At 63.7% G+C, this 88,259-nt stretch carries 79 protein-coding genes, 1 tRNA gene, 1 rRNA gene and 1 pseudogene; 47 read left to right on the forward strand and 35 right to left on the reverse strand.

Annotated features, from left to right (window positions below; all coding sequences use genetic code 11):
- Together rrf and ACTOXK_RS07735 are read left to right on the forward strand one after the other, a co-directional pair.
- Positions 1 to 87 (forward strand): 5S ribosomal RNA (gene rrf / locus ACTOXK_RS07730); the annotation flags it as partial.
- Between the two features lie 369 nt (positions 88 to 456).
- Positions 457 to 990 (forward strand): phosphatase PAP2 family protein, encoded by a 534-nt coding sequence (locus ACTOXK_RS07735; protein WP_482277619.1) that lies wholly within the window; start codon positions 457 to 459, stop codon positions 988 to 990.
- Positions 991 to 1,012: 22 nt separating this feature from the next.
- Here the strand turns inward: ACTOXK_RS07735 and ACTOXK_RS07740 are convergent, their stop codons facing one another.
- Entirely contained in the window at positions 1,013 to 2,638 is a 1,626-nt protein-coding gene (locus tag ACTOXK_RS07740) for a helix-turn-helix transcriptional regulator (RefSeq protein WP_482277620.1), read from the reverse strand.
- Between the two features lie 191 nt (positions 2,639 to 2,829).
- Here ACTOXK_RS07740 and ACTOXK_RS07745 point away from each other — a divergent pair, with 191 nt between their 5' ends.
- Positions 2,830 to 4,341 (forward strand): flavocytochrome c, encoded by a 1,512-nt coding sequence (locus ACTOXK_RS07745; RefSeq protein WP_482277621.1) that lies wholly within the window; start codon positions 2,830 to 2,832, stop codon positions 4,339 to 4,341.
- Positions 4,342 to 4,480: 139 nt separating this feature from the next.
- Here ACTOXK_RS07745 and ACTOXK_RS07750 read toward each other — a convergent pair whose 3' ends face one another.
- Positions 4,481 to 4,780, reverse strand: a complete 300-nt coding sequence (locus tag ACTOXK_RS07750; protein ID WP_482277622.1) for a helix-turn-helix domain-containing protein — start codon at positions 4,778 to 4,780, stop codon at positions 4,481 to 4,483.
- 360 nt (positions 4,781 to 5,140) lie between these two features.
- Between ACTOXK_RS07750 and ACTOXK_RS07755 the strand changes: the two genes are divergently transcribed.
- The gene (locus ACTOXK_RS07755; protein ID WP_482277623.1) at positions 5,141 to 6,352 is read left to right on the forward strand and encodes an aminotransferase-like domain-containing protein; all 1,212 of its coding nucleotides are present in this window, start codon (positions 5,141 to 5,143) and stop codon (positions 6,350 to 6,352) included.
- A 197-nt stretch (positions 6,353 to 6,549) separates the two neighbouring features.
- Here ACTOXK_RS07755 and ACTOXK_RS07760 read toward each other — a convergent pair whose 3' ends face one another.
- From ACTOXK_RS07760 to ACTOXK_RS07775, 4 genes are all read right to left on the reverse strand, one after another.
- Positions 6,550 to 7,464 (reverse strand): nitroreductase family protein, encoded by a 915-nt coding sequence (locus ACTOXK_RS07760; RefSeq protein WP_482277624.1) that lies wholly within the window; start codon positions 7,462 to 7,464, stop codon positions 6,550 to 6,552.
- 326 nt (positions 7,465 to 7,790) lie between these two features.
- Positions 7,791 to 7,864, reverse strand: a tRNA-Gly gene (locus ACTOXK_RS07765).
- Between the two features lie 71 nt (positions 7,865 to 7,935).
- Positions 7,936 to 9,312, reverse strand: coding sequence for a tyrosine-type recombinase/integrase (locus tag ACTOXK_RS07770; protein WP_482277625.1), 1,377 nt, complete (start codon positions 9,310 to 9,312; stop codon positions 7,936 to 7,938).
- Positions 9,281 to 9,586 carry a helix-turn-helix domain-containing protein gene (locus ACTOXK_RS07775; RefSeq protein ID WP_482277626.1) on the reverse strand — a complete coding sequence of 102 codons (306 nt, stop codon included), beginning with the start codon at positions 9,584 to 9,586 and terminating at the stop codon, positions 9,281 to 9,283. The genes ACTOXK_RS07770 and ACTOXK_RS07775 overlap by 32 nt, the downstream gene beginning before the upstream one ends.
- A 430-nt stretch (positions 9,587 to 10,016) precedes the next feature.
- On the opposite strand from ACTOXK_RS07775, the gene ACTOXK_RS07780 reads away from it, so the two are divergent.
- From ACTOXK_RS07780 to ACTOXK_RS07830, 11 genes are all read left to right on the forward strand, one after another.
- Entirely contained in the window at positions 10,017 to 10,328 is a 312-nt protein-coding gene (locus ACTOXK_RS07780; RefSeq protein WP_482277627.1) for a helix-turn-helix domain-containing protein, read from the forward strand.
- Positions 10,329 to 10,507: 179 nt separating this feature from the next.
- Positions 10,508 to 11,089 (forward strand): hypothetical protein, encoded by a 582-nt coding sequence (locus tag ACTOXK_RS07785; protein WP_482277628.1) that lies wholly within the window; start codon positions 10,508 to 10,510, stop codon positions 11,087 to 11,089.
- Entirely contained in the window at positions 11,086 to 12,936 is a 1,851-nt protein-coding gene (locus tag ACTOXK_RS07790) for a VirD4-like conjugal transfer protein, CD1115 family (RefSeq protein ID WP_482277629.1), read from the forward strand. The genes ACTOXK_RS07785 and ACTOXK_RS07790 overlap by 4 nt, the downstream gene beginning before the upstream one ends.
- 191 nt (positions 12,937 to 13,127) lie before the next feature.
- On the forward strand, positions 13,128 to 13,343 hold the full coding sequence (locus ACTOXK_RS07795; RefSeq protein WP_016310179.1) for a hypothetical protein: 216 nt from the start codon (positions 13,128 to 13,130) through the stop codon (positions 13,341 to 13,343).
- Between the two features lie 11 nt (positions 13,344 to 13,354).
- On the forward strand, positions 13,355 to 13,762 hold the full coding sequence (locus ACTOXK_RS07800) for a PrgI family protein (protein WP_482277630.1): 408 nt from the start codon (positions 13,355 to 13,357) through the stop codon (positions 13,760 to 13,762).
- Positions 13,763 to 13,787: 25 nt separating this feature from the next.
- Positions 13,788 to 16,253, forward strand: a complete 2,466-nt coding sequence (locus ACTOXK_RS07805) for a VirB4-like conjugal transfer ATPase, CD1110 family (protein WP_482277695.1) — start codon at positions 13,788 to 13,790, stop codon at positions 16,251 to 16,253.
- 677 nt (positions 16,254 to 16,930) lie between these two features.
- Positions 16,931 to 17,908 (forward strand): NlpC/P60 family protein, encoded by a 978-nt coding sequence (locus ACTOXK_RS07810; RefSeq protein ID WP_482277631.1) that lies wholly within the window; start codon positions 16,931 to 16,933, stop codon positions 17,906 to 17,908.
- A 14-nt stretch (positions 17,909 to 17,922) separates the two neighbouring features.
- On the forward strand, positions 17,923 to 18,684 hold the full coding sequence (locus ACTOXK_RS07815; protein WP_482277632.1) for a hypothetical protein: 762 nt from the start codon (positions 17,923 to 17,925) through the stop codon (positions 18,682 to 18,684).
- A 9-nt stretch (positions 18,685 to 18,693) separates the two neighbouring features.
- The gene (locus tag ACTOXK_RS07820) at positions 18,694 to 19,695 is read left to right on the forward strand and encodes a VirB6/TrbL-like conjugal transfer protein, CD1112 family (protein WP_482277633.1); all 1,002 of its coding nucleotides are present in this window, start codon (positions 18,694 to 18,696) and stop codon (positions 19,693 to 19,695) included.
- Between the two features lie 136 nt (positions 19,696 to 19,831).
- Positions 19,832 to 20,338 carry a DNA gyrase gene (locus ACTOXK_RS07825; RefSeq protein ID WP_482277634.1) on the forward strand — a complete coding sequence of 169 codons (507 nt, stop codon included), beginning with the start codon at positions 19,832 to 19,834 and terminating at the stop codon, positions 20,336 to 20,338.
- Positions 20,335 to 24,204, forward strand: a complete 3,870-nt coding sequence (locus ACTOXK_RS07830) for a VaFE repeat-containing surface-anchored protein (RefSeq protein WP_482277635.1) — start codon at positions 20,335 to 20,337, stop codon at positions 24,202 to 24,204. The genes ACTOXK_RS07825 and ACTOXK_RS07830 overlap by 4 nt, the downstream gene beginning before the upstream one ends.
- A gap of 61 nt (positions 24,205 to 24,265) precedes the next feature.
- On the opposite strand, the gene ACTOXK_RS07835 is transcribed toward ACTOXK_RS07830, so the two are convergent.
- The 4 genes from ACTOXK_RS07835 to ACTOXK_RS07850 all read right to left on the reverse strand — a co-directional run bounded on the left by ACTOXK_RS07835 (position 24,266) and on the right by ACTOXK_RS07850 (position 28,031).
- Entirely contained in the window at positions 24,266 to 24,481 is a 216-nt protein-coding gene (locus ACTOXK_RS07835; protein ID WP_482277636.1) for a helix-turn-helix domain-containing protein, read from the reverse strand.
- Between the two features lie 220 nt (positions 24,482 to 24,701).
- Positions 24,702 to 25,340, reverse strand: coding sequence for an ATP-binding cassette domain-containing protein (locus ACTOXK_RS07840; protein WP_482277637.1), 639 nt, complete (start codon positions 25,338 to 25,340; stop codon positions 24,702 to 24,704).
- Positions 25,341 to 25,373: 33 nt separating this feature from the next.
- Positions 25,374 to 27,623, reverse strand: coding sequence for a hypothetical protein (locus ACTOXK_RS07845; protein WP_482277638.1), 2,250 nt, complete (start codon positions 27,621 to 27,623; stop codon positions 25,374 to 25,376).
- A gap of 45 nt (positions 27,624 to 27,668) precedes the next feature.
- On the reverse strand, positions 27,669 to 28,031 hold the full coding sequence (locus ACTOXK_RS07850) for a lactococcin 972 family bacteriocin (protein WP_482277639.1): 363 nt from the start codon (positions 28,029 to 28,031) through the stop codon (positions 27,669 to 27,671).
- A gap of 960 nt (positions 28,032 to 28,991) precedes the next feature.
- On the opposite strand from ACTOXK_RS07850, the gene ACTOXK_RS07855 reads away from it, so the two are divergent.
- Together ACTOXK_RS07855 and ACTOXK_RS07860 are read left to right on the forward strand one after the other, a co-directional pair.
- The gene (locus ACTOXK_RS07855; protein WP_482277641.1) at positions 28,992 to 29,258 is read left to right on the forward strand and encodes a helix-turn-helix domain-containing protein; all 267 of its coding nucleotides are present in this window, start codon (positions 28,992 to 28,994) and stop codon (positions 29,256 to 29,258) included.
- A 93-nt stretch (positions 29,259 to 29,351) separates the two neighbouring features.
- Positions 29,352 to 30,635, forward strand: a complete 1,284-nt coding sequence (locus tag ACTOXK_RS07860; RefSeq protein ID WP_482279275.1) for a radical SAM protein — start codon at positions 29,352 to 29,354, stop codon at positions 30,633 to 30,635.
- Here the strand turns inward: ACTOXK_RS07860 and ACTOXK_RS07865 are convergent.
- Positions 30,616 to 30,867, reverse strand: a complete 252-nt coding sequence (locus tag ACTOXK_RS07865) for a helix-turn-helix domain-containing protein (protein WP_482277642.1) — start codon at positions 30,865 to 30,867, stop codon at positions 30,616 to 30,618. The genes ACTOXK_RS07860 and ACTOXK_RS07865 overlap by 20 nt on opposite strands.
- Before the next feature lie 97 nt (positions 30,868 to 30,964).
- Here ACTOXK_RS07865 and ACTOXK_RS07870 point away from each other — a divergent pair, with 97 nt between their 5' ends.
- Positions 30,965 to 31,231 (forward strand): helix-turn-helix domain-containing protein, encoded by a 267-nt coding sequence (locus tag ACTOXK_RS07870; protein ID WP_482277643.1) that lies wholly within the window; start codon positions 30,965 to 30,967, stop codon positions 31,229 to 31,231.
- Between the two features lie 31 nt (positions 31,232 to 31,262).
- On the opposite strand, the gene ACTOXK_RS07875 is transcribed toward ACTOXK_RS07870, so the two are convergent.
- From ACTOXK_RS07875 to ACTOXK_RS07885, 3 genes are read right to left on the reverse strand one after another with little or no spacing between them, the layout of a single operon-like run.
- Positions 31,263 to 31,757, reverse strand: coding sequence for a hypothetical protein (locus ACTOXK_RS07875; RefSeq protein ID WP_482277644.1), 495 nt, complete (start codon positions 31,755 to 31,757; stop codon positions 31,263 to 31,265).
- The gene (locus tag ACTOXK_RS07880) at positions 31,754 to 32,974 is read right to left on the reverse strand and encodes a relaxase/mobilization nuclease domain-containing protein (RefSeq protein WP_482277645.1); all 1,221 of its coding nucleotides are present in this window, start codon (positions 32,972 to 32,974) and stop codon (positions 31,754 to 31,756) included. The genes ACTOXK_RS07875 and ACTOXK_RS07880 overlap by 4 nt, the downstream gene beginning before the upstream one ends.
- A gap of 12 nt (positions 32,975 to 32,986) precedes the next feature.
- Positions 32,987 to 33,397 carry a hypothetical protein gene (locus ACTOXK_RS07885; protein WP_482277646.1) on the reverse strand — a complete coding sequence of 137 codons (411 nt, stop codon included), beginning with the start codon at positions 33,395 to 33,397 and terminating at the stop codon, positions 32,987 to 32,989.
- Between the two features lie 310 nt (positions 33,398 to 33,707).
- On the opposite strand from ACTOXK_RS07885, the gene ACTOXK_RS07890 reads away from it, so the two are divergent.
- Positions 33,708 to 35,672, forward strand: coding sequence for a P-loop NTPase fold protein (locus tag ACTOXK_RS07890; protein WP_482277647.1), 1,965 nt, complete (start codon positions 33,708 to 33,710; stop codon positions 35,670 to 35,672).
- Here ACTOXK_RS07890 and ACTOXK_RS07895 read toward each other — a convergent pair.
- The 4 genes from ACTOXK_RS07895 to ACTOXK_RS07910 all read right to left on the reverse strand — a co-directional run bounded on the left by ACTOXK_RS07895 (position 35,669) and on the right by ACTOXK_RS07910 (position 39,345).
- Positions 35,669 to 36,085 (reverse strand): YraN family protein, encoded by a 417-nt coding sequence (locus ACTOXK_RS07895; protein ID WP_482277648.1) that lies wholly within the window; start codon positions 36,083 to 36,085, stop codon positions 35,669 to 35,671. The genes ACTOXK_RS07890 and ACTOXK_RS07895 overlap by 4 nt on opposite strands.
- A gap of 354 nt (positions 36,086 to 36,439) precedes the next feature.
- Positions 36,440 to 37,162 carry a hypothetical protein gene (locus ACTOXK_RS07900; RefSeq protein WP_482277649.1) on the reverse strand — a complete coding sequence of 241 codons (723 nt, stop codon included), beginning with the start codon at positions 37,160 to 37,162 and terminating at the stop codon, positions 36,440 to 36,442.
- Between the two features lie 267 nt (positions 37,163 to 37,429).
- The gene (locus ACTOXK_RS07905; RefSeq protein ID WP_482277650.1) at positions 37,430 to 37,906 is read right to left on the reverse strand and encodes a DUF3846 domain-containing protein; all 477 of its coding nucleotides are present in this window, start codon (positions 37,904 to 37,906) and stop codon (positions 37,430 to 37,432) included.
- Between the two features lie 80 nt (positions 37,907 to 37,986).
- A complete protein-coding gene (locus ACTOXK_RS07910) occupies positions 37,987 to 39,345 on the reverse strand; it encodes a ParB/RepB/Spo0J family partition protein (protein WP_482277651.1) in 1,359 nt (452 codons plus the stop codon).
- Between the two features lie 355 nt (positions 39,346 to 39,700).
- Between ACTOXK_RS07910 and ACTOXK_RS07915 the strand changes: the two genes are divergently transcribed.
- The gene (locus ACTOXK_RS07915) at positions 39,701 to 41,182 is read left to right on the forward strand and encodes a DUF8451 domain-containing protein (RefSeq protein WP_482277652.1); all 1,482 of its coding nucleotides are present in this window, start codon (positions 39,701 to 39,703) and stop codon (positions 41,180 to 41,182) included.
- Between the two features lie 9 nt (positions 41,183 to 41,191).
- Entirely contained in the window at positions 41,192 to 42,223 is a 1,032-nt protein-coding gene (locus ACTOXK_RS07920; RefSeq protein WP_482277653.1) for a DUF2971 domain-containing protein, read from the forward strand.
- Between the two features lie 9 nt (positions 42,224 to 42,232).
- On the opposite strand, the gene ACTOXK_RS07925 is transcribed toward ACTOXK_RS07920, so the two are convergent.
- From ACTOXK_RS07925 to ACTOXK_RS07945, 5 genes are all read right to left on the reverse strand, one after another.
- A complete protein-coding gene (locus tag ACTOXK_RS07925; RefSeq protein ID WP_482277654.1) occupies positions 42,233 to 42,442 on the reverse strand; it encodes a hypothetical protein in 210 nt (69 codons plus the stop codon).
- Between the two features lie 322 nt (positions 42,443 to 42,764).
- The gene (locus tag ACTOXK_RS07930) at positions 42,765 to 43,991 is read right to left on the reverse strand and encodes a hypothetical protein (protein WP_482277655.1); all 1,227 of its coding nucleotides are present in this window, start codon (positions 43,989 to 43,991) and stop codon (positions 42,765 to 42,767) included.
- On the reverse strand, positions 43,991 to 44,935 hold the full coding sequence (locus ACTOXK_RS07935; RefSeq protein WP_482277656.1) for a ParB/RepB/Spo0J family partition protein: 945 nt from the start codon (positions 44,933 to 44,935) through the stop codon (positions 43,991 to 43,993). The genes ACTOXK_RS07930 and ACTOXK_RS07935 overlap by 1 nt, the downstream gene beginning before the upstream one ends.
- Positions 44,928 to 45,713 (reverse strand): ParA family protein, encoded by a 786-nt coding sequence (locus ACTOXK_RS07940; RefSeq protein ID WP_482277657.1) that lies wholly within the window; start codon positions 45,711 to 45,713, stop codon positions 44,928 to 44,930. Before ACTOXK_RS07940 ends, ACTOXK_RS07935 begins: the two co-directional genes overlap by 8 nt.
- A gap of 628 nt (positions 45,714 to 46,341) precedes the next feature.
- The gene (locus ACTOXK_RS07945) at positions 46,342 to 46,842 is read right to left on the reverse strand and encodes a ParB/RepB/Spo0J family partition protein (RefSeq protein ID WP_482277658.1); all 501 of its coding nucleotides are present in this window, start codon (positions 46,840 to 46,842) and stop codon (positions 46,342 to 46,344) included.
- A 337-nt stretch (positions 46,843 to 47,179) separates the two neighbouring features.
- Here ACTOXK_RS07945 and ACTOXK_RS07950 point away from each other — a divergent pair, with 337 nt between their 5' ends.
- A complete protein-coding gene (locus ACTOXK_RS07950; RefSeq protein ID WP_482277659.1) occupies positions 47,180 to 48,187 on the forward strand; it encodes an Abi family protein in 1,008 nt (335 codons plus the stop codon).
- A gap of 79 nt (positions 48,188 to 48,266) precedes the next feature.
- Here the strand turns inward: ACTOXK_RS07950 and ACTOXK_RS07955 are convergent, their stop codons facing one another.
- Positions 48,267 to 48,476, reverse strand: a complete 210-nt coding sequence (locus tag ACTOXK_RS07955; protein ID WP_482277660.1) for a hypothetical protein — start codon at positions 48,474 to 48,476, stop codon at positions 48,267 to 48,269.
- 158 nt (positions 48,477 to 48,634) lie between these two features.
- On the opposite strand from ACTOXK_RS07955, the gene ACTOXK_RS07960 reads away from it, so the two are divergent.
- On the forward strand, positions 48,635 to 49,381 hold the full coding sequence (locus ACTOXK_RS07960) for a nitroreductase family protein (RefSeq protein ID WP_482277661.1): 747 nt from the start codon (positions 48,635 to 48,637) through the stop codon (positions 49,379 to 49,381).
- A gap of 117 nt (positions 49,382 to 49,498) precedes the next feature.
- On the opposite strand, the gene ACTOXK_RS07965 is transcribed toward ACTOXK_RS07960, so the two are convergent.
- Positions 49,499 to 50,320, reverse strand: a complete 822-nt coding sequence (locus ACTOXK_RS07965) for an SDR family NAD(P)-dependent oxidoreductase (protein ID WP_482279892.1) — start codon at positions 50,318 to 50,320, stop codon at positions 49,499 to 49,501.
- A 190-nt stretch (positions 50,321 to 50,510) separates the two neighbouring features.
- Here ACTOXK_RS07965 and ACTOXK_RS07970 point away from each other — a divergent pair, with 190 nt between their 5' ends.
- Together ACTOXK_RS07970 and ACTOXK_RS07975 are read left to right on the forward strand one after the other, a co-directional pair.
- Complete coding sequence (locus ACTOXK_RS07970; protein WP_482277663.1) at positions 50,511 to 51,215, forward strand: HAD family hydrolase; 705 nt, start codon at positions 50,511 to 50,513, stop codon at positions 51,213 to 51,215.
- A gap of 2 nt (positions 51,216 to 51,217) precedes the next feature.
- The gene (locus ACTOXK_RS07975) at positions 51,218 to 51,703 is read left to right on the forward strand and encodes a VanZ family protein (protein ID WP_482277664.1); all 486 of its coding nucleotides are present in this window, start codon (positions 51,218 to 51,220) and stop codon (positions 51,701 to 51,703) included.
- Positions 51,704 to 51,716: 13 nt separating this feature from the next.
- Here the strand turns inward: ACTOXK_RS07975 and galE are convergent, their stop codons facing one another.
- From galE to ACTOXK_RS07995, 4 genes are all read right to left on the reverse strand, one after another.
- Positions 51,717 to 52,889 (reverse strand): UDP-glucose 4-epimerase GalE, encoded by a 1,173-nt coding sequence (gene galE, locus ACTOXK_RS07980; protein ID WP_482277665.1) that lies wholly within the window; start codon positions 52,887 to 52,889, stop codon positions 51,717 to 51,719.
- 113 nt (positions 52,890 to 53,002) lie between these two features.
- Positions 53,003 to 53,722 (reverse strand): TorD/DmsD family molecular chaperone, encoded by a 720-nt coding sequence (locus ACTOXK_RS07985; RefSeq protein ID WP_482277666.1) that lies wholly within the window; start codon positions 53,720 to 53,722, stop codon positions 53,003 to 53,005.
- 68 nt (positions 53,723 to 53,790) lie between these two features.
- Positions 53,791 to 54,429 carry a 4Fe-4S dicluster domain-containing protein gene (locus ACTOXK_RS07990; protein WP_482277667.1) on the reverse strand — a complete coding sequence of 213 codons (639 nt, stop codon included), beginning with the start codon at positions 54,427 to 54,429 and terminating at the stop codon, positions 53,791 to 53,793.
- A gap of 10 nt (positions 54,430 to 54,439) precedes the next feature.
- Entirely contained in the window at positions 54,440 to 57,115 is a 2,676-nt protein-coding gene (locus ACTOXK_RS07995) for a molybdopterin-dependent oxidoreductase (RefSeq protein ID WP_482277668.1), read from the reverse strand.
- A gap of 283 nt (positions 57,116 to 57,398) precedes the next feature.
- Between ACTOXK_RS07995 and ACTOXK_RS08000 the strand changes: the two genes are divergently transcribed.
- From ACTOXK_RS08000 to ACTOXK_RS08010, 3 genes are all read left to right on the forward strand, one after another.
- Positions 57,399 to 58,868 (forward strand): helix-turn-helix transcriptional regulator, encoded by a 1,470-nt coding sequence (locus tag ACTOXK_RS08000; protein ID WP_482277669.1) that lies wholly within the window; start codon positions 57,399 to 57,401, stop codon positions 58,866 to 58,868.
- Between the two features lie 145 nt (positions 58,869 to 59,013).
- Positions 59,014 to 60,468: a CapA family protein gene (locus ACTOXK_RS08005; protein ID WP_482277670.1), complete on the forward strand. Its 1,455-nt coding sequence runs from the start codon at positions 59,014 to 59,016 to the stop codon at positions 60,466 to 60,468.
- 68 nt (positions 60,469 to 60,536) lie between these two features.
- Positions 60,537 to 61,949, forward strand: coding sequence for a phosphohexomutase domain-containing protein (locus ACTOXK_RS08010; RefSeq protein WP_482277671.1), 1,413 nt, complete (start codon positions 60,537 to 60,539; stop codon positions 61,947 to 61,949).
- A 64-nt stretch (positions 61,950 to 62,013) separates the two neighbouring features.
- Here ACTOXK_RS08010 and ACTOXK_RS08015 read toward each other — a convergent pair whose 3' ends face one another.
- On the reverse strand, positions 62,014 to 62,457 hold the full coding sequence (locus ACTOXK_RS08015; RefSeq protein WP_482277672.1) for a hypothetical protein: 444 nt from the start codon (positions 62,455 to 62,457) through the stop codon (positions 62,014 to 62,016).
- A 186-nt stretch (positions 62,458 to 62,643) separates the two neighbouring features.
- Between ACTOXK_RS08015 and ACTOXK_RS08020 the strand changes: the two genes are divergently transcribed.
- From ACTOXK_RS08020 to ACTOXK_RS08040, 5 genes are all read left to right on the forward strand, one after another.
- Positions 62,644 to 62,898, forward strand: coding sequence for a dynein gamma chain protein (locus tag ACTOXK_RS08020; protein WP_482277673.1), 255 nt, complete (start codon positions 62,644 to 62,646; stop codon positions 62,896 to 62,898).
- Between the two features lie 11 nt (positions 62,899 to 62,909).
- A complete protein-coding gene (gene nikR, locus ACTOXK_RS08025) occupies positions 62,910 to 63,332 on the forward strand; it encodes a nickel-responsive transcriptional regulator NikR (RefSeq protein WP_482277674.1) in 423 nt (140 codons plus the stop codon).
- A gap of 178 nt (positions 63,333 to 63,510) precedes the next feature.
- The gene (gene hypE / locus ACTOXK_RS08030) at positions 63,511 to 64,536 is read left to right on the forward strand and encodes a hydrogenase expression/formation protein HypE (RefSeq protein ID WP_482277675.1); all 1,026 of its coding nucleotides are present in this window, start codon (positions 63,511 to 63,513) and stop codon (positions 64,534 to 64,536) included.
- A 213-nt stretch (positions 64,537 to 64,749) separates the two neighbouring features.
- On the forward strand, positions 64,750 to 64,938 hold the full coding sequence (locus ACTOXK_RS08035) for a 4Fe-4S binding protein (RefSeq protein WP_016310220.1): 189 nt from the start codon (positions 64,750 to 64,752) through the stop codon (positions 64,936 to 64,938).
- A gap of 213 nt (positions 64,939 to 65,151) precedes the next feature.
- Positions 65,152 to 65,652, forward strand: a complete 501-nt coding sequence (locus ACTOXK_RS08040; RefSeq protein WP_482277676.1) for a hypothetical protein — start codon at positions 65,152 to 65,154, stop codon at positions 65,650 to 65,652.
- Between the two features lie 8 nt (positions 65,653 to 65,660).
- On the opposite strand, the gene ACTOXK_RS08045 is transcribed toward ACTOXK_RS08040, so the two are convergent.
- On the reverse strand, positions 65,661 to 67,097 hold the full coding sequence (locus ACTOXK_RS08045; protein ID WP_482277677.1) for an ATP-binding protein: 1,437 nt from the start codon (positions 67,095 to 67,097) through the stop codon (positions 65,661 to 65,663).
- Between the two features lie 384 nt (positions 67,098 to 67,481).
- Here ACTOXK_RS08045 and dnaK point away from each other — a divergent pair, with 384 nt between their 5' ends.
- The 7 genes and pseudogenes from dnaK to ACTOXK_RS08080 all read left to right on the forward strand — a co-directional run bounded on the left by dnaK (position 67,482) and on the right by ACTOXK_RS08080 (position 75,406).
- A complete protein-coding gene (gene dnaK, locus ACTOXK_RS08050; protein ID WP_482277678.1) occupies positions 67,482 to 69,386 on the forward strand; it encodes a molecular chaperone DnaK in 1,905 nt (634 codons plus the stop codon).
- Positions 69,387 to 69,391: 5 nt separating this feature from the next.
- Positions 69,392 to 70,075, forward strand: a complete 684-nt coding sequence (locus ACTOXK_RS08055) for a nucleotide exchange factor GrpE (RefSeq protein WP_482277679.1) — start codon at positions 69,392 to 69,394, stop codon at positions 70,073 to 70,075.
- Between the two features lie 69 nt (positions 70,076 to 70,144).
- Positions 70,145 to 71,107 carry a DnaJ C-terminal domain-containing protein gene (locus ACTOXK_RS08060; protein WP_482277680.1) on the forward strand — a complete coding sequence of 321 codons (963 nt, stop codon included), beginning with the start codon at positions 70,145 to 70,147 and terminating at the stop codon, positions 71,105 to 71,107.
- Complete coding sequence (locus ACTOXK_RS08065) at positions 71,098 to 71,472, forward strand: heat shock protein transcriptional repressor HspR (RefSeq protein WP_482277681.1); 375 nt, start codon at positions 71,098 to 71,100, stop codon at positions 71,470 to 71,472. The genes ACTOXK_RS08060 and ACTOXK_RS08065 overlap by 10 nt, the downstream gene beginning before the upstream one ends.
- Positions 71,473 to 71,687: 215 nt before the next feature.
- Positions 71,688 to 74,375, forward strand: a pseudogene (locus tag ACTOXK_RS08070) (ATP-dependent Clp protease ATP-binding subunit); the annotation flags it as partial.
- A 457-nt stretch (positions 74,376 to 74,832) separates the two neighbouring features.
- Positions 74,833 to 75,108 carry a type II toxin-antitoxin system Phd/YefM family antitoxin gene (locus tag ACTOXK_RS08075; RefSeq protein WP_482277683.1) on the forward strand — a complete coding sequence of 92 codons (276 nt, stop codon included), beginning with the start codon at positions 74,833 to 74,835 and terminating at the stop codon, positions 75,106 to 75,108.
- A complete protein-coding gene (locus ACTOXK_RS08080) occupies positions 75,083 to 75,406 on the forward strand; it encodes a type II toxin-antitoxin system RelE/ParE family toxin (protein ID WP_482277684.1) in 324 nt (107 codons plus the stop codon). The genes ACTOXK_RS08075 and ACTOXK_RS08080 overlap by 26 nt, the downstream gene beginning before the upstream one ends.
- Positions 75,407 to 75,494: 88 nt before the next feature.
- Here the strand turns inward: ACTOXK_RS08080 and ACTOXK_RS08085 are convergent, their stop codons facing one another.
- Together ACTOXK_RS08085 and ACTOXK_RS08090 are read right to left on the reverse strand one after the other, a co-directional pair.
- Positions 75,495 to 76,040, reverse strand: a complete 546-nt coding sequence (locus ACTOXK_RS08085) for a YbjQ family protein (RefSeq protein ID WP_482277685.1) — start codon at positions 76,038 to 76,040, stop codon at positions 75,495 to 75,497.
- Between the two features lie 103 nt (positions 76,041 to 76,143).
- On the reverse strand, positions 76,144 to 77,481 hold the full coding sequence (locus ACTOXK_RS08090) for a dicarboxylate/amino acid:cation symporter (RefSeq protein ID WP_482277686.1): 1,338 nt from the start codon (positions 77,479 to 77,481) through the stop codon (positions 76,144 to 76,146).
- Positions 77,482 to 77,758: 277 nt separating this feature from the next.
- Here ACTOXK_RS08090 and ACTOXK_RS08095 point away from each other — a divergent pair, with 277 nt between their 5' ends.
- The 7 genes from ACTOXK_RS08095 (at position 77,759) to ACTOXK_RS08125 (ending at position 87,284) form a co-directional block, all read left to right on the forward strand.
- On the forward strand, positions 77,759 to 79,168 hold the full coding sequence (locus ACTOXK_RS08095; protein ID WP_482277687.1) for a Sapep family Mn(2+)-dependent dipeptidase: 1,410 nt from the start codon (positions 77,759 to 77,761) through the stop codon (positions 79,166 to 79,168).
- A gap of 258 nt (positions 79,169 to 79,426) precedes the next feature.
- The gene (locus tag ACTOXK_RS08100) at positions 79,427 to 80,140 is read left to right on the forward strand and encodes a LytR/AlgR family response regulator transcription factor (protein ID WP_135970511.1); all 714 of its coding nucleotides are present in this window, start codon (positions 79,427 to 79,429) and stop codon (positions 80,138 to 80,140) included.
- 229 nt (positions 80,141 to 80,369) lie between these two features.
- Entirely contained in the window at positions 80,370 to 82,307 is a 1,938-nt protein-coding gene (locus ACTOXK_RS08105; RefSeq protein WP_482277688.1) for a glucose-6-phosphate isomerase, read from the forward strand.
- 401 nt (positions 82,308 to 82,708) lie between these two features.
- Positions 82,709 to 85,363: a carbamoyltransferase HypF gene (locus ACTOXK_RS08110; protein WP_482277689.1), complete on the forward strand. Its 2,655-nt coding sequence runs from the start codon at positions 82,709 to 82,711 to the stop codon at positions 85,361 to 85,363.
- 80 nt (positions 85,364 to 85,443) lie between these two features.
- Entirely contained in the window at positions 85,444 to 85,707 is a 264-nt protein-coding gene (locus ACTOXK_RS08115; RefSeq protein ID WP_482277690.1) for a HypC/HybG/HupF family hydrogenase formation chaperone, read from the forward strand.
- 110 nt (positions 85,708 to 85,817) lie between these two features.
- Complete coding sequence (gene hypD, locus ACTOXK_RS08120) at positions 85,818 to 86,909, forward strand: hydrogenase formation protein HypD (protein WP_482277691.1); 1,092 nt, start codon at positions 85,818 to 85,820, stop codon at positions 86,907 to 86,909.
- A gap of 78 nt (positions 86,910 to 86,987) precedes the next feature.
- Positions 86,988 to 87,284 (forward strand): GIY-YIG nuclease family protein, encoded by a 297-nt coding sequence (locus tag ACTOXK_RS08125; RefSeq protein WP_482277692.1) that lies wholly within the window; start codon positions 86,988 to 86,990, stop codon positions 87,282 to 87,284.
- A 105-nt stretch (positions 87,285 to 87,389) separates the two neighbouring features.
- On the opposite strand, the gene ACTOXK_RS08130 is transcribed toward ACTOXK_RS08125, so the two are convergent.
- Together ACTOXK_RS08130 and ACTOXK_RS08135 are read right to left on the reverse strand one after the other, a co-directional pair.
- Complete coding sequence (locus ACTOXK_RS08130) at positions 87,390 to 87,833, reverse strand: GatB/YqeY domain-containing protein (RefSeq protein WP_482277693.1); 444 nt, start codon at positions 87,831 to 87,833, stop codon at positions 87,390 to 87,392.
- A gap of 216 nt (positions 87,834 to 88,049) precedes the next feature.
- Positions 88,050 to 88,259 (reverse strand): hypothetical protein (locus tag ACTOXK_RS08135; RefSeq protein ID WP_482277694.1); only part of this gene is annotated, 210 nt, incomplete at its 5' end.

The following is an 88,259-nucleotide window of genomic DNA, read 5'->3' on the forward strand; positions in this document are numbered from 1 at the left end:
CGATCCCATTCCGAACTCGGCAGTTAAGCCCCACCTCGCCGAAAGTACTGCGGCGCCAGGCCGCGGGAGGACAGGTCGTTCCGCTCGCAGGGGGCGCTTTTCCCTTTGCCCGGGCGAGTCCCGGGCCCCGTCTCCGCCATCGCCGGCGCCCGGCGGGGTGCCCTTTTGTTTTCAGGGGAGGTTTGTCCCTGAGGGGCAATGCCTCTTTCTTTCCAGGTTGGCATCGGCGTTCCGACGGGCATCTGCAGGTGCTTCAGGCGAACCTGTTCTGCGAAATAATTTCCACTATAATGAACGACACCCATAGCGGTGTCTTTTTTTGTTTTGAGGGGCCGGTTCCTCGAGGGCCGTGCCGGCCGCGACCCCCGCTCCGTCGTCCCGGATTGCGGCCTTTGCGGGCAGTGGCGGGAGGTGCGGCGTCGTGGGGAGGACTTGTCGGAAGAAAGGCGTTTTCGAGTGGTAGGACAGAACGAGCAAGTTGCGGCCTATGGCGAGCGCTATGAGTGTCGCGCGATGGTTCTGCGGGAGCATCCTGGATGCCTGCGGGCCCTTGTGATTGCCAATCGACTGCTGACGCTGCTGTTCTATGGGGCCTATGGGGCTCTGCTGCTGGTGGCGGCCCTCCATGCTCCGCTGCGGCTGGTGCCGCTTGTGGGGATCCCGGCTGCAGCTTTCGGGCTCGTGAGCCTTTTCCGGCGCCGCTTCAATGCGCCTCGGCCTTATGAGTGCTGCGCATTCACGCCACTCATTCCCCGCGAGGGAGCGGGGCGGTCGTTTCCCTCGCGTCATGCCTTCTCGGCCTTCGCCATTGCGACGTGCTGGTTCGTTGCGAGCGTTCCCGTTGCCGTTGCTCTCATGGCTTGCGCGGGAGCTCTGGGGTGGTGCCGTGTGCTGGGGGGCGTGCACTTTCCCCGGGATATCGTGGCCGGGGCATTGGCTGGCATCCTCGCCGGGGCTGTGGCCTGCGCTGCGGCTTTGCTTGTAGCTTAGGGAGGACCTGTGCTGCTCCTGCTTATGGCTTAGGGACCGGACTGAAGGGTGCTCCGCGATGGCGGGTCGCTTCGACGAGGTCGATGACCTCCTGTTTCCCGTGGACGCCGAGTTTGGCATAGACATTGCGGATGTGCATCTTCACGGTGTTGCGCGAGAGGGTGAACCGCTCTTCCATAAAGGCGAGATCGCGCCCTTGGGCCAGCTGCACGAGCACCTCCTGTTCACGGCGCGTCAGACCCCACGTGCGGGCAAGCTCGGCGCAGGGATCTTCCCAAAAGTGCTGTGTGCTAGGGGCCTCCGCGGTAGCGTCTTCCACTGGGGCGGATGAGGAGTCGCTGCGGTCAATGTCGGTATGGATGGCGCTATCAGGGACGGCAGCCCCGGCTCCGACCGGGGCGGCGGCAGGCGTTTCCGGAATGCTGATCTCGACGGCGCTCTCGATGGCATCGGCCTGAGGGGTCGCGTGATCCTCCTCTTCGAGGGCTGCATCGCTTTTGGCGACGAAGAGCAGCATGAGCACGAAGAGGAAGACGATAACGAGCCCCGCTCCTTCCGTGGCCTGGGGAATGAAGGTGCTCGCCCAGACCGCTCCGACAGCCATGAGGGCTCCCAGACCGTGACCCGCAACGGCGAGAAGGCGGACGGCCGCCGCCGCTCGGAGGGGCCTCAGCTGCGAACGGACGACGACGGCGGAGATGATCCAGATGAGCATCTCGAAGAGTGCGGTGCCGATACCGACGAGCAGGGCGCTGCCGTCGAAGGGCAACAGGGCGAGAAGGGGCCCGAAGAGCAATCCTGCCGCCACGCAGATGGTCGCAATGCGAAAGCAGCCGTTGAGATTGAACGCGGGGGAGCGCCGCACGGCCAGGAGCACCCCGGTGAGAACTACCAGGGCAGCCAGGGTTCCCACGGAATTGCTCGGGGTTTCGCCGCTGCGCATGAAGCCCAGCATGAGGGAGGTTACGGCGATGCACAGTATGACGGAGGCGAGCTGGGGTCGCGAGAGGGGCACCGTCTCGCGGGTTTCATGATCGGCATCCGAGGCGGTGCGGGTGCTGTCGAGCAGGGCGAGGCTGACGCTTCCGGCTCCGATGAGGGCCGCGGCTCCGAGAGCCAGGAAGGCTACGGGGCTTGCGCCGACCGTCTCGCCGACCGATTTCGCCAGAGCTTCGAAAGCGAAGGCCCCGGCCATAGCCACGGCGGTGGTTCTCATAACGAGGAGATGGGGAAGGGCTGCGAATTCAAAGAGGAGAACGACGCTGAGAAGCGGCCCCACGCATTTCATGAGCAGGGCTCCTCCGATGGCCAGGGGGCTTCGCGGGTCGCCGATTGCGAGGATGAGGGCCGCGGCGCCGATAGCGAACAGAATGCCGCCCGCGATGACGAACTCCACAAGAAGCGTCTTCTTGCGACGATCGGCCCGGGGACCCGCAATGGGAAAGGAGCCGATGCGCCAGGCAAAGGCGAGGGCCAAGCCGTAGGTGATGAGGGAGAAGAAGCGGATGGAGAGGTAGCCGCCGGGCAGATTCGCCAGAGCCAGGGTGGCGTTGTCGCACGTCCACACGCCGGCGAACATGAGCGCGAGACCGCAGCCGGCGCCGAGGGCGCTTCGGCGCTCCTTCGATGACGTGGGTGACGGGTTCACGGGCTTCCTCCTCTCGGCTGGTTCCGATGCAGATACGGTGCCCCAGTATAGCCTATTCGGGAAAATACACCCATGGTGGGTGTGGCTCTCACCCGGCGTTTTTCCGATGATGCAGGGGCACTGCGGGAGGGCCCGGCTCAGGCTGGCGCCGGGCCCTTTCTCAATCCATTCTCATTTCGGAGGGAGCAAGTATGAACGGATTTATCAACGGTATCGCAAGCCCGTCGGGCATGGAGGCATCGCGGCTGCTGAGCCGCCGGGGCTTTGTCGCCGGGATGGGGGCCGCGGCGGCGCTGGTGACTCTCGGCGGTTTCGGCCTGACGGGCTGCGCGCCGTCGAAGACGGCCAGCGAGGGCTCGGCGGAGAGCGAGGACTACGACGCGGTGATCGTGGGCACGGGCGGCGCGGGCCTGTCGGCCGCCATTGCCGCCTACGACCGCGGCCTCACGAATATCGTGATTCTGGAGAAGATGGCCGTGAACGGCGGCAACACCAACTACTCCTCGAGCGGTATGAACGCCTCGGAGACGACGTTCCAGAAGGATCAGGGCATCGAGGACAGCAACGATGCCTTCGCCGCGGAGACGCTGGAGGGCGGCCATGACACCGGCGATCCCGAGCTGGTGCAGTTCATGTGCGACAACTCGGCCGGCGCCATCGACTGGCTGGACGGCCTCGGCATCAAGCTGGACAACATCACCATGACCGGCGGCATGTCCACGAAGCGCTGCCATCGCCCCACGGACGGCTCGGCCGTGGGCTTGACCCTGGTTCCCGGGCTCATGGCTGCCGTGGAGGAGCGCGGGATTCCGGTGAAGATGAGCTGCGAGGCCAAGGAGCTGCTGAAGGACGGCGACGCCGTGGTGGGCATTGCCGTGGACGATAAGGGCAAGGCGAAGAACCTCAATGCCCGCGCCGTTATTCTCGCGACGGGCGGTCTCGGCGCGAACCAGGATATGGTGACGAAGTATCGTCCCGATCTGGCGGGCTATGTGACCACCAACCAGCCGGGGGCCACGGGCGATGGCTACGTCATGGCAGAGGACGCCGGCGCCGAGCTTATTCAGATGGATCAGATTCAGATTCATCCCACTGTCGAGCAGGAGACGTCCACCCTGGTGGCCGAGGGCGTGCGCGGCGGCGGAGCCATTCTCGTGAACGCCGAGGGCAACCGCTTCTTCGACGAGATGTCCACGCGCGACAAGGTGTCGGCGGCTGAGCTGGAGCAGCCCGGCGGATTCGCCTGGTGCGTGTTCGACCAGCAGGTCTATGACGCCAACAAGGCCATCAGCAAGTACGACGATGCCGGCATTGTGCAGCAGGGCGCCAGTGTGGCAGAGCTTGCCAGCGCCATCGGTGTGGACGCCGCGGCCCTGGCCGACACCATCGCCGCCTACAACGCCATCACCACCGACGGCGCCGCCGACGAATTCGGGCGCACCGAGGGCTGCATCGCCTTCGTCGATGGCAATATGTACGCCATCAAGGTGGCGCCGGGCATTCACCACGCCATGGGCGGCATTCGCATCAACACGAAGAACGAGGCCCTCGATGCGAGCGGGAACCCGATTCCCGGGCTGTACGCGGCCGGCGAAGTGACCGGCGGCATTCACGGCAACAACCGTATCGGCGGCAATGCGGTGTGCGATATCGAGGTGTTCGGCAAGAACGTCGGCGAAGTGGTGGCCGAGGCCTTGGCGTAAGGTGGGCGATCCCGGCCCCGCCGTTGGTGGCCGGGATCGTGTGGACCCTCCCTGCGGCGCTATGCCCTCAGGCGCCGCTTGTTCCCTCATAGGCGAGCCCCGGCTCCTCCCCGCCGGGGCTCGCCCGTTGCTGGAGGGGCTAAGGACGCAGGGCGCCCCCGATGGGACCGGTCGCTCCTCCGCCGAATTCCTCGGCCACGCGTCGCCGCCGGCCGTTCAACTCGGCGGCCATGGCCTTGGTGAGGAAGCATTGGGGGCCGAGGTCCAGCACGAAGCATAGGCGCATGAACTCATCGGTGCGCATGGGGCGGTTCTTTCGCAGCACGTACCAGAGGCGCTTGCCGTCGATGTCGGTGCGGCGCCCCAACTCCGCGATGCTCATGCCGCGTTCCTGGCGGGCGAACTCGATTCTTTGGGTGATGAGGTCTGCATAATCCATGGGATTCCTTTCTCCTACCAGCCCTGCAAATATGCCGAAATCCCATTATGGTGCCAGACGCGCGATCTTCTCGGGCCTAGAAGCGCGTGGCCCAGACTGCATCAGGGGAAGGAGCTCGTCTGGGCCCTGCGGGGAAGGAGAGAGGGTCGTCTTGCCGGGCGGTTCTCGCCGCACGAGGCGCTCAGTCGCCCATGCGGTAGCCGAATCTCATCACGGTCTGGATGTAGGGGGGGGGTCGGCGGACCCCGCTGGGGGCGCGTATTCCCGCCTCACTTCGGCGCGTTGGCAAAAAACTGGGGGAAGCGCGGGGCGGTTCGTGGAACAATGGTGGGGAGAGTTCCCAGTGAGCGGAGGCAACCTATGACCACGACTGAAACTGCAACGGAGTTCGCCATCGACGAGCTGCTGTCCGACGGCATCACCAACACCCCGCCGTCGTTCGTGCGCGCCATTCTGAAGGCGGCGTCCGACCCGGCTATCACGTCCTTTGCGGGCGGTCTGCCCAACCCCATCTCCTTTCCCCAGGACAAGCTCATGGAATCGATGCAGCGCGTGGTGGCCGAGCGCGGGCCCGAGGCCTTCCAGTACTCGATGACCGCGGGCATTCCCGAGCTGAGGGAATGGATTGCCGAGCGCTACAACCATCGCTTCGGCACCGATTACACCGCCGACGACGTGATCGTGACCACCGGCTCGCAGCAGGTGCTCGACCTGCTGGGCAAGGTGCTGCTGGACAAGGGCGACGGCGTCATCGTGGAGAAGCCCACGTACCTGGCCGCCATTCAGGCCTTTGCCCTGCACCAGCCCGTATTCCGCGAGGTGGAGCTGACCGAGGAGGGGCTGAATGCCGACGAGCTGACGGCCGCCCTCGATGCCGGCGCGAAGATGATCTACCTCATTCCCAACTTCCAGAACCCTACGGGCCTGACCTATACGGCCGAGAACCGCGCGAAGGTGCGGGAGATTCTGGCCGATCGCAACATCGTGGTGGTGGAGGACGACCCCTACGGCGAGCTGCGCTTTGAGGGAGAATCGCTGCCCTACATCGGCGGCACGGCTCTGCCCCACGGTGTGGTCATGGGTTCGTTCTCGAAGACGGTGACGCCGGGCTTCCGCATGGGCTATCTGCTGACGAAGGACCACGAGCTGTTGCGCCGCCTGAACACGGCCAAGGAAGCTGCCGACCTGCACACCAACGTGTTCTCCCAGTTCGTGGTGCTGGACTACCTGCGCCATAACGATCTGGACGAGCACCTCGTGAAGATTCGCGACCTGTATCGCGACCAGGCCCAGGCCATGACCGACGCCATGGCCGAGTTCTTCCCGGCCGAGGTTGCGTTCACCAAGCCCCAGGGCGGTATGTTCCTGTGGGCGACGCTGCCTGAGGGCGTGAGCACCATGGATTTGTTCCCGAAGGCGCTGGAGCGCGGCGTGGCCTTCGTGCCCGGCGACCCGTTCTACGCCGAGCCCGGTGCCCGCTCTACCATGCGTCTGAACTTCACCAACGCCGATGCGGATACTATCCGCGACGGCATTCGGCGCCTGGCCGAGGTGATCGCCGAGGCGCTGTAGAGCGCTGGGCCCTTCTGGCCCGTCAACGAGGAGCAGCCCGCTCGCGCGCTTCGGCGCGGGGCGGGCTGCTTTGGTTTCGGGACGTTGGGGTGCGCTGCGGATGAGGGTGCCGGTAGCGGTGCGCCGGTGACTTGGGGTTGAGGGGAACCTGGCGAGGTGCGGCGGTGGCTTGGGCTGGGGCGCCGGGGCCCGGTGCCCTAGAAGCGGCCCTCGTGCACCTTGGCGCGCAGGTTCTCGTCGAGGGGTCGGACGGCGGCCGGCTCAGAAGGCATGCCGAGGGACAGGATGGCCTCGATCTGGTAGGGCTCGGGGATGCCCAGCAACTCCGCGACGAAGTCCTGGGTGGAACGGCCGTCGGCGGCCTGGCGCATGCGGCCCTGGATCCAGCAGCTGCCCACGCCCGAGGCCGCGGCCTCCAGGTGCATGTTGGCCATGACGATGGAGCAGTCCTCCACCCAGGTGTCGGCCAGGGTGGGATCGCCCAGCACCACGACGGCGGCCGCGGCCTCGGCGAGCATGGCGGCCCCGTGGTCGCGGCAGCGGGCCAGGGCGGTCAGGGTGTCGCGGTCGCTCACGACGACGAGTTCCCAAGGGCGCCGGCCCCGGCCCGAGGCCGAGCGCAGGCCGGCCTCGATGACACGATCGAGCAGCGGGGCGGGAATGGGCTCGCCGCTGTAGTGCCGCAGACTGCGGCGACGGCCCAGGGCGGCCAGCACGTCCACGCCGGCTTGCGGGGCGAATTCGGCCTTCTCGGGGAGGATTTCCAGCCAGCAGCCGTCGGGGTCTTCGATAAAGTAGAGGCCCATGGCGTCGTTGACGTGGCAGATGCAGCCCATCTGCTCGTGGAGGGCCCGGGCGGCTTGGAAGTCGGGCACGGTAAAGGCCAGGTGGGAGTCGCGGCCCCCGTTGTCGTAGGGTTCCGTGCGGCCGCGGTTCCAGGTCAGTTCCAGCTGGAAGCCGGAAGTATCGGTGCTGATGAACACGTTGGTCCAGGAGCCGTCGTCGGGCCCCATGCGGCGGATCTCGGTCATACCGAGGGCCTGCTCGTAGAAGGCGAGGGAAGCGTCGAGGTCGAGCACGTGGAGGCAGCGGTGAATGGCTGTGCTGTTCATGGGATTCCTTTCTGGGAGGAGGCGCGCGTGGTGCCAGCCGGCCCCGGAACGCAAAACGGCCCCGTCGGAGGACGGGGCCGGAGGGCTCACTGGAGCGGGCGACGGGACTCGAACCCGCGGATACAAGCTTGGGAAGCTCCTACGCTTCTTGGCTCGATATGCTCCTGAACTACCGTCTGACCTCGCTTCCGCGAATTAACTGCTTACGATTCTATCAAACGTACTGGACGAAATACTGGAAAAACGCGGAGGTTTTCAAAAGAACACCTCGCATCGTCCAGATGCACGAAAGCCGCCTGCGAAGGCGACTTTCGACTGAAGATCTATGGAGCGGGCGACGGGAATCGAACCCGCGTGGTCAGCTTGGGAAGCTGAAATTCTACCATTGAATCACGCCCGCATCGGTCATCCATTATACCGCTCCCTCCTCCTTTTCCTCGGTCATTTCAGGGAATCCTCACGAGTAGCGCCCTAAGCGGCCGCCCGGAGGAAGTTCATGTAGCGTTTTCCGATGCCTATGCCCGTGTTGGGTACGTAGGCGGCGTAGAGGTCGAGCGTGTAGGCCGAGCTCGCGTGCCCCATCAGCGCCGCCACGGTCTTGATGTTCTCGCCGTTGGCGAGGTTCAGCGTGGCGAAGGTATGCCTCAGCGCATAGGGACGCACCCCCTCGAAGCCCGCGTCCTCCGCGAACTTGAGCCAATCCCGGTACCAGGACTGGTAGGTTCGGGGAATCATCTCGGGGCCGCATACCAGCATGCTCATGGAGGGCCTGTATCCCAGCGCTCTCATCATCTCGGACTTGAGCTCGACCCACGCGCGCACGGTGTCTGCGGTGTAGTCGTCCACCGGAACCGACCGACGCCCCGCGTCCGACTTGGGGTAGTCCTTGATGGTCTTCCCGTCGCGGTCGAGCGCGCCCGTGATACTGATGACGGTCTCGTTGCCGTCGAAGATGATGTTTCCCGCGCGGATGGCGAGCATTTCCTCCGGTCGCATGCCGGTGTTCAAGAGGAGCAGGAGCGTGACCTTCAGGTAGCCCAAGAGCAGCTTCTCCACCTCTTGCAAGAACCTCGCGGCGTCGTCCGCCATCAAGGGGTCGATGAGGGGCTTGCTCTTCTTGAACACGCGCGTGAGGAACTTGGCCTTCGCGACGTTCTTCGGGATGTCCTCCTTCTCAAGGGCGTAGTTCATGACCTCGCGCAGGAACTTGAGCACCTTCGACTGCATGTCCGCGCCTGCCACCTTGATCGGCTTGAAGGGCTTGACCAGCGTTCCGTGCTTCTTGGCCCACCGCGCGGTTCTTCGGTTCTCCTCCCATGCGGCCTGGCGCTCAAGGGCCCATCTCTCGGAGAGTTCCGGCACCATCAGCAGGCAGGTCTCGACGTCTTCCGCAGTCACCTTGCAGACGGGTATCGCGCCTATCGCGGCGTCGATGTACCGCAGGTAGCGTCGCTCGTTCCTGATGGTGTCCTTGCCGACCGAGCCGTTGCTGCGGATCTCTATGTAGCGCTCGGCATAGCTCCCCAGCGGCGTCATGCAGCGCCCGGGCTCGCCCTTGCCTTCTCCCTGGCGCACCCACCCGCGCTCCTCCTGCTTGCGCTCAAGCTCGGCGTTCTTCTCGTCCTCGAATGCCTCTATCTGTGATTTGAGGTCGTCCTTTCTGTTGAGGGCGAACACGGTGCGCGTGAGCTTCTTCTTGTTCTCGAAATAGGTGCGGTACTCCTCTGGGATGCGGATGGTCAGCTCGTAGGCCGTGGTGCGCGAGTCCCTGCGCTTTCGGCGCGGGAGGCCCTTCTTCTTGCGGGCCTCGTCGATGTCATAGGGCTTGTCGCAGCGGAGCTTCTTCATGTGCGTCGCCTTCTTCCTGGCGGCGATCCTTGTAGAGGTAGTTGAGCAGCCCCAGCTTCGGGATGAACCAGCGGATGCCGATGCGGCATCCCTGCATGTCTCCGCGGCACAGGAGCTTGCGGATCTCCTGGCTCGTCGTGCCGGTGAAGGCCGCCACATGGTCGGGCGTCATCATGTAGGGGTAATCCTGCAGCATGAAGAGGTACAGCCCGTCCGGGTCGGCCGTGCGCAGCCTGGCCTCGTCTATCTCAAGTTCGCCTGTCTTCAATTCCATAGACCCTCCCTTCTCTTTTCTTCATGCAGCGAGGGAGCGCCGGGGCAATCATGCTCGCGCCGGCCTCGTGAGCCAACGATGCGAGCGTCCCGAACGCATGGTTGACGCCCTCGCTGCTGTGGTCGTTTAGATGTGAACGCATTCGACTGTCAAGGTGCGCACCGCGACCGCGGTCCCGTACGAGCATTTCGGATGTTTCGGGAGCACTCACGCCGTCAGCGGTTCCCACGCTAGTTTCGCCGGGAGCGAGAATCAACGAATGTCATCGCCGCTCGACCGGCGTTCCTAAAAACGGACAGTCTGTTCCGCTATTGATGCTGGCCCCTAGGCGCGAGCCGGAACCATCGGTAGGTTTGAACCCGTTATGTCAGAGAGCCCGGCGTCCGTGCGGCCGCCGGGCCTGATTAGAAAACAGCAGGCGATACGTCAGGTGGAACACTCGAAGCTGATAGCGGTGAGGATAGAGGAGGCGCGAAGCGAGCGCGGCATGAGCGTGGCCGAGCTCGGACGGCGCTCCATGATCGACCGCAAGAGGCTCTGGTACATCCTGGACGGGCAGAGGCAGATGCGGGCGGACGAGTTCGTGCGCGTGTGCGCAGTGCTGAACCTGGGCCTGCGCACATTCCTGACCCCTGCCATCGCCGACGAGATGAGGCGCAGCCGCCTCGGAGCGGGCACCCTCGCGGGACACACCCTTGCGGCCGCCTGCTCGACCCGGGAGGAAGACCCCTGCGCACGCTAGGCACATACACCGAAGCAACCTGCTGCGAGGCTGCGCCGCTCGGCGCGGCCTCGCTGTGCGTCGTGCCCGCAACCCCCTCCATCGTCCCATCGCCATCCCCATATCCAGCCAAGGAGAAGCACTTGATTCGGTAGGAGCGCGGGAAGAGACCTTCCCGCCCATGGGAAGGAACCTCGGCAATGGCGAGCGACTACGGCGACGAGGCCGGAGGCAAGATGATGGACGATTTCATGCGCTTCGGGGAGCGCATGGGAGAGCGGGCGATGTACGCCCGCGCGGTGCAGATGCGCCAGGCATTTGAGAGCGCGACGCGCGACGCTCGCGGGGTCGCGGGGGAGAATCCCGGCAAGGATGATCCCCCCGAGTGGGCCAAGCTCGACATGCAAGAGTTCCAGCGAATCGAGGACTATGACAGCATCAAGGGCGTCATCGAGGACAGGCTCGGAAGCCACGGCGTCTCGTCGGCGTGGTTCGCCGACCCCGAGACCGGCCGCGAGTACCTGCTCTTCCGCATCGCCGACGCCCAGGAGGTCTGGCAGTCCTTCGACGAATTGGCGCGGGAAACCGATGGCATCGCCGCCAAGGCCGCCGAGAGGATCAGGGAGCAGCGCGACAAGGCCCCCGGCCGGAATCGCGACGGGCGCACCCTCGACGAGCGCGCCGAGCAGGCGCGGGAGGCGGCGGCCGCGCTCGAAGCCGAGAGGCCCACCAGCAAGGCCCTGAACCGGGAGCCCCGCTTCCAGGAAACGCGGGCGAAGTGACGGCGGCGGGCGTCACCGGGGCCCTCGTCCTCTCGGTCATATCCTTCCTCGCTGCGAACACGTACACCGCCTGTCTGCTGTCGCTTCCCGGAAGCCCCCTGTCTAACCTAACCGCAGCGATAACCGAACTTCCCTCCTATCTCATAGGCTACGGCCCCCTCTCGCTCGAGGCTGCCGCGCTCGCGACGGGGCTCGTGGCCGCCTGCTCGGTCTGGTGCGCATGGGCATGGTCGCTCACCCACGGGCGCGCCCAGCGCCAGGGCGAGGAGCACGGGAGCGCCCGCTGGGGCACCGTGCGCGAGGGGCGCAGGTTCATGGACCTGGCCGACCCCGACCGGAACATCATCCTCACCGAGCGCTTCGGCATGGCCATGAGCCGCCCCGACCACGACCGCCGCTACGAGCGCAACCGCAACGTGCTCGTCGTGGGAGGCTCGGGCTCCGGCAAGACGCGCGGCTTCTTCGAGCCCAACGTCATGCAGATGTCGGCCAACTACCTCGTCACCGACCCCAAGGGCGAGTCGCTCCCGCGCCTCGGACACATGCTCGATGCCGCGGGCTACAAGGTGCTCTCCTTCAACACCGTGGACTTCAGCAAGTCCCTCCACTACAACCCGCTCGCGTACGTGCAGGACGAGGCGGACATCCTTGAGTTCGTCACGTGCCTCATCGACAACACCACGGGCGACAAGGAGCACGCGGGCGACCCCTTCTGGGAGAACGCCGAGAGGCTCCTCTATGTGGCGCTCATCGGCTACCTCGTCTACCACTGCCCGGAGGCCGACCGGTCTCTTTCGGGCCTTGTCACCCTGCTCTCGCTCGCCAAGGCCAAGGAGTCCGACGAGGACTACCGAAGCCCACTCGACCTGCTGTTCGAGGAGGCCGAGACGGGCATGCGCTACGTGAGGGCCGACGGCGCCGAGGACGAGCCGTTCGACCCCACGCGCCGCGTGTCGTACAGGCCGGGCGCGGGGGCGCACCGCTGGGTGCGCGTGGCCGAGCCGACGCCTGTGGACGCCGACTTCTGCCTGCTGCACTACAAGATGTTCAAGGACGCGGCGGGAAAGACCCTGAAGTCCATCCTCGTCTCCTGCAACACGCGCATGGAGCCCTTCGCCATCCCGCAGGTACGCGAGCTCGTGAGCTTCGACGAGATGGGGCTCGACCTGCTCGGCGACGCGGGGGAGCGCCGCGCCGTCTTCGCGGTCATGTCGGACACCTCGTCGCTCTACTCGTTCCTCTTCGCGATCATGATGTGGCAGACGATGAACATCCTCTGCAAGCGGGCCATCAAGCTCTACGAGGGTGCGCTTCCCACGCCGGTAGTCATGCTCATGGACGAGTTCGCCAACATAGGGCGGCTCCCCGACGTGGAGAAGATGGTGGCCGTGGTGCGCAGCCGCAACATCTCCATGGCCTTCGGGCTGCAATCGCTCTCCCAGCTGAAGAGCGCCTACAAGGACGATGCCGCGACCATCATCGACTGCTGCGACACGACGCTATTCCTCGGCGGCAAGTCCACCGACACCGTGAAGGAAATCGCGGAGTCCATCGGCAAGGAGACGGTCGCCACCATCACCTGGAACGAGAGCCGGGGGCAGTCCGCCTCGTCCACCCGCAACTGGAACACCATCGAGCGCGACCTCATGCAGCCGGCCGAGGTGGCGAAGCTGCCGAGGGATACGGCCATCGTGCTCATCGCGGGCGCCAACCCCCTGCGCGACAGGAAGTTCGACATCACCGCCCATCCGAGGTGGCAATCGGTCTACCCCGGCCATGACGGGGCCCTCTACGGGCACCCCTTCGACTTCGCCGACCACATGGAGAGGGGGCGTGAGAGGAAATGACGCGCGGCGGCCGCGCCCTAGATGGCGCCACCGCGCCGCGACCGGGCTTCCCAACCCGAAGCGGCAGGCCGCCGCGATGCAAAGGAGGCGGGGAGCCGCCCCGCCCCCGAACAGGATTCTACCCGACAGCGCGGCCAATCCCTAAGGCGCACGCCCGGCCGCGCGGCAAGATGCAAAGGAGACACGACCCAATGCTGGCAAACATCATCAACCTCGTCTCGGGATGCGTGACGTTCCTGGGCGGCTTCCTCGTCGTCTGGGGCGCGGTGTCGCTCGGCCTCGCCATCCGCGAGCAGCAGGGCGGCGCGCAAATCGCGAGCGCCATATCCACCATCGCGGGCGGCGGCATCATCATCGCGGCCGCCGTCTACTTCGGCATGCTCGACACGAGCTGGCTGCCGGCGTAAGGGAGGCGGCCATGTTAAGCGTATCAGTGCACAAGGACATCGGCGAGTACACCGAGAAGGTGGTGGGCAAGCTCTCCGCCCGCACGCTCGCCTGCACCGCGGGAGGGCTCTCCTCGGCCGTCGCCGTGGCCGCCCTCGGCAACCTCGCCCTGGGCGTTCCCGCAGACGCCATGACGCTTCCCGTCATGGCGGCCTCCATGCCCTTCTGGCTCCTCGGCTTCTGGCGGCCCAAAGGGCTTCCCGCCGAGAGGTTCCTCCCGCTCCTCGCCGATCACGTCCTCGGCGACGGCAAGCTCGCCTACGCCACGGGCTCGCGCCCGGACGCCCTCGCGGGCGGCGTCAGGTGCGGGAAGACGGACAGGCGCGCCCGCCGCGCGTCCAAGCGGAGGGGGGCGGAGCGCCGTGTCAAAGAGATCTAAGGAGCAGGTTGAGCAGAAGCCGCTCGTGAAGCCCTCGCGAAACCCGAAACTCGGCAAGTCGCTCGGTCGCCGCATGGCCGAGCAGGAGCGCCAGCTCACCGACCGCATGGCCGAGAAGAGGAAGGCCCGGCGGGCGGCGCGCGACGTGTACGCCGCCATCGGGTTCGACCTCATGTACGAGAACGGCATCGCGCAGGTGGAGGAAGGGCTTTTCAGCCAGACGCTCGCCTTCGACGACATCAGCTACCAGTCCGCCCGCGAGGAGAACCAGCAGGCCATCTTCAGCGGATGGTGCCAGCTGTTCGACTACTTCGGCGCGGAGAGCTGCGTACAGCTGTCCATCGTCAACCGCCCCATCCCGGCCGACCTCATCGGAAGGAAGCGCTTCTTCGCCGAGGACGACCCCGACACCGCGGCCTACGCCGCCGAGTACAACCGCATCCTCAACGAGAAGATGCGCGAGGGCGTGTCGAACCTCACGCGCGAGCGCTACCTCACGTTCTCCGTGGGGGCGGCCAGCATCGACGAGGCCGTGCCCAAGCTGGCCCGCATGAGGACCGACGCCGAGCAGACGCTCGCGAAGATGAGGAGCACGGCGCGGCCGCTCTCCGGCGAGGAGCGGCTGGACGCCATCCACGGCCTCCTGCGCCCCGGGAAACCCAACCTGTTCTCATGGGAGGCGGTGGGCGCTGCAAGCGGCCTCACCAGCAAGGACCTCATCTGCCCCGCCTCCCTCGACTTCAAGCCGGAGGGGTCGTGCGCGTGCTTCAGGACCGAGGGCACATGGGGGCAGGTGCTCTCCATGAACCGGTTCGGGAGCGAGCTCTCCGACCGGTGCCTCGCCGACATCATCGACCTCCCCATACCGCTTGCCGTGTCCATCCACGTGCAGGCCATGGACAAGTCCAAGGCCGTCGCCTTCGTGAAGAAGCGCATTGCCTGGATGGACAAGGAGATCATCGACGAGCAGATGAGCGCGGTGAAGAAGGGATACGACTTCCAGATACTGCCCTCGGAGCTCAAGTACTCCAAGGAGGAGGCCGAGGACCTTCTCGACCACCTGCAGAACAGGAACCAGCGCCTCTACGTCTACACCGGGCTCGTCTACACCTACGCGGGGACCCGCGCCGAGCTCGACGACCAGGTGACGCAGATCGTGTCCACCGCCCGGCGCAACTCCATCGAGGCCGACGCGCTCGACTACCGCCAGCGCGAGGGCCTGAACTCGGTGCTGCCGCTCGGGCACAACCACGTGGAGGTGTCCCGCATGATGACGACCGCCCAGGTCGCCATCCAGATGCCCTTCGCCACCCAGGAGCTCGCCCAGGCGGGCGGCGGCTACTACGGGCAGAACAAGCAGTCCTCCAACCTCGTGCTCTGCAACCGCAAGCGGCTGGCTTCCCCCATGGGCTTCGTCGCGGGCAAGCCCGGGTCCGGCAAGTCGTTCTCGGTCAAGCGAGAGATCGAGAACACGATCCTGGCCTACCCTGATGACGAGGTGATCATCCTCGACCCCGCGGGCGAGTACTCGCCGGTGGTCGTCGCCAACGGCGGCGAGTCCATCCGCTTCGCCCCCGACTCCGACACGCACCTGAACCCCTTCGACCTGGCGGACGTGGCGCACCAGTCGCCCTCGGCGCAGATGGCCTTCAAGATAGATGCCTTCCTGGCGCTGTCCTCCGCCACCATGGCGGAGGGAGCCGAGGGCCTTCCCGAGGCCGACAAGTCCATCATCAGCCGGTGCGTGGAGGCGGCGTACCGCGAGGCGACCGAGGACGAGCGCGACCCGCTCCTCGGCGACTTCCACCGCATCCTCAAAGGACAGCCCGAGCCCGAGGCCCGCGACATCGCGCTTCGCTACGAGCGCTACGTGGAAGGGGCGCTCTCGTTCTTCAACCATCCCTCCAACGTCGGCTTCGAGAGGCGCATCACCAACATCGACTTCAAGGACCTCTCTGAGAACATGCGCGCCTTCGGCATCATCGCGGTGCTCGAGTGCGTGCGCAACCGCATGTACTACAACTACGAGCGGGGCGTCACAACCTGGCTCTACATCGACGAGGTGCAGTCGCTCTTCGGTCACCCCGCCATCATCAGCTACTTCTCGAAGTACTGGGCGGAGGGGCGCAAGTTCAACCTCATCGCCACTGGCATCACCCAGAACAGCGTCTGCATGCTCGAACACGAGGAGGCGCGCAACATGGTTCTCAACTCCGACTTCGTGCTGCTGCACAAGCAGTCGCCGCTCGACCGCCGCGCCTGGGCGGAACTGCTCGACATGAGCGCCCAGGAGGCCGCCTACATCGACGAGTCGGTGCGGGCTGGCGAGGGGCTTCTCATCGCGGGAGGGGCGCGGGTGCCCCTGAAGGACGACTTCCCGAAGGGCAGGCTCTACGACCTGTTCAACACCAAGCCCGAGGAGGTCGCCGCCAAGAAGCGCGAGAGCGACTTCGCCAAGCGGGCGCAGCGCCGAAAGGACAGCTCGAAGTGACGGGCGTCGCCAAGGGATCGGGCATCGCGGCCGCTTCCGCAAACGCAGCGCTCACGGCCAAGGAAGGCGCCCCGGACGCTGCCGAGGTGGCGCGCGCCGGGCGAGCCGACGCAGCCTCCGAAGGTCTCGTGCGCAAAGCGTCGGGCAGGAAGGCCGAGGGGAGAAAGCCCCGATGCCCGAAAAGCCCGACGAGGCAGCGCCGAGACGGCGCGGAAGATGGGAAGAGCGCCTTGAAGGTCTCATCTACCGAAAGCGCGGGCGCGGCCCGCGAGGGGAAGGCGGCATGGCAGGCAAGGCGGCATATAGCTGCGCTCGCGGCGGACGCCGCAGCAGACGAGGCCGACGACTCCGACGAGCTTGAGGGCACGGGGAGCATCTGGCGAACGGCCCGCGCCGGCTCCAGGGCCCTTGGGCGCCGAGCGCACGCCGATGCCGCATCCGCGTCGAACGCTGCCGCGACCGGGAACGAAGCCGGAACCACAGCGGCAAAGCGAACTGGCTCCAAGGGCAAGGCGAGGGCGGTCGAGGCGAGGCGCGCCCAGTCGCGCCGGACGTGGCTGCGGGCAAGGGCGGCGAAGGCCCCCCAATCCGCGACCGCCGCCAAGGCTGCCGGGGAGGGGGCGAGGAAGGGCGCCGCGAAGGCGCTCGCCGGGGCGGCCGCATCCGCAGCAGCGCCCGTGGCGGGCGCGCTCTCGGGCGTGCTCTGCTTCGTGCTCGCCGTGCTCGTCGTCTCCCAGCTCGCGAGCGCCATCTTCGGGTTCTGGAAGAACGAGGCCGCAAAGGCATCCCTCGACGGCCTTCCGCCCTACATCACGATGGAGATGGTGGAATCCGCCCTCGAATGCCAAGAGAGGTACGGCCACCCCGCCGGGTGCACGATCGCCCAGATCATATGCGAGTCCGGCATGGGCGACCGCCTGTCGCTGCTCGCCGAGCGCGACAAGAACCTCTTCGGCATCAAGTGGGCATCGTCCTTCCTCGGCTGCCCCGAGGTGGCGGGCAAGAGCTCGTGGGCCACCAACGAGGAGTACGGGGGCCAGACGGTCGGCATCATGGCGGACTTCACCGTATTCAAGGGGCACCGCGAGTGCATCGAGTTCCGGAGCCGCGTGCTGCTCGCCAACCAGCGCTACGCGGGAAATGCGCTCATCCGCCAGGCCATCGCCGAGAAGGACTCCGACAAGATGGCAGAGGGCCTGAAGGACGCGGGATACGCCACGTCCTCCGACTACGTGGCCTCCCTCAAGTCCGCCATGGACGCCTGGGGCCTGCGCCGCTTCGACGGCATGAGCCTTGAGGACTTCCGCTCAGGCGCGGCGGACGGCAACGCCATCATCGCCGCTGCCGTGAGCCAGCTAGGCGTGCCCTATGTCTGGGGCGGCACCTCTCCCGGTGTTGGGCTCGACTGCTCGGGGCTCACCCAGTACTGCTACGCCCAGGCGGGAATCTCCATCCCCCGCAACTCCGAGGACCAGGCGGCTTCCGGCAGGCGCGTGCCGCTCTCGGAGGCAAGGCCGGGCGACATCCTCTGGCGGCCGGGCCACGTCGCCATCTACGTCGGCGGCGACGAGTACATCCACGAGCCCCATACGGGCGACGTCTGCAGGCGCGCGAGCGGCATCGCCTACTTCACGTGCGCCATCAGATACCGATAGGCAAGGAGAAAGACATGCAGAAGAAGAACAAGTTGATGCTGGCGGCGACCATCGGCATGGTGGCGATCGTCGTCGGCAGCACAGCCGTGCGCTGCTCGGTGGCCCACACGGTCGAGGAGGGGGCGGAGCCCACGGGCACCGCCGCTGCCGTCGAGAACGCGGTGCGGGCCCAAGAAGCGAGCCAGGCTGCGCAGGAAGCCCCCGAGGAGGACGCGGCGGCTGAGACCCTGGCGCTCCTGCGCTCTAGCGCCTGGCAGGCGGAAGGAGCGCCCGAGAGGACGCTGGCGTTTCGCGAGAACTCCTTCGTCGAGTCCGACGGCGCGTTCGTGCGCCTGACCGCCTTCGAGGTGAAGGACGCGGGCGAGACGGAGGGCCAGCGCTACCTCGACATCGACCTCATGCGAGAGGGCGACCCCTACCCGGCCCCGACCACGCTCATCGTCGACAAGCAGGACGGGGTTCTCTCGGTCGCCTGCGACGGCTTCGCGATCGAGAAGCGCTACGTCCAGGGCGCGCCTTCAAACGCCGAGGTGGCCGTGACGGGTCTCGCCGAGCCCTACACGGGCCTCATCGACGGGAAGGCCGGAGAGCTGGCATCGGCCATCGGGCAGTGGTGCAAGAGCCATGCGCCCACATCCACGTCTGCCTCCTTCGACGGCGAGGTGTACGTGGACGTGCGGGGCGGCCGCGTGAGCGCGACCTTCCACCTGGACGACGCGGTCTCCACCATCGTCACCGCCGTCTACGAGGGCGGCTCGTTCACTGTGGCAGGATAGGAGGCGCCCATGCCCTCACTCGCAAAAGAGGCGCTCTCGGCCCGCGCTTTCGCCCTCGCGTTCGGCGCGACGGCGCTCCTGTGCGCACTTGCCTTTGCCTGTCCCGACCTCGCGTTCGCGGACATTGCGGGCGACATCAACGCATGGCTCTGCGGCATCCTGCGGGACACCTGCAACTGGATATTCTCGAGCCAGGCCGACATGCTGAAATCCATAGGCGCGGGAGGGGTGCTCTCCTCCGACTTCGGGCAGATGCTCGGGAGCGCGGGCACCGTCACCATGTACGACCTCGTGCGGGGCGTCTGGGAGCACGCGATACTGCCCATCGGCTGCGGGATGCTCTCGTTCGTGTTCACCGTTCAGCTCATCAAGGTGTCGCAGAGGATGGACGGCAATGCCTCGATGCCCGGCGTGAAGGAAGTCGTCTTCATGCTGGTGTTCTTCGCGGTGTTCCTCTTCCTCATCCAGCACAGCTTCGAGCTGATGGCGGCCGTCTACGAGGTGGTGAAGCTCGCCATCGACCGGGTGGTCGCGCTCTTTGGGACGGGAATGCCCATGGACCTTGCCGCCGTGTCCATCACCACCACCGACGACGACGTGGCGGCGCTGATCGCGATGTTGGTCGTCGCCCTCGTGAGCTGGCTCGTGGTCATCGTCGCCTACGTGGTGGCGCTCGTCGTGAGCTGGGCACGCGCCATACAGATCTACATAATGGCCGCCTTCAGCCCCATCCCGCTCGCCCTCACCTCCATCGACGAGACGCGCCAGATGGGAGTCGGCTACCTCAAGAACTTCGTCGCGGTATGTCTGGCGGGCGTCATCATCCTGGTGCTGCTGGTGTCCTTCCCGATAGTGCTCGGAGGCCTCAACGCCGCGGGCGCGGGCGTGCCGGTGGTGGACTCCATCGTGGGCGGCCTCTCCTACGCCCTGCAGTACCTGGCGATGTGCGTGCTGCTCATCCTCTCGCTCGTGAAGAGCGGTTCCTGGGCGCGCGACATCATGGGCGGGTGACAGCCGTGGGCGCATCGGCGCGCGGGCCTTAAAGGCGACGCGCATGCAACCGAAGAGAACCCCAGGAAAGCAGGGCTCCGCCCTTTCCTCATCACGGCGGCGGGAGGCCCTGGACAAGATGCAAAGGAGACAAGCTATGGCAGAGGAAACCGCTGCCCCCAAGAAGAACGTCTACATCTCGCTGCACAAGTCGTTCGTCCACGAGGGCATCAAGTATACCGACAAGAAGACGGGGCAGGAGAAGACCTTCAACGTCGTGCGCCTGCCCGGCGACACCGTCATCGACGGCAAGGATGTGGGCGGCTGCGAGTTCAGCCCGCTGTACGTGAACCCCTCGAAGTTCCGGGGTGAGAACTGGCGAGACATCCCGCTTCTGGCCGACCGCGAGGTGCAGCTGCGCCGCGACGTGCGCGACATCGAGGGCAATCCCATCGTCGGCGAGGACGGCAAGCGCGAGAAGGAGGTCATCAAGGTCATGCCCGACCAGATCAAGACGGCGCTGTCCGAGGCGCGCAAGCGCTACGCGGAGGAGCACGCCAAGGACGAGCGCGGGCTGGCCGAGCGCGCCGACGCCGCCAAGGAGGCATCGGACTCGATGGAGAAGGACGGCGCGAGCCGCCCTTTGGATCGTGAGGGCCGATGAGGGCGGCCGAGGCGGCCGGCGGCGGACGGGCGATCCGCGTCCTGCTGGCCGCCGCCCTCGCCCTCGGGGCGCTGCTGCCCGCCCTCGCCCCGGCGCAGGCGCGGGCCGCGCAGGGCGTCGAGCTGACGGTGGGCTCCAAGATCGACTACGACTCGTACTGCACCACGTGGTTCGAGGCCGACGGCCAGCCGGCTTGGTGCGCGAACCCCTCCAAAGCTGCCCCCGATGCCGGCACCTACGACAAGCAGCCGCTCTCGACCCCCAGCGGCCGCGATGCCGAGATGGCGGCGGACATGTGGTTCGCCTACGGCTCGCCCGGGTTTGACAGGTCGCTGTGGCCCTCCAAATGGCAGGACGGGACAGCCATGACTCCCTCGCGTTACATGGCCCTCGCCCATATCCTCATGTCCGATACCTACGAGGGCGACGGAGACTACGCTCTGTTCGGGTGCTCGGAGGAGTTCCGCCGCTGGGCGCGCTGGAGCGTGATCGGGTTCGACGAGGAGGGGGGCTTGTCCAACGACGAAGCCACGGGTCGGCTGATTGCCGCGCGCAAGGGAGAAGTTCCCTCGACATTCGAACCCTTTCTTCTCTATACCGGCTCATCGACACAGGTCATCGCTTCGTTCACCTACCACACCATAGTGGCCGTGTCGAAGGCACCCTCTCAAACATGGGCGGAGTACGACCCCGACTACTCCCTCGCCGGAGCGGTATACGGGGTCTATGCCAGCCGCGCCGATGCCAAGGCGGATCGCAACCGGCTGACGACCATTACCACCGATGCGAGCGGCGCGGGCGAGTCGGGGAGCCTGGGCGCGACCCGCGACACGTTCTGGGCTAAGGAGGTCGAGCCCTCCCCCGGCTACGCCCTCGACCCGGACGTGCATGAGGTGAGCCCGGAAAACGGGTACGCCTTCAAGTCCCAAGAGCCCCCCATCACGGCGCGCCTCGTGTTGAAGAAGTTCGACGCCGAGACGTCGCGTCCCTTCCCGCAAGGTGACGGATCGCTGGACGGCGCGACTTATCAGGCGCGCTACGAGCGCGGCGGTGCTGTGGAGACGCAGATCGGCGAGACCTCCGGTACCACCATCGTGTTCGAGGGACTGCCTCTCGGCGAGGTCGAGGTGAGAGAGGTCGACTCCCCCGAGGGTTATCTGCTCGACCACCAGGCTCACCGCATCGAGATCTCGGCCGAAATGGCCCAGGGAGACGTGCCCGTCATTGAGGTGCAGCCGCAGGGCGTGTTCGGCGAGCAGGTGCAGCGAGGCGGCATCCTCATCGGCAAGGGCGACGTCGAGCGCTACGAACACGAGGACGGCGATTTCTGGAACTACGCTCAGGGCGACGCCACCTTCGAGGGGGCCGAGTTCACCGTTTACAACCGCTCCGCCAGCCCCATCTGGCACGATTCTAACGGAGACGGGCGCTTCCAGGCATCCGAGGAGTTCGCCCCCGGCGATGCCGTCATGATTATCGCGACCGAGTACAACAAATCGCTCGACGCCTGGACGGCCACGACCGGCGTCCGCGCCCTTCCCTTCGGCACCTACGAGATCGTGGAGACGAAAGCGCCCGTCGGCTACACCGGCGAGGGCATCGTGAGCCACGTGGTGGAGATCCGAGAGGACGGCCAGTTCGACCAGCTCGTGGAGGCCGACGGGATGCTGAACGAGGTGGTGCGCGGCGGCGTGCAGGTGCAGAAGGACGACCTTGAGCTCGGGGCGAGCGAGGCCCTGGGCGGGGCCGACCACTCCGCGCTAAGCGACGAGGGCTATCTCGGCGCCTCCCTTGAGGGTATCGAGTTCACGGTGATGAACGCTTCCGAGCACGGGGTCATGGTCGGGGATACCTACCGTCCCAAAGGCTCGGTCGTGGCCGTCGTCGAGACGGCCTGGAACCCCGAGAAGGAGGCCTACACAGCCCAGACCGCATCCGACGCGCTGCCCTACGGAACCTATACCATCGCCGAGACGGCCACCAACGACAGCTACCTGCTCACCGACGGCGCTCCCCGCACCTTCGAGGTGCGCGAGGATGGCAAGGTGGTCGCGGCCGACCGCGATGGTGCGGCCCTGCTCTGGCATGACCAGGTGGTGCGCCACGACATGCACCTGCAGAAGAAGGGCGCGATCCTGGGCGGCAAGCTCGCCCATGTCCCCTTCCTCATCACCAACGAGACCACCGGAGAGGCCCACGTGGCCGTGACCGACCGCAACGGGATGCTCTCAACCTCCTCGGACTGGCGCAGCCGCCAGGGCACGGTGAACGCAAACGACGTGCTGCTCAACGAGGACCACATCGACACGGCAGACGTGGATGAGGGCTCCGGCATCTGGTTCGGGCAGGGCGAGCACGGATCGGTGGCCGAACCCGATGACATGCTGGGCGCGCTTCCCTTCGGCGAGTACCACATCGAGGAGCTGCGCTGCGAGGCCAACGAGGGCTACGCACTCTGGTCGGACACCTTCAACGTGAGCCGCGACACCACGGCCACCGGCCTCGACATCGACCTGGGAACCGTGGACGACCAGCCCATTCCCAAGCTATCCACCGAGGCGACCGACAAGTCCGACGGCGACCACACGCTCGCGCCCGAAGGTAAGGTCACGGTCGTGGACGAGGTGGCCTACGCCAACCTCGTGCCCGGAAAGTCCTATAAGGTCAAGGGCATGCTCATGGACAAGGCGACGAGCCAGCCGTTGCTAGTGGACGGCAACGAGATCGCGTCCGAGAAGGACTTCTCGCCCATCGCGCCTTTCGGCACCGTCAAGGTCGAGTTTTCCTTCGACGCCTCTGCGCTTCAGGGCAAGGAGATCGTGGCCTTCGAGAGCCTTGAGCACGAGGGGCGCGAGATTGCGGCGCACGCGGACATCTACGACGAGGGCCAGACGGTGAAGGTCGAGCCCGCGGCCGAGATCGGCACGGTGGCCTCCGATGCGACGGACGGCGACCACGAGGCCTCGGCCGACGCCAGCGTGCGCATCGAGGACCAGGTGTTCTACTCGGGCCTTGTCCCGGGAGGCGCCTACGCCGTGAAGGGCATCCTCATGGACAAGGCATCGGGCGAGCCCCTGCTCGTGGGCGGCAGTCCCGTGGAGGCCTCGGCCGAGTTCTCGCCCGAGGCGGGAAGCGGCTTCACAACCGTTAGCTTCGAGTTCGACGGAACGGGCCTCGAAGGAACGGACATTGTGATCTTCGAGACGCTGTACCGCGACGGCGAGGCGGTGTACGAGCACGCAGAGCTCGACAACGCGAACCAGACAGTGCGCATGACCGGGCCCGTGCCCGAGATAGCCACGACCGCGACCGACGCCGACGACGGCGATCACGAGGCTACAGCGGACGACTCCGTGACCATCGTCGACGAGGTGCGCTACGAGAACCTGGAGCCCGGCCGCGAGTACGTGCTCACCGGCACGCTCATCGACAAGACGACCGCCAAGGCCGTGGAGACTAACGGTCTTCCGCTCACCTCCGTCGTGGCGTTCACGCCGGAAGAGCCGAACGGCTCGGTCAAGGTGGAGTTCTCCTTCGACGGAAGCCAGCTCGCCGGGCACCGCACGGTGGCCTTCGAGAGCCTGGCGCTCGAAGGCGAGGTCGTGGCGACCCATGAGGACATCGAGGACGAGGGGCAGAGCGTCGACCTTGTTGCGCCCCCTGCCCCGGGCACGCCCAAGGCCGTGCTCGCCCAGACGGGCGACACCAACAACGTCGTGCCGCTCATTTGCCTTGTAGTCACAGCGGCCCTCATCGCCGCTCTTACCGCCCTGCGCGAGCGCCGCGGCAAGCGCAAGGACTCCTCAGAAAGCGAAGAGACGGGAGAGGGGGATTCGGAAGAAGAGGAAAAGCCGCAGGAGGAATAGTCTGCACTGACGGAAATGGACAGGGAATCACAGAAGAGCGCCCCATAGGGCGCTCTTCACTTCATATGCCCTGGTCATCGCAGCGGCTGAGGCTGCGCCCTGTCGCCTCGGCCACTTCTTTGACCATTTTTCTGGTGACAAAGCTGCGTGGGTCAAGCTTCAAGGCGATACAGAGCTTCAGGAACTCATCAACGCGCATTTCTCGCTGACCGCCAAGAACGTACCAGAGCCTTTTGCGGTCTATCTCGCATCGACGAGCAAGTTCGGCCACGCTCATCCCCTGCCTGGTCCTTTCGAGATTAATTACTGCCGAAGGCCTCTCCGCCGTCCGGCCAAATAAATAGTTCGTCATAACGGATAATGCACGGGGGGTTGGGTGCCTGTCGGATTAAGCCGAATGGGATGACTAGCTTGGTGGCCAAACTTGCCCCATTGGAGCCAGCCACTTTCTGCAGAAGTGCATCCGGCCAATAGCCGATGGCGCATCTGTCGACTAGCTAAGAGATTAGTTCAATCACTCTTGTGGCGCGGTTAGCTACGACTGGATCGTGCGTAACAACCACGGCGGTCTTCCCTTCTGCAACGAGGTTTTCGATGTAATTCAAGATAATATCCCTGTTTGCTGCATCTAAAGAACCCGTGGGCTCGTCCGCTAAGATGAGATCGCTTGGGTGCATACGTATGCACCCAAGCGCCAATCGCTGCTGCTCTCCCCCGGAAAGACGAAACACTTTTTGCTTTAGGGTATGAGCGAGGCCCATGTCGTCCAAAATGGCCTCCCTCTGCTCTTGGCGCTTTTTTCGTGGTACATCCGAGTAACGCTGAGCTAATTTTAGATTTGCCTCCACCGTCTCAGTGTCTACAAGCGCGGGCTCTTGAAACATATAAGCAATTCTGGTGCGCAGCAGCTGTCTTGCTTTCGAAGAGTTGGGCTTTGGGGCGGTCTGTCCAAAAAGCTTCAATCCATTGTTGTCTGGACTATCGAGCAGTCCAATAATATTGAGCAGGGTGGACTTACCTGAACCACTTGGGCCAACAATGGCGACGAGTTCTTCTCGCCCTATGCTCATGCTTAGGTTGCTAAGAACAATACGGTCAGCATAGCTTTTGCAAAGCTTGTTAATTTCTACTATCATACGGGCATCTTTCCAACTCGCGGCCAGCTTATTTCAGTGATTCCCCTTCAAAACATCAATTGATCGCCGTCTGTCACTCAAGTAAAGCGCCATGAATGTGACGCATGTATCAATGATCAAGAGACAAGCAACTGCGTTGAAGAGATTCGTGGCGCCAATTTGCATGACGTCAGTCGGCCAACTCGTGGTCCATTGGAGTAGGCCCATTCCCGTGACTGTTGCAATCCATAGTGATCCCCAAACAATGATAGGTCTCGCCTCGCGAGAAAAGAATCCGTAACCAAAAACCTTTTTTACAGCAGCAAGGCGAAGGTTCATCTCGAATAAGAGCGTTGAGCACTGAACGCTAATGATAATGAAGGCGACCAAGACTAATGACATTTGTAGGATTAGGCCATTTCGAGCATCACGAAATCCTTGCAACGCCTCAAAGACTGCGCCCTCATGTGTGACTAGTTGTTTTAAATTATCATCTAGCCCATACTCTGAGAGAAGAGGGCGATACTCTTCGTAGGATCTTACAGGATCGCCTTCAGCGAGAGGAATCTTTAATGCGGACTCCATTCCTCCCGTTATAGCGTTCCATCGTTCCATGCCGCAGCTATTTGAAAGCGTGAGCACTTCAATGATCGGGTCGCTGATATTCCCGTCGTTCTCTTTACCAATCTCGGGATTAAAGCCGAATATCTGCTGATTATTTTTCACCCAGATTATTTCAATGGCTTGATCACTAGGCACCGATTCTACGGTTCGCCCGCACCACACGACGTCTTTGTCCCAAAGCGTCAATCCCTCTTCATCTGGATTGCGCATGAGGTCCCACTTTTCTCGAATGGATTGCTCCTCGGCGCGATAGGCTTCGGGAACCAAAAGAATCCAGTTTTGCTCAACTTCTTGAATGTTTACGATGTTCCCCTGGCAATCAACAATAGGGAATGCCTTGAGGTAATTTGGGTTTACTGTAATTGAACGGTACTCTTGGCTGCTATTCGCTAATGCGATTGGAAGGTACTGCGACGAATCAATATAGAGAGCCCCTTTTTTCGTCGCAGTCGGGTAGAAATCGAATACGATACTTGGAATAACCTTGGTTTCCAGCTCATTGCCATCATAGCCTAAGCTTAGTGGAGAAAAAATCCCGTACTGAGAGGCTTGAGACCAACTTTTGTATCGTGCAGCCTCTTCTTGGAGGGCTTCTTGCATGCCAAGAGTGGATGCACACATGCCAGCCAATGTTATACACAACACCGCTTTTGCTCCCAGACATACCATTGCAAGTTTCTTGGCGCTACTTCTTCCTTTTAGGGCAAGAGCGTTATTTCGAGGACGCACTATAAGCGCAATTACGCAAGACGATACGAGAATGATGCCAAAAGCGTATGCTAGATTGGCGCCAACTTGAACAATTAATCCGGCCGAGCTGCCCGGAATAAAAGCTACCAGTAGAGCATAAAGCACAAGCGAGATTCCGATTACCTTGAATAGGTATTTTCCGCATGCCTGGAACCAAGTCGAAACAATGCCATTTCCGTAAAGAGCTAGGATCGAAAAACGCTTTGCCTCGCTTAGCTGGTAGTAGCCGATAATGGCAACCACAATGAGCACAGATAAAAGTACAGCGAAGTTAGTGAGGCCCTCATCAACTTCTCCCGCATCATAACTCAAGTCCGTTGCTTCTTGATTAGTTGAGCTAAACGCCAGGGTTGCCGATATATCGGCTTGCTGCAAGTATTTATTTGCGAGCGAAACGAATTCTTCAGCCCTATTTTCTACTGGTGCTTCAACATAGTATATGCCGATTATCGGATACGAATCAAACGCCTTCTCTAAAGGAACAATGAGACACTGGTCGTTTGCCGCGATGTCGCTTATTGTGCCGCTGCTATGGTGCAACGGTTCGGCGTTGCTCGTTCCGAAAGACCAGTCGCTGCTTGTCAAGCTGACATTACGTGGATTCATTCCAACTATTGAGAATGATTCAAAAAAGCTCGTATTGTCTTGTGAGAAATATGCATAGTAGGAGGAAAAAGGCTGATCTGCCGGAGTCCATCCACTGACCTTGCGAAAAAGGTTAATTCCAGCTTCGTCGGCAGATCTTTTCAATGATTTCCAAAATAAAGAGGGGTCGACAGATTCTTCTGCATTACAGACGTGAACCGGCGTGTAGCCGCTCAAAGCATCATTGCGTTGAATGCGTTCGGCGAGGTCGGCGGTATTGACGGTATTCACTAGTACCAGTGCACCCACTAACACTAGCATGAAGGAAAGGACACGCCTAATCATAGGCGTGTCCTTTTGTCACCAGAGTGCATTTCCGTTCCGCTTCCACTACGACGTCGTGCACTTAAAGGCAAACAGAGTCGAAGGGCCAAAGGGGCCAGCCAGAGTGGCGTAGGACCAGCTGCCAGCATTTGCAGACGCCGTTTTTGCGGTCGTCGATTTGGAGCTGCTCACTGTTGAAGTGTGGCGCTTGGTTTTGTGATAGAAATTGGAATATGCATTGGCCGATGTTCCTTGGTTATGCCATGTGCCGCCCAAGATAGATACATTGTAAGTTCGATTGATCGGAACATTACCTTTGCTTGCGGTGTCCGCCAGAGCCGGTGATACCCCGACAGCGCAAGTAAGCATTAGCGAGGCCACGCAACACGCAGCGATCTTTTTGAATCTCTTCATGTCTCCTCCGTTCATCCAATAGGATTTGAGCTGATCAGCAAAATTACTATATAACAATTATCTTACAATCACAAGAACAAATTATTGTTTTTTGAAAATTTTTGACCCGCTTTTGAAACTAGAGTAGGGATGTATGCGCGACAAATAGCCATGTAAACGGTCATTTTTCTCCACAATGATCAATTCTCGACTGGACTCATCGGATTTATTACCTCGTATTTGCAAGGCCGAGTCAGTCTGGACAAAGGGCAAAGCGTGAATTATTATGAATTATCGTAGTGTAATAAGTCATAAGGAGTTGCGATGCTGTTCTTCTCGAATTTTGATTGCATGGCAGGCTGTATCTATGTTGGGCCTACAGGGTTTTGCATTAGCCATGGTGCCATCGCGGTCAGCGAAAACAAGCAGTAGACAAGCTGGGCTTTTGTGGATAACCAGCTATTGCGCATCCAGAGCGCAAAATCTCGCCTTGCCGTCACGTGCCGCAGATTGCGACTCCTTTTTCTTGTCGTGCTCGTAGTTTTTGCGATCACAATTGGGGCAATAGCGGCGTGGATCCTAGTTCCTCCTTTGGGTTTCGTCTCTTTCGGATCTGCGTCACTTCTAACTTTAGCTCCGTTTTTGCTTGGCAGCCTTGCGACGTGTTTCGTTCTTTTTCTTTTAGAGAGAGTTTGTTGGGAAATAGGCCGAGGAGAGTCGCCATTTAACACGCTGCGAGTGCATCAGATTCGACTGCTCGGAGTGTTGTTTCTGTTGATTGCTGTCGCCAATTTCCTCGTTGCACCGGGGTCACAAATTGGCGCGCAGGACGGAGCGGCTAAGATGGCATTCTACAGTGCCGCGCCCGAGGGCACTGCCGTAGACATAGATTTTGAAAGCATCCTCGTTGCTATAGTGTGCTTCGCGCTATCGTTGGTGTTCAAATATGGCTCTACGCTCGAACGAGAGACGGATGACTTGGTGTAGACTGGATATATGAAATATGCAATTCAACTTGGCAAGCTAATGAAAGAACGCGGAGTGCTAGGTATAGACCTGGTGGAGCTAACTGGTCATACCCCTGCAAATATATCGCGTTTACGAAAAGGAAAGATCAGATCCGTACGCTTCTCAACACTGTTTGCAATTTGCGACAAACTCAACTGCTCTCCGGGCGACATCCTCATTCGTATCACCGATGAGGAAGCAGAGCACCTTGAAAAAGGAGTGTATATTATAGACCTGGAGAATGCAGAAGAGTAGCGCATCTAGGGGAACGTGACATCCTCCGAATCACAAACCTGATTCAAATGCAAGCTATACATTTGAGAATTGTGTTACGCGCAAAAAGCGCGGTTGAGCAACATTTCCAGAAACACGGAGGTAATTGAAGTGGAGTTCAGTCCCTTAGTCACATTGTTTGAATATTCTGGCATACCCATGATCGCCAATTTGAGTAACGGATTCGTTGTCGGGCTGACTGCTCGTGGGGAAGAGCTATGTCACAGGCTATTGACGGAAGACATGTCTGCGCAGGAAGCCAAAGAAATAGATGCCCCTCTTATCGCATGTCTCGAACGAGCAGGCTATTTCGAGCCTATGCCTCGTGTAAATAACAGCTTGCAGTCCGCATATCTTCACGTGACCCAACACTGCAATCTTCGATGCGCCGGATGCTATTCCTTGAGTGACTCTCGTAACTCATCCCAGGATTCGTCTACGACACAGATGCTGGGGGCAATCGAGCAGTTAGCACAAGCCGGGGCACGTTCCCTGTTCTTTTCTGGAGGGGAGCCTTTTCTGCGCGCTGACCTGACAATTCTGGTGCGCCATGCGAAAAAGTGCGGCATCGAAAAAACTACCGTCATAACCAACGGCACCTGTCTCAACAAAAGAACCCTTGAAGAAATGAGTCCCTATGTGGATTCTATTGCAGTATCATTTGACGGATATAGCGAAACAACGCCATCCTACATTCGAGGAAAGCAACGCTTTAGCCTCCTCGTTCAAGCCGTTCGTAATATTCAGGAATTCGGCATACACGCTCACATTATTCCGACGATTCATCGTTTAAACGTGGGAGATTTGGATGAATATGCACAACTATCTCGATCTCTTGGCGTGACCATGAATTATAGCTTGCTGTCGTGTGAGCCTCGCAATGAGGATCCATTGGCCGACTTACTGCCCGACAGGGAAGCACTGACCCGATTGGCGAATTGTCTGTTAGATTTGGGAATGCCTTTAACAGATGCACGTGATTCGCTTGGCATCAACCTGTCTGCCCGAACAAGTTGCGGTGTTGGCTGCAAAGAGATAAGCGTTGACGCCGACGGCACCGTATATCCGTGCCACATGCTTCATCGGCCAGACTATGCAATGGGGAATATATTCGATGAGCCGCTAGAAAATATCTTGCAGGGAAATCTCGCACAGAGTTTTGCATCGCTAAATGTCGCACGTATAACTAAGTGCAACGAATGCGACTACCGCCTATTGTGTGGAGGGGGATGCAGAGCGCGCTCGGTATACGAAGGCGCAGGCATCGACGGGTGTGATCCATACTGTGACTTCAATTATCATTACTACGAGAAATTGGGGGCCTCACTGGCGAACCTCGCTAGCAATCATCCTCAATAAGCAGGTCGGAGAGGGAAATCTCAAGACCAGAGGCTATTTTAGCAAGTGTCATCACTCTGGGATTGCCGCGTCCGAGTTCTATATCATTTAGAACAGTGCGATCAACTCCGATCATTCCAGACAGCTTTCGAAGCGATAAACCCTGCGCTTCGCGGCATGCTCTAATTTTCGTGCCAACAAAGGTCTCGGGTCGTGATAAACAGCGACAGTATTTTCCCTGTGTTTCATACAAGTAGGCTATGCTATGATTATTCTCAACTGGCTGGATATATCCTGCCAGTTGAGATCTTTATTCTGAGAAAAGGACGCTATATGCACATGGGGAGAGTATGACCATTTCGGTTGAACTTAACGGCATTCTCCGTGATCGGGGACTAACTGCAAAAGAATTATCAGCTCGAATTGGGATAACCGAGGCCAATTTGAGCCGATTGCGAACCGGAAAGGCAAACGCAATACGCTTTCAACTGTTGGATGCTCTTTGTCGAGAAATTGATTGTCAGCCCGGAGATATATTGAAGTACTGTGAGCGGGAAGAACTCAGGACCCCTTTGCAGCGAGAAGGGCCATTCGAGGAAGAGAATTTGCCCGAATAGAACCGCAAAGGCGGCACAATCCGGGCAGACACTATTTTGGAATAAGATCGCACAACATCAATAAGACATCGCTGCTCAAACCAATAGGGTCGACTTCGCTCTCGTTACGCAGGACTCCCATGATGCTGCGATGTGCAGCAAGGGCCTTCGGGGCGTATTCTTCAATGATGTCCCAAGCCCAGTTGAGGGCTGCTGTATTTATTAGCTCGCCTGAAATCGCGATGAGAATGGTTTCCCCGTCTAGAGTAACGCGGCTAATGTTTTGCAGGTCTTCGGCATCGGCGAGGAGAAAGCTCCAGCCGTCGCGTCTGCGGGCGATAGGTAGGCCCGTCGGCTCCCTGTCGTTTTTGTAGGCAGCAGTAGCTTCATAGTAATAGGAGCGGAGCCACAGGCTATCTTCTTCTGCGTCCGCAAGATCGAGCGCGTAGTTCGTAAGTAGGTTTCCCGGCTGCGGCATACCGTCAGTCATGCGATCGGTGTCGAACACGTCTATGCGACCACCGGCATAGTAGGCTTTGATTATCATCTCTGTGTCCCTCCTCTTCGTTTTTCTTGGGTGTTTTGCCTCATGGGTTGAAGAGCGCTGGGCCGGGTTCGTCTTGCGGCGTCCTGAGCGCTTTTCACGGTAGACGGTGCTTTTGCAGCATGTTGAAGGGCAATTGCAGGACGCTCCTCGGGAAGCAGGGCTCTTTCCCTTATGTAGCGAGCAGCGTCGGCGTTATTCACGCTGGCCTCCTGCATAAGCGCGTCAAGGTCCCCCAGACATCGTACATGCGACGACTCGATTAAGGCCACTGCCGCCGACAGCCTTCCGAGCTCCCGCAGATCACCAACTGCAAGAGCGCGGCGGGCAATAGCTGCGATGGCGCGCTCCCCAGCGTCTTCCAGCCTACGCATCCCGCCCATGCGGAGAACGGGTTCAAGGCGCTCGCGACCGTAAGCGAGCCCCATGCGTTCGCCTGAGATCCGCCGCGAGGGATGTTCGGCGAGGGCGTATAGCCAGTCGCGTCTCTGTGCTTTGGGAGAGTTGTCGGACACGGTGACGCCCATGGCCGCAAGCACGTTCCTGAACTCGGTATCGCTCCTCGCCACGGTGCGGGCTATGCGCACTCGTGCGCGGATATCGGCCGTCCAGGAGTACTCTCCGCGCTCTGTGAGTTCTTTCTCGGCGCGGCGCACGTACTCGCTGCGATGGGTCTCGGGGCTCCTCTTGGAGTTACGTCTCGCCGCTCGCGCGGCCAATCCCTTGGGCTCGGGGGGTCTCAGAGCGGATAGTCCCTGCGTCTCTGCGATATCCTGCAGGGATATGGCTAGGGCCTTGGGGGCGGGATCCTGCAGGCGCCTTCCCGTCTCGATGTTGGTATTGTTCACGACCACGTGCGCGTGCGGGATGCCGCGCTCGTTGTCGTCATGGTAGACGATGGCGACCTCGTACTCGGAGAAGTGCTCGGCCGCCCAGGTCGTCGCAAGCTTTCGCAGGGCTTCAAGCCCTATCCCGTCCTTGGGGTCGGGAGACACGACGTAGTGCTTGTAGGTGCGCACGCGCTTGCCCCGCCAGGGGAGGTCGTTGCCGAAGGCGCAACGTGTGGAGTCCATGACGCGCGCCCAGTCGAAGGCCGCCTCCGGGTGCGCGGGGTCGGGGGCATCGATGTTGATGTAGTCGCTCGCGAGCGCACGATTCTTGCGCGTGAGGTAGCGGCAGATGCCGCGGGAGGAGGTGTGTCCGGCAATGGTCTTGAGCATCGGCACGACGAGTCACCGGCCGATTCCCGCGATGGCGCGCTGCGATATGGCCTCCGTCTCGCGGCGCAGCGCCTCGATGCCCAGCTGCATGGCGGCAAGCTTTTCCGACGCCCGGTCGAGCTCTTCCAGCACGTCCGCAGCGTCCATGTCGTTGGCGCGAAGATAGTAGGCGATGGCGTTCAGGGCATGCGCCGCCTGGTTGTAGTGATGCCCCCACCGCCGCATCTCGCGAGCGAGCTTCACGGCGGTCACTCGATCTACGACGACGAGGCGACCGCCTTCCGCGATGGAGGATGCGGGCAGCTGCAGGAGTATGCGGATGAGGTCGGAGAGCGTCATGCCGAGGCCTCGGGCAAGCGCCCTCGCGCGATTGATCTCGCCCTCGGACATGCGCACATGGATCTGCTTGGGATGTCGCTCCATCGCGTCGGCCGGGCCTCCCTCCGAGTTGGGTTTCCAGGGAGGCTCGGCCGACGCTTTCAGGGGCGCGGGGAATCCCCCGCAAAGAGCGTAGCCGAGCGCAGCGAGGCGGGCGATGCCGCCGTACCGTTTCGGGAAGGTTCGTCCCCATGGCGATGCTGCCCGGAACGTGAGCGAATCGTGCCTTCGGAAGGAGAGGGCGCGCAGCGGCCAAGAGCTATTCCGTGGACTGTGTACACGGAATAGGCCTCTTGCTTTGTTGCGAGATTAGAAAGATGATTTGGGAGACAGAATCCGGCACTAAGGAGCACAGTTGGAAGAAAAAGAGCTGACGCAGGCAATCAAGCGGTATCTTGGGGACGATAGCGACAACTACGCCATCATGGTCACCGGACCATGGGGGTGCGGTAAGACACACTATGTCGAAAACTGTCTAAGACGCGAAGTAGCATCCGACGGGTGGCATATCATTCGAGTTTCGATGTTCGGGATAACCTCCGAAGACATTTTCTATGATCGGCTCCTATCAGCCATCCTCTCCTCGAAAGAGTCCGATATCCGCAATAGCCTTGCCGATATCGGCAGCTTCTCGGGAAGGCTCGGGCGCTTTTTCCATCATAAGAAGAAGAGCCCTGAGAACCCTTCTCGCTTTAAGCAGATTAGCAAAAATGTGGGCATCTCAGCTCTGATGGGGCAGATGAAGAAAGCGGGAATTCAGATGAGCGTCGAGGCGAGGAGCCTCGTAGAGCTATTACTCGGTAAGGATAAGGTCATCGTTTTCGACGACTTGGAGCGATGCCTCTTGGATGAAACTCGACTCCTGGGATTGATGGATGCCATGATCGAATCCCAAGGGAGGAAAGTGATACTGCTTGCCAACGAGAAGGAGCTTCGGAGCAAACTCGCTGCGAGTGATGAGGATGGAGACGCAGGCAGAAAGTACCTCGCCGCCAAGGAAAAGCTGGTCTGGCACGTTTATCCATTCGGGCCCGACATGAAAGCATTGGCGCATGAGCTCTTTCGAAAACGCCTAGAGGACTTGCTGGGATGTGAAGAAGGCGAATGCTCCGACGCAATCAACAGGTGTCTGGCATCCCTATTTGGAACCGGCGAGAGCAATGTGCGGCTGCTGAAGCGGGCCATGTCCATATGCGATGTGCTGGAGAGCACTAGGTACTTTATGGGCTCCTGCGATGACCCGCGCCGCATAGCGACCCTGGAGAACGTCCTCGCATTGTCGGGCAAGGTCGTACGGGACACCATGCGCAGCGGGAGCGATGAGGCAGATCAAAACGATTCGCGCGGGCAGTCTTTCGTGGAGCATTTCATGGAGGCCTCCTCAAGTGAGGGGATGGCCGCACTCCCCTTTATCGAGAGATACCTGAAGCATGGCCAGGTTGCCGAGAGCGAAACCATAGCGGCAGAGCTCAGGGAGTTCCAGTTGGCCTATCATCCCGAAGGAGCTGCGGCCCAAAGGGCCGATGCCTCCATATCGAGATGGCAGCACCGCTCGTTCCAGAACTCCGACATCCCCGTTATTGTGGAAGACATAGCCTCTTCGATTATTCCCCCATCCGACGGCGGCCTCAGCTTTGACCGATACCGTGACGCCCTGGAAGTCCTTTATGGGATTCAGAAGTGCATCCCCGATCAGAACGTCAGAGTACAAGATGTCGTTTCCAATATGAAGCGAGCGATAGACGCCGAGCCCGAGGCCGCGCTAAGCTCTGTCGAGCACGGAATCATCTGCTGGCAGACGGGAGGCTTCCCGAAAAGCATGGAGAGGATCGGGGACATCGACGAGCTCCGGGAATACATCTGCCAGAAGTCCCTTTCTTCCAGTGTCGATGCGGCCCGTTCAATACTAGAAAAATCAGAAGGCTTGCGTCCGGGTGAGATCATCGCCATTATCAACGGAGAGCGGGGACTGACGAGAAGCGCGTATGTGCTGACGTCTTTGAGCCCGGAGCTCGCGGCGAGGAAACTTGCCGAATGCAGCAACGAGGGCGTCCATGAGGTGCATACGGCGATTCTGTCCTCAAAGACGGGGGCGATGCTGTATGCGGACGAAGGTGCGGCGGTGCGCGGATGGCTCCTTGCGTTCGCTGAGGCGATCGAGCCGTCCTCGGCAAGCGAGTTGGCGAACAGAGATGTCTTAGGGTGGATTAGGGGGAGCATCTGGAAAATGCTCGGCGTGCCAAGAGAGGATCAGCAAGAAGAGCCCTCCGGCCCGAAGGCCGGAGGGCTTGCCCCTCGCGATGGAGGCCTGGAGGTCTAGGCGGCCTCCGGGAGGGCATCGGGAATGGGTGCGGCGGTAGAGGCGGGATGCTCCAGAAGGGCCTCGCCCAGCGCATTGACGTGGTGGCGGATGAGCGCGCGGTCCTCGGCGAACGCGGTCAGGCAGATGTTGTCGAAGCGCACCGCCGTCGCCGGCAGGTCGTGGGCGGCCAGGTAGGCCAGGGCGACCATCTCGCGCCTCGCGCGCTCGCCCGCGCCGACGACCTCGAACGCGAAGCCCTTGTCGGCGCCGCTGCGCGCCTGCACGTCCGCGAACACGAGCGTCCCGTCGCCCTCGGCGATGACGTCGGCCGTGCCTGCCGGGCTCTTCCAGCCCTCCTCGATCACGGTGTACCCGCGGTTGCGCAGGAACTCCGCGGCCGCCTGCTTCGCCCTCTCGTCAAAGCTGCTCATGGTAGACCTCCTAAAGTCCCGGGCGGGCCCTTTTGTCCCGCCTCGTGGCCCGTTCGCCGCCGAGGTTCGCCCGGCCGTGCAAGGGAGGAAGCGAAACCCGAAAGGGCCTGAGTTTTCCGGAGGTCTTGGAAAAGGGGCGCTTCCTGCGGAAAAGTTTTCGCGGCCCTTGCGCGGGCGCGCGGTTCTCGGCGAGCCTGCGGGTTCAGAGGTGGGAGGGGCTGTCCGGATGCGGAGGTCGGTCATGCGAGATGAAGGGCAATGCGAGAGGGCGGCTTCTCGCAAGCCAGGGCGAGAGGGGCAAAGAGAAAGCCCGCCGACCGGATGGCCGACGGGCTTGGATAGAGTAACGGGCGCTTAGGCTGCGGCCTGCTCGCTTCGCGGGCGGATGCGGGCCATGTCGCCGTGGACGTAGTTGTTGCAGTTCCACGAGAAGTCGCCATCGTGGTCGTAGTGGGCGACGTAGGGCAGGTCGGGGTAGGTCACCTTCTTCCTGCCGCCTCCGGCATCGGCCTCCACCGCGATGCGGTTGCCGTTCGGCTGCCCGAAGCCGGCGACGGGATAGGCCTCCCACTTACCGCAAATGCTGTCGAACATCCACACCTCGTCGCCGACTCGCAGCTCGCGGGCGGGCACCTCCACCGAGTCCAGGAACTCGCCGAGGCGAAGCTCCTCGGGCATGGACGCGTCGAAGCTGCGGAGCATGTCGCCGAAGTCGTGCCAGTCCTCCTCCTCGGAGGGGCCGAAGGAGCGCATCCCGACGGGGTTCCATTCCGAGTCGTATTCGGTGCGCAGGTGGTCGGCGATGCGCCAGCCCTCGATGACGTAGATGCCGTTGTCGCCGGGGTCCATCTGCCGGTCGGTGGTGTACGCGCCGACGCCCAGGGACGTGGAGCCTCCGAAGAAGTTGCCCATCACCTGGCAGATGCGGGCGAAGCCGTACTCGTCCGAGCTCGGCGGCCTGTAGCCCTGCAGCTCGCAGTACTTGAGCAAGGGCTCGATGGTGTCGCGCCCGCCGTTCCAGTGCAGGTAGACGCCGACCTTGCGCTCCGGCGTGGTGATGACCGCTCGGTTTCCCATGATGACCTCCTGGTGCTCGCGGCACCCCTCCCTTCGGGGCGCCTCCTTGGGTCGGCGACCGCGCGGGAGGGCGCCCGGGCGCAAGGGGGCAAGCGAAAACCGCAGGCCTGAGCTTCCGGTCACGAACGTGGTCTTTCAGCGGAAGGTTTTTCGCGGCCCTTGCGGCCGGGCGCCGTCCCGCGCAGCCTGCGCCCAAGGTGGACGCCGCTCAGTGAGGGGCGAGTGCGGGAGGCGGCCTGGGAAGCGGCGGCGTCCTCTCGGGGCGCTTCATCGGCGGAACCTGCCCGCCAGGGCGAGGGACAGGAGCTCGCTCGCGCCCGAGTCGATGGACCCCGCGCCGCCGAAGCGCTCGCGTACGCGCTCGCACTCCTCGGGGGCGATGTCGCGGCTCTCTCCCGTCTCGGGGTCGAAGCCGCAGAACACCATGTCGCCGAACACGATGGCGTAGAGGTCCCCCTCGCGCACGGGCGTCGAGAAGTCGAGCTGGCTCAGGAACCCGGCCTCCTCCATGGCCTTCGTGGCGTAGACCGCCCGGTTGGCGTCGAGGAACGTCGCGCCGAGCGCCCCCTCCTCGTCGCAGTAGCCCGCGGGAGCGTCGTCGAAGAGCCAGGGAAGCGGCTCGATCGGGCCGCCCACGCAGCCCTGGAGCGCCTTGAGGAAGCTGCCGCTCTCGTCGGATTCGAGGGTCTTCAGCTCGGGCTCGCGCCCCACGGGCACGACCATCACGTCGAGCGTTCGTTTCATGTCGGTACCTCCTTGGAATCGGAAATGAGAAGAGAAGGGGCCGCCCGACCCGTCGGAAGGCCGGGCGGCTGAAGGGGGTGTCAGGCTGCCATCGCCATGGCGGGGCCGTCTTCCTCGTCCACGTCGAACGGGGGCTCGTCGGGGGATTGCCCGTCGACATCGAAGGGCGGCTCGTCGTCAGTGTCGTCCGCTTCGGTTTCGACATCGCCTTCGCCGAAGATTCCGTCCTCGTCCTCGGCCGCGAAGATCCCGTGGAGGTGGTCCATCAGGTCGCGCTCCTCCTCGGAGAGCTCATAGCCCGCGGGCATGAGCACGTCGTCGGCGAAGGAGATGAATCCGAGCAGGTCGTCAAGGTCGTAGGACCACGGCTCGTATCCGCACCTGAGGGTGCGCTCTGGGATGCCGGGGATGCAGGCGGGGATGGTGCGCATCAGGATGAACTGGTCGAGGGCCTTGCCGCGCGGCTCCTTGAAACCCTCCCAGGCGTCGCTCGGCTCGCACTCGTAGCGGGCCTCGAAGGCCTCGTAGGCCCACTGGCGCAGCTTCGACTGGCCCTTGCCGGGGAACTTCGGGAAGATCGACTTGGCGAACTCCGCGATGCGCCCGTCCATGGCGTCGAGCGTCGCCTTGCGCCCGAGGTAAGCCTCCGTCTCGGCGATCTCCTCGGGAGTGGGCTGGTGCTCGTGGGACGGGTCGTCGCAGTAGAACGTGACGTCGGCGCCCTCGCTCCAGGCCTTCGGCTTCACGACGGCCACGAGGCCCGGGTGGCCGCAGTCGCCGGCGCATCCGTGGCAGCCGTCGCCGAGGGCCTTCTGGTCAACCACCTTGACGCCGAGCGATTCCAGGCGCGCCGCCTCCTCCTCGGCCGCCGCGCGGGCGCGGGCCTTGCGGCAGACCTCCCGGCGGTCCCAGGAGCTCTTCTTGGAGAGCACGGCCACCACGTCGTCCTCGGTGAGCACGTCGTCGTAGTCGCCCATGAGCGCCACGGCCTCGAAGTCCAGGTTCACGGCGTCCACGGGCACGACCTTCGTGCCCCGCACGTAGGACTCGGCCTTGCCCTCGGGGATGTCGGCGCTCACCGCCGCGTCCGCGACCGGCACGCCCAGCGAGAGCATCGTCTGGATGCCGCGCCCGCGCTCCGCCTCGGTGAGCTCCTTGCGGTGGTTGTTCTCCGCGTTGAGGATCTGCGCGATGCGCGCGTCGTCCCAGCCGTCCATCACGTAGGCGTCGGCCTCGTCGAGCCCGAGCGATCTCATGGCGGCGGTGCGGCGGTGCCCCGCGACGAGCTGGTAGGTCTCGCCGTCGGCCACCACGATGAGCGGCGTGATCTGGCCGTTCACCTCGATGCTGCGGGCGAGCCCGGACACGTCGCCCAGCTCCTTGCGGTTCTGGTAGCTGCTCTCGACGCATTGGGAGAGCGGGATTCTTGTCGTTTCCATCTTCGACCTCCTTGTCGGTTCGGCCCGCCCCTCTGGGCGGGCCTTGTGGCCCGTGCATCGGACGGGGTTCGGGCGGCGCGCAAGGGGGAAATGCGAAACCCGGAGGGCTTGAGTTTTCGGGAGGCCTGAGATGGTCGCTCGCCCGCCCGAAAAGTTTTCGCGGCCCTTGCGCGGCGCCCGGTTCACGGCCGAGCATGCGGGCGTCAAGGCCGCCGGGGGCTCGGGGCCGCGCTCGGGGAGGTCGGATGACGATGGGGGGCACCGCCTCGTTGCGCCGATGTTCCGCTTTCGGGAACGCATGGTATCGAGCTGGTATCCAGGGCGGTAAAATAGAGCGAACCAGAAAGGTCGATGCGTGAATATCAGCAAGCTCGAAAATTACAAGGAGAGCAACCGGCTCGAAGCCAAAGCGGCGCAGGGCGGTCTGCCGAGGAGCGTCTGGGAGACGGTCTCAGCCTTCGCCAACACCGAAGGCGGCATCATCGTGCTCGGTGCCAAGGAGCGCAAGGACGGCACCCTGGAGATCGCCGGGCTTGCCGATGCCGACAAGATGCTCGATGACTTCTGGAACGCCGCACACAGCCCCGACAAGCTGTCGTGCTGCGTGATGTCCGACAGGGACGCCCGCATCGAGGATGTCGACGGCAAAGAGCTTATCGTCATAGAGGTGCCCCGCGCCGACAGACGCTTGAGGCCGGTGTATGTGAGCGGCAACCCTGTCACTGGAACGTACAGGCGCGATCACAAGGGCGACTATCGCTGCTCCTCGAACGAGATTCAAGCGATGTATCGAGACGCATCAGACGAGTCCGTTGACACCCGCGTGCACGAGAATCTGACCGTGGACGACCTCTCAGCGGAGACGATAGGCTTGTACCGCAGGAGCTACGAACTGCACCACAGCGCCCATGCTTGGGCCGACCTTCCTGACGAGGAGTTCCTTTGCCGCATAGGCGCGGCAAAGGTCGGAGGCGACGGAAAGGCCCATCCAACGAGCGCGGGCTTGCTCATGTTCGGCGAAGAATGGCGGATCATGGCAGAGTTCCCGCATTACTTCTTGGACTACCGACAAGAGCTCGGGACGGACGAGAGATGGCAGGCTCGGATCACCTCGCAGGACGACAGCTGGTCTGGGAACGTCTTCGACTTCTACCGGCGCGTCTTCAACAACACGAAGCAGGCCATCAACGTCCCCTTCAAGCTGGACGAGAACAGCGAGCGCATTGATGAGACGGAGGCGCACGATGCGCTGCGTGAGGCCCTTGCTAACTGCCTCACGAACGCGGACTACAACGAGCGTCGCGGCGTGGTCTTCCTCTGGAAGGAGGATGGGCTGCACCTCTCGAATCCCGGCGGCTTCCGCATCGGCATTGAGGAGGCCTATATCGGTGGCAATTCCGATCCGCGCAACGAGACCATGATGAAGATGTTCACACTCGTCAGCATCGGTGAGCGCGCCGGAGGCGGCATCCCTGACATGGTGAAGAAGTGGACAGAAGCCGGTTATGGAAGACCGGTGCTCAGCGAGCAAGTGAACCCCGAGCGGTCGAGCATTTTCTTGCCACTTGCCATGGGCTCTGACGGTAATGATGTCGGTAATGTCGGTAATAATGTCGGTAATGCCAACATTGGGGCTATAGCAATCAAGGAACAAGTGCTGCGCCTCATCACAGACAATCCGAAGATCAGTGCCCAAGGCATCGCAGACAGTTTGGGAAAGAGCAAACGGCACATCGAGAGAGTCATAGCAGGGCTTCGCGAAGAGGGCGTTCTGGTGCGCGAGGGCGGCACTCGTGGCAGTTGGAGAATCATTCGGTCGGATGTCGTTGATGGATAGAGTTGCACAATGGGACTGAACGAGCGCAGCATCTTCAAGCAGATGCTTATCGAGTATTCGAATAATCCTTCGCTTGAAAACATTTCAAGGGAGTTCCAGCAGCTATCTATTGATATTGCGCCCCATCTACTCTATAGGTACAGAAAGTGCATACCACGCCATTTGTCTGAGCTGGAGAATGAGGTTCTGGCGTTTTCTGCTCCAGCAGTTTACGAAGACGATCCAGATGATGCGTATGTGACACTCAGCCACGATCGTATTGCAGACATGAAGTCGTTGGCAACTGGCGAGTTTCTTCCGTTCTTCTCTGCACTTATGGAGACGAGCCTGGAGGACTGTAGCAGATCTTTGAGCGAAGTTTTCTTTTCCGGTGATCCTATATCCAATATGTTCGAAGGGGTCATTCCGCCGCAACATACTTGGAGAAACGATAGCTTTGCTGGGATGTCGGACAATGATAAGGCTCACTGTCTTTCCGAAGCTTTTGCTGGAATCGTAAATGTTATATCTGAGCGAGATGCCTGTAGTCAGATACGCAAGGAAACAAAAGTAACCTGTTTGTGCGAAAGATCCGACTCAAGGAAAATGTGGGATGAGTATGCCGAGGAAGGCACGGGCTTCCAGGTTGCCTATAAAAAAGAGAGCCTTTTTGGGATAGGCTCGTTGGGGGTAACGCTTCCTCTGATATTTCCAGTGATTTACGAAGAAGAGCGCCCCGACATGAGTGAGCTTGCCATGATGATTGCGTTGCGAGATGCCGGCTTTGCATTCCTTCCCGGCGATACTCCAATACAGAGATACTGGCTGGCTTGCGCTTTGAAGGCGATTTACATTAAGGGCAAAAAGCTCTTTTCGCATGAGGAAGAATGGCGAATAGTCATTCCCGATCAAACGGTCAACGAGACACATCGCCTTTATGCTGCCAGGTTGTGCCCAATCGAATACATCAAGCTGGGCGAGCGAGTGTCTGCCAAAAACGAGGAAGCATTGAGAGACATCGCAGAGAAGATAAACGTGCCAGTATTGCGCTATTGCGAATAAGAATGTGAGCTAGGCCTGTTCCAAGACCGCATCGAGGTTTGCCGCGCAGGCTTCCACGATGCATCGCACGGCGGCCAGCTCGGAGGCGGTCACCTTCTGATTGTCGGCCTTGTCCTCAAGCATGGTGAGGAGGGACGCCGCGCCCTCCAGCTTCTCGGAGGACTGCATCATAACGTTGACGAGCTCTCTCGGCGGAGCGTATCCTGCGCTTGCTGCCATGGGGGCCACCTTTCCCTTGCGAGGAATAAGGACGATGGTAGCCCCTGCGAACGTCAGATGAGAGGCATCCACCTCAGTTGTCACGCTGCCGGGAATTGAACACCAAATGCCCAAAACGGCAGATGCCCCTCTGTCCGGTATTTGGTGTTCATATTCAATTAGCGTGACCCTTCCATTATAGACCGTACGAGGGCCGCCCAGAACATCAGCATCCCTTCAGCAGATCGGCTGCACTTCCAAGTGGTCACGTCTCAGTGCTTACTCCCTCACATGAAGCGGGACACGGCGCGGAAGAGCCATTTCGCGAACCTCCACAACGCTCTCATGCGCACCTCCCTCCGAACGGAATGGTGCTAGCCGCCGCCACTTCTTCCCGCGCCCGATCAAGGCCGGCGCCCGGGCTCCTGAACATCTCCACCACCTTGAGGTAGCGCTCGTGGCGCTCCTTGCAGGCGGCGAGGTAGCGCTGGTAGCGCTCGTCGGTCTCGCAGGCGGCGGCCACCTCGTCCTCCGGGGGCAGCTTGCCACCCATAGCCATCAGCGACCGGACGACGCATCGCTGCGTCTCCACGCGCCGCCACATCTTCGCGAAGTCGGGGTCGGCCTGCGCGAGTCCCGGCATGTCCAGAGGCTCCCCGTCGGCATCGAGCAGGTCGGGCGGTATCGGCTCGTCGGCGTAGGCGGCAAGCCCTCCCTCTCCCTCCAGCCACCGCGCGAGGTTCTTGGCGAGCGTCGCGTCGTCGCCGTTGCGCAGCCAGTAGCTCTTGGCGTAGGCACAGTAGGCCTCGACGATGCGCTCCGGCGAGAAGCCCTGGGCCACCCTGCGCTCCCAGGCCGCCAGGCAGTCGCGCTTGAAGCGCAGCGACGCCACCGGCTTGATGGACATGGCGCACAGCCGCTCGAAGGCCTCCGGGAACTCGCCCTTCCGATAGGCGACGAAACCCTCACGGCCCTTCTCCTTCCCGATTTCGCCGTCGGGGGGACAAGAGGGGGGTTCTTTATCGGATTGAGGCGCTTTATCCGATGAGTTATTTATAGGGGCGAATTCCCCAGATGTGGCTTTCCCAGATACGGGTTTTCCCGTTCTGGCCCCGACCTGGGAACTCTCGCCGGTTTCGCATGTTTCGCCGACGCATGGCGCGGCCAGCTCGATCTCCACGTTGGCGGCGGGATCGCGGGCGAATTCGGAGAGAACGGCGAAGCCGTCGGCCTTCAGCTCCGCCGTGACCTCATCGTGCATGGCAGGGTCGTCGAGCGTTATCCAGGTGGCCTCCTCGGCCTTGAGGAAGCGCCCGTTCCCGCTCCGCTTTCGGGCGCGGATGATGTAGCCCGAGGACTCAAGCTCCTTTATGCCCGCCGTCACGGCGTCCACCCCGTCGCGCACGAGCGACGCGAAGCCCTTGATGGTGAACACCCACTCCGGGTTGTTCTCGAGCGAGCGTATCTGGCAGTAGATGCCCTTGGCCTTCGCGGAGAGGCCGTGGTCGAAGAAGATGGTGTTCTCGACGAAGGTGAAGGAGCCCTTGCCCCTGTGGATAACGTTGCCCATCACGCACCGCCCTGCCTGTCGCGCCTCGCCTCGGCCTGCTCAAGCAGCTCAAGGGCGCGCACGATGCGACTCTCGATCTCGTCTCTCGTGGCGCTCGGCCTGAAGAAGCGGGCGATGCTCTTCTTGGGTATCTTGAACTGCTCGATCTGGTTGGGCTTCTCCTCCTCCATGATGGAGCGTACGAGGGAGGATGTGAGCGAGCCCTCCTTGGAGTAGCGCTTCATCTTGACGGCCTGGGCATGGGACGGGGTTGCCGCCTGAGCGCCTATGGCGTCGAGCAGCCATCCCTGCTCCTCCTGCGAGAGGTGGCTCGTCTCCACCGCCGGGAGCATCTTCATGCGCCCCTCGTCGACGAGCGCGAGCAGCCCCGGCACGAGGTGGGTCAGGCGTATGAAGCGCTGCACCTTGTCCTTGCTCACCCCAAGCTCCTCGGCCAGAATGTCGCGAGACCACCTGCCGCTCGACTTCTGCGCAACTTGCGCAGAAGTGAGGTCGGTGCGCCGCCCCTGGTGTCTCATCGCCTCAAGGCGCATCGAGTACGCGAACGCCCGCTCGCTCGGCAGGATGGTCTCCCTTTGGAGATTCGAGTCCACCATGGCGATGACGGCCTCGTCGTCCCCCATGGCGCGGATGATGCACGGCACGCTCTCAAGCCCCGCCAGCTCGGCGGCGCGCTTGCGGCGGTGACCGCTCACCAGCTCGTAGCGCTCGGCTCCTGCGCGCCGCACCGTCAGCGGCACGAGCACGCCGCTCTCGGCGACGCTCTCCGCCAGCCGCCCCATCTCCTCGTCGTCGCGTACTTGGAAGGGATGGCCGGGGAACGGGTCGATCAGACGCAGCGGTATCTCCGCGACGCCCGCGAGCACGGAGCCGTCGCGCTCGCCCTGCGAGGAGAACAGGTCGTCCACGCCCGGCAGGTCGATGGGAACCCTCTTCCTAGCCACGGCCGACCACCTCCTCCGCAAGGCGCTCGAAGGCCAGCGCCACCTTGCCCCGCCCGTCGTAGGCGAAGATGCTCGCGCCGACCGCGGGCGACTCCGCAGCGGACACCGCGCGGGGAATCACCGCGTCGAACACCCGGTAGGCGCTCCCGTACTGCTCGCGGATGGTTCCCTCGACCTCTCGGGCCAGGTTGTTCCTGCCGTCGGAGAGGGTTATCAGGATGCCCTCCACGGAAAGCGAGGGATTGATCTGCCGCCTCACGCGACCGATGGTCTTCAAGAGTCCTGCCATGGCGGAGGCGGGCAGATATTCGGCCGACACCGGGATGAGAACGCTGTCGGATGCGACGAACGCGTTCACGGGGATGATGCCGAGCGTGGGGGCGCAGTCGAAGAGGATGAAGTCGTAGTCGGCCTTGAGGGGCGAGGCCCACACGTTCAGAAGCTGCTCGCGCGACATCGCCATGAGCACGGGCATCTCCATCCCGGCGAGCTCGATGTTGGCGGGCATGAGGTCGACGCCCTCCTTATGCGAGAGGATGCCCTCGCGCGGCTCAAGCCCCTCTCCCTCGATGACGGCGGCCAGGTGGCTCGCCACCGTCGCCTCAAGGGAGTCGGGGTCCTTCCAGCCGAGCGACTTGGTGAGGTCCCCCTGCGGGTCGGTGTCCACGAGCAATACGCGCTTGCCCAGGCGCGCGAGCGCGATCCCCAGGCTCAAGGTGGTGGCGGTCTTGCCGGTTCCGCCCTTCTGGTTGGCTACGGCGATGGTCCTGCATGGCATGATGGGTGCCTCCCTTCTGCGGTTTCCCGCAACGGGAGGTCAGACGGCTCGCATCGAATGTGCGAACGAGGCGCGTTTCGCGAAAATACTGGAAGCGCACTGGAAATATCGGGGTTTCTCGAAAGACCAAGAGGCGAAGGAGATTTCTCCAGTTTCAAGAAAAGCTATGTTGAACTGGGGATTTCTCGATCACGCATTTCGCGTGTTTCGCGGGCGACCTCCCTGCTAACAGCTTGGGAAGCTTGGGCCTTACCACTTGGCGACGCCCGCATTGTTTGATCATTATACCGTTCCCGCCCTCTTTTCTTTGGCCATTTCAGGGAATCCTCACGAGTAGCGCCCTAAGCGGCTGTCTTGAGGAAGTTCATGTAGCGCTTTCCGATGCCTTGCCCGTGCTGAGCGTGTGCGCATAGCTTCACGAACTCATCGGCCCGCATGGCTCTCTGCCCGTTGAGGATGCACCAGAGCCGCTTCTTGCCAATGCCGATGCGCCTCGCCAACTCCGCAACGCTGATGCGTTGCTTTTGGCGCGAAAACTCCAAGGCCGCCAGAATACGGTCTCCTGAGGCATGAAAAAGCCCTCCAACCCGAAGGCCGGAGGGCTCGCCCCTCGAAGAGGCCAGGAGGTCTAAGCGGCCTCCGGGAGGGTCTGCAAATCGGCCCCGGTCAGGATGCCTGCTGCGGCTTGCGGCTGCAGCTGCTCGATGTCTCCGCCGAGGGCGTTCAGGTGGTGGCGTATCATCACCCGGCTGTCGCCCATGACGAGCATCGCGATATTGTCGAAGCGAACCGGCATGTCCATGGCGTCCTCGTGCTCGGCGAACCATGCGAGGGCGATCATCTCGCGGCGGTGGTTGTTCTCCGCGTTGAGGATCTGCGCGATGCGCGCGTCGTCCCAGCCGTCCATCACATGGGCGTCGGCCTCGTCGAGCCTGAGCGATCTCATGGCGGCGGTGCAGCGGTGCCCCGCGACGAGCTGGTAGGTCTCGCCGTCAGCCACCACGATGAGCGGCGTGATCTGGCCGTTCACCTCGATGCTGCGGGCGAGCCCGGACACGTCGCCCAGCTCCTTGCGGTTCTGGTAGCTGCTCTCGACGCATTGGGAGAGCGGGATTCTTGTCGTTTCCATCTTCGACCTCCTTGTCGGTTCGGCCCGCCCCTCTGGGCGGGCCTTGTGGCCCGTGCATCGGACGGGGTTCGGGCGGCGCGCAAGGGGGAAATGCGAAACCCGGAGGGCTTGAGTTTTCGGGAGGGCTTGGAAGGGGGCATACGCCTGCGGAAAAGTTTTCGCGGCCCTTGCGCGGCGCTCGGTTCGCGGCCGAGCATGCGGGCATAAAGGCCGCCGGGGGCTCGGGGCCGTGCGCGGGGAGGTCGGATGACGATGAGGGTGCCGCCTCGTTGCGCCGATGCTCTGCTTTCGGGAACGCATGGTTTCCGGGCGATGACGGCTCGCGTAGAATGGGGCTATGGAAGAAACGGAAAAGACATGCGCCGCTTGGGGCCTGGACGACGGCGTGCACGAGGCGCAAGGTTTGAAGCCCATGCTGACGCCGGAAGGGCAGGTCGAACTGCTGAAGGACAAGGGCGTCACGTTCGATCGCTGCACCGAGGAGCAGGCCATCGAGGCGTTGGCGGGCAGGGACACGTTCCTGCACATCGCAGCATTCAGGAAGATGTTCCAGCGCCATACGGACGGCGACAGCGCCGGAAAGTACGTGAGCCTCGATTTTGCTGACCTGCTGAACATGGACGAACTCGATGCCGAAGTGCGCAGTTGCTTTCTGCTTGTCTCGCAGGACATAGAGCGGATCGTGAAGACGAGGCTGATCGAGCGCATATCGCTCATGCCAGGAGAGGACGGATACGGCATCCTCGCGGACTTCATGCAATCGCAGGTGAAGGGTTACCGCGTGAGCATCGAGCGGAACCTCAAGGGTCGCATCGGCAAGCACGGCTCCGCCGACGAGTACACAGGGGCGCTCATAGCGCACTGCAGCGAAGCGATGCCCATATGGGTATTCTTGGAGGTCGTACCGTTTGGCACCCTGCTGGCCTTCTGCCTCTTCTGCGCATCACGGTGGGACGATCGCTCGATGAGGATGCGCCACAGCATGCTGACAGAGGTGAAGGCGGTGAGGAACTGCTGCTCCCACGGTACATGCCTCATAAACGGGCTGGCAGAGGGCAAGTCCTCCGAATACGAGACGCCGCACCTGGTGATAGAGTGGCTTGCGGAACACGGTTTCAAGAGCGGCAAGTCGAGGCGCGCCAAGATGGGCAACCGCCGGACCCAGCAGCTCGTGACTTGCCTCGCTGCGCTGGACGGCGTGAGGAATGGTGCGTCGCCCTCGACCGTCGAGGCGCTTGTGCAGCTCGGGGGAGCGTTGCGCGACAGGGCCGAGCGCTACGGCCAGGAAAACAGCTTCGTGTCGTACCTGTCATTTATCGCCAAGGCGATTGACAGCACGAGCTGAGTTTGGGATTATAGTCGCACGTGAAAAACCCTCGGGGTTTTGTAAGGGCCGGTCCTGCTGGGACTGGCTCTAGTTTTATCTAGGCCTCTTCTAGAACCCCATCGAGGTTCGCCGCGCAGGCTTCGACGATGCATCGCACGGCGGTCAGCTCGGACGCGGTCACCTTCTGGTTGTCGGCCTTGTCCTCAAGCATGGCAAGGAGCGATGCCGCGCCCTCCAGCTTCTCGGGGGACTGCACCGTAACGTTGACGAGCTCCTTCGGCGGGGCGTATCCTGCGCTTGCTGCCATAGGGGCCACCTTTCCCTTGCGAGGAATAAGGACGATGGTAGCCCATGTGCCTGCGCAATGCGGAATGAAAACGGTTGAGCGGCCCGTGGCCCCTCGAAGATGCCGCCGCGCACCACTGTGCTATCCTTGACCGCACAGCTTAGCGAAAGGACAGACCCATGGTCAGCAGGTACACCGACAATCTCTCCACCACAGACTTCCTCGGCTTTTCCGCGGGCCAGCTCACGCCGATGCAGGCCATCGAGGCACGTCATTCGGTGCGCAGCTATACCGACGAGCCCCTCGATGAGGCGGCTGTCGAAACGCTGCGCGAGGCCATCGCCTCAGTGAACGAGGAAACGAACCTGAATATCCAACTGGTGCTGAACGAGCTGCGGGCCTTCGCGGGGTTCAAGGCGCGGCTCGTGAACTTCACGGGCGTGCGCAACTACCTGGCGCTGGTAGGACCCGAGTGCAAGGAGCTCGACGGCATTCTGGGGTACTACGGCGAGAAGTTGGTACTTCTGACCCAGTCGCTCGGCCTGAACAGCTGCTGGGTGGGCGGTACCTACAAGGTGGTGAACCGTGCCTACAACGTGGACCTGGGGCAGAAGCTGGCCGCCGTGGTGGCGCTCGGCTATGGGGCTACGCAAGGCGTGCCCCACAAGTCCAAGGCGCCCCAGGAGGTGGCGCCGGGCTACGACGACTCCCCCGACTGGTTTCAGCGCGGGGTGGATGCGGCCCTGCTGGCACCCACGGCGCTGAACCAGCAGAAGTTCTCCTTTGCCCTGTCGGGCCTTGAAGACGGCCTGCCGGTGGTGCGGGCGGCGACGCGGCGCGGGCCGTTCACGCAGATGGACTTGGGCATTGCCCAGTGTCACTTCGAGATCGGCGCTGGGAGCGCTGACTATCGCTGGGCCGACTAGGGGCCGGCGGGGCTTCCGCCGCCACTTCCCATCGGCTGCATTTTCGGCCCCTCGGCGGCGCGGAGCGCGACCTACTTCCAGAGGAGCTGGGGCGGGGAGCCGTTCAAGTCTCTCCGCCTAGAGGCGCCGCAGGAGATTCCACCCCGCCATGGTGATGCAGCTGGGCACGACTTTCCCGATGAGGCGCAGGGCGGCTGCCTGAGGGCTCGCGCAGGTGACGGCGAGATGGGCGCGGTTGGCGCCGAGGGCGCGGCGCACCACGGTATCGGCGTCCTGCTCGCCGAGGAGGTGCCCCACATCGCTGCCGCCGCCCGAGGCCCGGGCCACTTTCTCGAACCCTGTTTTCACCCAGGTGGGGCACAGGGCGGTGACGGTGATGCCCGTGCCGTGCAGTTCCCAGCGCAGCGCCCGGGTGTAGTGGAGGACGAAGGCCTTGGTGGCCGCGTAGACGTTGAGGTGGGGCAGGGGCGCGAAGGCGGCCGCCGAGGCCACCTGGATGATGCGGCCGCCGCGATCCATGAAGGGGAGTGCCGCACGGGTGACGTCCACCAGGGCGCGGCAGTTCAGGTCGATCATGGCGTTCACGGCATGATCGGGGATGGTCTGCCAGTCGCCGAACTTGCCGAAGCCAGCGGCGTTCACGAGGAAGGTGACCCGGGGCCGCTCGGCAGCCAGAAGAGTGCGCAGGTGCGCTATGGCCTCCGGATCGATGAGGTCGGCGGCGATGGGCCGGGCCGGCGTGTCCAGGGAGGCGGCCACGGCGGCGAGGGTCGTTTGGTCTCGGGCCACGAGCCACAGCTCGTCGGCCACTTGCAGGCCGTCCAGCTGGCGGGCGAACTCCCGGCCGAGGCCGGAGGAGGCGCCCGTGATGAGGGCGACGCGCTTGGGAGCGGCTGGTGTGGTCGGTGCGGGGGAGTGTTCTGATTTCAAGGATTCCATTGGGCCCCTTCCCTTCGTCAGTGGATGGACTCACGCTACCAGCCGAGGCGGCTTGGAGCCACGGGGCTGGGGCAACCGTTACAATTATGTGGCCCCGATAACAGTTTGGAGGGCGCGGTGGAGGCCTCGGCTCGTTCGTGGTTTCCTAGGGAGGACGACTGCACAACCCCATGCAAAGGAGCCCGTTCCCATGGCTGCTGAAGAAGCGAAGGCTCCGGCCCTCGAGCCGCCCTTCGACACGTTCATATTCGATTTGGACGGTACGCTGCTGGACACCCTGGACGATCTAGTGGTGCTCACCAACGACGTGCTCGCCGAGTTCGGTCTGCCCCAGCACACCCGCGAGGAGATCAATTCCTACGTGGGCAATGGCGCGGCGGCCCTGATTTACCAGGCGGTGCCCGAGGGCACGCCGCAAGCGGTGGCCGACGGGTGTCTGAACCGATGGCGCGAGGCCTACGACACCTACCCCAACGACCTCACAAAGCCCTACCCCGGCGTTGTCGCTCTGCTGGCTGCGCTGCGCGAGCATGGCTGCAAGCTGGGGATTCTCTCGAACAAGTTCGACCGGGGCGTTACCTTTATCGTGGACAAGTGCCTGCCGGGCATGGTGGACGCGGCCCATGGGGAGGGCGGTGTGCGGAACTTCCCGCGCAAGCCCGCACCGGAGGGCTTGCTGGCCACCATCGAAGAGCTGGGCAGCGATCCTGCGCGCACGGTGTACGTGGGGGATTCGCCGGGAGATATTCATGTGGCCCGCAACGCCGGGTGCTATGCCGTGGGCGTGGCCTGGGGCTATCATGATCCGGCCGACTTCGCTGCCGCCGGCTGGGAGCCCGACCGGCTGGTGACCGAGCCTGGGCAGATTGCCGCGCTGGCTCCGGGGGTCGCGTAGTCGTGACGGCACGGGCGAAACTCACCCTCTCCTGGGTGCTCGTCGCTCTGTGGGCGGCGTTCATCTTCTTCATGTCGGCCCATACCGGCAGCGATTTCTCTGGCACGGGCCCCTTGGCTGTGGTCAAGGGCTGGCTCGTGAGCCTGGTGGCTCCGGTGTTCGGGGAAGATTCCGACATCGTGAACGTAGTGGCGCACTTCTGCGAGTATCTCGTATTCGGGGTGCTGCTGTTTCGGGCCGTGGGGCTGACGGCTCCGGGTCGTTCCCGCTGGTGGGCGGCTCTGGTGGCCGTGGCTCTGGCCAGCACTTACGGCGTTGCCGACGAGCTGCACCAGGCCTTCGTGCCCGGGCGCCTGTGCGACCCGGCCGATTGGCTGACCGACACCCTGGGAGCCGCTTTGGGCGTGGCTTCGGCGCTGGCCTTTGCTCGCGGCCGCGCAGGACAAAAAAGAGGGACGGCCGAGGGCCGTCCCGATGGGGTGCGATAAGGGGCTTCGGCTCTTAGGCGGCATCCCCGTAGCCGTCGGGGTTCTGGGACTGCCAGCGCCAGCCGTCGGCGCACATGCGGGCCATGTCGTACTCAGCCACCCAGCCCAGCTCGTCGCGGGCCTTGGAGGCATCGGCGTAGCATGCGGCGATATCGCCGGGGCGTCGGGCCATGATGCGGTAGGGAATTTCGTGGCCGCAGGCCTTCTCGAAGGCATGGATGACGTCGAGCACCGAGGAGCCGGTTCCCGTGCCGAGGTTGAAGATGCCCACGCCGCGACGGCTGCCGTCGGCCGCCGGCTCGCCGGCCACAGAACCCACGCCCATGGCCTCGCCTGTGCCCACACGTCCAGCCATCCAGTCCAGGGCGGCGACATGGCCCCGGGCCAGATCGACCACGTGGATGTAGTCGCGCACGCCGGTGCCGTCAGGGGTGGGGTAGTCGTCGCCGAACACGCCCACGGATTCCAGCTTGCCTACGGCCACCTGGGCCACGTAGGGCAGCAGGTTGTTCGGAATGCCCTTGGGATCCTCGCCGATGCGGCCGCTCTCGTGGGCGCCGATGGGGTTGAAGTAGCGCAGAAGCACGATATTCCACTCGTTGTCGCCCGTGTACAGGTCGGACAGGATCTGCTCGAGCATGGACTTGGTCCAGCCGTAGGGGTTGGTGGCATCGTGTTTCGGGCAGCTCTCGGTGATGGGGATGAACTCCGGCTCGCCGTACACCGTGGCGCTCGACGAGAACACGATGTTCTTGCAGCCGTGCTCACGGGCCACGTCGGCCAGCACGAGGGTGCCCGTGATGTTGTTCCAGTAGTACTCCAGCGGCTTGGCCACGCTCTCGCCCACGGCCTTGAAGCCGGCGAAGTGGATGATGACGTCCACGGGATGGGCCGCGAAGATGGCTTCCAGGGCCGCGCGGTCGAGAATGCTCGCCTCGTAGAACGTGAGGGAGGGCCCAGGGGTGTTGGCGACGGCGGCCTCATCGGCGAACACGGGGGCAATGCCGGTGATCTCCCCCACGCGACGCACGGCCTCGTGGCTGGAGTTGCTCAGGTCGTCCACGATGACGACCGAGTAGCCTTGCTCCAGCAGTTCCACGACTGTGTGGCTGCCGATGAACCCGGCTCCTCCCGTCACCAGGACGCAGGTATCAGCGGGGTCTTTTGCAAGTAGGGCATTGGCCATGGGAACCTTCTTTCTCGCGCTGAAGCGCCGGGCGCTTCCTTCGTATGATCGCCATGGTATCAGGAGCGAGGGGACGCCGGGTCGTTTTCAAGGGAAAAGCGCGAGGAGGGGGCTCAGGCGACCTCTGTTGCCGGCGCGCCTGCCGCATCGGCCAACGAAGCGAGAAGGGAACGGTCGGCCGTGGCGAAGGTCTCGATCACGGCCGCCGTTTCACGGTAGAAGAGGCCGCGAACGGTTTGGGAGAGTTTCGTGTGGAAGGGGCCGATCCAGCGCAGGAGGTGCTCGTCGAGGAATTGGACGGAGCTGCGGGCCGCCGATAGGGCCTCCCCCGTCTCCCCGCGCTCCCACGCCTCGGTCATGCGCTCGCCGAGGGCGGCGAGGAAATCCAACTCCAGGGCCAGGCTGTCGTCGGCCTCATGGGGGTAGGTGCGGGGAATGAGCTGGTGGGCGACGTAGGCGCGCCGCACCGCGAGGGTAGAGGCCTGGAACAGGGTTTGGTCGCCGTTCCCGTAGACCGATTCCCAGGGCGGGGCGGCGAGGGGGCCGGGGCCGACGAAGAGCGGGCAGAATGCTCCGGCGACCTGGCGGAGCGCCTCCTCGTCGGTGAGCAGGTCGTCGGCGGCCCGCTGCCACGCGGCCATGGCGGCGCGGCCCGGGGCGGCGAGGGATTCGTCGGCGGCGTTCCAGAAGCCGTCGAACACCGCGGCGGTCGAGGGGTCGGCCACGGCGCGGACGAAGGCCTCGTCGGGCTCGACAGCGAAGGGGGTGCGCAGCAGCTGGTACACCGCTGCCCGGGCCGGCAGCAGCAGCGCGAAGGGAGAGGGAGTGGCCATGGGGTCTCGTTTCTCGGGGAGGGGGCCGAGGGCCGGAGCCGAACACGCTTTGGCCCCCGGTGGGAGGGTTACACGGTTTCGGAGATCAGTTCCTGCTCGGCGTTGAGCACGATGCCCTCCAGGGCTCCGTCGGGATTCATGCGGGAGGGCGTGAACACCACACAGGGGCCCGTCGCCGTGTCGTCGGGAATGGGGGCGATGCTCGCGCGGTCGCCGTAGGTGGCCCTCAGCTCGTCGATGTCGCCGTAGTCGAGGCAGCGCATGGAGCAGGCGGCGACACAGTAGGGACGCTCGCCCTGCTCGAGGAGATCCATGCAGAAATCGCACTTGCGGGCCGTGCCCGTGGCCTCGCTGACGTAGGAAGCGCCGTAGGGGCAGGCCGCCGCGCAGCTGCCGCAGCCGATGCAGACGCTGTCGTCGCGCCAGACGATGCCGTCCTCTTCCCGCTTGTGGATGGCCCCGGCGGGGCAGGCGTCCCGGCAGGCAGGGGCAGCGCAGTGGTTGCAGGCGATGGATACCGAATAGGCGAAGAAGTTCGACGGCTCGCAGGCCCCGGTCTCGTCCACGGTCCAGTCGCAGTTGGCGTAGTCGTACACGCGGCGGAACTTCTCGCCGAGGGGAAGGTCGTTCTTGTCCTTGCAAGCGATGACGCAGGCCTTGCAGCCGATGCAGATATCGGCGTTATGGTGGAATCCGAGTTGTCCCATGGGGCACCTCCTAGGGCAGATCGACCGCAAGGGGAGCGCGCCGGTAGTCGGGCAGGAGCTCCTCTCCGGTGTAGGGCTCGATTTTCAGCAGGTTCGTGTTGTAGCACTGGTAGCCGTCGCCGAGCAGCTCGCTGCGGCAGAGGGTGTTGGCGTTGGCGCCGATATCGATGCCGGAGGCCGGATCGATGGAGCGCCAGTTGCCCTGACCCAGTATGACGACGCCGGGCATGAGGTGGGGCACCGGGTTCACGCGCCGGGCGATGCGGCCGCCCTCGGCGGTGCTGACCAGCGCCCAGTCGCCCTTCCCGAGGCCCTCGGCCCGGGCGTCGGCGGCGTTCATGAGCAGGTCGTTGGCGAACACCTCGTCAAGCTGCTTCACGTTGGCGAAGGAGCTGTGGGAATGGCGGATGATGTGGGCGGTGATGAGCTGGTAGCGGTACTCGCCGCCGGCCCGGGCCTCTTCGGCCCCCTCGGGCGAGGGCTTGTACTTGGGCAGGGCGTCGATGTCGTTGAAGCAGGCCCGGTCGTAGTAATCCTTGAGCGACTGGCAGTAGATCTCGTACTTGCCGGAGGTGGTCTCCACGGGGTTTGCCACGGGGTCGGCGATGAACCCCTGATGGAAGATGTTCATGAAGTGGTCGCCGTCCTCGCGCGGGAGCTGGTAGCCGCCCTGGGCGATGAAGTCATCCAGGGGAATGAGCCCCTCGGTGGGCTCGCCTTCCACCCCGTAGGCGTCGATCTGCTCCTGGGTGATGGTGACGAGGGGCGCCCGGGAACCGTCCTCCTGGAGAATGGTGGCGCCGAGGATCTTGGTGAACTCCGCCTGCTTCAAGGTCATGCGGGGCACGACATCCTCCCCGATACCGAGCTCGTCGCACAGGAGGAAGAAGATCTCGGCATCGGACTTCGATTCAAAGTAGGGCTCGATGACCCGGCGGCCGACGAGGGCCATCTCCGCCGGGGCCAGGAAGTTGCAGCAGCAGAGCTCCTCTTCAAGGGTGGAGGTCACGGGCAGCAGGATGTCGGCGTACTGGGCGTCGGGCACGAGGTAGCGATCTTGGACGAGCACGAATTCCACGGTCTCCTTGCGGAAGGCCGGCTCGACGTAGATGCCGCCGGACTGTTGGGAGGCGGGCTGGTGGATGGTATCGCGGACGATGCAGCGAATGTCGCAGGGCTTGGTTTCTCCGCGGGGCCCGGGCACGGCGTAGGCCCCGTCCACCACGGCCTTGAACGTCTCGGTGAAGGGGATGCCGTACTCCTCTTCGGGATCGAAGGCGCCGTTCTGCACCTTGCTGCCCGCCCGGGGCTCGGTGCACAGGGGGTTCGGCGGATATTTGTAGCCGCTGGACCCGAAGGACACCATGGCCACGCCGCCCGGGGTGCCGAGCTGGCTGTTGGGGTTCGAGGCGCCGGCCGAGATTTCCGCGCCCAGCACGCCCACGTTGCCGGTCATCCAGCCCACGGTGAAGAAGAGCTGGGCGTAGCGGTTGCCGTAGTAGGTGCGGGCCGGGGCGCCGGAGGACTTCCAGGCCATGGGCTTGGTGCTGGAGATTTCCCGGGCGAAACGCTTGATAGTCTCCACGGGCGTGCCGCAGATGGCGCTCGCGTACTCGGGCGTCTTGGGAATGCCGTCGTAGGTGCCGAGGATGTAGTCCTTGAAGTTCTCGTCCAGTTTTGCGTCGGGCGGCATGTGGTCGGCGTCGAAGCCCAGGCAATAGGTGTCCAGGAACTCCTGGTCCTGCCAGTCGTTGACGATCATCTCGTAGGCGAGGGCCTCCAGCAGAGCGCCGTCCGTGCCCGGGCGACAGGGTATCCACTCGTCGCCGATGGCCTGGGCCGACTGGTGCAGGAAGGGGTCGACGAAGATGACCTTGGCGCCGCTGGCCTTCTTGGCGTTGAGGAAGTGCCACATATTGCCCCCGCTGGCGGTCCAGGCGGGGTTCGTTCCCCAGAACACGATGAGCTTCGCATGGCGCAGGGCCATGCGGTCCTGGGCGTCGGCGACCCCGGAGGACCAGGCGCCCCGCATGTTGCGGGCCACGACGGGGAAGCCGCCCTGGGATGCCTGGCCCCAGGTGGTCAGACAGCCGCCGAGTGCGTTCAGGATGGGACTGCCGACCAGGCCGCCGGACAGCTTCGGATCCAGCTCGCCGAGGGCGAGGAAGGCGCGGTTGCCGTAGGTGTCTCGGATGCGGACCAGCTCCGAGGCGATGGTGCGGATGGCCTCGTCCCAGCTGATGCGCTCCCACTCGTCGGCTCCGCGCAGGTGGGCGTTGACCTCGGTGCCGCCAGGCGACCAGTGCTTGCGCTTCATGGGGTACTTGAGCCGCTCCACCCCGGTTACGATGCGGCGCGTGCTCATGCCCTTGATGCAGGGGTGCAGCTGCGGAAAATCGGGGCTGTCCTCATGGGTGTTGCCGGTCCCCTGGCGCATGATGATGCCGTCAACCACATAGGCTTGGTTGTGGCATCGATAGGCGCACGTCGGTGTGGTGCAGTTGAAGGTGATCCATTCGCCTCCCTCCAGGGCCTCGAGGGTGGGGGAGGCCTCGTCGGTTTCCCGAAGGGATTGGTCGCACCCGGAAAGGGCTGCGGCCGATGCCGCTCCCAGGGCCGCCGCGGCTTGCAGGAATTGGCGGCGATCCAGGGGTGGGGTCGTTGCGTGCTCCGACACGATTGTCACGTCCTCTCTGTTCTCCTTGCTTTGAACGGGCCCCCTTACCTTAGGGTGCGAGCGGCTGGAATGCTGCCAATAAAAGGGCCCAAGTGCGGCCAAACCGTGTAACTAAAACGCCGTAATTTGTCTTTGCCCTGCAAAATGGCGGTGAAAACCGCTGGCATGGAACTGAGGGCTTCCCCCATAATTGGACGTAGATCAAACAAGCGGGCGCCGCGGGGCGCAGTCGGGAAGCGTTCGGCAGCTAGCTCGGCCGTGCCCGCGCCGGTCACGGGAGCGAGGGGATTCAATGGGCGAAGAGAAGAGCGGGATGTCGTTGGCGGCCTTTTCCCTCGGCTTCGGCTGCATGCGGGCGTGGGCGCTGATGTTCCTTGCGAGCAGCGGGGTGACCCAGCCCTTCTCTCTGGCGGTTTCAGGCAGCATGCTGGCCGTTTTCATCCCCGTGCTGTCGGCGGCTCTGGCCGTCCTCATGGGGATGTCGCTGCGCCGCCCGCTGCGCCTGCTGTCCCGCCGCGCCGTCGTGGCCGGCGCTTCGGCCCTCGCCGTCGGCACGGTCCTGCTTCGCTTCGCCGGGGCGGCGGTACTGCCCGTGGCCGACGGTCTGTGCGCCCTGGGCTTCGGGCTCGTCCTCATGCAGTGGGGCGACGTGAGCAGCCGCATGACGGAGAAGCGGCTCATGGCTGCCCTCAGCATCGGCTTCGCCATGGCGGCGCTCCTCTGCTTCTTCTTGGGATTCCTTCCGACTGGGTTGGCGGACGCGGCCCTCGTCGCGCTCGGCTTCGCCTCGGGTTTCGCGCTGTTGTTCGTGAAGGGCGAGGAGACCGACGGGACAGCGACGGCGCCGACGGGAAGCAAGGGCGCTGGGCCCGATGGCGGCGGGGTTCTGGGCTGCCCAGCGGGGCTCAAGCGGCGCGGGGCGAACGCCCTTGTCCGGCTATGCGCGGCCATGTTCATCATGGAACTCGTTGCCCGCAGCGCGCTTATGCTGTCGGGGGAGTACTTTGCGAGCACCTCGTCGCTCTCCTCGTCCTTCGAGCTGGCGCGCCTGGTGGGCACGGTCGTGGCGGCTGTGGCCTTCGCCGCCGTGGGCGCCTGGGCCCGGGAGCCCCTGCGGGTTCTCTATCGGCTCACCCCGCTGCTACTCGTGTGCTCCTGCCTGTTCTTGCTCTTCGAGCACTGGGGCATTCCCTTCGTGACCTACGCCATCGCCTTCTCGGCGGGGGCCTGGCTGGAAATCGTCTTCTGGATCTTTTTCAGCCATTCCCACCGTCGACTCGACTACCCCGCCTCCTTCGTGTGGGGCGCGGGCCGCGTAGCGTTTTGGGTGAGCACCCTGGTGGGCCTCACGTTCTGGGCCTGCCAGGGAGAGCTGTTCGGCGGCAGCCTCGTGACCCAGGGCGGCGTGGTGACGACCCTCGTCATTGTGATGGCCCTGCTGACCATGGTGGTGTACCTGCTGGTTCTGCCAGAGGAAATCGTGAAGACCATCGGACTGTTTGGTCAGGAGGACCGGGCTCCTCAGCCGCCGAATACCGTCGAGCAGGCGGTGGAGGTGCTGGCTGAGGAGAGCGGCCTGTCGAAGCGTGAGCGCGAGGTGCTGGGGCTGCTGGCCCGGGGGCGCAGCACGGCTTACATTCAAAACCAGCTGTTCATCTCGTCGGGGACGGTCTGCTCCCACCGTGATCGCATTTACCGGAAGCTCGACGTGCATTCCAAACAGGAGCTGCTGGATCTGATCGACGAGCAATTGGGGTCGTGAGGTCGCCCCTGATTGATCGTCGCGGCCCGCTCGCCCCACGGAAGGTCGTCTGCCGATCTGCGGGGGCGGCTGCGGTCGAAGGCGTATAATGGGCCGGAGAGACAAGCCCTGGGGGCTATGCGCGGCAATGGGAGAAGGAGCGCCCGTGGAGCGACATCATCGGCGGCCGGGCCCGACGCGGCGCCGCAATATCTACGTGGGGGGCCGAGGCCACTCATCGCTGGGAAGCATGGGGCCCTTCGGCGTGCCCGGGGCCATTGGCGGCGCGCCGGCGGGGAAGAGCGGTCTGAGCCTGCGCCTTGCCGCCCTGGTCATCGCGGCCCTGCTGCTGTGGTGGATCGTGTCCTCCGTCGCCTCGTGCGCGGCTCAGCCCGCAGCCCTGTCCGACACGGGGGAGGTCGCCGAGGTGGCGAGCGAGCCCCCCGGCCCAACCGTGTCCTTCGTGGCCGTGGGGGACAACCTGCCCGAGAAGACCCTGGGAGCCTACGCCGACGGTCTGGCCGGCGAGGCCGGCGACGGCACCTACGACTACCGGCCCATCTACGCGCCGGTGCGCTCTTATATCGAAGGCGCCGACTTGGCCTTCGTGAGCCAGGAGGTGCACCTCGGCGGCGACGATTTAGGCGTGCAGGGCTACCCCTCGTTCAACGCCCCCGACGACCTGGCCGATGCCCTGGTGGACACCGGTTTCGATCTGATAGTTTCCGCCTCCAACCATTGCTATGACTGGGGCAACTTCGGGGCCGTGGAGCATTCCCGCGAGCTGTGGAACACTAAGCCCGTGGCTTTTACCGGCACCGCCACCTCCCCGGAGGAGGCCGATGCCATTCCCGTGGTGGAGCGCGAGGGCATCACCTTCGCCCTGCTCGACTACACCTACGGGCTGAACGGCTTCGAGCCCGACGATATTCCCTCCTACGCCGTGAGCTTCCTGGACGAGGACCGTATCCGCTCCCAGGTTGCCCAGGCCCACGAGCTGGCCGATGTGGTCATTGTGGCGGCCCATTGGGGCACCGAGAAGCAGATGGAACCCGACGAGCAGCAGCTGACCTACGCCCAGCTGTTCGCCGACCTGGGCGTCGATATCGTGCTGGGGTCGCACCCCCACGTCATCGGTCCCGTGGAATGGGTGGAAGGGGCCGACGGCCACAAGACGCTGGTGGCCTACGCCCTCGGCGACTTCAAGAGCACCCATGACACGCCGCATCTGGAAAGCGAGCTGGCCGGCATGCTCGCCTGCGATTTCGTGCGCGAGCCCGCGGCGGGCACCGAGGCCGCGGAAGGCGCGGAATCGGACGGGGAAGGGGCCGGGGCGCAGGCCGATGGCGACGCGGCCGGCGCTGGAGCGGCCGGCGACGGCGCGGGCGATGATGGGGCCGCTGAGCAGGGGCCGGTCACCATTCAGAATGTGCGGTGGATTCCCCTCGTGAACCATATTGAGGACGGGGCCCACGCGGTGTACGCTCTGGAGAACTACAACGACGAGCTCGTGGCGCGCCACACGTTCCTCAGCACCCAGGACAAGCCGCTCCAGTGGATGCGCGATACCACCGAGCAGGTCGTTCACTCCCGCGGTGCCGATATTCCCATTGTAATCTGACGCAGCAGGGCGGCCTTCCACTATAATCAACGGCACTGTGCAGTACCCGCCTAACCAGGAGGCATCCCATGGCTGACATTCATTTCGGTACCGACGGCTGGCGCGCTATTATCGGGGAAGATTTCACGCCCGATAATCTGAACCGCGTCATCGATGCGGCGGCCCGCATCTTCAAGGAAGAGGCCGTGGCGGCTGGCCGTGACGCCGACGCACCCGGCACGCTCATCGTCGGCCACGATTGTCGCCAGGATGCCCACGGCTATGCCGAGCTGGCGGCCCAGGTGGCTGCGGGCCACGGCTTCACCGTGCTGCTCACCGAGGACTACTGCCCCACCCCCACGCTCTGCTGGTCGGTGGCGCACAACGACGACGCGGTGGGCGGCATCATGCTCACGAGCTCCCACAACCCGGCCGAGTACCTCGGCGTGAAGCTGCGCATGGCCGATGGCGGCGCGAGCCCCGCCGAGTTCACCGACCGGGTGGAAGCGGTGCTGCCGCCCGATCCCACCGACGTCTTGGGCCCCTTCCAGACGGCCGATCTCATGACCGACTACCTGGCCGCCCTGCGCGAGCTGGTGGATGTGGATGCCATTCGTGGCGCGGGCCTGCGCGTGGTGGTGGATCCGCTGTTCGGCGCTGGCCGCCATTATCTGGCCGACCTGCTGCGCGATTTGGGCGTGGAGGTGGCGGAGATCCACAACGATGCCGACCCGACGTTTGCCGGCCTGCACCCGGAGCCCATCCAGCCTTGGGTGGACGAGGGCCTGGCGAAGGTGGGCGCCCTCGGTTACGACGCCCTGTTCATCAACGACGGCGACGCCGATCGCATCGCCGCCGGCGACGCCCGGGGCAACTACGTGAACGCCCATCGCATCATCACGCTGCTGACCAAGCACATGGTGGATCGCGGCGAGACTGGCCGCGTGGTGTCCACCGTGACGGCCTCGGCCATGCTCGACCGCATGTGCCGCAAGCTGGGGCTTGAGCTGGTGAGCACGCCCGTGGGCTTCAAATGGATCTACGGCGAGATGGAGAAGGGCGGTGTGATGATCGGCGGCGAGGAGTCCGGCGGCATCGGCCTGCCTGGCCACGTGAAGGAGCGCGACGGCCTGCTCATGGCCCTGCTGCTCACCGAGTGCATGGCCCAGTCCGGCAAGGACTTGGGCGCGCTGGTGGACGAGATGCTCGCCGATATCGGCCGCTTGGAATTCGCCCGTCGTGGCCTGTCCATCACCCCCGAGCAGATGGCCCGCTTCCGCGCCGAAACGGTTCCCACCTACACGGCCGAGGAGATCGCCGGCAAGCGTGTGGTGGATGTGGATCGCCGCGATGGCGTGAAGCTTCTGCTGGAAGGCGATGCCTGGGTGATGATGCGCCCGAGTGGCACCGAGCCCTTGGTGCGCGTCTACGCCGAGGCGGCCACGACTGAGGAAGTGGAAGCGCTGCTCGATGCTGCCGAGGCCGTGGTGACGAGCCTGTAGCGTCAACGGGCCGAGCATTTCGCGTTGGTGCGGGCGGCCGCCTTGGGACGGCCGCCCGTTGTCGTTAGCGGAGCTTTTTCAGGAGGGCCCAGGCCTTCTGCTTGCCGTCGTCGGAGGCCAAAAGCCCCTCGAAGTCCTCGAAAATGACCGCGGTGCGCCCGAGCAGGCGGTTGGGGGCATCGAGGGTCACGGGGGTGCGGTAGGCGGCCGACAGCAGCTCGGCGGCGAAGGCGTCGGTGGCCACGAGGGCCACGGGATCGAGCCCCTCCACGATGGTGCGGGCGTCTTCGGCGCCCAGCTTGCCCTCCTCGGTCTCGGCGACGACCACGGCCAAAGGCGCGCTGCCGAACTCCAGGGATGCGGCCGATTTCTCCAGGGCCGCCCGGGCCGGGGCGCCCAAGGGCGTTTCGCTGACCACCATGAGGGAGGACGTGGGGGCACCCGTAAGGTGGGAACTGTAGAGGGTGAGCACCGACTCGCCCGTTACCTCGAACATGTTACTGCTCACGGAATAATTCACACTCCATCTTGCGCTTCGGGGCCGTTCGCGATAAAAAGAATCCTGCCTATATAGTAGCAAAGCATTGCGGTCCCGGGCTGGCGGATCGCGCTCGCAAGGGCCGGATGCGGCTCGTCTGGACGCAGCAAAGCCCCCGGCCGCACGGCGCTTGCGCTCGGTTCCAAGGAGGAAGCCATGTGCACCAACGGAGTCAACACCGGTCAGCTGGAGATGATGATCGACCAGATCGACGACTACATTAAGCTGGAGCGCCGCCATGCGCACGACCTGGGCCATCTGGCTTCCGATGCCGGCTTTACCACCGTGGGCGAGAAGCTGCACAACGTCATGCACCTGCTCGACGAGGTGCGCGCGACACTGGACGAGGCCAAGGAGGCCATGGAGGACGACGCGGAAGACGCCGCCGGCTTCACGGTGCAGCTCGTCTAGGCGGCTCGTCCATGAGCAACGATCTGGTTCGGTTCTCCGTTGCCATGCCCGAGGATCTGCTGATCGAGTTCGACCAGCTGGTGGCCCGGCGCGGCCTGGCGAAGAATCGCAGCGAAGTGGTGCGCGACCTGGTGCGCGATGCCCTGGTGGAGGAGGAGTGCTCCACGCCGGGGTCGGTGGTCATGGGAACGCTCACCATCATCTACGACCACCATTCCAACGACTTGCAGGAGAAGCTGCACACCATCCAGCACGACTATTTCGACGCCATCATCTCCACCATGCACGTGCACGTTGACCAGCATATGTGCCTAGAGGTTATTGTGATGCGCGGCGAAACGGGCCTCGTGCAGTCGGTGGCGAACCTCATTTTGGGTACCAAGGGCGTGAAGAACGGCAAGCTGGTGCTCACCACAACCGGAAGGCATTTGTAGGCGGTGTCCTCCGCCTGCTCAACCGAGGTTGAGCGTAGAGGAGGCGTCGGGTGTTCTGACCGAGCGAGTTCCGCAGCGACTGGAACAGCCCAGTGGGCTGTTCCACAAAGCGAGGACTGTCTGAGCGAATCAGAATACCCGGCGGCTCCGACCGGAGACGACGCACGAGAGGAACGATATGGCAGACGAGAAGGTAATGCTGGGGCATGGCTCGGGCGGCTCCATGATGAAGCGCATCATCGACGAGGTGTTCTTCACCGCTTATGGCAGCGACGAGCTGCTGGTCGGCGACGATGCGGCCGTGCTGCCGGCCCTGGAGCCGGGAGAGCGCCTGGCCTATTCCACGGACAGCTTCGTGGTGACGCCCCGCTTCTTCCCCGGCGGCGACATCGGCCGTTTGGCCGTGTGCGGCACGGTGAACGACGTGGCCACCTCCGGCGCCCGGCCGCTCTATCTGTCCTGCGCCTTCATCCTGGAAGAGGGCTTTCCCATGGATGACCTGCGCCGCATTTGCGCCTCCATGGCAGCTTGCGCCCAAGAGGCCGGCGTGCGCATCGTGACCGGCGACACCAAGGTGGTGAACCGGGGCCACGGCGACGGCATCTACATCAACACGAGCGGCGTGGGGGCTCTGCCGGCCGGCCGCCGTCTCGGCGGCGCGCAGATTCGCCCTGGAGATGTGGTGCTCGTGAGCGGCACCCTGGGCGACCACGGCATCACCATCATGAGCTGCCGCGAGGGCCTGAACTTCTCGGCGGATATCGAAAGCGACGCCGCGCCGCTGAACCATCTCATTGCCGACGTGCTGGCCGCCGCCCCTTCTACCCGCTGCTTCCGCGACCCCACCCGGGGCGGCCTGGCTTCCACCTTGAACGAGCTCGCCGAGCAGTCGGGCACCGACATCGCCGTGGACGAGGACGCCATTCCCGTGAAGGACGCCGTGCTCGGGGCCTGCGAGATGCTCGGCTACGACGTGCTGCAGGTGGCCAACGAGGGGAAGATGGTGTGCGTGGCGCCGGCCGACGAGGCCGACAGGGCCCTGGCCGCCATGCAGGCGAGTCCCTACGGCCGCGACGCCGCCATCATCGGCGCGGTGGCCGCTGCCGATGAGGCCCGGGGCCCGAAGGTGTTCCTGCGCACGGCGTTCGGGGGCACCCGTATCCTGGATATGCTCGTCGGCGAGCAGCTTCCCCGCATCTGCTAGGGCTCGCGCTACGGTTCGGACTGTCGGCACACGGTACCGCTCACCGGGCAAAATGGGGGCGGTTTAGGAAGTCCTAAACCGCCCCCCTGAAAAGTTCCCTATTCCTACTTGCGCTCGGCTGCTTTCATGGTATCTTGCGCAATGTGGTTGGGGCCCGAAGGACTCCGGCCCCTACGACGAGGAATCAATGAACTGAACACGAAGGAGCTTCCCATGTCTCATCCGGTTATTGAAGCTGACGAGTGCATCGGCTGCGGCATCTGCGTTGACGCGTGCCCCCAGGAAGTGCTCGAGGTTGTCAACGGTGTCGCCGACGCCGTGAATGAGGATGCCTGCATCGCTTGCGGCGACTGCGTCGAGGAGTGCCCCATGGGCGCCATCCCCGAGATCGTCGAGGACTAAGCAGCGACTCTTTCGGTAGGTATCGGGCTTTCAGGCTGCGATACCGCAAGCGTAGCGCAAGAACCCGCCGTTGCCCGCGTTCAAGGGCTGCGGCGGGTTTTTTCACGCTTTAGCAGGGAAAGTTCGTTTTTATGATATATTGAAGCCCCGGGACGCCCCGGGATGCAGCCACGGAGGGAGCCGACACGCAAGGGAAGCGCGGGGAATGAATTCATGAGGAAGAGCAACGGGATCATCATAGCCATCTTCGTGGCCGCGTCGGTCGTGTTTCTCTGGCTGTGGCATGCTCTCCAGTTCGACCTTGTGGACAATCCTCTCGATCTGGTGGTTGCCGTCGTGTGGTGGGTGGTCATCGCAGGGGTCTGCATCGCCATTCACCTGACCGAGAAGCGTCGCCAAGAGCGCATTCGCACCATGTTTCTGGCGCCCGGTCTCATCTACAACAGCGAAGCCGGCGTCATGCGCATTGCACCCGATGCCTCGGTGGCCGGTGAGCTGCAGCGCGTGCTCGGCAGCCTCACCTACGGCTTCGATCTGGCCGAACTGCCCTCAAACTCCCGCGTGCGCTTCCAGCGCATCGTGCGCACCTCGAAATTCGCCGATCAGGGAGACGTATGGGAAGGGGAGGTGGTTGAGGTGGCCATGCCCGACCGGCCCCAGCCGTTCCATAGCCGTCGTGAGCTGGCGGCGCTCTTGGAGCCCGGCCGCTCCTAGGCCGTCGTTCAATTCACCTGCCAGAAGCCGGACTTGTCGGAGCCGACGCGCGTAATGAGCCCCAACTCGCGCAGGCGCCTGAACGAGCGGCGCACGGTGCTCTCGGAAACCCCCAGATTGCGGGCGATGCGCGGCGCGGTCAGCCTTCCGTCGATATCGATGAGGGCGAGCACCCGCTCGTCGCTGAATGTGAGGTTCGTTTCGTGCTGCTTGGCCGCGGCTCGGGCCGCGACCTGCACGGCGGCCAGTTCCGTCCGGGGCACGGGCGCGGGAGCCAGGTGGGAGGACGGTGCCAGGGAGGCGGCTAGCAGGCTGTCGTTGTCGGTGGGGAAGCACACCATGGTCTCGTCATCGCGCAGCGAGAAGAGGGGCTCGGGCACGCCGGCTTCCATGCAGTGCATGCGGATGGCGCCGATGCCGTTGCCCCACCCGTCGATGATGCCGAGGGAGCGCAGGGCGGCCACGAGGCTCGGGTTGTTCGGCCGCGAGGTGTGGCGCCCCAGCAGGGTTCCCACATCCCAGGTGCGGGGCGGCCGGCCCACGTTGTCGATGCAGAGGCGATCGGTGAACACGCTGACCTGCACCGGGGTTCCGCTCCCGTAGTTCTTGTGGGCGAGGGCGTTCAGAACGGCCTCGTGGATCGCATCGCGCGGCGGCAGGGCACGGTGGGGGTCGGTTGCCGAGGAACCTGCGAAGGGGTTCATGCGAGGCAGGTATTTCTCGAAGAGCAGTTCCACAGTTCCGTGCAGCTGCTCGATAAGCGACCCGCGCACCTCGTCCTCGAAGATGGGGGTGATGCCGCGGGCTCCGAAGAAGCCGATGCGCACCGTGGCTCCCGGGATGAAGCGCTGGGGCTGGTCGTGCAGCAGAAGGATGCCGGCATTGGTGGGGGTGCCCACGCCGGTCATGAGCCCTTCGTGACGCAGGGCCTCTTCGATAGCGGCCATCTCGTCGAGATCGGTGGTGAGGTCAGTGTCCCGCGCCGCCCCGGTGAAGCGGGTGACGAGGCCAAGGTTCAGATCGTCCATGCTCGCCTGCACCACGGGGAGCAGCTCCCATTTGATGTCCGGTTCCAAGTCCCGTTGGAGCAGTCGGTCGAGGGCCTCGTCATCGAGCACGTGGTTCGCGCCATCTTGGTAAAAGTAGAATACGCCGCGGTAGCTAAGGGGCTCGCTGGCCGGCGGGATCACCACCTCAAGGCAGAAACGACCGCCGTCGAGCACTAGTTCCACAGCGCAGACGAGGCCGAGGGCCTGATCGATCGCCGACGGAATTGACTTCATGACGCGATTGGTGCGGCGCTTGACCGAGCCGCGACTATCCACATCGGCATTGAGGATGAGCCGACCGCCGCCGGCGTTGGCGATGCCGCAGACAATCTCCAGGCAGTCGTCTCGCCACGCCGAGCGCCGGGCGATGGGGAGCATCCTGTCGGAAGCGACCATAGGCTGCCTTTCTCCTTACCCTGTCAGTACCCGTGCAGCGTTATTATAAAAAAGAACTTCCCTTAAGGGAACGGGCCTCATCTGAGCTTCCATAGCTCAAGTTTCGTACAAGTGTTCACATAACCTTCATAGAAGAAGGAGACGCTCCGTGACAGGGATTGGGTGAGGGAGCACTTATATTCTCCCTGATGACGGCATTGTTTTGGTTCGGTAACAAAGTTTTTCTGACCGCGGACTTCCCCTATGAGGGGCGTATTGTGCAGGGAAGTGAGCTTTGCTTACTGAATGACGTTGAGGAAACTTGACAGCAGTAGACTAAGGTTTTATACTGCACCCCAACATCATTCATCTGTACGTGAAACTGTGAAAGCGAGGCAGTACACAATGGCTAAGATTCTTGGCATCGACTTGGGCACGACGAACTCCGCCATGGCCGTCATGGAGGGCTCCGAGCCCGAGATCCTGGTGAACGCCGAGGGCGACCGCACCACCCCGTCCGTCGAGGGCTTCCGCAAGGACGGCGAGCGCGTGGTGGGCAAGGCCGCGAAGAACCAGGCCGTCACCAACCCGGAGAACACCGTTTCCTCCGTGAAGCGCTTCATCGGCCGCTCCTTCGACGAGACCCCCGAGGAGCAGAAGACCGTTTCCTACAAGGTTCAGAAGGGCAAGGACGGCCGCGCCGTCATCGATATCGACGGCAAGGACTACACCCCCGAGGAGATTTCCGCCATGGTGCTTCAGAAGCTGAAGACCGACGCGGAGAAGCAGGTGGGCCAGCCCATCACCCAGGCCGTCATCACCGTGCCGGCCTACTTCAATGACGCTCAGCGCCAGGCCACCAAGGATGCTGGCAAGATCGCCGGCCTGGAGGTCCTGCGCATCATCAACGAGCCCACCGCTGCGGCTCTGGCCTACGGCCTGGACAAGGTTGACCACGACGAGAAGATCCTCGTGTTCGACCTGGGCGGCGGCACCTTCGACGTGTCGGTGCTGGAACTGGGCGACGGTGTGTTCGAGGTAGCCTCTACCGCCGGTGACAACCACCTGGGCGGCGACGACTGGGACCAGCGCATCATCGACTGGATGGCCGACAAGTTCCAGGCTGAGAACGGCATCGACCTGCGCAAGGACCCCATGGCCCTGCAGCGGCTGAAGGAAGCCGCTGAGAAGGCCAAGATGGAGCTGTCCTCCACTACCCAGACCAACATCAACCTGCCCTTCATCACCGCCGACGCCTCCGGCCCGAAGCACCTGGATCTGACGCTGACCCGCGCCGAGTTCGAGCGCATCACCAAGGATCTGCTGGATCGCTGCAAGAAGCCCGTTGAGCAGGCCCTGAAGGACGCCGGCCTGAAGATGGGCGAGGTGGACGAGGTCATCCTCGTCGGTGGTTCCACCCGTATGCCCGCCGTGCAGGAGCTGGTGAAGCAGCTGACCGGCAAGGCCCCGAACATGTCGGTGAACCCCGACGAGGTGGTGGCCATGGGCGCGGCCGTGCAGGGCGGCGTGCTGGCCGGCGACGTGCAGGGCATCCTGCTGCTGGACGTCACCCCGCTGTCGCTGGGCGTTGAGACCATGGGCGGCGTGATGACCAAGATGATCGAGCGCAACACCACCATCCCGACCCGCAAGACCGAGATCTACTCCACGGCGGCCGACAACCAGACCTCCGTCGAGGTGCACGTCCTCCAGGGCGAGCGCGAGATGGCCGCGGGCAACAAGACCCTGGGCCGCTTCCAGCTGACCGGCATTCCGGCCGCCCGTCGCGGCGTGCCGCAGATCGAGGTGACCTTCGACATCGACGCCAACGGCATCGTGAACGTGTCCGCTAAGGACCTCGGCACCGGCAAGCAGCAGCAGATCACCATCTCCGGCTCCACCGCCCTGTCCGACGACGAAGTGGATCGCATGGTGAAGGACGCCGAGCAGCACGCCGAAGAGGATGCTGCCCGCAAGGAAGAGGCCGAGGTGCGTAACAACGCCGACGCTCTGGTGAACGCCACCCAGCAGACCCTCGACGAGCTGGGCGACAAGGTGCCGGCGGATGCCAAGGCCCAGGCCGAGGAGGCCATCGCCGAGACCAAGAGCGCTCTTGAGGGCACCGATATCGACGCCATCAAGGCTGCGACTGAGAAGATCCAGCAGGCGGGCTACAAGCTGGCCGAGGTCGTGTACTCCACCGAGGGTGCCGCCGCCGGCGCCCAGGCCGCCGCTGCCGAGACCGCTCCGGCCGATGACACCATCGAGGCCGACTACGAGGTCGTGGACGACGAGAAGGAAGGGAAGTAAGACCGATGACGACGCCCGATAAGGACCAAGTCACCTCTTCTACCCCCGAACCCGAGGAAGCCGCCCCCGCGGCGGCTTCCCCTGCCGACGGTGCCACGCCGGCCGAGGTTGTCGCCGATGCCGAGGTGATCGAGGCCAACGAGGACGGCAAGCTGGACGAGGAGCTCGAGAAGGCCGCCGCGGAAGCCGTGGCCGGCGTGATCGAGGAATCCGAAGCTGTGGCCGCCGCCAAGGCCGAGGCCGCCGACTGGCAGGACAAGTACGTGCGCCTGCACGCCGAGTGGGACACCTACCGTCGCCGCATGGCCGAGCAGCGCGAGGCCGAGAAGGCCCGGGCCACCGAGAAGCTCATGGAGAGCCTCCTGCCGGTGCTGGACGATTTCGTGCGCACGGTGGACTACGCCGAGGCCAACGGCGAGGCCGGACTGCTCGGCGGCGTGAAGGCCGTGCAGACCAAGCTGGTGGATACCCTTGGCAAGGGCGGCCTGACCGTCATCAACCCCGAAGGGGAGGCCTTCGATGCCCTGGCCTGCCAGGCCGTGGGCACCGTGGACGACCCCAGCGTTCCCGACGAGACCGTCGCTCAGGTATATCAACTCGGATACCGCATGGGCGATAAAGTGCTCAGGCCCGCCATGGTGACCATCACCACGGGAGGACCCAAGCGGGAGAAGCCGGAAGAAGAGTAAGACTGATCGGGGGCGGACTTGCGGGTCCGCTCTCGTGTTCAAGAGACAAAAGTAACGGAGGTGGAACGAATGGCGTCTACGCCTGATTATTACCAAACGCTAGGCGTTCCGCGCACCGCCACGGCCGACGAGATCAAGAAGGCGTTTCGCAAGCTCGCCCGCAAGCATCACCCCGATACCGGCGGCGATGAGGCCAAGTTCAAGGAACTGAACGAGGCCTACGAGGTCTTAAGCGACGAGAAGAAGCGCAGTCTCTACGACCAGTACGGCACCGCGAACGAGAACCAGATTCCCCATGGATGGGGCGGCGGCCAGGGATTCAGCGTCGAGGACATCTTCGGCGGCGGGGGCGGCTACACCACCGGAGGCGGCTTCGGCGGCAGCTGGGCCGACATTCTGGAGAGCATTCGCAGCGGTGAAGGTGCGTTTGGGAGCAACTGGGACTTCGGCGGCGGCTTCGGCGGGCAGCCCCAGCCCCGCAAGGGCCAGGATATGAACGTCACGCTGAACGTGACCTTCGACGAGGCCATGCAGGGTACCGAGAAGCGCATCACCGTGCGCATCCCCGGCAAGAGCGAGGCCGACACCCACACGGTGAAGGTGCCCGCCGGTGCCGTGGACGGCGGCCGCGTGCGATTGCGCGGCCAGGGTGCCCTGGGCGAGAACGGCGGCCCGGCCGGCGACTTGCTCATCACCACGAAGATCGACGAGCACCCCTACTTCGGCCGCGACAAGGCCGATGTGACGGTGACGCTGCCGGTCACGGTGGCCGAGGCGGCCCTGGGCGCATCCATCGTGGTGCCCACGCCCGACGGCAAGAAGATCAAGGTGAAGGTGCCCGCGGGCACTCAGGACGGCAAGGTGCTCACCATCAAGGGCAAGGGCGCGCCCGACGTGAAGAACAAGGGCCAGTTCGGCAACTTGAAGATTCGCGTGGCGGTGGAAGTGCCCACCGAGATGAACGAGGCCCAGACCAAGGCCATGGAAGATTTCCAAGCGGCAACGGATAAGGAGATCAGGCCATGGGATTAGACGATAGGAACCGGCCGCTGTACATGATCAGCATTGCCGCCGAGCTGGCGGGGGTGCATCCCCAGACCCTGCGCTCCTACGAGCAGAAGGGCCTGGTGACGCCCTGTCGCACCAGCGGCAACACGCGCATGTACTCCCAGGCCGACATCGACCGGCTCAACCTCATCAACGAGCTGACGAGCGAGGGCATCAACCTCGCCGGCGTCACACGCATTCTTGATCTGCAGAGCCGCCTCGATGAGCGCGAGAACGAGGTGGAGGACCTGCATGGCCGCGTGCGGCGCCTCGCCGATCGCGTCCGCGAGCTCGAGAACCGCGCAACCGTCGGCGCCATCGTCCGCGTATCGCCCCGACGACTGCCGTAGCTGTCCGGTGGGGAGCAGGAGGTATACCTCCATGCGCAGTTCCTCACCTACTCAACTAAGGTTGAGCGTAGAGGAAACGGCGGGTGTTCCAACCGAGCGAGTTCCGCAGCGACTGAAAGTGCCCAGTGGGCACTTTCACAAAGCGAGGACTGTTTGAGCGAATTGGAATACCCGGCGGTTCCGACCGATAGAGAGATGCAAACAAGGAGATTTCCATGAGATTAGATAAATTGGCGGTGACGGCGCAGGAGGCATTTCAGAACGCGATGAGCGTTGCTGCCGATGCCGATGCGGCTGTCATCGAACCCATTCACTTGCTGAAGGCGCTGCTCGATTCCGACGAGAACAACCTCGCCGCCATCATCAAGCGCATCGGTGCCGACCCGGTCTGGCTCGCCCAGAACGTGGCCGACGAAATTGCCAAGATGCCCAAGCAGACGGGTGCCACCCCCATGGCCATGCCCGGCCAGGACCTCATCAAGGTCATCGACAATTCCGTGAAGATTGCCGAGAAGCTGGGCGACAGCTATGCCACGAGCGAGCATTTGCTCATCGCCTTGTCCGAGGACAAGGGCGCAGCGGGCCGCATCCTTACCACGGCGGGCATCACTCGCAAGAACATCGAGGCCGCCTATGACAGCCTGCGCGGTGACACCCGCGTTACCTCGCAGACCGACAAGACCCAGTTCGAGGCCTTGGAGCAGTTCGGCCAGAACCTCACCCAGCAGGCCCGCGAGGGCAAGCTGGACCCGGTTATCGGCCGTAACGAGGAAATTCGCCGCACCATCCAGGTGCTGTCCCGCCGCACGAAGAACAATCCCGTGCTCATCGGTGAGCCCGGCACCGGCAAGACGGCCATCGTGGAGGGCCTGGCCCAGCGCATCGTGGCCGGCGACGTTCCCTCGTCGCTGAAGGACCGCGAGATCGTCTCGCTCGATCTGGGTGCCATGATGGCCGGCGCGAAGTACCGCGGCGAGTTCGAGGACCGCTTGAAGAACGTGCTGCGCGAGGTGAAGGAAGCCAACGGCAACATCATCCTGTTCATCGACGAGTTGCACACCATCGTGGGTGCCGGTGCGGGCGGCGATTCGTCGCTCGATGCGGGCAATATGCTGAAGCCCGCCCTCGCCCGCGGCGAGCTGCGCGCCATCGGCGCCACCACGCTGGACGAGTACCGCAAGTACATCGAGAAGGACGCCGCCTTGGAGCGCCGCTTCCAGACGGTACTTGTGAGCGAGCCCACGGTGGAGGACACCATCGCCATTCTGCGCGGCCTGAAGGAGAAGTACGAGATCCACCACGGCGTGCGCATCACCGACGGCGCCATCGTGAGCGCGGCGGAGCTGTCCGACCGCTACATCACCGACCGCTTCCTGCCCGACAAGGCCATCGACCTTATGGACGAGGCGGCCAGCCGCCTGCGCATCGAGATCGACTCCATGCCCGAGGAGGTGGACGCCGCCGAGCGCAAGCTCATCCAGATGCAGATCGAGGAGCAGGCTCTCATGAAGGAGTCCGACATGGCCTCCCAGGAGCGCCTGGAAAAGCTGCGCCACGACATCGCCGCTGCTCGCGAGGCGCTCGACGCGCAGAAGGCCGAGTGGCAGAACGAGAAGGACGCCATCGTGGGCGTGCAGAACCTGAAAGCCGAGCTGGAAAGCGCCCAGCTTGACGAGGAGCGCGCCACCCGCGAGGGCAACTTGCAGGTAGCCTCCGAGATTCGCTACTCGCGCATTCCGCAGCTGCAGCAGCAACTGCATGCGGCCGAGGAGCTGGTGAAGACCAAGCAGCAGGACGGCGCCATCCTGAAAGAGGAGGTCTCCGAGGAGGAGATCGCCTCGGTGGTGTCCGCTTGGACCGGCATTCCCGTGACCAAGATGATGCAGGGCGAGATGGAAAAGCTCGTGGATTTGGAAGAGGTACTGAAGGGCCGCGTCATCGGCCAGGATGAGGCCGTGGGCGTGGTGGCCGGTGCCATTCGCCGCAACCGCGCGGGCCTGTCCGACCCGAACCGCCCCATCGGCAGCTTTTTGTTCCTCGGCCCCACCGGCGTGGGCAAGACCGAGCTGGCCAAGACGCTCGCCGAGTACCTGTTCGATTCCGAGAAGGCCATGGTGCGCATCGATATGTCCGAGTACATGGAGAAGTTCTCCGTGCAGCGCCTGATCGGAGCGCCTCCGGGATATGTGGGCTACGACGAGGGCGGCCAGCTGACCGAGGCCGTGCGCCGCAACCCCTACTGCGTGGTGCTGCTGGACGAGATGGAGAAGGCCCATCCGGACGTGTTCAACATCCTGTTGCAGGTGCTCGATGACGGTCGTCTGACCGACGGCCAGGGCCGCGTGGTGAACTTCAAGAACTGCATCATCATCATGACGTCCAACGTGGGCAGCCAGATCATCCGCGATCATGCCGCCGAGAGCCGCGCCTTCGACGAGGGCCAGGCCACTGGTGGCGAGACCATGGGAGATATGGCCGAGGCCATGATGAAGATGACTCCCGAGCAGGCCGCCAAGCGCATGCAGGAGTTCGCGAACAAGATTCAGGACGCCCTGTCCTCCACGTTCCGCCCCGAGTTCCTGAACCGCATCGATGACGTGATTACCTTCAACGAGCTGTCCATCTCGGCCATCGAGCCCATCGTGGACTTGCAGCTGGAAGCCGTGCGCGACCGCCTGCAGGCGCGCCACATCACCTTGGACGTGACCCCGGCGGCCATGGAGCATTTGGCCATCGATGGCTACGACCCGGTGTTCGGCGCCCGTCCCCTGAAGCGCCTCATCCAGCGCGAGGTGGTGGACCGCATCGCCGAGAAGGTCATCTCCGGAGAGTTGCGCGACCGCAGCCACGTGCTGATCGACCTGGACGCCGAGGGCAACTACGCCTGCCGCATCGAGGGCCCCATGGATCTGGACGGCCTGAACCTGGACGATCCCAGCTTCCTCACGGCCGGTGCCGCCCCGAAGGAGGCCCTGCAGGATCTGGACAACTTGAGCGACGGCGACCTCGGCGAGGATCCCATCGCCTAGTAAAAGGAGGGGCGAGATTCCCGCCCCTCCGCGCGTCGGCTTCCGACAGGCACCTGCCCTTGCCATTCAGCGCTTTCCCTCACGGCCCGAAGGCCGCTCGGCCGCGCTTCAAGGCAATGGCAGGCACCTGTCGGACCCTCGCTGATGTTACGAACGACCAGTGAGGGAAGAGGCCCTACGCAACCTCTTTCACAGTAAGCGCCCCCGGCCATGGTTGAGCCGGGGGCGCTTGTGCGTGGGAGTGGCAACGCAACGGCTCCGCAATCGTTGCGCTCACTTTGATAAAATCATGATAGAATTTTGATAGATAAACCGAGCGAAATGGGGCATCATGAACATTAGGCCGGTGTCGGATCTGCGCAATCACTACGCTTCCGTTGAGCAGGATGTGCTGGAGGGGGGCCCGGTGTTCCTCACCAAGAATGGCTACGGTTCCATGGTGGTGATGAGCATCGACCAGTTCGAGCATATCAACGGTACGGTGGAGACGGCCCTCGATGCTGCCGACCTTCAAGCGGCTACGACATCGCTTCGCTACACCCACGACGAAGTGTTCGGCTCCATTCGGGAAGGATTGCACCGTGGGTGCCGCACCGAAGCGCTATAGGCTGTGCTATCTGCCGCTGTTTTGGGACGACTTGAACGAGGCGGTCACCTACATCGCCGAGGTGCTGAAGGCGCCCATGGCCGCCGAACGTTTGATTGATGAGGTCGAAGCGGGCATTCTCACCTATGTGGAGCATCCCACCATCGCCCCCATCTACAAGACGACCCGCGAGCGTCCGTTACCTTACTACTGGTTCGATGTCGGCAACTACATGGTCTTCTACGTCGTCATCGACGACGTGATGGAAGTGCGCCGCTTCCTCTACGGGGCTCGCGACCTCACACGCATGATCCCGTAAGGGGCTGACGGTCGGGGCGATGCCCTTGCCGCCTCAGCTCGGAGCGCTTCCCCGTAGGGCAAGGGCCATGCCCTTGCCCTACGGGCTCCTACGCTTTCTCGATCTTTGCGGCGGTGCCGTCGAAGAGGTCCTTGTCCAGGGCGCGGGCGAGCTTCTCCAGCTTGATGGCCGTGGCGGTCACCGAGGCGCCGAACAGGTTCTTGGGCAGCATGTACACGTTGTAGCGCACGGCTACCAGACCGTTGGCGCCGGCTTCGTGGGCGCGGAACAGCAGCTCGTTCCAGGCGATGCGCTTCGCCCGTTCCATCTTGCTGCCGAGCAAGAGCGAGCGCTGGTCGGTGAGATCGGACACGATAGCGTCCACCTGGGCGGGAATGCCCGAGCCCACGACGGCGTCGGTGGAGAGGGTTCCCCGGTACTCGACGACGCGCCAGCCCTCGAAGGAGCTGGCGGCCGTGGTCATCATGAGGGACGGGTCGACCTCCAAGGCCGCCAGGAATGTGCGCTTGGCCTGCTCCCGCGCCTCGTCGGCCTCGGCTGCCTCCTTGCGCTCCGCGGGTGTCGTGTCCGCGAGCCCCGAACCGAAGTCCTCGTCAAGTTCGTCGCGCTTTTCCAGCGCTTTCTCTAGGTTCATAGCACGGGCCTCCCCGGGTATCTGCTCGCATGGGTACGAAACACTGCGAGTATACCCCGGGGGGCCCGGTCGTAAGGATCGCTGGCTGGTGGTTAGCCAGCGGTTAGGAAACGGCCATCTCGCCTTCGAGGGCGGCCGCCTTCTTGGCGCGACGGGCAGCGGCGCGCTTCTCCATGGCGTCCACGCAGGTGGCCACGGCGGCATCGCCCGTGACGTTCACCGTGGTGCGCATCATGTCGAGGATGCGGTCCACGCCGGCCACCAGGGCCACGCCCTCCACGGGCAGGCCCACCGATTGCAGCACCATGGCCAGCATGATCATGCCGCTGCCCGGTACGCCGGCGGTGCCGATGGAGGCGAGCACGGCGGTCATCACGATGGTGAGTTGCTGGCCCACGGTCAGGTCGATGCCGAACACCTGGGCGATGAAGATGGCGCACACGCCCTGGTAGATGGCGGTGCCGTCCATATTGATGGTGGCGCCGAGCGGCAGCACGAAGGACGTAACCTCCTTCGACACGCCCATCTTCTCGGTGCATTCCATGTTAATGGGCAGGGTGCCCACCGACGAGGCCGAGGCGAAGGCGAAGCCCATGACGGGCATCTCGCCCTTCAGGAATTTGAGCGGGCTCATGCGGGCGAACAGCTTGATGATGCCCGAGTACACGAGCGCGATCTGCACGATCATGGCCACGTAGGCCACCACGATGAGCCACAGCAGCGGCCGCAGCACGTCGATGCCGTTGTTGGCGATGACCGGGCAGATGAGGCCGAACACACCGAAGGGGGCCACGAGGATGATGCCGCGCATGATGGCGATGCACACGTCCGACAGGGCATTGCAGATGTCGATGACCGGTTTGGCCTTCTTGCCCGCGGCGATCATGCCGAAGCCGAACACCACGGCGATGACGATGACCTGGAGCATGGTGGCATCGGCCATGGGCTGGAAGAAGTTGCTCGGGAAGATGTTCACGATGGTGTCGATGAACGACGGCGGATCGGTGGCCTCGTAGGACAGGTCGCCGGTGTCCATCACGTAGCCGGCGCCCACGTTCATCACGTTGGCGAAGATGAGGCCGAGAGTGACGGCGAAGCCGGTGGTGACCAGGTAGAACAGGATGGTCTTGCCGCCGATGGCACCCACCTTCTTCACATCGTCGAGCGATACGACGCCGGCGATGATGGAGAACAGCACCAGGGGCACGACGATCATCTTGATGAGGTTCAGGAAGATGGTGCCGAAGGGCTTGATGTAGGTGTCGGCGATGTCGGGCGCTCCCTGGAGGGCGAGGCCCGCCAGCACGCCCAGGATGAGGGCGATGAAGATCCAGGTGGTCAGCGACAGGCGCTTGAACCAGGGCTTGTCCTTCTTGTCGCGAGGCGCGCCGTCCCCGAGGGCGGGATCGGCGGCAGGCTGCACGGTGGCGTCGTCGGCCATAACGGTGAGTCCTTTCCCCTATGAATGCGTGAACGTCCCCATTATAAGCAAATTGCCAAGGAAAACCAGGTGGCAGCCGTGGCGATCTAACGGCCGCGCAACAAAATGGGGAACGTGACGCGGTGGTGTCGGGGAAGGGCCATAATGGCAACGATACCATCGTGGCGACGTTTGCCCCGAAGCTGTGTGGAAGTGCGATTGCGGCTCCACCGAGGCGCGAGCCGTGCTATGGTGTCCCGCGCTTTCAGGGGAAACGCAGATATGAAAGGAGCGACCTATGGATCGCAAGGAAATCGTGGCCGCCGCCAGTGCCTACTGGGATGCCAACCGTGACGCCATCGTGGCCGACATCGCCAAGCTCGTGGAAATTCCCTCTACGGAGGATCTGGCTGCGGCCGCTCCCGGAGCGCCCTACGGCCCTGGCCCCGCCGCCGCCCTGGCCGCGGCGCTGGAAATCGCCGAGGGCATGGGCATGGCCGCCACCAACTGCGAGGGCCACATCGGCTTCGCCGACCTGCCGGGTGAGACCGATGCCCAGCTGGGGATCATCGGCCACGTGGACGTGGTGCCCGCCGGTCCCGGCTGGAACTTCGAGCCCTTCAAGGTGACGGAAAAGGACGGCTACCTCATGGGCCGCGGCTGCCTGGACGACAAGGGCCCCTCGGTGGTGGCCCTGCACGCCGTGAAGTGCGTGGCCGGTCTGGACGTGAAGCGCCCCTACACCATGCGCTTCATCTTCGGGGCCAACGAGGAGACCGGCATGGCCGATGTGCTCTGGTACCTGGAGAACTACGAGAGCCCCGCGTTCCTGTTCACGCCCGACGCCGACTTCCCCGTGTGCTACGGCGAGAAGGGCGGCTACGACGGTCGCATCACGAGCGCGCCTATTACCGATCCGGTGATTTTGGACATCTCCGGCGGCGTGGTCACCAACGCGGTGCCCGGCGAGGCCTGGGCCATCGTGCGCGGCGACGCGGCGGCGCTCCCCGCGGCCGAGCGCATTACCGTGACCGATGCCGGCGACGGCACCGTGCGCATCGAGGCGGCGGGCGTGAACGCCCACGCGGCCTGGCCCGAGCGCGGCATCTCCGCCATCATGCTGCTGGCGAACTACCTGCTGGAGAACGGCCTCGTCAACGAGCAGGAGCGCACGTTCTTGGAGCTGGTGCGCAGCCTGGTGTCCGATACCACGGGCGCCGGCGTGGGCATTGCCACGGCCGACGAGTACTTCGGCCCGCTCACCGTGGTGGGCGGCACCATCGCCAAGGAGGGCGACCGCCTCGTGCAGACCATGGACAGCCGCTGGCCCACGTCCATCACGGCCGAGGAGATCACCGCGGCGCTCACGAAGCTGACCGACGACATCGGCGCCACCTTCGAGAACACCCTGCTCATGGTGCCCTTCCTCGTGAAGCCGGAGGATCCGGAGATCCAGGTGCTCCAGGATGCCTTCCAGTTCGTGACCGGCGACACCGAGCACAAGCCCTTCACCATCGGCGGTGGCACTTACGCTCGCGAGTTCAAGAAGGGCGCGTCCTTCGGCGTGAACATGCCCTGGGTGGAGAATCCGGCCTGGGTCGGCGGCGAGCACGGCCCCGACGAGGGCGTGTCCGAGGCCCTGCTGAAGACCTCCTTCGAGATCTACGTGCTGGCTCTGGCCGAGCTGCAGGGGCTGGAAATCCAGTAACCCGTCGCGACGCTCGGCTCGACGCCCCCCCGTAAAGCGCCCGCTGAGGGACGGTTTGAGGGCGGCTCCCGCGAGAGCGGGAGCCGCCTTTTTTGCGTCTGGGGCTCCATTATCGGGCTTGCAGTTCGGGGCCATCGGTAATTTCAATGCCCCGACGAGGGATAAAGCCGTGGTTTATTCTTGGTCGGGGATGACGGGCCGTCAGCTGTGCTATAGAATGGGCTGGAATTTAACCGAGGGTTCATATTGGAGGACACTGTGCTTAACGCGATTATCGTTGACGACGAGGCGCCTGCCCGTTCTGAACTGCGCTTCCTCCTCGATGAGGTTGGCGGGGTTGAGGTGACGGCTGAAGCCGCCAACGTGCGCGAGGCTATTGAGAAGCTGAAAGAGTACCCCTGCGACGTCATGTTCATGGATGTGAACATGCCCGAGGCCACGGGTCTGCAGCTGGCCGAGGCCCTGCAGCACCTGAAGTTCCCGCCGGCGGTGGTGTTCGTGACCGCTTATTCCGAGCATGCGCTGGACGCCTTCAAGGTCAGCGCCATCGACTACCTGGTGAAGCCCGTGGAGACCGAGCGTCTGGCCCAGGCCATCGCCCGGGTGCGTGAGCATGTGGCCCTGCACATGCAGGCTCACAAGTCCGAGCGCATCCCCGTGGAAAAGGGCGGCAAGAAGATTCTCATCGGCATTGACAAGATCCGCTTCGTCATGGCCCGCGATGACTACGCCTATCTGCAGACCGACGCCGACCGCTACTTCTCTACGGTGAGCCTCGCTCAGCTGGAGAAGCGCCTCGACGGCCATGGGTTCTTCCGCGTACACCGCGGCTACCTGGTGAATCTGTCCATGGTGGAGGAGATCGAATCGGTTTCCGGCGGCACGCTGCTGCTCACCCTGAATGGCGTGGAGGAGAAGATCCCCGTGTCTCGCCGCCGCGTGTCTTCGCTGAAGAAGGCGCTGAACCTGTAAGAGGGGCATTCTCCATCAAGAAACTGACGGACTCTCACATGACGGGGGTCCGTTTTGTTTCTCCCGTTCACAGAACCGCCATAGGGTTGTGGGAAAACGGGCGCGCTTCGGCGGCCTTTGCTAGAATATTTCCACTAGATTAACGAGGAGGGGCCCCGGTGCCAGGCGCAAGGGGCCCGTTTGCAATTCTGCTGGCTGGCGGAAATTGCCCAGAGAGAAGAGGAGCGCCATGCTCTCCGTCGACATCGAGAAGCTGTACCCCGCCGCGAAGACCCTGGTGAAGGCCCGGGCCGCGAGCCGTATCCACGCCAAGGATGCCACGCTGTACGAGTTCTCCGAGGCCGCGCAGCAGTGCGCCGCCGAGTACATGGGCTGGGCCGACCTGGCCACGAGTCCCCTGTGCGACCTGGGGGAGATTCAGGCCTTCGCCGACGAGGCCGTGGCCGAGGGCATCGACACTGTCATGCTCATCGGCCAGGGCGGCTCCACCCAGGCCCCCATGACCATCACCAAGTACAACAAGCCGGACTCCAATCGCGTGTCTTTCAAGACGCTCGACTCCGACTCGCCGGTGCGCGTGCGCGAGATGCTCACCGTCTGCAAGCCGGAGCATACCCTGGTCATCATCTCGTCCAAGAGCGGCGGCACCATCGAGCCGCGCATGCTGTTCGAGGCCGTGCGGGCCGAGTTCGCGAGGGCCCTGGGCGAGGAGGAGGCCGTCCGGCACCTCGTGGCCATCACCGATCCCGGCAGCGAACTGGATCGGGTGGCTCGCGAGGAGGGCTGGCGCGCCGTGTTCCCCGGGGAGCCCACCGTGGGCGGCCGCTTCTCGGCCCTGTCAGTGTTCGGGCTGGTGCCCGCGGCCCTGGCCGGCATCGACCTGGACGAGTTCATGGCCCATGCCTGCGCCGCCGAGGAGGCCTGCTCCGAGGACGCCATCGACAACCCGGCCATCGGCCTGGCCGCCTTCCTCTACGACAACTACCTGAAGGGCCGCAACAAGTTCTCGTTCCTCACCCCCCGCCGCGGCCGCGTGCTGGGCCTGTGGATCGAGCAGTTGGTGGCCGAGTCGCTGGGCAAGGAGGGCCAGGGCATCCTGCCGAGCATCGAGATCGACTCGCTGCTGCTGACCGAGGACCCCGGCGACCGTTCGGTCATCATGTACCAGACCAAGACCGACCTGTGGGACGAGAGCCGCAACTTCGAGATGAGCCTCGCCTACATCGACAACGCCATCCCGCGCCTGAACTACCGCATCGAGTCGGTCTACGAGCTGGCCGAGCACTTCGTCATGTGGGAGTACGCCATCGCCATGTGCGGCTATCTCATGGGCGTGTGCCCCTTCGACCAGCCCGACGTGGCCTCCGCCAAGGCCGAGGTGCTGGAGATTCTGAAGAACGGCCAGCCCGAGCCGTCCTTCACCGAGGTGTTTACCGAGGCCGTGGACATGGGCCGCGTGGAGGTAACCTACGGCGATATGTTCGAGGGCTGCGAGGATCTGCACGAGACGCTCTACGCGCTGCTGTCCTCCATCCAGCCCGGCGACTTCTTCGCGCTGAACGCGTTTCTGCCCTTCACGGGCGAGGGGCGCCGCGAGGCCATCGAGACCATCCGCCATGGTGTGGCCGAGGCCTTCGGCGTGGTGTCGTGCCTGGAGGTGGGCCCGCGCTACCTGCATTCCACGGGCCAGCTGCAGAAGGGCGGCCCGAACATGGGGGTCTTCCTCATTCTGTCGGCCGACGAGCTGAAGGACATCCCCCTGCCCGAGGGCTGCCCGGCCGCCAGCCTGGGCGACCTGGCGAAGGCCCAGGCCGCCGGCGATTTGGTGACCCTGGCGAAGCACGGCCGCCGCTGCGTGCACCTGCACCTGCCCGACAACTCGGGCGTGACTCTGCGCCTTCTGGCCCAGGTGGTGGAGGACGCGATCGCCGACATCCTGGCCGATCGGGCGCTGGCCGAGGCCGCCGCAGCAGCTGAGGACGAGGAACTGACCGAGGCCACGGTGGTGGTGGAGGCGGCTGAAGCGAGCGAGGCTGCCGTGGAGGTCGAGTTCGCCGACGAGCCCGAGGCCGGCGAGGGGGCCGATGACGGCAACGGCGCTGAAGCCATCGAGGCACAAGCAGTGGCCGCCGACGAGGAGACGCCGGGCGAGCCGGCCATCGGGTAGGCGCCTCCTGCGGCGTAGGGCGTTTCCCGTTGCCCCTTAACGTGACAATTCAGTCTGGTGGGCTGCGCACTGCCTGAGTTGAAAGCTGCGTTGTATTACACTACACTTGCGCGCACGGACAAGCGGACTGCTTCCTTCGCAGGAAGGAGCAGCTATGTACGTTAGCTGGATGGAGCTCTTGACGTTTTGTTTGGTTATCGTAGCGGTGATTGAGTTGGCCGTGCGCTTGCGGCAGTAGCCGCGACAAGCGGGCGGCAATGAAAAAGCCGTCCCTCGCATAGGAAGAACGGCTCTTCATCACATTAAATAGGGTAATGTGAAGCAGTCGTGCCCGGTTGCAGCGGGCTTTCCGCTTGTCCGTAGTATATCGCGCGACAACGCGCAAAGCAAGGGAGCAGCTCATGATCGACGCGGTTGACATTCATGTGAAGGGCATTGTACAAGGGGTGGGGTTCCGCCCCTTTGTCTATCGCATGGCGAAGAAGTACCTCATCAACGGTTGGGTGCTGAACGCGGCCGATGGGGTGTACATCCACGCCGAGGGCGAGGGCAAGCTGGTGGACGAGTTCATCATGGAACTGTCCGACAATCCGCCGGCGGCTTCGCGCGTGGAAGAGATCGATATCAAGGAAGTGCCCCTGGAGGACTTCGACAGCTTCGAGATTCGCTTCTCCGACGATGAGGCCGTGGCCGAGACCACCCTGGTGTCGCCCGAGCTGGCCACCTGCGCCGACTGTGTGAACGAGCTCTTCAACCCGAATGACCGCCGCTATCGCTACCCCTTCATCAACTGCACGAACTGCGGCCCGCGCTTCACCATCATCGATCACTTGCCCTATGACCGCGCCGCTACGTCCATGGCCGCCTTTCCCATGTGCGAGCGCTGTGCCGCGGAATACGCCGACCCGCTGGATCGCCGCTTCCACGCCCAGCCCGATGCGTGCTTTGAATGCGGGCCGTCTGTTTCGTTTGCCTGGCGGCAAACGAACGAGGCCGATGCTGCGGTTCCGACGGGCGCCTGCCCTTCACGTTCAGCGCTTTCCCTCGCGGCGCAAAGGCCGCTCGGCCGCTCTTCAAGCGAATTACAGGTACCGGTCGAAACCTCGCTGACAGATACTGACCAGGGAGAAGTTCAATTTAATATTGTGTGGGGAAAGACTCGCGAGGAGTCCGATGCCATTTTCGCGACAGCGGTGGATATGCTCATGGCGGGGAAGATTCTGGCTGTGAAGGGGCTGGGGGGCTTCCATCTGGTGTGCGATGGCAACAATGCCGAGGCCGTGGCCGAGCTGCGCCGCCGCAAGCGCCGCGACGGAAAGGCCCTGGCGGTAATGGCCGGCTCCCTGGATGATGCGCGGGCGCTGTGCCTGGTGAGCGAGGAAGAGGAAGCGGTGCTCACCGGTTCCACGCGGCCCATTGTGCTGCTGCGCAAGCGGTCCGGTGCGGCCATCGGCGCGGGTTTGGCCGACGGACTGTCGGAGCTGGGCGTCATGCTGCCCTACACGCCGGTGCAGCATCTGCTGATGCACGACTTCGCTACCGCGTGGCAGGCGGCCGAGCCAGCGGCGGTGCGCAGCGAGACGCCGGACACGCCGGGACGCCGGGTTCCCCTGTTGGTCATGACCTCGGGCAACGTGCACGACGAGCCCATCTGCATCGCCGACGAGGAGGCTCGCGAGAAGCTGGCCGGCATTGCCGATGCCTTCCTGGGGAATAACCGTCCCATTCTCACGCGTTTCGACGACTCGGTGGTGCGGCTCATTCGCGTGCCAGGGAGCGAGGGCGCCGCTGAGCCTGACTGCGCTATCCAGTTCTTGCGCCGCGCCCGGGGCTATGCTCCCGTGCCCGTGTCGGTGACTGCCGAGGGAGTGGATCCCGCCGAGGGCATCGTCTTCGCGGCTGGGCCCGAGCAGAAGAACACCTTCACGCTGCTGCGCGGCACTGATGGGTTCGTGTCCCAGCATATCGGCGACGTGGAAAATGCCGAGACTTACGATGCATGGCTGGCCACGAAGGATCGCTTCGAGAGCCTCTTCGAGATGACCCCGACTGCCGTGGCTTGCGACCGTCACCCCGAGTACCTTACGAGCAAGTGGGCCCACCACCAGGGCCTGCCCGTGACCGAGGTGCAGCACCATCATGCGCACATCGTGTCGGCCATGGCCGAGCACGGGCTGACCGACGCCGTGTGCGGCATCGCCTTCGATGGCACGGGCTTCGGGGCCGACGGGGCCATCTGGGGCGGCGAAGTGCTGCTCGCGAACCGCCAGGCCTTCGAGCGCTTCGCCAACTTCGCCTACGTGCCCATGCCGGGGGGTGCGGCGGCCATCAAGCATCCCCTGCGCATGGCCTACGGCGTGTTGTGGGCCTATGACCTGCTGGAACATCCGGCCGCTGAGGCGGCCCTTGCGTCCTTGGGTGAGGAGGCCGAGGTATGCGATAGGATGATCGAGCGGGGGCTAAACACGCCCATGACCTCGTCGGTCGGGCGCTTGTTCGATGCCGCCAGTGCCTTGCTCGGCATTTGCACCGAGCCCTCTTACGAGGGAGAAGGCGCCATCTTGCTGGAGGCGGCCATGGAGCTAGCCGGCGCTGCCGAGCCGGGGGCTGCGGCCGCCGAAGAGGCCGCCGGTGTGGCCGGGGAAGACGAGCTGGTGGCCCGCGAGCGCTACGCGGTGACGGCCCAGAAAAACACCGCCACCGAGACGAGCACGGCCGAAGACACCTCGGTGCTGTTGCTGGATGCCGAGGCTCCGTTCCGCGCTCTGTTGGACGACGTGGCCGCTGGTGTGCCCGTGTCCATCATCGCGCGGCGGTTCCACGATGCCATGGTCAGCGCCATCGTGATGGCCGCGGAACTAGTGCGGGCTTTGTACGGCATTGAGACCGTGGTGTTGTCGGGCGGCGTGTTCATGAACCGCTACCTGGTGGAGTATGTCTTGGCCGATCTGGCTGCCGCCGGCTTCACGGCCGCCATCAACCGCGATCTTCCGCCCAACGACGGCTGTATCAGCCTCGGGCAAGCGGTGGTGGCCTCCTCCCGTTCGGGCAAGTAGGGAGTCTGGCCGAAACCTCGCTGACTTCCTGGGGCGAACCTGCGACAATGCATCAATGAGATAGGCATTGGAGGTAGCGTATGTGCTTGGCAATTCCCGCGAAAGTGGCTTCGCTCGAAGAGGGCAACCTGGCCACTGTTGACATTCTCGGTGTGAGCCGCGAGATTTCCGTCGACTTGACGCCCCAGGCCCAAGTGGGCGATTACGTGCTCGTGCACGCCGGCTTCGCCATCGAAGTGGTGGACGAGCAGTTCGCCCAGGAGACCATCGAGCTCATCAAGCAGTTCCCCGAGCTGGCCGATTTAGAAGGGCAGCCGGCAATGAAAAAGCCGCCCCTCGCATAGGAAGAACGGCTCTTCATCACATTAATACTGGTAATGTGAAGCAGTCGTGCCCGGTGCCTCGGGCATTCCGCTTGTCCGTATTGTACATCCCTGAAGGAGTGGTTGCAAGCATGGACGCCATGCAACAAGAACTGAAAGCGTTCAAGGATCCGAAGCTGGCTCGCGGGCTCATCGAGTCCATCCAGGCGCTGGCCCCCGCGTCGGCTACGCTGATGGAAGTGTGCGGCACCCATACCGTGGCTATTGCACGCAACGGTATTCGCGGGCTCATGCCCGAAGGGGTACGCCTGGCCTCGGGGCCGGGGTGCCCGGTGTGCGTCACCAGCAACCACGACATCGACAAGGTGATCGCCCTGGCCCGCGTGCCCGAGGTGACCATCGCCACCTTCGGAGACATGACCCGGGTGCCCGGCTCCACCTCCAGCCTGCTGGCCGAGCAAGCGGCCGGACGATCGGTGGAGATCGTTTACTCGCCGCTGGATGCGCTGCGCCTGGCCGCCGACAATCCCGATCGGCAGATCGTCTTCGTGGGCGTGGGCTTCGAGACCACCACGCCGCTCGTGGCCATGGCCATCAAGCGCGCGAAGGCCATGGGGCTTAAGAACTTCACCGTGTACGGTGCCCACAAGAATATGCCGGGGGCGCTGGAGGTCATCATCAACGACCCGGCTCTGAAGTTGGACGCCCTCATTTTGCCGGGCCATGTGTCTACCATCATCGGCGTGGAGCCGTACCGATTCCTGGCCGAGAAGTACGGCATTCCCGGTGTCATCACCGGTTTCGAGCCGGTGGACGTGCTCCAGGGCATCGCCATGATTATGCGGCAGTTGCACGAGGGTCGGGCCGAGATCGAGATCGCCTACGCCCGCGGCGTCATGGCCGAGGGCAATCCCGTGGCCCTGGCCGCCATCGACGAGGTGTTCGAGACCTGCCCCGCCACTTGGCGCGGCCTGGGCGAGATTCCCGGCAGCGGCTACCGCATTCGAGAAGAGTTCGCCGACTTCGATGCCATGCGCCGCTTCAGGCCCGAGGTGGAGCCCGTGCGCGAGCACAAGGGCTGCCGCTGCGGCGACGTGCTGCGCGGCATCATGGCTCCCAACGACTGCCCCCTGTTCCGCACCGTGTGCACGCCGGAAAACCCCGTGGGCCCCTGCATGGTAAGCAGCGAAGGCAGCTGCGCGGCGTACTATCGGTACTACTAGGTCCGTTCGCCCTGACGGGACGAACGGACCTGCCGAAGCCTCGCTGACTCCCTCGGGCGATCCGGTGATGAGGTGAAGATGGAGCAGAGAAGTCACTATATGTACGTGCTGGAATGCGCTGATGGGTCGCTGTATACGGGCTATGCGGTGGATGTGCAGGCGCGATTGGCGGTGCACAATGCGGGCAAGGGTGCGAAGTACACGCGGGCCCGGCTGCCCGTGAGCCTGCTGGCCTATGCGCAGTTTGCCACCAAGCACGATGCCATGCACGCGGAATACGTTTTCAAGCAACTGTCCCGCAACGAGAAGGACGCCCTTCTGGCCGCTGCGTCCCATTCCTCCTTCGAGGAGGCGCTGCGGCGGCTGCTATCGTAGTCCTTTGTTTTGCAGCGGCTGCTACGTAGTCCTTTGCCGCGCAACCGCTGGTTGTCCTACATTGCGAAGAGGTGCCTCTGATGCGACGGCACGAGCGGCTGCGCTCTAGTTCAGCTTGGAGCCGAGCTGCTGGGCGGCGGCTGCCTTGTCGAAGTTGCCGCCGGTGCGCTTCGTGAGCTCGCCCATGACACGGCCCATCTCCTTCTTGGACGTGGCGCCGGTGTCGGCCAGCACCGCGTCGATGAGCGCCGCCAGCTCGTCGCCCGCCACCTGCTTCGGCAGGTACTCCTCAAGAATGGCCACCTGCGCGGTGAGGGCGTCGGTGCGCTCCTGGTTGTTGCCGGCCTTGATGGAACCGTCCAGCGTCTCCTTCGTCTGCTTGATGACGCGCTTCAGCATGGCGTCCACATCGGCCTCGGTCACGTCGCGCCGCTCGTTCACCTCGATGGCCTTCAGCTCGGTATGCACCTGGCGCAGAATGTCGCGGCGGTGGTTGTCGCGCGCCTTCATGGCCGCCTTGATCTCATCTTGAAGCTGCTGGTATTCCATAGAGAGTCCTTCCACTCAAGTCCCACGTCGTACCCCCTCATCATACCGCCCCCGCGCTCCTCTTCTGGCGGCCTCACCATATCCGTGCAAAGTAACGCCCCCGTGGCGAGAAACCGCTTATTCGGGGGCGCTTTGTACGTTTCGGCCGCAAAAAGACGTTACTTTGCACGGGCTGGGGAAGGAAAGGGGCGGAGTGGGATGTCCGGCCCTGGGGAACTACCCCTCCCGCAGAGCGCCTCTTACGATGCCGCGGGCGGCCAGGTAGGTGACGAGCATATAGCCGCCGTAGATGACGATGGTGAGCCCGGCGGCCATCATGATGGGAGTGAAGGTGCTCACGCCGATGGCATCGAACATGGAATCGGACAGCACGCCGATGGCGCAGGCCGCGTGGCACACTGCCAGCGCCAGCGGTACGAGGAAGTA

Source organism: Adlercreutzia sp. (assembly GCF_056795635.1).

What these genes read in the sequence shown, in the direction of transcription:
- ACTOXK_RS07820 (WP_482277633.1), top strand. Translation starts at nt 18,694, where the DNA reads ATGCCCTCACTCGCAAAAGAGGCGCTCTCGGCCCGCGCTTTCGCCCTC.
- ACTOXK_RS08065 (WP_482277681.1), top strand. Translation starts at nt 71,098, where the DNA reads ATGGGATTAGACGATAGGAACCGGCCGCTGTACATGATCAGCATTGCC.
- ACTOXK_RS07910 (WP_482277651.1), bottom strand. Translation starts at nt 39,345, where the DNA reads ATGGAAACGACAAGAATCCCGCTCTCCCAATGCGTCGAGAGCAGCTAC.
- ACTOXK_RS08130 (WP_482277693.1), bottom strand. Translation starts at nt 87,833, where the DNA reads ATGGAATACCAGCAGCTTCAAGATGAGATCAAGGCGGCCATGAAGGCG.
- ACTOXK_RS07825 (WP_482277634.1), top strand. Translation starts at nt 19,832, where the DNA reads ATGGCAGAGGAAACCGCTGCCCCCAAGAAGAACGTCTACATCTCGCTG.
- ACTOXK_RS07905 (WP_482277650.1), bottom strand. Translation starts at nt 37,906, where the DNA reads ATGAAACGAACGCTCGACGTGATGGTCGTGCCCGTGGGGCGCGAGCCC.
- ACTOXK_RS08110 (WP_482277689.1), top strand. Translation starts at nt 82,709, where the DNA reads ATGATCGACGCGGTTGACATTCATGTGAAGGGCATTGTACAAGGGGTG.
- ACTOXK_RS08000 (WP_482277669.1), top strand. Translation starts at nt 57,399, where the DNA reads ATGGGCGAAGAGAAGAGCGGGATGTCGTTGGCGGCCTTTTCCCTCGGC.
- ACTOXK_RS07920 (WP_482277653.1), top strand. Translation starts at nt 41,192, where the DNA reads ATGGGACTGAACGAGCGCAGCATCTTCAAGCAGATGCTTATCGAGTAT.
- ACTOXK_RS08055 (WP_482277679.1), top strand. Translation starts at nt 69,392, where the DNA reads ATGACGACGCCCGATAAGGACCAAGTCACCTCTTCTACCCCCGAACCC.
- ACTOXK_RS07775 (WP_482277626.1), bottom strand. Translation starts at nt 9,586, where the DNA reads ATGGAATTGAAGACAGGCGAACTTGAGATAGACGAGGCCAGGCTGCGC.
- ACTOXK_RS07900 (WP_482277649.1), bottom strand. Translation starts at nt 37,162, where the DNA reads ATGGGAAACCGAGCGGTCATCACCACGCCGGAGCGCAAGGTCGGCGTC.
- ACTOXK_RS07940 (WP_482277657.1), bottom strand. Translation starts at nt 45,713, where the DNA reads ATGCCATGCAGGACCATCGCCGTAGCCAACCAGAAGGGCGGAACCGGC.
- ACTOXK_RS08020 (WP_482277673.1), top strand. Translation starts at nt 62,644, where the DNA reads ATGTGCACCAACGGAGTCAACACCGGTCAGCTGGAGATGATGATCGAC.
- ACTOXK_RS07960 (WP_482277661.1), top strand. Translation starts at nt 48,635, where the DNA reads ATGGTCAGCAGGTACACCGACAATCTCTCCACCACAGACTTCCTCGGC.
- ACTOXK_RS07955 (WP_482277660.1), bottom strand. Translation starts at nt 48,476, where the DNA reads ATGGCAGCAAGCGCAGGATACGCCCCGCCGAAGGAGCTCGTCAACGTT.
- ACTOXK_RS08035 (WP_016310220.1), top strand. Translation starts at nt 64,750, where the DNA reads ATGTCTCATCCGGTTATTGAAGCTGACGAGTGCATCGGCTGCGGCATC.
- ACTOXK_RS07970 (WP_482277663.1), top strand. Translation starts at nt 50,511, where the DNA reads ATGGCTGCTGAAGAAGCGAAGGCTCCGGCCCTCGAGCCGCCCTTCGAC.
- ACTOXK_RS08060 (WP_482277680.1), top strand. Translation starts at nt 70,145, where the DNA reads ATGGCGTCTACGCCTGATTATTACCAAACGCTAGGCGTTCCGCGCACC.
- ACTOXK_RS07945 (WP_482277658.1), bottom strand. Translation starts at nt 46,842, where the DNA reads ATGGAAACGACAAGAATCCCGCTCTCCCAATGCGTCGAGAGCAGCTAC.
- ACTOXK_RS07875 (WP_482277644.1), bottom strand. Translation starts at nt 31,757, where the DNA reads ATGATAATCAAAGCCTACTATGCCGGTGGTCGCATAGACGTGTTCGAC.
- ACTOXK_RS07850 (WP_482277639.1), bottom strand. Translation starts at nt 28,031, where the DNA reads ATGAACGGAGGAGACATGAAGAGATTCAAAAAGATCGCTGCGTGTTGC.
- ACTOXK_RS07835 (WP_482277636.1), bottom strand. Translation starts at nt 24,481, where the DNA reads ATGAGCGTGGCCGAACTTGCTCGTCGATGCGAGATAGACCGCAAAAGG.
- ACTOXK_RS07745 (WP_482277621.1), top strand. Translation starts at nt 2,830, where the DNA reads ATGAACGGATTTATCAACGGTATCGCAAGCCCGTCGGGCATGGAGGCA.
- ACTOXK_RS08010 (WP_482277671.1), top strand. Translation starts at nt 60,537, where the DNA reads ATGGCTGACATTCATTTCGGTACCGACGGCTGGCGCGCTATTATCGGG.
- ACTOXK_RS08115 (WP_482277690.1), top strand. Translation starts at nt 85,444, where the DNA reads ATGTGCTTGGCAATTCCCGCGAAAGTGGCTTCGCTCGAAGAGGGCAAC.
- ACTOXK_RS07930 (WP_482277655.1), bottom strand. Translation starts at nt 43,991, where the DNA reads ATGGGCAACGTTATCCACAGGGGCAAGGGCTCCTTCACCTTCGTCGAG.
- ACTOXK_RS07965 (WP_482279892.1), bottom strand. Translation starts at nt 50,320, where the DNA reads ATGGAATCCTTGAAATCAGAACACTCCCCCGCACCGACCACACCAGCC.
- ACTOXK_RS07770 (WP_482277625.1), bottom strand. Translation starts at nt 9,312, where the DNA reads ATGAAGAAGCTCCGCTGCGACAAGCCCTATGACATCGACGAGGCCCGC.
- ACTOXK_RS08045 (WP_482277677.1), bottom strand. Translation starts at nt 67,097, where the DNA reads ATGGTCGCTTCCGACAGGATGCTCCCCATCGCCCGGCGCTCGGCGTGG.
- ACTOXK_RS07795 (WP_016310179.1), top strand. Translation starts at nt 13,128, where the DNA reads ATGCTGGCAAACATCATCAACCTCGTCTCGGGATGCGTGACGTTCCTG.
- ACTOXK_RS07985 (WP_482277666.1), bottom strand. Translation starts at nt 53,722, where the DNA reads ATGGCCACTCCCTCTCCCTTCGCGCTGCTGCTGCCGGCCCGGGCAGCG.
- ACTOXK_RS07815 (WP_482277632.1), top strand. Translation starts at nt 17,923, where the DNA reads ATGCAGAAGAAGAACAAGTTGATGCTGGCGGCGACCATCGGCATGGTG.
- ACTOXK_RS07830 (WP_482277635.1), top strand. Translation starts at nt 20,335, where the DNA reads ATGAGGGCGGCCGAGGCGGCCGGCGGCGGACGGGCGATCCGCGTCCTG.
- ACTOXK_RS07855 (WP_482277641.1), top strand. Translation starts at nt 28,992, where the DNA reads ATGAAATATGCAATTCAACTTGGCAAGCTAATGAAAGAACGCGGAGTG.
- ACTOXK_RS07895 (WP_482277648.1), bottom strand. Translation starts at nt 36,085, where the DNA reads ATGAGCAGCTTTGACGAGAGGGCGAAGCAGGCGGCCGCGGAGTTCCTG.
- dnaK (WP_482277678.1), top strand. Translation starts at nt 67,482, where the DNA reads ATGGCTAAGATTCTTGGCATCGACTTGGGCACGACGAACTCCGCCATG.
- ACTOXK_RS07760 (WP_482277624.1), bottom strand. Translation starts at nt 7,464, where the DNA reads ATGAACAGCACAGCCATTCACCGCTGCCTCCACGTGCTCGACCTCGAC.
- ACTOXK_RS07870 (WP_482277643.1), top strand. Translation starts at nt 30,965, where the DNA reads ATGACCATTTCGGTTGAACTTAACGGCATTCTCCGTGATCGGGGACTA.
- ACTOXK_RS07880 (WP_482277645.1), bottom strand. Translation starts at nt 32,974, where the DNA reads ATGCTCAAGACCATTGCCGGACACACCTCCTCCCGCGGCATCTGCCGC.
- hypD (WP_482277691.1), top strand. Translation starts at nt 85,818, where the DNA reads ATGGACGCCATGCAACAAGAACTGAAAGCGTTCAAGGATCCGAAGCTG.
- ACTOXK_RS07885 (WP_482277646.1), bottom strand. Translation starts at nt 33,397, where the DNA reads ATGGAGCGACATCCCAAGCAGATCCATGTGCGCATGTCCGAGGGCGAG.
- ACTOXK_RS08075 (WP_482277683.1), top strand. Translation starts at nt 74,833, where the DNA reads ATGAACATTAGGCCGGTGTCGGATCTGCGCAATCACTACGCTTCCGTT.
- ACTOXK_RS07990 (WP_482277667.1), bottom strand. Translation starts at nt 54,429, where the DNA reads ATGGGACAACTCGGATTCCACCATAACGCCGATATCTGCATCGGCTGC.
- ACTOXK_RS07840 (WP_482277637.1), bottom strand. Translation starts at nt 25,340, where the DNA reads ATGATAGTAGAAATTAACAAGCTTTGCAAAAGCTATGCTGACCGTATT.
- ACTOXK_RS08095 (WP_482277687.1), top strand. Translation starts at nt 77,759, where the DNA reads ATGGATCGCAAGGAAATCGTGGCCGCCGCCAGTGCCTACTGGGATGCC.
- ACTOXK_RS07785 (WP_482277628.1), top strand. Translation starts at nt 10,508, where the DNA reads ATGGCGAGCGACTACGGCGACGAGGCCGGAGGCAAGATGATGGACGAT.
- ACTOXK_RS07755 (WP_482277623.1), top strand. Translation starts at nt 5,141, where the DNA reads ATGACCACGACTGAAACTGCAACGGAGTTCGCCATCGACGAGCTGCTG.
- ACTOXK_RS08105 (WP_482277688.1), top strand. Translation starts at nt 80,370, where the DNA reads ATGCTCTCCGTCGACATCGAGAAGCTGTACCCCGCCGCGAAGACCCTG.
- galE (WP_482277665.1), bottom strand. Translation starts at nt 52,889, where the DNA reads ATGGCCAATGCCCTACTTGCAAAAGACCCCGCTGATACCTGCGTCCTG.
- ACTOXK_RS07845 (WP_482277638.1), bottom strand. Translation starts at nt 27,623, where the DNA reads ATGATTAGGCGTGTCCTTTCCTTCATGCTAGTGTTAGTGGGTGCACTG.
- hypE (WP_482277675.1), top strand. Translation starts at nt 63,511, where the DNA reads ATGGCAGACGAGAAGGTAATGCTGGGGCATGGCTCGGGCGGCTCCATG.
- nikR (WP_482277674.1), top strand. Translation starts at nt 62,910, where the DNA reads ATGAGCAACGATCTGGTTCGGTTCTCCGTTGCCATGCCCGAGGATCTG.
- ACTOXK_RS07800 (WP_482277630.1), top strand. Translation starts at nt 13,355, where the DNA reads ATGTTAAGCGTATCAGTGCACAAGGACATCGGCGAGTACACCGAGAAG.
- ACTOXK_RS08040 (WP_482277676.1), top strand. Translation starts at nt 65,152, where the DNA reads ATGAGGAAGAGCAACGGGATCATCATAGCCATCTTCGTGGCCGCGTCG.
- ACTOXK_RS07750 (WP_482277622.1), bottom strand. Translation starts at nt 4,780, where the DNA reads ATGGATTATGCAGACCTCATCACCCAAAGAATCGAGTTCGCCCGCCAG.
- ACTOXK_RS08090 (WP_482277686.1), bottom strand. Translation starts at nt 77,481, where the DNA reads ATGGCCGACGACGCCACCGTGCAGCCTGCCGCCGATCCCGCCCTCGGG.
- ACTOXK_RS08085 (WP_482277685.1), bottom strand. Translation starts at nt 76,040, where the DNA reads ATGAACCTAGAGAAAGCGCTGGAAAAGCGCGACGAACTTGACGAGGAC.
- ACTOXK_RS08125 (WP_482277692.1), top strand. Translation starts at nt 86,988, where the DNA reads ATGGAGCAGAGAAGTCACTATATGTACGTGCTGGAATGCGCTGATGGG.
- ACTOXK_RS07925 (WP_482277654.1), bottom strand. Translation starts at nt 42,442, where the DNA reads ATGGCAGCAAGCGCAGGATACGCTCCGCCGAGAGAGCTCGTCAACGTT.
- ACTOXK_RS07950 (WP_482277659.1), top strand. Translation starts at nt 47,180, where the DNA reads ATGGAAGAAACGGAAAAGACATGCGCCGCTTGGGGCCTGGACGACGGC.